98 protein-coding genes, 3 tRNA genes and 4 pseudogenes (1 of these 105 running past the window's edge) are annotated in these 115,343 nt (G+C 69.0%); 64 read left to right on the top strand and 41 right to left on the bottom strand.

The window, feature by feature from the left end; genetic code table 11:
* A protein-coding gene (locus ACIOKD_RS36065; protein ID WP_402092216.1) for a single-stranded DNA-binding protein crosses the window boundary here: on the bottom strand, positions 1-285 show its 5' portion. It extends 354 nt beyond the left edge of the window; 285 of the gene's 639 nt are visible here — the first part of the coding sequence; its start codon is at positions 283-285; its stop codon lies off the left edge, out of view.
* A gap of 71 nt (positions 286-356) precedes the next feature.
* The gene (gene rpsF / locus ACIOKD_RS36060; protein WP_028804085.1) at positions 357-647 is read right to left on the bottom strand and encodes a 30S ribosomal protein S6; all 291 of its coding nucleotides are present in this window, start codon (positions 645-647) and stop codon (positions 357-359) included.
* Positions 648-922: 275 nt separating this feature from the next.
* Here rpsF and ACIOKD_RS36055 point away from each other — a divergent pair, with 275 nt between their 5' ends.
* The 3 genes from ACIOKD_RS36055 to ACIOKD_RS36045 all read left to right on the top strand — a co-directional run bounded on the left by ACIOKD_RS36055 (position 923) and on the right by ACIOKD_RS36045 (position 3,710).
* Entirely contained in the window at positions 923-1,237 is a 315-nt protein-coding gene (locus ACIOKD_RS36055; protein WP_189771410.1) for a hypothetical protein, read from the top strand.
* 244 nt (positions 1,238-1,481) lie between these two features.
* Complete coding sequence (locus ACIOKD_RS36050; protein WP_402092215.1) at positions 1,482-2,603, top strand: lipid II:glycine glycyltransferase FemX; 1,122 nt, start codon at positions 1,482-1,484, stop codon at positions 2,601-2,603.
* 75 nt (positions 2,604-2,678) lie between these two features.
* Positions 2,679-3,710 carry an alanine racemase gene (locus ACIOKD_RS36045; protein ID WP_402092214.1) on the top strand — a complete coding sequence of 344 codons (1,032 nt, stop codon included), beginning with the start codon at positions 2,679-2,681 and terminating at the stop codon, positions 3,708-3,710.
* A gap of 119 nt (positions 3,711-3,829) precedes the next feature.
* Here ACIOKD_RS36045 and ACIOKD_RS36040 read toward each other — a convergent pair whose 3' ends face one another.
* Together ACIOKD_RS36040 and ACIOKD_RS36035 are read right to left on the bottom strand one after the other, a co-directional pair.
* Complete coding sequence (locus tag ACIOKD_RS36040; protein WP_402092213.1) at positions 3,830-5,350, bottom strand: glycosyltransferase family 87 protein; 1,521 nt, start codon at positions 5,348-5,350, stop codon at positions 3,830-3,832.
* Positions 5,351-5,492: 142 nt separating this feature from the next.
* A complete protein-coding gene (locus tag ACIOKD_RS36035) occupies positions 5,493-8,219 on the bottom strand; it encodes a transglycosylase domain-containing protein (protein WP_402092212.1) in 2,727 nt (908 codons plus the stop codon).
* A gap of 374 nt (positions 8,220-8,593) precedes the next feature.
* On the opposite strand from ACIOKD_RS36035, the gene ACIOKD_RS36030 reads away from it, so the two are divergent.
* The 4 genes from ACIOKD_RS36030 to ACIOKD_RS36015 all read left to right on the top strand — a co-directional run bounded on the left by ACIOKD_RS36030 (position 8,594) and on the right by ACIOKD_RS36015 (position 12,406).
* Complete coding sequence (locus ACIOKD_RS36030; RefSeq protein ID WP_402092211.1) at positions 8,594-9,277, top strand: helix-turn-helix transcriptional regulator; 684 nt, start codon at positions 8,594-8,596, stop codon at positions 9,275-9,277.
* A 44-nt stretch (positions 9,278-9,321) separates the two neighbouring features.
* Positions 9,322-10,404, top strand: a complete 1,083-nt coding sequence (locus ACIOKD_RS36025) for an inositol-3-phosphate synthase (RefSeq protein ID WP_402092210.1) — start codon at positions 9,322-9,324, stop codon at positions 10,402-10,404.
* A 79-nt stretch (positions 10,405-10,483) separates the two neighbouring features.
* Positions 10,484-11,749, top strand: coding sequence for an MFS transporter (locus tag ACIOKD_RS36020; protein WP_402092209.1), 1,266 nt, complete (start codon positions 10,484-10,486; stop codon positions 11,747-11,749).
* 114 nt (positions 11,750-11,863) lie between these two features.
* Positions 11,864-12,406, top strand: coding sequence for a hypothetical protein (locus tag ACIOKD_RS36015; protein WP_402092208.1), 543 nt, complete (start codon positions 11,864-11,866; stop codon positions 12,404-12,406).
* Between the two features lie 59 nt (positions 12,407-12,465).
* Here ACIOKD_RS36015 and ACIOKD_RS36010 read toward each other — a convergent pair whose 3' ends face one another.
* Positions 12,466-13,932, bottom strand: a complete 1,467-nt coding sequence (locus tag ACIOKD_RS36010) for a CCA tRNA nucleotidyltransferase (protein ID WP_402092207.1) — start codon at positions 13,930-13,932, stop codon at positions 12,466-12,468.
* Between the two features lie 233 nt (positions 13,933-14,165).
* On the opposite strand from ACIOKD_RS36010, the gene ACIOKD_RS36005 reads away from it, so the two are divergent.
* The 7 genes from ACIOKD_RS36005 (at position 14,166) to trxA (ending at position 23,940) form a co-directional block, all read left to right on the top strand.
* Positions 14,166-16,589: a DUF6049 family protein gene (locus ACIOKD_RS36005; RefSeq protein ID WP_402092206.1), complete on the top strand. Its 2,424-nt coding sequence runs from the start codon at positions 14,166-14,168 to the stop codon at positions 16,587-16,589.
* Positions 16,590-16,634: 45 nt separating this feature from the next.
* The gene (gene murJ, locus ACIOKD_RS36000; protein WP_402092204.1) at positions 16,635-18,860 is read left to right on the top strand and encodes a murein biosynthesis integral membrane protein MurJ; all 2,226 of its coding nucleotides are present in this window, start codon (positions 16,635-16,637) and stop codon (positions 18,858-18,860) included.
* A 118-nt stretch (positions 18,861-18,978) separates the two neighbouring features.
* Entirely contained in the window at positions 18,979-20,703 is a 1,725-nt protein-coding gene (locus ACIOKD_RS35995) for a protein kinase family protein (RefSeq protein ID WP_402092202.1), read from the top strand.
* 26 nt (positions 20,704-20,729) lie between these two features.
* A complete protein-coding gene (gene sigM / locus ACIOKD_RS35990) occupies positions 20,730-21,440 on the top strand; it encodes an RNA polymerase sigma factor SigM (RefSeq protein ID WP_402092201.1) in 711 nt (236 codons plus the stop codon).
* Positions 21,437-22,402, top strand: coding sequence for an anti-sigma factor family protein (locus ACIOKD_RS35985; protein ID WP_402092200.1), 966 nt, complete (start codon positions 21,437-21,439; stop codon positions 22,400-22,402). The genes sigM and ACIOKD_RS35985 overlap by 4 nt, the downstream gene beginning before the upstream one ends.
* A 194-nt stretch (positions 22,403-22,596) precedes the next feature.
* Entirely contained in the window at positions 22,597-23,565 is a 969-nt protein-coding gene (gene trxB, locus ACIOKD_RS35980) for a thioredoxin-disulfide reductase (RefSeq protein WP_402092198.1), read from the top strand.
* Between the two features lie 42 nt (positions 23,566-23,607).
* A complete protein-coding gene (gene trxA, locus ACIOKD_RS35975; RefSeq protein ID WP_402092197.1) occupies positions 23,608-23,940 on the top strand; it encodes a thioredoxin in 333 nt (110 codons plus the stop codon).
* 99 nt (positions 23,941-24,039) lie between these two features.
* On the opposite strand, the gene ACIOKD_RS35970 is transcribed toward trxA, so the two are convergent.
* The 9 genes from ACIOKD_RS35970 to rpmH all read right to left on the bottom strand — a co-directional run bounded on the left by ACIOKD_RS35970 (position 24,040) and on the right by rpmH (position 31,099).
* Complete coding sequence (locus ACIOKD_RS35970) at positions 24,040-24,657, bottom strand: GNAT family N-acetyltransferase (RefSeq protein ID WP_402092195.1); 618 nt, start codon at positions 24,655-24,657, stop codon at positions 24,040-24,042.
* Between the two features lie 325 nt (positions 24,658-24,982).
* Positions 24,983-26,086 carry a ParB/RepB/Spo0J family partition protein gene (locus tag ACIOKD_RS35965; RefSeq protein WP_402092194.1) on the bottom strand — a complete coding sequence of 368 codons (1,104 nt, stop codon included), beginning with the start codon at positions 26,084-26,086 and terminating at the stop codon, positions 24,983-24,985.
* Positions 26,083-27,156 (bottom strand): AAA family ATPase, encoded by a 1,074-nt coding sequence (locus ACIOKD_RS35960; RefSeq protein ID WP_402092233.1) that lies wholly within the window; start codon positions 27,154-27,156, stop codon positions 26,083-26,085. Before ACIOKD_RS35960 ends, ACIOKD_RS35965 begins: the two co-directional genes overlap by 4 nt.
* Positions 27,157-27,530: 374 nt before the next feature.
* The gene (gene rsmG, locus ACIOKD_RS35955; protein WP_402092192.1) at positions 27,531-28,247 is read right to left on the bottom strand and encodes a 16S rRNA (guanine(527)-N(7))-methyltransferase RsmG; all 717 of its coding nucleotides are present in this window, start codon (positions 28,245-28,247) and stop codon (positions 27,531-27,533) included.
* A 139-nt stretch (positions 28,248-28,386) separates the two neighbouring features.
* Positions 28,387-28,899 (bottom strand): protein jag, encoded by a 513-nt coding sequence (locus ACIOKD_RS35950; protein ID WP_402092191.1) that lies wholly within the window; start codon positions 28,897-28,899, stop codon positions 28,387-28,389.
* Between the two features lie 19 nt (positions 28,900-28,918).
* Entirely contained in the window at positions 28,919-30,205 is a 1,287-nt protein-coding gene (gene yidC / locus ACIOKD_RS35945; RefSeq protein WP_402092190.1) for a membrane protein insertase YidC, read from the bottom strand.
* Positions 30,206-30,208: 3 nt separating this feature from the next.
* Positions 30,209-30,574 (bottom strand): membrane protein insertion efficiency factor YidD, encoded by a 366-nt coding sequence (gene yidD, locus ACIOKD_RS35940; protein WP_107020403.1) that lies wholly within the window; start codon positions 30,572-30,574, stop codon positions 30,209-30,211.
* Entirely contained in the window at positions 30,571-30,942 is a 372-nt protein-coding gene (gene rnpA, locus ACIOKD_RS35935; protein ID WP_402092188.1) for a ribonuclease P protein component, read from the bottom strand. Before rnpA ends, yidD begins: the two co-directional genes overlap by 4 nt.
* Positions 30,943-30,961: 19 nt before the next feature.
* On the bottom strand, positions 30,962-31,099 hold the full coding sequence (gene rpmH, locus ACIOKD_RS35930; protein WP_055512249.1) for a 50S ribosomal protein L34: 138 nt from the start codon (positions 31,097-31,099) through the stop codon (positions 30,962-30,964).
* A gap of 418 nt (positions 31,100-31,517) precedes the next feature.
* On the opposite strand from rpmH, the gene dnaA reads away from it, so the two are divergent.
* The 9 genes from dnaA to ACIOKD_RS35885 all read left to right on the top strand — a co-directional run bounded on the left by dnaA (position 31,518) and on the right by ACIOKD_RS35885 (position 44,525).
* Positions 31,518-33,407 carry a chromosomal replication initiator protein DnaA gene (gene dnaA, locus ACIOKD_RS35925; RefSeq protein WP_402092186.1) on the top strand — a complete coding sequence of 630 codons (1,890 nt, stop codon included), beginning with the start codon at positions 31,518-31,520 and terminating at the stop codon, positions 33,405-33,407.
* A gap of 1,012 nt (positions 33,408-34,419) precedes the next feature.
* On the top strand, positions 34,420-35,550 hold the full coding sequence (gene dnaN / locus ACIOKD_RS35920) for a DNA polymerase III subunit beta (RefSeq protein ID WP_402092184.1): 1,131 nt from the start codon (positions 34,420-34,422) through the stop codon (positions 35,548-35,550).
* Between the two features lie 129 nt (positions 35,551-35,679).
* A complete protein-coding gene (gene gnd, locus ACIOKD_RS35915; RefSeq protein ID WP_402092182.1) occupies positions 35,680-36,555 on the top strand; it encodes a phosphogluconate dehydrogenase (NAD(+)-dependent, decarboxylating) in 876 nt (291 codons plus the stop codon).
* Between the two features lie 102 nt (positions 36,556-36,657).
* Positions 36,658-37,782, top strand: coding sequence for a DNA replication/repair protein RecF (gene recF, locus ACIOKD_RS35910; RefSeq protein WP_402092180.1), 1,125 nt, complete (start codon positions 36,658-36,660; stop codon positions 37,780-37,782).
* Positions 37,779-38,336, top strand: a complete 558-nt coding sequence (locus ACIOKD_RS35905) for a DUF721 domain-containing protein (protein ID WP_402092178.1) — start codon at positions 37,779-37,781, stop codon at positions 38,334-38,336. The genes recF and ACIOKD_RS35905 overlap by 4 nt, the downstream gene beginning before the upstream one ends.
* A 322-nt stretch (positions 38,337-38,658) precedes the next feature.
* Complete coding sequence (gyrB, locus tag ACIOKD_RS35900; protein WP_402092176.1) at positions 38,659-40,719, top strand: DNA topoisomerase (ATP-hydrolyzing) subunit B; 2,061 nt, start codon at positions 38,659-38,661, stop codon at positions 40,717-40,719.
* Between the two features lie 42 nt (positions 40,720-40,761).
* Positions 40,762-43,377, top strand: a complete 2,616-nt coding sequence (gyrA, locus tag ACIOKD_RS35895) for a DNA gyrase subunit A (RefSeq protein WP_402092174.1) — start codon at positions 40,762-40,764, stop codon at positions 43,375-43,377.
* 16 nt (positions 43,378-43,393) lie between these two features.
* The gene (locus tag ACIOKD_RS35890; RefSeq protein ID WP_402092172.1) at positions 43,394-44,125 is read left to right on the top strand and encodes a DUF3566 domain-containing protein; all 732 of its coding nucleotides are present in this window, start codon (positions 43,394-43,396) and stop codon (positions 44,123-44,125) included.
* Positions 44,126-44,451: 326 nt separating this feature from the next.
* Positions 44,452-44,525, top strand: a tRNA-Ile gene (locus ACIOKD_RS35885).
* 71 nt (positions 44,526-44,596) lie between these two features.
* Here ACIOKD_RS35885 and ACIOKD_RS35880 read toward each other — a convergent pair.
* Entirely contained in the window at positions 44,597-45,127 is a 531-nt protein-coding gene (locus ACIOKD_RS35880; RefSeq protein ID WP_402092170.1) for a site-specific integrase, read from the bottom strand.
* 160 nt (positions 45,128-45,287) lie between these two features.
* Positions 45,288-45,560: pseudogene (locus tag ACIOKD_RS35875) on the bottom strand (DNA methylase); the annotation flags it as partial.
* Between the two features lies 1 nt (position 45,561).
* On the opposite strand from ACIOKD_RS35875, the pseudogene ACIOKD_RS35870 reads away from it, so the two are divergent.
* The 3 genes and pseudogenes from ACIOKD_RS35870 to ACIOKD_RS35860 all read left to right on the top strand — a co-directional run.
* Positions 45,562-46,006, top strand: a pseudogene (locus ACIOKD_RS35870) (UTRA domain-containing protein); the annotation flags it as partial.
* Entirely contained in the window at positions 46,006-46,671 is a 666-nt protein-coding gene (locus ACIOKD_RS35865) for a YdcF family protein (RefSeq protein ID WP_402092169.1), read from the top strand. The pseudogene ACIOKD_RS35870 and the gene ACIOKD_RS35865, both read left to right, overlap by 1 nt.
* Positions 46,672-48,009: 1,338 nt before the next feature.
* Positions 48,010-48,363, top strand: a complete 354-nt coding sequence (locus tag ACIOKD_RS35860) for a VOC family protein (RefSeq protein ID WP_402092167.1) — start codon at positions 48,010-48,012, stop codon at positions 48,361-48,363.
* A 221-nt stretch (positions 48,364-48,584) separates the two neighbouring features.
* Here ACIOKD_RS35860 and ACIOKD_RS35855 read toward each other — a convergent pair whose 3' ends face one another.
* From ACIOKD_RS35855 to ACIOKD_RS35840, 4 genes are all read right to left on the bottom strand, one after another.
* Positions 48,585-48,917, bottom strand: a complete 333-nt coding sequence (locus ACIOKD_RS35855) for a hypothetical protein (protein ID WP_402092166.1) — start codon at positions 48,915-48,917, stop codon at positions 48,585-48,587.
* Positions 48,918-49,342: 425 nt separating this feature from the next.
* On the bottom strand, positions 49,343-49,885 hold the full coding sequence (locus ACIOKD_RS35850) for a WhiB family transcriptional regulator (RefSeq protein WP_402092165.1): 543 nt from the start codon (positions 49,883-49,885) through the stop codon (positions 49,343-49,345).
* A gap of 4 nt (positions 49,886-49,889) precedes the next feature.
* Positions 49,890-51,095 carry a BN159_2729 family protein gene (locus ACIOKD_RS35845; RefSeq protein ID WP_402092163.1) on the bottom strand — a complete coding sequence of 402 codons (1,206 nt, stop codon included), beginning with the start codon at positions 51,093-51,095 and terminating at the stop codon, positions 49,890-49,892.
* On the bottom strand, positions 51,092-51,742 hold the full coding sequence (locus tag ACIOKD_RS35840; protein WP_402092161.1) for an RNA polymerase sigma factor: 651 nt from the start codon (positions 51,740-51,742) through the stop codon (positions 51,092-51,094). Before ACIOKD_RS35840 ends, ACIOKD_RS35845 begins: the two co-directional genes overlap by 4 nt.
* A 687-nt stretch (positions 51,743-52,429) precedes the next feature.
* Between ACIOKD_RS35840 and ACIOKD_RS35835 the strand changes: the two genes are divergently transcribed.
* A complete protein-coding gene (locus ACIOKD_RS35835) occupies positions 52,430-52,873 on the top strand; it encodes a helix-turn-helix domain-containing protein (protein WP_402092160.1) in 444 nt (147 codons plus the stop codon).
* A gap of 219 nt (positions 52,874-53,092) precedes the next feature.
* The gene (locus ACIOKD_RS35830; RefSeq protein WP_402092159.1) at positions 53,093-53,329 is read left to right on the top strand and encodes a hypothetical protein; all 237 of its coding nucleotides are present in this window, start codon (positions 53,093-53,095) and stop codon (positions 53,327-53,329) included.
* 550 nt (positions 53,330-53,879) lie between these two features.
* On the opposite strand, the pseudogene ACIOKD_RS35825 reads toward ACIOKD_RS35830, so the two are convergent.
* Positions 53,880-54,155: pseudogene (locus ACIOKD_RS35825) on the bottom strand (DUF6344 domain-containing protein); the annotation flags it as partial.
* A gap of 339 nt (positions 54,156-54,494) precedes the next feature.
* On the opposite strand from ACIOKD_RS35825, the gene ACIOKD_RS35820 reads away from it, so the two are divergent.
* Both ACIOKD_RS35820 and ACIOKD_RS35815 read left to right on the top strand, forming a co-directional pair.
* On the top strand, positions 54,495-54,623 hold the full coding sequence (locus ACIOKD_RS35820) for a DLW-39 family protein (protein ID WP_003999697.1): 129 nt from the start codon (positions 54,495-54,497) through the stop codon (positions 54,621-54,623).
* Between the two features lie 239 nt (positions 54,624-54,862).
* The gene (locus tag ACIOKD_RS35815) at positions 54,863-56,293 is read left to right on the top strand and encodes a hypothetical protein (RefSeq protein WP_402092158.1); all 1,431 of its coding nucleotides are present in this window, start codon (positions 54,863-54,865) and stop codon (positions 56,291-56,293) included.
* A gap of 45 nt (positions 56,294-56,338) precedes the next feature.
* Here the strand turns inward: ACIOKD_RS35815 and ACIOKD_RS35810 are convergent, their stop codons facing one another.
* Both ACIOKD_RS35810 and ACIOKD_RS35805 read right to left on the bottom strand, forming a co-directional pair.
* Complete coding sequence (locus ACIOKD_RS35810) at positions 56,339-58,039, bottom strand: serine/threonine-protein kinase (protein WP_402092156.1); 1,701 nt, start codon at positions 58,037-58,039, stop codon at positions 56,339-56,341.
* A gap of 93 nt (positions 58,040-58,132) precedes the next feature.
* Positions 58,133-58,684, bottom strand: coding sequence for a helix-turn-helix domain-containing protein (locus tag ACIOKD_RS35805; protein ID WP_402092154.1), 552 nt, complete (start codon positions 58,682-58,684; stop codon positions 58,133-58,135).
* Positions 58,685-58,867: 183 nt separating this feature from the next.
* Here ACIOKD_RS35805 and ACIOKD_RS35800 point away from each other — a divergent pair.
* A tRNA-Ala gene (locus ACIOKD_RS35800) sits at positions 58,868-58,940 on the top strand.
* Positions 58,941-59,731: 791 nt separating this feature from the next.
* On the opposite strand, the gene ACIOKD_RS35795 is transcribed toward ACIOKD_RS35800, so the two are convergent.
* Complete coding sequence (locus ACIOKD_RS35795; protein ID WP_402092152.1) at positions 59,732-60,445, bottom strand: DUF5324 family protein; 714 nt, start codon at positions 60,443-60,445, stop codon at positions 59,732-59,734.
* 338 nt (positions 60,446-60,783) lie between these two features.
* Between ACIOKD_RS35795 and ACIOKD_RS35790 the strand changes: the two genes are divergently transcribed.
* Together ACIOKD_RS35790 and ACIOKD_RS35785 are read left to right on the top strand one after the other, a co-directional pair.
* A complete protein-coding gene (locus ACIOKD_RS35790; RefSeq protein ID WP_402092151.1) occupies positions 60,784-61,311 on the top strand; it encodes a peptidylprolyl isomerase in 528 nt (175 codons plus the stop codon).
* Between the two features lie 150 nt (positions 61,312-61,461).
* Entirely contained in the window at positions 61,462-62,358 is an 897-nt protein-coding gene (locus ACIOKD_RS35785; RefSeq protein ID WP_402092150.1) for a rhomboid family intramembrane serine protease, read from the top strand.
* A 302-nt stretch (positions 62,359-62,660) separates the two neighbouring features.
* On the opposite strand, the gene crgA is transcribed toward ACIOKD_RS35785, so the two are convergent.
* The gene (crgA, locus tag ACIOKD_RS35780; protein ID WP_055517312.1) at positions 62,661-62,915 is read right to left on the bottom strand and encodes a cell division protein CrgA; all 255 of its coding nucleotides are present in this window, start codon (positions 62,913-62,915) and stop codon (positions 62,661-62,663) included.
* A gap of 325 nt (positions 62,916-63,240) precedes the next feature.
* Here crgA and ACIOKD_RS35775 point away from each other — a divergent pair, with 325 nt between their 5' ends.
* From ACIOKD_RS35775 to ACIOKD_RS35750, 6 genes are all read left to right on the top strand, one after another.
* Positions 63,241-64,020: a DUF881 domain-containing protein gene (locus ACIOKD_RS35775; protein ID WP_402092149.1), complete on the top strand. Its 780-nt coding sequence runs from the start codon at positions 63,241-63,243 to the stop codon at positions 64,018-64,020.
* Between the two features lie 104 nt (positions 64,021-64,124).
* On the top strand, positions 64,125-64,826 hold the full coding sequence (locus ACIOKD_RS35770) for a class E sortase (protein WP_402092148.1): 702 nt from the start codon (positions 64,125-64,127) through the stop codon (positions 64,824-64,826).
* A 52-nt stretch (positions 64,827-64,878) separates the two neighbouring features.
* Complete coding sequence (locus tag ACIOKD_RS35765) at positions 64,879-65,040, top strand: hypothetical protein (protein WP_107017874.1); 162 nt, start codon at positions 64,879-64,881, stop codon at positions 65,038-65,040.
* The gene (locus ACIOKD_RS35760) at positions 65,037-65,675 is read left to right on the top strand and encodes an aminodeoxychorismate/anthranilate synthase component II (protein ID WP_381832665.1); all 639 of its coding nucleotides are present in this window, start codon (positions 65,037-65,039) and stop codon (positions 65,673-65,675) included. Before ACIOKD_RS35765 ends, ACIOKD_RS35760 begins: the two co-directional genes overlap by 4 nt.
* Positions 65,676-66,100: 425 nt before the next feature.
* Positions 66,101-67,225: a class E sortase gene (locus ACIOKD_RS35755; protein WP_402092232.1), complete on the top strand. Its 1,125-nt coding sequence runs from the start codon at positions 66,101-66,103 to the stop codon at positions 67,223-67,225.
* Positions 67,226-67,287: 62 nt separating this feature from the next.
* Positions 67,288-68,028, top strand: a complete 741-nt coding sequence (locus ACIOKD_RS35750; protein ID WP_402092146.1) for a class E sortase — start codon at positions 67,288-67,290, stop codon at positions 68,026-68,028.
* Between the two features lie 91 nt (positions 68,029-68,119).
* Here ACIOKD_RS35750 and pknB read toward each other — a convergent pair whose 3' ends face one another.
* The 6 genes from pknB to ACIOKD_RS35720 all read right to left on the bottom strand — a co-directional run bounded on the left by pknB (position 68,120) and on the right by ACIOKD_RS35720 (position 76,291).
* Positions 68,120-70,117, bottom strand: a complete 1,998-nt coding sequence (gene pknB / locus ACIOKD_RS35745; protein WP_402092145.1) for a Stk1 family PASTA domain-containing Ser/Thr kinase — start codon at positions 70,115-70,117, stop codon at positions 68,120-68,122.
* 169 nt (positions 70,118-70,286) lie between these two features.
* Positions 70,287-71,777: a peptidoglycan D,D-transpeptidase FtsI family protein gene (locus ACIOKD_RS35740; protein ID WP_402092144.1), complete on the bottom strand. Its 1,491-nt coding sequence runs from the start codon at positions 71,775-71,777 to the stop codon at positions 70,287-70,289.
* Positions 71,774-73,213, bottom strand: coding sequence for an FtsW/RodA/SpoVE family cell cycle protein (locus ACIOKD_RS35735; protein ID WP_402092143.1), 1,440 nt, complete (start codon positions 73,211-73,213; stop codon positions 71,774-71,776). Before ACIOKD_RS35735 ends, ACIOKD_RS35740 begins: the two co-directional genes overlap by 4 nt.
* A gap of 26 nt (positions 73,214-73,239) precedes the next feature.
* A complete protein-coding gene (locus tag ACIOKD_RS35730; RefSeq protein WP_402092231.1) occupies positions 73,240-74,808 on the bottom strand; it encodes a Stp1/IreP family PP2C-type Ser/Thr phosphatase in 1,569 nt (522 codons plus the stop codon).
* Positions 74,809-74,898: 90 nt separating this feature from the next.
* On the bottom strand, positions 74,899-75,423 hold the full coding sequence (locus tag ACIOKD_RS35725) for an FHA domain-containing protein (protein WP_398287316.1): 525 nt from the start codon (positions 75,421-75,423) through the stop codon (positions 74,899-74,901).
* A gap of 10 nt (positions 75,424-75,433) precedes the next feature.
* Positions 75,434-76,291, bottom strand: coding sequence for an FhaA domain-containing protein (locus tag ACIOKD_RS35720; RefSeq protein WP_402092141.1), 858 nt, complete (start codon positions 76,289-76,291; stop codon positions 75,434-75,436).
* A gap of 513 nt (positions 76,292-76,804) precedes the next feature.
* Between ACIOKD_RS35720 and ACIOKD_RS35715 the strand changes: the two genes are divergently transcribed.
* A tRNA-Leu gene (locus tag ACIOKD_RS35715) sits at positions 76,805-76,890 on the top strand.
* Between the two features lie 757 nt (positions 76,891-77,647).
* On the opposite strand, the gene ACIOKD_RS35710 is transcribed toward ACIOKD_RS35715, so the two are convergent.
* Complete coding sequence (locus ACIOKD_RS35710; protein WP_402092140.1) at positions 77,648-78,307, bottom strand: FMN-dependent NADH-azoreductase; 660 nt, start codon at positions 78,305-78,307, stop codon at positions 77,648-77,650.
* 150 nt (positions 78,308-78,457) lie between these two features.
* Between ACIOKD_RS35710 and ACIOKD_RS35705 the strand changes: the two genes are divergently transcribed.
* The 4 genes from ACIOKD_RS35705 (at position 78,458) to ACIOKD_RS35690 (ending at position 82,259) form a co-directional block, all read left to right on the top strand.
* Positions 78,458-78,829: a winged helix-turn-helix transcriptional regulator gene (locus tag ACIOKD_RS35705; RefSeq protein WP_402092139.1), complete on the top strand. Its 372-nt coding sequence runs from the start codon at positions 78,458-78,460 to the stop codon at positions 78,827-78,829.
* A 208-nt stretch (positions 78,830-79,037) separates the two neighbouring features.
* Positions 79,038-80,441 carry a DUF2252 domain-containing protein gene (locus ACIOKD_RS35700; protein WP_402092230.1) on the top strand — a complete coding sequence of 468 codons (1,404 nt, stop codon included), beginning with the start codon at positions 79,038-79,040 and terminating at the stop codon, positions 80,439-80,441.
* Positions 80,442-80,932: 491 nt separating this feature from the next.
* Positions 80,933-81,799, top strand: a complete 867-nt coding sequence (locus ACIOKD_RS35695; protein ID WP_402092228.1) for a J domain-containing protein — start codon at positions 80,933-80,935, stop codon at positions 81,797-81,799.
* Between the two features lie 130 nt (positions 81,800-81,929).
* Positions 81,930-82,259, top strand: coding sequence for a rhodanese-like domain-containing protein (locus ACIOKD_RS35690; protein ID WP_402092227.1), 330 nt, complete (start codon positions 81,930-81,932; stop codon positions 82,257-82,259).
* Between the two features lie 228 nt (positions 82,260-82,487).
* Here the strand turns inward: ACIOKD_RS35690 and ACIOKD_RS35685 are convergent, their stop codons facing one another.
* Positions 82,488-83,624 (bottom strand): acyl-CoA dehydrogenase family protein, encoded by a 1,137-nt coding sequence (locus ACIOKD_RS35685; RefSeq protein ID WP_402092138.1) that lies wholly within the window; start codon positions 83,622-83,624, stop codon positions 82,488-82,490.
* 380 nt (positions 83,625-84,004) lie between these two features.
* Here ACIOKD_RS35685 and ACIOKD_RS35680 point away from each other — a divergent pair, with 380 nt between their 5' ends.
* From ACIOKD_RS35680 to ACIOKD_RS35670, 3 genes are read left to right on the top strand one after another with little or no spacing between them, the layout of a single operon-like run.
* Positions 84,005-84,895, top strand: coding sequence for a DUF5819 family protein (locus tag ACIOKD_RS35680; protein ID WP_402092137.1), 891 nt, complete (start codon positions 84,005-84,007; stop codon positions 84,893-84,895).
* Positions 84,892-86,436, top strand: a complete 1,545-nt coding sequence (locus ACIOKD_RS35675) for an HTTM domain-containing protein (protein WP_402092136.1) — start codon at positions 84,892-84,894, stop codon at positions 86,434-86,436. The genes ACIOKD_RS35680 and ACIOKD_RS35675 overlap by 4 nt, the downstream gene beginning before the upstream one ends.
* A complete protein-coding gene (locus ACIOKD_RS35670) occupies positions 86,433-87,182 on the top strand; it encodes a TrmH family RNA methyltransferase (protein WP_402092135.1) in 750 nt (249 codons plus the stop codon). The genes ACIOKD_RS35675 and ACIOKD_RS35670 overlap by 4 nt, the downstream gene beginning before the upstream one ends.
* An 81-nt stretch (positions 87,183-87,263) precedes the next feature.
* On the opposite strand, the gene paaN is transcribed toward ACIOKD_RS35670, so the two are convergent.
* Positions 87,264-88,970 (bottom strand): phenylacetic acid degradation protein PaaN, encoded by a 1,707-nt coding sequence (gene paaN, locus ACIOKD_RS35665; RefSeq protein WP_402092134.1) that lies wholly within the window; start codon positions 88,968-88,970, stop codon positions 87,264-87,266.
* Between the two features lie 168 nt (positions 88,971-89,138).
* Here paaN and ACIOKD_RS35660 point away from each other — a divergent pair, with 168 nt between their 5' ends.
* Together ACIOKD_RS35660 and ACIOKD_RS35655 are read left to right on the top strand one after the other, a co-directional pair.
* Positions 89,139-90,653: a 3-hydroxyacyl-CoA dehydrogenase gene (locus ACIOKD_RS35660; protein WP_402092133.1), complete on the top strand. Its 1,515-nt coding sequence runs from the start codon at positions 89,139-89,141 to the stop codon at positions 90,651-90,653.
* Entirely contained in the window at positions 90,650-91,240 is a 591-nt protein-coding gene (locus ACIOKD_RS35655; RefSeq protein ID WP_402092132.1) for a TetR/AcrR family transcriptional regulator, read from the top strand. The genes ACIOKD_RS35660 and ACIOKD_RS35655 overlap by 4 nt, the downstream gene beginning before the upstream one ends.
* Before the next feature lie 52 nt (positions 91,241-91,292).
* On the opposite strand, the gene ACIOKD_RS35650 is transcribed toward ACIOKD_RS35655, so the two are convergent.
* A complete protein-coding gene (locus ACIOKD_RS35650; protein WP_402092225.1) occupies positions 91,293-91,778 on the bottom strand; it encodes an Lrp/AsnC family transcriptional regulator in 486 nt (161 codons plus the stop codon).
* Between the two features lie 190 nt (positions 91,779-91,968).
* On the opposite strand from ACIOKD_RS35650, the gene pdhA (ACIOKD_RS35645) reads away from it, so the two are divergent.
* The 7 genes from pdhA (ACIOKD_RS35645) (at position 91,969) to ACIOKD_RS35615 (ending at position 100,278) form a co-directional block, all read left to right on the top strand.
* Positions 91,969-93,177, top strand: coding sequence for a pyruvate dehydrogenase (acetyl-transferring) E1 component subunit alpha (pdhA, locus tag ACIOKD_RS35645; protein ID WP_402092130.1), 1,209 nt, complete (start codon positions 91,969-91,971; stop codon positions 93,175-93,177).
* The gene (locus tag ACIOKD_RS35640; protein ID WP_398287328.1) at positions 93,174-94,178 is read left to right on the top strand and encodes an alpha-ketoacid dehydrogenase subunit beta; all 1,005 of its coding nucleotides are present in this window, start codon (positions 93,174-93,176) and stop codon (positions 94,176-94,178) included. Before pdhA (ACIOKD_RS35645) ends, ACIOKD_RS35640 begins: the two co-directional genes overlap by 4 nt.
* On the top strand, positions 94,178-95,632 hold the full coding sequence (locus tag ACIOKD_RS35635) for a dihydrolipoamide acetyltransferase family protein (RefSeq protein WP_402092128.1): 1,455 nt from the start codon (positions 94,178-94,180) through the stop codon (positions 95,630-95,632). Before ACIOKD_RS35640 ends, ACIOKD_RS35635 begins: the two co-directional genes overlap by 1 nt.
* A gap of 99 nt (positions 95,633-95,731) precedes the next feature.
* Positions 95,732-96,739 (top strand): NTP transferase domain-containing protein, encoded by a 1,008-nt coding sequence (locus ACIOKD_RS35630; RefSeq protein WP_402092127.1) that lies wholly within the window; start codon positions 95,732-95,734, stop codon positions 96,737-96,739.
* Positions 96,736-98,121, top strand: coding sequence for a molybdopterin molybdotransferase MoeA (locus ACIOKD_RS35625; RefSeq protein WP_402092126.1), 1,386 nt, complete (start codon positions 96,736-96,738; stop codon positions 98,119-98,121). Before ACIOKD_RS35630 ends, ACIOKD_RS35625 begins: the two co-directional genes overlap by 4 nt.
* Positions 98,109-99,215, top strand: coding sequence for a potassium channel family protein (locus ACIOKD_RS35620; protein WP_402092124.1), 1,107 nt, complete (start codon positions 98,109-98,111; stop codon positions 99,213-99,215). Before ACIOKD_RS35625 ends, ACIOKD_RS35620 begins: the two co-directional genes overlap by 13 nt.
* An 82-nt stretch (positions 99,216-99,297) precedes the next feature.
* Positions 99,298-100,278: an NAD(P)H-quinone oxidoreductase gene (locus tag ACIOKD_RS35615; RefSeq protein ID WP_402092123.1), complete on the top strand. Its 981-nt coding sequence runs from the start codon at positions 99,298-99,300 to the stop codon at positions 100,276-100,278.
* 151 nt (positions 100,279-100,429) lie between these two features.
* Here the strand turns inward: ACIOKD_RS35615 and ACIOKD_RS35610 are convergent, their stop codons facing one another.
* Positions 100,430-100,849 carry a hypothetical protein gene (locus ACIOKD_RS35610; RefSeq protein ID WP_402092121.1) on the bottom strand — a complete coding sequence of 140 codons (420 nt, stop codon included), beginning with the start codon at positions 100,847-100,849 and terminating at the stop codon, positions 100,430-100,432.
* Positions 100,850-101,039: 190 nt separating this feature from the next.
* On the opposite strand from ACIOKD_RS35610, the gene ACIOKD_RS35605 reads away from it, so the two are divergent.
* Both ACIOKD_RS35605 and ACIOKD_RS35600 read left to right on the top strand, forming a co-directional pair.
* Positions 101,040-101,615 (top strand): PadR family transcriptional regulator, encoded by a 576-nt coding sequence (locus ACIOKD_RS35605; RefSeq protein WP_402092120.1) that lies wholly within the window; start codon positions 101,040-101,042, stop codon positions 101,613-101,615.
* 86 nt (positions 101,616-101,701) lie between these two features.
* A complete protein-coding gene (locus ACIOKD_RS35600) occupies positions 101,702-102,244 on the top strand; it encodes a bacterial proteasome activator family protein (RefSeq protein WP_402092118.1) in 543 nt (180 codons plus the stop codon).
* Positions 102,245-102,396: 152 nt separating this feature from the next.
* Here the strand turns inward: ACIOKD_RS35600 and ACIOKD_RS35595 are convergent, their stop codons facing one another.
* Positions 102,397-104,070, bottom strand: coding sequence for a protein kinase (locus ACIOKD_RS35595; protein ID WP_402092116.1), 1,674 nt, complete (start codon positions 104,068-104,070; stop codon positions 102,397-102,399).
* A 353-nt stretch (positions 104,071-104,423) separates the two neighbouring features.
* On the opposite strand from ACIOKD_RS35595, the gene ACIOKD_RS35590 reads away from it, so the two are divergent.
* Positions 104,424-105,980: a protein kinase gene (locus ACIOKD_RS35590; RefSeq protein WP_402092115.1), complete on the top strand. Its 1,557-nt coding sequence runs from the start codon at positions 104,424-104,426 to the stop codon at positions 105,978-105,980.
* Between the two features lie 96 nt (positions 105,981-106,076).
* Here the strand turns inward: ACIOKD_RS35590 and ACIOKD_RS35585 are convergent.
* The 3 genes and pseudogenes from ACIOKD_RS35585 to ACIOKD_RS35575 all read right to left on the bottom strand — a co-directional run.
* A pseudogene (locus ACIOKD_RS35585) lies at positions 106,077-106,438 on the bottom strand (aminoglycoside phosphotransferase); the annotation flags it as partial.
* 1 nt (position 106,439) lies between these two features.
* A complete protein-coding gene (locus tag ACIOKD_RS35580) occupies positions 106,440-106,874 on the bottom strand; it encodes a pyridoxamine 5'-phosphate oxidase family protein (RefSeq protein WP_402092114.1) in 435 nt (144 codons plus the stop codon).
* A gap of 97 nt (positions 106,875-106,971) precedes the next feature.
* On the bottom strand, positions 106,972-107,634 hold the full coding sequence (locus ACIOKD_RS35575; RefSeq protein ID WP_402092112.1) for a response regulator: 663 nt from the start codon (positions 107,632-107,634) through the stop codon (positions 106,972-106,974).
* Between the two features lie 408 nt (positions 107,635-108,042).
* Between ACIOKD_RS35575 and pdhA (ACIOKD_RS35570) the strand changes: the two genes are divergently transcribed.
* Genes pdhA (ACIOKD_RS35570) through ACIOKD_RS35560 form a run of 3 tightly spaced genes read left to right on the top strand, consistent with a single transcriptional unit; the run spans position 108,043 to position 111,780 of the window.
* Complete coding sequence (gene pdhA / locus ACIOKD_RS35570; RefSeq protein WP_402092111.1) at positions 108,043-109,209, top strand: pyruvate dehydrogenase (acetyl-transferring) E1 component subunit alpha; 1,167 nt, start codon at positions 108,043-108,045, stop codon at positions 109,207-109,209.
* A gap of 2 nt (positions 109,210-109,211) precedes the next feature.
* A complete protein-coding gene (locus ACIOKD_RS35565) occupies positions 109,212-110,192 on the top strand; it encodes an alpha-ketoacid dehydrogenase subunit beta (RefSeq protein WP_402092109.1) in 981 nt (326 codons plus the stop codon).
* A 10-nt stretch (positions 110,193-110,202) separates the two neighbouring features.
* The gene (locus ACIOKD_RS35560) at positions 110,203-111,780 is read left to right on the top strand and encodes a dihydrolipoamide acetyltransferase family protein (protein WP_402092108.1); all 1,578 of its coding nucleotides are present in this window, start codon (positions 110,203-110,205) and stop codon (positions 111,778-111,780) included.
* Positions 111,781-112,086: 306 nt separating this feature from the next.
* On the opposite strand, the gene ACIOKD_RS35555 is transcribed toward ACIOKD_RS35560, so the two are convergent.
* Positions 112,087-112,962, bottom strand: a complete 876-nt coding sequence (locus ACIOKD_RS35555; protein WP_402092106.1) for a D-alanyl-D-alanine carboxypeptidase family protein — start codon at positions 112,960-112,962, stop codon at positions 112,087-112,089.
* A 224-nt stretch (positions 112,963-113,186) separates the two neighbouring features.
* On the opposite strand from ACIOKD_RS35555, the gene ACIOKD_RS35550 reads away from it, so the two are divergent.
* The gene (locus tag ACIOKD_RS35550) at positions 113,187-113,849 is read left to right on the top strand and encodes a GntR family transcriptional regulator (RefSeq protein WP_402092104.1); all 663 of its coding nucleotides are present in this window, start codon (positions 113,187-113,189) and stop codon (positions 113,847-113,849) included.
* Positions 113,846-115,177 (top strand): nitrate/nitrite transporter, encoded by a 1,332-nt coding sequence (locus tag ACIOKD_RS35545; protein WP_402092103.1) that lies wholly within the window; start codon positions 113,846-113,848, stop codon positions 115,175-115,177. Before ACIOKD_RS35550 ends, ACIOKD_RS35545 begins: the two co-directional genes overlap by 4 nt.
* The last annotated feature ends 166 nt before the right edge of the window (positions 115,178-115,343 follow it).

Here is a 115,343-nt window from a genome sequence, read left to right as displayed (position 1 = left end):
CTTCTCGCCCTGCTGGGTCTCGTACGAACGCTGCCGCAGTCGCCCCTGAGCGACGACGCGCATACCGCGCGTCAGCGATTCAGCGACATGCTCTGCGGCCTGGCGCCAGATCGACGCGCGGAGGAACAGCGCGTCGCCGTCCTTCCACTCATTGGTCTGGCGGTCGAACGTTCGAGGCGTCGACGCGATCGTGAAGTTCGCGACGGCTGCGCCGGACGGAGTGAAGCGCAGCTCCGGATCGTCGGTCAGGTTTCCGACGACGGTGATGACGGTCTCGCCTGCCATGGAGGAACCTCTCGACGGTTTTGCTGCGGGTGTGCTGCTACTCGGATCTCAAGCACCGCTGAACTGGAAGCTCAGTGGGTCTCGGGACGGAGGACCTTGGTCCGAAGGACCGACTCGTTCAGGTTCATCTGGCGGTCGAGTTCCTTGACGACCGCAGGCTCGGCCTGCAGGTCGATGACCGAGTAGATGCCCTCGGGCTTCTTCTTGATCTCGTACGCGAGACGACGACGACCCCAGGTGTCGACCTTCTCGACCTTTCCGTTCGCCTCACGGACGACGGAGAGGAAGTTCTCGATCAGCGGCGAGACAGCACGCTCTTCGAGATCGGGGTCGAGGATGACCATGACTTCGTAGTGACGCATATGTAACCCACCTCCTTTGGACTCAGCGGCCACGGTCGTTCCGTGGCAGGAGGGTTGTAATGCGTTCGCAACGGTATCGGCAGCCACTGACAATCGGGCCGCCGATCAGTGAACTGAGCGGGGGACCATGCCGTGACGTGGGCAGACACCGGTGCAGACGCTACAGACTACCCGCACAACGGCTTCCGGTTGAAATCCGGGCCCGGTGACCGTCAGTCTGTACCCATCGGGTGTGTATGGCGCTACGATGCGCCACCTTCCGCAGGAGGTGCCAGATGGCACAGACATTGCGACCCAACACCGCCGGTTCTCTCTTCGCCACCGACCACAAGCCCCATCCGCTCCAGGACACGCTGCTCGCCGTGACGCTGGTCCTCGGAGTGACGGCCTTCGTCTCCGCGATGTTCCACAGCCTCCATCTGCTCAGTTCGTGGGCGGGGCTGATCGGCATCATCACCGGCGCGTACGGGCAGTTCGTCTCCGAGACCACCCGGGAACGATTCGGGCTGATCCTCGGTCTGGGTGCCTCTGCTGTCGGTTTCCTCCTCGGCATGGCACACGGCGGCCTCTTCGGCGGTGTCATCGGCTGACTGCGGCCGGGAGTCGGCTGTCCCCGGGGCCGCCGGTCCCGACTCCCGGCTCTCCCGACTCCCGACTTCCCGGCCCGCCCGGCTCCGGCCCGGCGGCCGACCACATCCGGGCAGCGCGGCCGCACACCGGCCGGGGCCCGGGACGCATACGGCCAGACGAGGCGCTCGCAGGGCGCAGTAGGCTTCGGCGCGAGAGCCGGAGCCCCTGTACCCATGGGGACACACCAGCCGAGGAGCACCCCGAATGAGCCTGACCCTGAGGACCATCAGCCGCGAGCAGCATCTGGCGTACCTCCAGAACCTGCCCGCGGCCAGCCACATGCAGGTCCCCGCCTGGGCAGATGTCAAGGCGGAGTGGCGCTCCGAGAGCCTCGGATGGTTCGACGACAGGTCCGGCGAGATCGTCGGTGCGGGCCTGGTGCTGTACCGCCAGCTGCCCAAGATCAAGCGTTATCTCGCCTATCTGCCCGAGGGCCCGGTCATCAACTGGTTCGCGCCGAATCTGACCGAGTGGCTGGATCCGATGCTCGCGCATCTCAAGCAGCAGGGCGCCTTCTCCGTGAAGATGGGCCCGCCGGTGATCATCCGGCGCTGGGAGGCCACTTCGATCAAGAGGGGCATCCAGGACCCGGACGTGAAGCGCCTGCGCGACATCGAGGCCGACTTCATCGAACCGCGCGCCTTCGAGGTCGCCGACAGACTCCGGCGCATGGGCTGGCAGCAGGGCGAGGACGGCGGGGCCGGCTTCGGCGACGTACAGCCGCGCTACGTCTACCAGGTGCCGCTGGCCAACCGGTCGCTTGAGGACGTCCACAAGGGCTTCAACCAGCTCTGGCGGCGCAACATCAAGAAGGCCGAGAAGGCCGGCGTCGAGGTCGTCCAGGGCGGTTACCAGGACCTGGAGGAGTGGCAGCGCCTCTACGAGATCACGGCTCTGCGCGATCACTTCCGGCCCCGGCCGCTTGCGTACTTCCAGCGCATGTGGACGGCCCTCAACACCGAGGACCCCAACCGCATGCGGCTGTACTTCGCCCGGCACGAGGGTGTGAACCTCTCCGCAGCGACGATGCTGGTCGTCGGTGGGCACGTCTGGTACTCCTACGGCGCCTCCGACAACATCGGCCGGGAGGTCCGGCCCTCGAACGCGATGCAGTGGCGGATGCTGCGCGACGCCTACGCGCTCGGCGCCACCGTCTACGACCTGCGTGGCATCTCGGACTCGCTGGACGAGACCGATCACCTTTTCGGTCTCATCCAGTTCAAAGTGGGTACGGGCGGGCAGGCCGCCGAATACCTCGGGGAGTGGGACTTCCCGCTCAACAAACTGCTCCACAAGGCGCTCGACATCTACATGTCGCGCCGCTGACGCACCAGAATTCGTCTTCGTACCTCCGACACACGCTGCTACACCGCTGCCACGAGAAAGGTTCCAGGTCCGGCCATGGCGCTCACGCTCTACGTCGACACCGCACGCTGGCGGGCGCACCACAAGCACGTGTCCGAGCAGTTCCCGGGACTCGTCCCCGTCTGCAAGGGCAACGGCTACGGCTTCGGCCACGAGCGGCTCGCCGACGAGGCCACCCGCCTGGGCTCGGACGTCCTGGCCGTCGGCACGACCTACGAGGCGGCGCGGATCAAGGACTGGTTCGGCGGCGACCTTCTGGTGCTGACGCCGTTCAGGCGGGGCGAGGAGCCCGTACCGCTGCCCGACCGCGTCATCCGGTCCGTCTCGTCGGTCGACGGTGTCTACGGCCTCGTGGGCGCCCGTGTCGTCATCGAGGTCATGTCCTCCATGAAGCGGCACGGGGTGAGCGAGCGGGATCTGCCCCAGCTGCACGCCGCCATAGAGAACGTGCGGCTGGAGGGCTTCGCCATCCACCTGCCCCTGGACCGTACCGACGGCTCGGACGCCGTCGAGGAGGTCATCGGCTGGATGGACCGGCTGCGTGCGGCACGACTGCCGCTGCACACGATGTTCGTCAGCCATCTCAAGGCCGACGAGCTCGCCCGGCTGCAGCAGCAGTTCCCGCAGACCCGCTTCCGGGCCCGTATCGGCACGCGGCTGTGGCTGGGGGACCACGACGCGACCGAGTACCGCGGAGCGGTCCTGGACGTCTCTCCCGTCGCCAAGGGCGACCGTTTCGGCTACCGGCAGCAGAAGGTCGCCTCGGACGGCTGGCTGGTCGTCGTGGCGGGCGGTACGTCGCACGGGGTGGGCCTGGAGGCCCCCAAGGCCCTGCACGGCGTCATGCCGCGCGCCAAGGGCGTCGCCCGGGCCGGCCTCGCCACGGTCAACCGGAACCTCTCGCCGTTCGTCTGGGGCGGCAAGCAGCGCTGGTTCGCGGAGCCCCCGCACATGCAGGTCTCGATCCTCTTCGTGCCCTCGGACGCTCCAGAGCCGAAGGTCGGCGAGGAACTGGTGGCCCATCTGCGGCACACCACCACGCAGTACGACCGCGTCGTCGAGCGCTGACCGCACAGCGCCCACGCCGGACCCGCACACAGGTGAAAGGCCGTACACGGACTCCGTGTACGGCCTTTCGTATGCCTGCGCCTGCTCCTGCTCCTGCTCCTGCTCTACTCCGAGTTCGCTCAGAGCGAACTCGGATCTCTCCCGCGCCTGCCCTCGCCGCCGCCCCACTCCACGTACGGGCCGTCGAAGTGCGCCGCGTGCCGGGGCGGACGGGCCGCGGGGCCCAGGACGAAGACGTCCTGGGCGCCGTCCAGCACACCGCCCGACGGATCGTCGTCCCCGGAGCGGCGCACCACGTCCCGTTCCGGCATGAGGATGTCGCGCACGATCACGGCGCAGAGGTACAGCGTCCCCAGGAGGTGGACGGCGATGGCCAGCTGGTAGCCCTCCTGAGGCAGTCCCTTGTGGGCGTCGCCGCTGGTCGTGTAGGCGAGGTACATCCAGATCCCGAGGAAGTACGCGACCTCGCACGCCTGCCAGACCAGGAAGTCCCGCCACTTCGGGCGGGCCAGCACCGCGAGGGGGATCAGCCACAGTACGTACTGCGGCGAATAGACCTTGTTGGTGAGGATGAAGGCCGCGACGATCAGGAACGCCAGCTGTGCGAAGCGGGGCCGGCGCGGAGCGACCAGCGTAAGTGCCGCGACGCCCGCGCAGGACATCAGCATCAGTACCGAAGCCCACGTGTTGACGGTGTCCGTGTCGAGCGGCGTGTCACCGCGCTGGGAGAGGATCAGCCAGAAGGAGCCGAAGTCGACTCCGCGTTCCTGGCTGAACGTGTAGAACTTCGACCAGCCCTCGGGTGCCAGGAGCATGACCGGCAGGTTCACGACCAGCCAGGCGCCCGCGGCGCCGAGCAGGCCGGTGCCGAAGGCACGCCATCTGCCCGCCCGCCAGCACAGCACGAGCAGCGGCCCCAGCAGCAGCACGGGATAGAGCTTGGCGGCCGTGGCGAGCCCCAGGAGGAGCCCGAAGGCGAGCGGGCGGCTCCGGGACCACATCAGCATCGCCGCGGCCGTCAGAGCGACCGCCAGGAGGTCCCAGTTGATGGTGGCGGTCAGCGCGAAGGCGGGCGCCAGAGCGACCAGCAGGCCGTCCCAGGGCCGCCGCCGGTGGGTGCGGGTCACGCAGACGGCGATGACGGCCGTGCAGGCCATCAGCATCCCGGCGTTGACCACCCAGTAGACCTGCTCCTGGTCCTGGATGCTTCCGCTGCCCGGCGTGAGCCAGGAGGCGACCTCCATGAACACGCCGGTGAGGACCGGGTATTCGAGGTACTCCATGTCGCCTTCGAGCTTGTCGAAGTACGGCACGAGCCCGTCGGCGAAGCCACGCCCCTGGTAGAGGTGCGGGATGTCCGAATAGCAGGCGTGCGTGTACTGGGAGCTGGCTCCGAAGAACCAGGCACCGTCGTAGCAGGGCAGTTTCTGCACCATGCCGAGGGCGAACATGCCGATCGCGACGAGTGCGACGACCCGTACGGGAGTCCACCAGGACGTCCCCGTCAGCGCGCGCCGCCCGAGGGGACCGCCGAACAGTTCACTGCCGGTCGCCGCGACCGGGTCCTCCTTGGTCGGCGGCACCAGATCTGGCTCGTGCACGCTCGCGCGCGTCGTTTCTGCACTGGGCATGCCGCACATCCTGCCGTACGTGTCTGGGAATACGCCGAGGGCGGGCGGGTTCGGGCCCGGCAGGTGCCCGCCACGGCGCCGGACCTCCCCAAACGCGAGTGGCCGCCGACCGGAGCCGGCGACCACGTCGCGTCGATGGGACTTCTACCGGCTAGCCCGAGGAACCCTGGAACAGGCCGCCGTTGCCGTTTCCTCTGCTGTTCCCGTCGTCCTCTTCCTCGGATTCCGAGGTCGAGGGGCTCGCGCCGCCGTCCGTACCGCCGGTGTCGGTCTCGCCGGTGCTGGCTCCACCGTCGTCCTCGCACCCGAGGCCGAAGGCGCCACAGGACTCACTCGTGGAGGGGCTGGGAGACGTCTCGGTCTCCGACGGAGTGGGAGTCGGCGATTGGCTCTCCTGCTCTTCCTCCGTCTCGGTGGGCGTCGGAGTCGGGGTCGGGACCACGACGTCGTTGACGACCGTGCCGATGGGTTCGGGCGTCGGGAACTGCTCGACCTTGGTGCCCTTGAGCGCCTGCTCCATGTAGTCGTGCCAGATCTCGGCCGGGAACGAGGCACCGTGGATCTTGTCCTGGCCACCCGTTCCGTACATCTCCAGGAACTCGCGCTTCTTGTTCGACTCGTCGTCGTCCAGGCGGTACATGGAGATCGCGGTCGAGAGCTGCGGGGTGTACCCGACGAACCAGGCGGACTTGTTGCCGTCGGTCGTACCGGTCTTGCCCGCCACCGGCCGGTTGGTCAGCTTCGCCGCGGTACCGGTGCCCTTGTCGACGACTGTCTTGAGGACGTCGGTGACGTTGTCGGCGACCTTCTTCGTGAAGGCCTGCTTCGTCTTGGCCGCGTTCTCGTGCGTGAAGACCGTTCCATCCTTGTCGGTGATCTCGTCCACCGAGTACGGCTCGCTCTGCTTGCCGCTCGCCGCGAAAGTGGCGTACGCGCCGGCCATCCGGATCGCGCTCGGGTCGGAGGTGCCGATGGAGAAGGACGGGAAGCTGGCGCTGGCCAGGCTGTCCTCCTTGATGCCGGCGTCCACCGCGGACTCCTGCACCTTGTCCAGGCCGACGTTCATGCCCAGCTGGACGTAGGCGGAGTTGGAAGAGACCCGCATCGCCTCACGCAGGTCGATCTGGAAGGTGGGCGGGTTGTACGACTCGTCGCCGTCGTTGCGCTGCAGCCATTCCTTCTCGTCCTTGTCCTTCCAGACCGTCCCGTCGTAGTCCTCGATCTTCAGCTTGTTCTTGCCGCTGTAGAGACTCTTGGGGGAGACCTGGATGCGCTCGTCCTGTGCCTGGGTCGGCTCCAGGTCGGGATCGCGGACGCCCCACTTCATGGCCGCCGCGAGGACGAACGGCTTGAAGGTCGAACCGACCTGGGCACCCGTCTGGTCGGCGTTGTTGGTGAAGTGCTTGGTCGCGTCCACACCGCCGTAGATGGCCTTGATGGCGCCGGTCTCCGGGTCCACCGAGGCCCCGCCGAACTGGACGTGCTTGTCCGTCTTCGGCCGTTCCTTCTCCTTGATGTTCTCCTTGATGACCTTTTTCACCGCGGCTTCGAGCTGGCCGACCTTCTTCTTGTCGAAGGTCGTGTGAATCTCGTAGCCGCCGTCACGCAGCTGCTTCTCGGTGATCCCGGTCTTCTCGCTGTTGTTGACGATGTACGCCTTGGCGAGGTCGACCAGGTAACCGACCTGACCGCCCAGCTGGGCGTTCGACCGCGGGCTCTGCAGCGTGGGGAAGTCGGGGTACTTGTTGCGTACCGACTCCTCCAGGTGCCCGTCCTTGACCATTTCGCCGAGGATCCAGCGCCAGCGGGTCGTTGCGCGCTCGTGGTTGGCCGCGGGGGTGGCGGACGGGTCGATCGACTCCGCGCCCGCCGGGTCGTAGTACGTGGCGCCCTTGAGCACCGCCGCCAGGAAGGCGCACTGGCTCGGGTTGAGGTCCTCGGCGTCCTTGTCGAAGTACGTACGCGCGGCAGCCTGGATTCCGTAGGCCCCGCGGCCGTAGTAGGCCGAGTTCAGATAGCCGGCCATGATGTCTTCTTTTTCGACATTGGCGCCGACCTTGATGGAGACGAAGAGCTCCTTGAACTTCCGGGAGATCGTCTGCGACTGGTCCTCCAGCATGGCGTTCTTCACGTACTGCTGGGTGATCGTGGACCCACCCTGGGTCTGACCGCCCTTGGCCATGTTGAACAGGGCCCGGCCGATACCCATGGGGTCGACGCCCCGGTCGTTCTCGAACGTCTTGTTCTCGGCCGAGATGACGGCGTAGCGCATCTCCTTGGGAATCCGGGAGTAGTCGATGATCTGCCGGTTCGTCTCACCACCGGTGGCGACCATCTGCGTGCCGTCGGCCCAGTAGTAGACGTTGTTCTGCGCCTCCGCCGTCTTGGCGACGTCCGGCAGACCCACCAGCGCGTACGCGAATCCCGCGACCGCCATCATGCTGCCGAAGAAGCCGATGACCAGTCCCGTCACCAGCTTCCAGGACGGCATCCAACGTGCCGCCCCGTACTTGCCCGCGCGCGGGTAGTCGATGATCCGCTTCTTCGGCGGTACGGACCCACGTCCGCGCCCCCGGCCGGGCCCGGTGGGCCCGCCGGGGCCGCCTCGTCGGCCGCCATCGCCCTGGCCTCCCTGCCCCGCGCCGTCGGCCGCTCTGCGTCGACCGGCGCCGCTGCTGTTCTTCTGTGACGCCCGCCGGGCCTCGGCGCGACTGCCGAACGGGCGTTCCTCACCCCCCGAGTCGTATGAGTCGGAAGGAGACTCGGTTGCGTCTCGCGGTGCCGCACGGCGGCCGGAGGACGAGCCGGTCTGGCCGCGTCGGGCCGCGGCACGTCCGCCACCCTGCGGCTGCGGCGATTTGCGACGGTGCTCGCTCATCGAACGATTACTCCTCGGGCAGGCGCACCTGAGCGCACCTGGAAACGGCGGCTGGTTTCCGGTCCCCCCGAAGTACGGATGCGGTCGTTTTTACATTCATCCGTACTGCACCGAGGACAAGGACGTCCCCAGGCGTCACTCGGTTCCCGGTGGGTTGCATGGCGGACAGACTACGCACCGTCAAAACCTGCCTAGCACCGAAGTTCACCCCAAACCAGGCAACTTGCTCCCTACGAATCAGTGATGTGACGCCGTTCACCGTGCCCCCTCTTGCCGCAGGGAGAGGACCGACCTATCGTGCTGATGTATCGAGTCGATACATCAGCTCGGCATAAAGACCGTCACGGCACGGCCGCGGCAGAGAGGAGGCGACGATGAGCCGGCGTTCCGGAATCCTTGAGTTCGCCGTCCTCGGCCTTCTCCGCGAGTCCCCGATGCACGGCTATGAGCTGCGCAAACGTCTCAACACGTCACTGGGTGTGTTCCGTGCGTTCAGCTACGGGACGCTCTACCCCTGCCTCAAGACGCTGGTCGCCAACGGCTGGTTGATCGAGGAGCCGGGGAACACCTCCGAGGACGCCCTCGCGGCGCCGCTCACAGGACGCCGCGCCAAGATCGTCTATCGGTTGACGGCGGAAGGTAAGGAACACTTCGAGGACCTCCTCTCGCAGACGGGTCCCGACGCGTACGAGGACGAACATTTCGCCGCTCGTTTCGCCTTCTTCGGACAGACGTCACGGGATGTACGGATGCGGGTCCTCGAAGGCCGCCGCAGCCGTCTCGAAGAGCGCCTGGAGAAGATGCGCGCCTCGCTGGCACGCACCCGGGAGCGACTCGACGACTACACGCTTGAGCTCCAGCGCCACGGAATGGAGTCCGTGGAGCGCGAAGTGCGCTGGCTGAACGAGCTCATCGAGAGCGAGCGGGCGGGACGGGACCATCGGCGTCCCGGGCCTGACGGCTCCGCTCAGCAGGACAACACATCTGGGGAGTCGGGCGGCCTGCCCCGGCCCGGGGTCACCCCCGGGCCGGATCCGTCCGATGACACTGCCACGTGAAGGCCTCTCAGGGCTTCACCGAGTACACACAGGGAGCAACCGGAATGGGTTCGGTTCGCGTAGCCATCGTCGGCGTGGGCAACTGCGCCGCCTCGCTGGTTCAGGGCGTCGAGTACTACAAGGACGCCGATCCGGCGTCCAAGGTGCCGGGTCTGATGCATGTCAAGTTCGGCGAGTACCACGTGGGTGACGTCGAGTTCGTCGCCGCCTTCGACGTCGACGCGAAGAAGGTAGGCCTCGACCTCTCGGACGCCATCGGCGCCAGCGAGAACAACACCATCAAGATCTGCGACGTCCCGAACAGGGGCGTCACGGTCCAGCGCGGCCACACCCATGACGGGCTCGGCAAGTACTACCGCGAGACCATCGAGGAGTCGACCGAGGCCCCGGTCGACGTCATCAAGGTTCTCAAGGACAAGCAGGTGGACGTCCTCATCTGCTACCTGCCCGTCGGTTCCGAGGACGCGGCGAAGTTCTACGCCCAGTGCGCCATCGACGCCAAGGTCGCGTTCGTCAACGCTCTGCCGGTCTTCATCGCCGGCACCAAGGAGTGGGCGGACAAGTTCACCGAGGCGGGCGTCCCGATCGTCGGCGACGACATCAAGTCGCAGGTCGGCGCCACCATCACGCACCGCGTGATGGCGAAGCTGTTCGAGGACCGCGGTGTCCGTCTTGAGCGCACCATGCAGCTCAACGTCGGCGGCAACATGGACTTCAAGAACATGCTGGAGCGCGACCGCCTGGAGTCCAAGAAGATCTCGAAGACGCAGGCCGTCACCTCGCAGATCCCCGACCGTGACATGGGTGCGAAGAACGTCCACATCGGTCCCTCGGACTACGTGGCCTGGCTCGACGACCGCAAGTGGGCGTACGTCCGCCTTGAGGGCCGCGCCTTCGGTGACGTCCCGCTGAACCTGGAGTACAAGCTGGAGGTCTGGGACTCCCCGAACTCCGCGGGTGTCATCATCGACGCCCTGCGCGCCGCGAAGATCGCCAAGGACCGCGGCATCGGCGGCCCGATCCTCTCCGCGTCGAGCTACTTCATGAAGTCCCCGCCGGTCCAGTACTTCGACGACGAGGCCTACGACAACGTCGAGAAGTTCATCAAGGGCGAGGTCGAGCGCTAAAGGCTCGTCCCACGCACGGCTGTCGAGGGTCCCCGGGGCATCGCTCCGGGGACCCTTGGCCTGTGCGAGGCTGTAACCCATGGCTGTCGTAAGTGACCTGCGCGTACTCCTGCGCTTCAGGAACTTCCGGCGTCTGCTCGCCGTCCGGCTGCTCTCGCAGGGCGCCGACGGGGTCTACCAGGTCGCGCTCGCCACGTACGTCGTCTTCTCACCGGAGAAGCAGACCTCCGCCGCCGCGATCGCCTCCGCGATGGCGGTCCTGCTCCTCCCGTACTCCCTCGTCGGCCCCTTCGCCGGCGTCCTCCTGGACCGCTGGAGACGCCGCCAGGTCTTTCTGTACGGGAACCTGCTGCGGGCGCTTCTGGCGTCCCTGACGGCCGTTCTGATGCTCAGCGGTGTACCGGACTGGCTCTTCTACGCCTCCGCACTGTGCGTGACCGCCGTGAACCGGTTCGTGCTCGCGGGTCTGTCCGCCGCTCTGCCCCACGTGGTCGACTCCGAGCGCCTGGTGATGGCCAACTCCCTGTCACCGACAGCCGGAACACTCGCCGCGACCCTCGGCGGCGGCCTCGCCTTCGTCGTACGTCTCGTCGGCTCCGACTCCGACGCGGCGGTCGTCCTCGTGGGAGCGGCCCTGTACGTGTGCTCCGCTCTCGCCTCGCTGCGACTGGCCCCGGATCTGCTGGGACCCGAACGGCAGTCGGTGCGGCCACGGCTGAGAACGGCCTTGCTCGGCACGGCGCGCGGCCTGGCGGCGGGCATACGTCACCTGGCCGAACCCGCGCGCCGCGAGGCCGCCTGGGCGCTGGCCGCGATGACCCTGATGCGGTTCTGCTACGGCGCGCTGACGGTCATGGTGCTGATGCTCTGCCGGTACGCCTGGTCGTCCGGCCCCGGCGACGACGGGCTCGCCCTGCTCGGCCTGGCCGTGGGTATCTCCGGAGCGGGCTTCTTCGCCGCGGCCGTGCTGACTCCGGCGGGTGCGAGCCGGCTCGGACCCGGTGGCTGGATCGTCGCCTGCGCGGCTTCCGCCGCGGTCCTGGAACCGGCCCTTGGCCTGTCGTTCGCCGAAGTCCCCCTCCTGATCGCGGCCTTCGTACTGGGTCTGACCACTCAGGGCGCGAAGATCGCCACGGACACCGTCGTCCAGTCGTCCGTCGAGGACGGCTTCCGTGGCCGGATCTTCGCCGTCTACGACGTCCTGTTCAACGTCGCCTTCGTCGGCGCCGCGGGAGTGGCCGCCCTGATGCTGCCCCCTGACGGCCGATCCGTGGCGCTTGTGGTCACGGTGGCCGTTATCTACGGAGCAGTTGCTGCGGCTATGGTCCGTTTTGAGCGCCAGTAAGTGTCACATCAAGGACACAGAGACTCTCCGGGCTACGGAGTTGTCAGTGGGGCCCGGTAACTTACGTGCGTCTTATTTCGCGCCACGCGCTCCACGTTCGAGGGGGACCCCCAAGTGACCACGCCGCCGCCGCAGGGCCAGAATCCGTTCGCTCAGGGCCAGCCGGCCGAAGGGAATCCCGGGCAGCAGCCGCCCCAGGGCAACCCCTACGGGCAGCAGCCCCCGCAGGGCTACCCGCAGCAGCCGAACGCTCCCTACGCCCCGGTCCCGCCCGAGCCGCCGAAGCGCAACCTCAAGAAGTACCTGCGTTTCGCCATCCCCGTCGTCGTCCTCATAGTCGTCGTCGGCGGCTGGCTGGCGAGCCGTGACGATGCATCGAGCGCCAAGGTCGGCGACTGCATGAGCATCGGCAACCCGAAGAGCACCACCGACCCGGAGCTTGAGGTCGTGGACTGCGGCAACTCCAAGGCCGCGTACAAGGTCGAGCAGAAGAAGAGCGATGACTCTGGCTGCGACCGCACCAAGTACGCCGAGTACACCGAGACCGGCAGCAGCAGTGACTTCACCCTCTGCCTGTCGGAGTACTCCTCCAACATGAACGCCCGGTTGATCGGGCGCGGGCCTTTGTTCACCGTCAAACACGGCCCCTCGGAATAACCCGCCCTGCCGGCCGGGGTGATGTTTCACGTGAAACATCACCCCGGCCGCTCGCGTTCTCAGTTCTGCTTCGCCCACCACTCCTTGAGGGCCGCCACCGCGGCGTCGTACTCCACCGGCCCGTTCTCCAGACGCAGTTCCAGCAGGAACTTGTAGGCCTGACCGATGGCAGGGCCCGGCCCGATGTCCAGGACCTTCATGATCTGGTTGCCGTCGAGGTCGGGACGGATCGCGTCCAGCTCCTCCTGCTCCTGAAGCTGGGCGACGCGCTCCTCCAGACCGTCGTAGGCACGGAAGAGGGCGGTGGCCTTGCGCTTGTTCCGTGTAGTGCAGTCGGAGCGAGTCAGCTTATGGAGCCGGTCGAGGAGCGGTCCCGCGTCACGGACATAACGGCGGACAGCCGAGTCGGTCCACTCCCCGGCGCCATAACCGTGGAAGCGCAGGTGCAGCTCGACCAGGCGCGAGACATCCTTCACCAGCTCGTTGGAGTACTTGAGCGCGGTCATCCGCTTCTTGGTCATCTTGGCCCCCACCACCTCGTGGTGGTGGAAGGAGACCCGCCCGTCCTCCTCGAAGCGACGCGTCTGCGGCTTACCGATGTCGTGCAGCAACGCGGCCAGCCGCAGGGTGAGGTCCGGGCCGTTCTCCTCCAGCGCCATCGCCTGTTCCAGGACGATCAGCGAGTGGTCGTAGACGTCCTTGTGCCGGTGGTGCTCGTCCCGCTCCAGACGCAACGCGGGCAGCTCGGGAAGCACGCGGTCGGCGAGCCCTGTGTCGACGAGCAGCGTCAGTCCCTTGCGCGGGTACGCGGAGAGGATCAGCTTGTTCAGTTCCTCGCGCACGCGCTCGGCCGACACGATCTCGATGCGGTCGGCCATGGCCTTCATCGCCGCGACGACCTCCGGCGCCACCTCGAAGTCGAGCTGCGCCCCGAAGCGCGCCGCCCGCATCATCCGCAGCGGATCGTCGGAGAAGGACGACTCGGGGGTTCCCGGAGTCCGCAGGACACGGGCGGCGAGATCACCGAGCCCGCCGTGCGGATCGATGAACCTCTTCTCGGGTAGCGACACGGCCATCGCGTTCACCGTGAAGTCACGGCGGACCAGGTCTTCCTCGATGGAGTCTCCGTAGGACACCTCGGGCTTGCGCGAGGACCGGTCGTACGCCTCGGAGCGGTACGTCGTCACCTCGATCTCGAAGCTCTGTACGACTTCACCGACGCGCGCGTCCTTCTGCGCCCCCACCGTGCCGAAGGCGATGCCGACCTCCCACAGGGAGTCGGCCCAGGGCCGCATGATCTTCAGTACGTCCTCGGGGCGGGCGTCGGTCGTGAAGTCCAGGTCGTTGCCGAGCCGGCCGAGCAGGGCGTCCCGGACCGAGCCGCCGACGAGGGCGAGGGAGAACCCGGCCTCCTGAAAACGGCGGGCCAGCTCATCGGCGACGGGGGACACCCGCAGCAGCTCGCTCACCGCGCGGCTCTGCACCTGACTCAGTGCACTGGGACTGTCTTCGTTGGCGTTCGACACAACAGAAAAGGTTACGTGGCCCCGATGCTTGCGGGCGCCTTCATTAAAAGCGCACAGGTCCTTCTCCTTGTCCAGGGTGGGGACACTGACCTAGATACAGCCACATAGAGGGACAGTCGGGTCTCTGCTTCCGATCTTGTGGAGCGGACCGCGGCACTTACCCTCGGCGCGCATCGTTACCATGCGTGGACGCACATTCCGACGACCACTGACGACGAGGGACGGGCGAGCGCGTGGCCGAGGCGGCAGACTTCCAGGGGACCAGTCCCTCACCTGCCCGCCGGTGGCTTCGGCGCACGGGAGCACTGCTCGCCGGGGCGCCTCTGCTGGCCGGCGTCCTACAGCTGCCCATTTCTTCGTCCTCGTATGCCGCCGAGCCCAGCGCCGCGGCCGAGGCCACCGGCTCCCGTACGGTCGCCGTCTCGCTGGACTCACTCAGCCCCAACATCCCCTCCGACGGTGACACGCTCACCGTCTCCGGCAGGATCGTCAACAAGGGCAAGCAGGCGGTCACCGCCGCGCACGTCGGACTGCGGGTGGGCCCGACGCTGGACGGCCGCTCGGCCATCGACGACGCCGCGAAGACCAACCCCTACGCGGGCACGGAGGTCGGCGGCAAGTACGTGGCCAAGTTCGCGAGGCTCGCCCCAGGCGTCCCGCAGACGTTCAGCATCTCCGTCCCCGTCGACAAGCTGGACCTCGGCTCCGACGGCGTCTACCAGCTCGGTGTCACGCTCACCGGCCGGACCACCGCCGCGGCGTACGACCAGATCCTCGGTATCGAGCGGACCTTCCTCCCGTGGCAGCCGGAAGCCGCGGACACGAAGACCAGGACCACCTACCTCTGGCCGTTGATCTCGACCTCCCACATGACGGCCGAGACGGGTTCGAACGAGCAGCAGACCCCCGTCTTCGCGGACGACGACGCCCTGGCCGCCGAACTCTCCCCCGGTGGCCGTCTGGAACAACTCCTCAGCCTCGGCAAGGACCTCGACATCACCTGGGTCATCGACCCGGACCTGCTCGCCTCTGTCGACGCCATGACCCGCAGCTACCGGGTCCAGGTGAACGGCTCCAGCACGACGACCACGGCCGGCACGCACCAGTCGGTGGCCAAGCAGTGGCTCAGCAAGCTGGAGAAGGAGGTCGAGGGCGAGGAAGTCGTCGCTCTCCCCTTCGCCGACCCGGACCTGGCGTCCCTGGCTCACCACGGCACGAAGGTGACCGGGTCCCTGAGCCATCTCAAGGACGCCACCACCGCGGCCGCGATCACCGTGGAATCGGTCCTCCACGTGACCCCCAGCACGGAGTACGCCTGGCCCGTGAGCGGAGCGATCGACCCGTCGATCGTCAAGGTGGCGACCTCGGCCGGCGCCGACACGGTGCTCTCCCGCAGCGACAGCCTTCAAGAGACCGGCGCCCTCCCGTACACGCCCTCGGCGGCCCGGCCGATCGGCGGCGGCACCACGGCGGTCGTCGCGGACGCCCGTCTGTCGACGGCTTTCCAGGGCGACATGACGGTGGCCGGCAACTCCACGCTCGCCGTGCAGCGGTTTCTCGCCCAGAGCCTGATGCTCACCCGCCAGGCTCCGGACAAGCAGCGCAGCGTCGTGATCACCCCGCAGCGCATGCCGACCGCCAGCCAGGCCCAGACGATGGCGCAGGCACTGACAGCGCTCCAGGACGGGAACTGGTCGGAGTCCGCCGAGTTGTCCGCGGCCACCAAGGCCAAGCCGGACGCGGGCGCCACCACCCGGGTGCCGTCGGCGTCCGTGTACCCCTCCTCGCTGACCAAGCAGGAGCTGCCGCAGGAGGCCTTCACGCGGATCGAGGAGACGCAGAAGAAGCTCAACAGCTTCCAGGTGATCCTCGCCGACAAGTCCCGGGTGGTCACCCCCTTCGGGCGGGCCATGGACCGGTCGATGTCCACCTCCTGGCGCGGCCGTGCCGTCGAGGCGACGGTGTACCGCGACGGTGTGCTGAACTACCTCATCGGCCTCACCGAGGGCGTCGGGCTGATCGACAAGTCCGAGGCCAAGCTCTCGGGCCGCAGCGCCACGATCCCGGTCACCGTGCAGAACAACCTCGTCCAGGGCGTCGACCACCTGGTGCTGCGTCTCACCTCCACACAGCCGAGCCGCCTCAGCATCGGCGACGGTGCCTTCCAGGAGCAGCGGGTCGCGGTCGCGGGCGGGCACAGCCAGTCGGTGAAGTTCACCACCAACGCCCACGCGAACGGCCGGGCCGGGGTGATCGCCCAGCTGTACACCGAGGACGGCCAGGCGTACGGACCCGCGGTCGCGTTCGACGTGAAGGTCACCGAGATCACGGCCACGGTGATGCTGGTCATCGCCGGCGGAGTCCTGCTGCTCGTGCTCGCCGGGTTCCGGATGTACACGCAGCGCAAGCGGGAGGCCGCCCGCCAGGCCGCGCTGGAAGCGGACGCCGTCCCCACGGACGATTCCGCGGAGCACACCCCCGCCACCGCCGCGGATGACGCCGACGCGGAGAGCGCGGACGAGACGACGGACGACCGCGACCGGGCGTCCACGACCGGGTCGAGCGCACCCGACCCGGAGCACCCGAGTGACCCTTCACCGGACACCGCACCGGGAGTCACCGACCCGTCCGGCACGGGTGAGAGAGTGGACCGTTGAGCGATGTCGTGGCCGGTGGGCCCGGGACGATGAGGTGGGGTAACCATGAACGCGCCGTACGACGGTGACCGCGGTCAGGGCGCGGGAGGCTCCGGCCACCCCGACGGCCCGCCGCAGGGCCCGCCGGATCCTGGCGAGGTGCCTCCGCAGCCCGCGGCCGAGGTGTACTTCCAGGACGCCTACGACCAGGACCCCTACCGGGCCCAGGACCTGTCCGCCCAGGACCCTGTCACGGAGGCCCTCTACGACCGTGCCGCGCATCCTCCGCCGCCGCCCGGCACGTACCAGGCCCAGCCACCCCTCTACGCCCAGCCGCCCCAGTCCCCGTACGCCCCCGACCCCCGGGTGTGGGCACAGACCCCGGCGCCCGAGCCGGAAGGGCCCACGCAGTACCTGCCCTACGGGGACGATCCCCGTACGACGCAGTTCGTGGGCGTGGACGACCTGGTGACCCAGGCCGGCGAGGAGCGGCACGAGCCGGACGCGTTCGCTCACCTCTTCCGGGACCAGCAGCAGGGCGGCGCTCAGCCTCCCGCCGGGCCGCCCAGCGTGCCCCCGCCGGCCCAGGAACCGGCTCCGGCCGCCGCTGCGCCTCCCGCTCCCGCTCCCGCTCCCGCTCCCGCTCCCGCCAAGAAGTCCGGGGGCCGCGCGTCGAGTCTGCTGAAGTCGAGCGCCGTGATGGCGGCCGGGACCATGGTCTCCCGCCTCACCGGCTTCATCCGCTCCGCACTGATCGTCGCGGCTCTGGGCGTCAGCCTCCTCGGTGACACCTTCCAGGTCGCGTACCAGCTGCCGACGATGATCTACATCCTCACCGTCGGCGGCGGCCTCAACTCCGTCTTCGTACCGCAGTTGGTGCGCGCCATGAAGGACGACGAGGACGGCGGTGAGGCATACGCCAACCGGCTGCTGACCCTCGTCATCGTGGTTCTCGGCGCACTCACCGCGCTCGCGGTACTCGCCGCGCCGCTCCTGGTACGCGCGCTGTCGGCACCTGTGGCAGGCAACGCGGCGGCCAACGACGTCGCCATCACCTTCGCCCGCTACTTCCTGCCCACGATCTTCTTCATGGGCATCCACGTGGTGATGGGTCAGATCCTCAACGCGCGAGGGAAGTTCGGCGCGATGATGTGGACCCCGGTCCTCAACAACATCGTCATCATCGTGACGCTCGGCCTGTTCATCTGGGTGTACGGGACCGCGGGCAGCTCCGGCATGAAGGTAACGACCATCCCGCCGGAAGGCGAGCGGCTGCTCGGCATCGGTGTCCTGCTCGGTCTCGTCATCCAGGCTCTGGCGATGATCCCGTACCTCCGCGAGACCGGATTCCGGCTGCGGCTGCGCTTCGACTGGAAGGGCCACGGACTCGGCAAGGCGGCGATGCTCGCCAAGTGGACCGTGCTCTTCGTCCTCGCCAACCAGGCGGGCGCGATCGTGGTGACCCAGCTGTCCACCGCGTCGGGCAAGGACTCAGGGGTCGGCGGTACCGGCTTCGCCGCCTACGCCAACGCCCAGCTCATCTGGGGTCTCCCACAGGCCATCATCACGGTCTCCCTGATGGCGGCCCTGCTGCCGCGGCTCGCGCGCTCGGCCCACGAGGGCGACACCGGGGCCGTGCGCGACGACATCTCCCAGGGACTGCGCACGACAGCCGTGGCGATCGTGCCGATCTCCTTCGGCTTCGTCGCACTCGGCATCCCGATGTGCACGCTGATGTTCGGCGCTTCCGGGACCAGCGATGCAACGAACATGGGTTACATGCTGATGGCCTTCGGCCTCGGCCTGATCCCCTACTCGGTCCAGTACGTCGTGCTGCGTGCCTTCTACGCGTACGAGGACACCCGCACGCCCTTCTACAACACGGTCATCGTGGCCGTCGTCAACGCCAGTGCCTCCGCGCTCTGTTTCCTTCTGCTTCCTCCGCGCTGGGCAGTGGCGGGCATGGCGGCCTCGTACGGTCTCGCCTACGCCATCGGTGTCGGGGTCGCGTGGCGGCGGCTGAGCAAGCGGCTGGGCGGCGACCTGGACGGTGGCCGTGTCCTGCGCACCTACGCACGGCTCGCGATCGCCGCGGTACCGGCCGCGCTGCTCAGCGGCGCGGCCTGCTACGGAATCAGTAAGTCGCTGGGACAGGGCGTCGGCGGCTCGCTCGTCGCCCTGCTCTGCGGTGGTGTCGTACTGCTCGGTGTCTTCTTCGTCGCGGCACGACGAATGCGCATCGAGGAACTGAACGGAATGGTAGGCATGGTCCGCGGGCGCCTTGGGCGCTGAGAGCGGGGTAGGCGCACAACCATCGTCCGCGACCGCGTGTCGTGCAGAGGGACGGACTGTGGGCACAATTGGCTTTGGCGTCGGACAGCGCGCAACGAATGGGGAGGCAGGAGCGACGGTGGCGGAACGGAGCACGGCTGCCGTCGACGTGGCGGACAACAGCGGCGATGAGCCGCTGACCGCGAAGGCGGACCAGTCCACGGCCGACGGGGTGGCCCAGAACCGGGAGCGGGACACGGACAGCTCGGAGAGCAAAGAGACACAGGGGAGCGGGGGGACCGACAGCCCCGGCAGGACTTCACCGCCCGAGTTGCACAGCGGTCACAAACTCGCCAGACGCTATCGCCTGGAGGAGTGCGTCACCCGTGTGGACGGTTTCAGCAGTTGGCGTGCGGTGGATGAGAAACTCCGCCGTGCCGTCGGTGTGCACCTGCTGCCCGCCGACCATCCACGAGCGCGTTCCGTCCTCGCGGCGGCCCGTTCGTCCGCCCTGCTGGGCGATCCCCGGTTCGTCCAGGTCCTGGACGCGGTCGAGGAGAACGACCTCGTCTATGTGGTGCACGAATGGCTGCCCGACGCCACGGAGCTGACGACGCTCCTGGCCGCCGGAACGCTGGAGGTGCACGAGGCGTACCAGATGGTCAGTCAGGTGTCCCAGGCGATGGCCGCCGCGCACCGCGAAGGGCTGGCTCATCTGAAGCTGACCCCGGGAGCCGTGCTGCGCACCTCGTCCGGTCAGTGGCGCATCCGGGGCCTCGCTGTGAACGCCGCGCTGCGCGGCATCACTTCCGACACCCCGCAGCGCACCGACACGGAGGCGATCGGCGCTCTCCTGTACGCCACGCTCACCCAGCGCTGGCCGTACGAGGACGACGCGTACGGACTCTCCGGACTGCCCAAGGGCGTCGGCCTCATCGCGCCCGACCAGGTACGCGCAGGCGTGCACCGCGGTATGTCGGAGCTCGCGATGCGAGCACTCGCCAACGACGGCGCCACTGCGTCCCGTCAGGAACCTCCGTGCACCACGCCGGAGGAACTGGTGAAGGCGATCGGCGAGATGCCCCGCATCCGTCCGCCCGAGCCGGCGTTCACCGCGCCGCCCGAGTATCAGCGCACGACGTACCAGCAGGGCAACTACGGCCGTCCCGCGCCTCACCCGGGAGCCACCCAGGTGATGCCGGCGCCGCTTCCCCCGCTGCAGACCCGCACCGGCAAAGCCCTCAAGTGGGCCGTGTCCGCGCTTCTGATTGCCGCGCTGGGACTCGGCAGCTGGCAGCTCGCCGACGCGCTCATGGATCACGGGAAGTCCGACGAGACCGGCGACACCCAGATCACGGACGACAACGACAAGAGCGGCGACGAGACGAAGCCGGCCAGGCCGCTCACCATCCAGAGCGCCGCGGAGTACTACCCGGACGGCAAGCCCCAGCACGCGAACGACGTGGGCCTGACGTACGACAAGGACAGTTCCACGTACTGGAGGACGTACTCCTACCGGGGCGGTCCCAAGCTGGCACCCTTCAAGCAAGGCGTCGGAATCGTCTACGACCTCGGATCCGAGAAGGAAGTGTCGGCGGCCTCGATAGGGCTGTACTACGCGGGCGACCACACGACGGCCACGCTGTACGCGGCCAACTCGTCGTCGTCATCACAGAGTCTGAGTTCGATGACAAAGATCGCGGCCGGCACGACCAGCACGACGGACTTGAAGATCTCGGCCAAGAAGGCTGTGAAGACCCGGTACGTTCTGGTCTGGATCACCGCGGTGCCGAAAGCGGCCGGCGACCAGTTCAGTGGCGCCGGTTACAAGCAGGCGATCACCGACGTGAAGTTCACCGGCTGAGGAGTGACCGAGGGGGAGGGGGTTCGATGGCGGACGGCGCCTTCGGCGAAGTAAGCGATCAGGACCTCCTCGCCCGTCATGTCGAGGGTGATCCCGATGCCTTCGGTGAGCTCGTGCGGCGCCACCGCGACCGGCTCTGGGCCGTGGCCCTGCGGACGCTGGGCGACCGCGAGGAAGCCGCTGACGCCGTCCAGGACGCTCTCGTCTCCGCCTACCGGGCCGCCCACACCTTTCGTCGCCAGTCGGCCGTCACCACCTGGCTGCACCGGATCACGGTGAACGCCTGCCTGGACCGGGCCCGCAAGACGGCCTCCAGGAAGACCTCGCCCGTGGCCGACACGGAACGCCTGGAGCAGCTCCTGGAGCCGCATGAGTCGGCTTCCGCGCCGGCCGAACGCAATGATCTGCACCGCGAGCTGCTGGCGGCCCTGAGCACTCTGCCCGCCGATCAGCGGGCCGCTCTCGTCCTGGTGGACATGCAGGGCTACCCCGTGGCGGAGGCCGCCAGTCTGCTCGATGTGCCGACCGGCACGGTCAAGAGCCGCTGTGCTCGTGGCAGAGCCAGACTCCTCCCCCTGCTCACACACCTGCGCACGGACAGCGGGAGCGACAGACCGAGCAAGAAGTCGAGCGAGGGAAGGAACCGTACGCAGGGGACATCCGTCCCACCCGCAGCGGGGCCACATGACGGACCAAGCGATTCAGCTGCTGTGAAGGGCGGAGGTGGGCGAGCGTGACATCCACGACCGACACGGCCGGACACCCGGACGTCACGGAGATCTCCGACCTCACCGAAGGTCTGCTCCCCCCGTCCCGTTCAACGGATGTACGACGCCACCTGGACGACTGCACGCTCTGCGCCGACGTGTACGACTCGCTGGAAGAGATCCGCGGCATGCTCGGCACGCTGCCGGGCCCTCTGCGGATGCCCGACGACGTCGTCGGACGCATCGACGCCGCCCTCGCTGCCGAATCCCTGCTGAATGCCACAGCGCCCGGTGTTTCCCGTGCGGGCGCCCTGCCATCCGGGAGCGAGTCCCATCCGTCGCCCGACGACGAGCGCGAGGGCGTGAGCAACGGCAGCGGCAGCGGCAGCGGGCATGTTTCACGTGAAACATCGACCGGGCCGAACCGCCCCGCAGGGCATCCCCGTGCCGCCACCGGACCGGGTCGCACGAACCGCCCCCGTCGCGGTCGCCGCAGCACCGTCGTCCTGGGCGCCATGTTCACGGCTGCCGCGCTGGGCCTTGGAGGCCTGCTGATCCAGGCGATGGGTGGCGACGGCACGGACCACGAACCGCCGTCGGTACTTCCACAGCGGAGCGACTCCGCGAACACGTTCGCCGGAGAGAAGCTGGAGAGCCAGGTCACGGATCTCCTGGCCAAGGCGGAGGAGAAGAAGGACGGCGGTCCTCGCAGCTCCCGCCCCCGCGGCACCGAGTCGACTGATGGCCCGAAGATCTTGAACACACCCACGGACTCGGTGCCCAGCTGCGTCATGCAGGGGATCGGCCGTGATGCGACTCCGATCGCCTCCAGGGAAGGCTCCTACGAGGGCACCGAGGCGTTTCTCGTGGTGCTCCCCGCCGCCACCGACGTCACACAGGTAACGGCATACGTCGTCGACTCCGCTTGTGTGGACAAGCCGTCGATCTCCACCGGCAAGGTCCTACTGGAGCGCTCCTACCCGCGCAGCTGATCCCGCTCGGTTCTGCCACGGACTGCTCTCGGCACGCTCCGTCCCGGCTCTGACCTCCCCTCGCGGTGCCTCGTCCTCGTATGCCCGGACACAGCGGGAATGCGCGCCCCTTAGGATCCGTTGGGTGGGGTGAGAGTTCCGAGAGAAGCTCCCCCGGTCGTACGTAGCAGTCCCCAGAGACGAGGAATCAAGCCGTGACCGACGTCCGTAACGTGATCATCATCGGCTCCGGGCCCGCCGGCTACACGGCGGCGCTCTATACCGCGCGCGCGTCACTGAAGCCGCTGGTCTTCGAGGGCGCCGTCACCGCGGGTGGTGCCCTTATGAACACGACCGAGGTGGAGAACTTCCCCGGCTTCCAGGACGGAATCATGGGCCCCGAGCTCATGGACAACATGCGGGCACAGGCTGAGCGCTTCGGTGCCGAGCTGATTCCGGACGACATCGTCTCGGTCGACCTCAGCGGTGAGATCAAGACCGTCACGGATACCGCGGGCACCGTCCACCGGGCGAGGGCCGTCATCGTCACCACCGGCTCGCAGCACCGCAAGCTGGGTCTGCCGAAGGAGGACGCCCTCTCCGGACGCGGCGTCTCCTGGTGCGCGACCTGTGACGGCTTCTTCTTCAAGGACCAGGACATCGCCGTGATCGGCGGCGGCGACACCGCCATGGAGGAGGCCACCTTCCTCTCACGGTTCGCCAAGTCCGTGACCATCGTCCACCGGCGCGAGACGCTGCGCGCCTCCAAGGCGATGCAGGAGCGCGCCTTCGCCGACCCGAAGATCAAGTTCGTCTGGGACAGCGAGGTGGCCGAGATCCAGGGCGACCAGAAGCTCGCCGGCCTGAAGCTGCGCAACCTGAAGACCGGCGAGACGTCCGAGCTGCCTGTCACCGGCCTGTTCATCGCAATCGGCCATGACCCGCGCACGGAGCTCTTCAAGGGCCAGCTCAACCTGGACGAGGAGGGCTACCTGGAGGTCGAGGCGCCCTCGACCCGTACGAACCTGGCGGGTGTCTTCGCCGCCGGCGACGTTGTCGACCACACCTACCGCCAGGCAATCACCGCGGCCGGCACCGGCTGCTCCGCGGCTCTCGACGCCGAGCGATTCCTCGCCGCCCTCGCGGACGGTGAACCTGCGGAGCCCGAGAAGACCACTGTCTGACCCCCATCCGCCCCACCGCACCAACCAGTTAAGGAGCCCGCCGTGGCCGGCACCCTGAAGCACGTGACAGACGACTCTTTCGAGCAGGACGTACTGAAGAGCGAGAAGCCCGTACTGGTCGACTTCTGGGCCGCTTGGTGCGGTCCGTGCCGCCAGATTGCCCCGTCTCTTGAGGCGATCGCCGCCGAGTACGGCGACAAGATCGAGGTCGTCAAGCTCAACATCGACGAGAACCCGGATACGGCAGCCAAGTACGGCGTCATGTCCATCCCGACCCTGAACGTCTACCAGGGTGGCGAGGTCGCCAAGACCATCGTGGGCGCGAAGCCGAAGGCCGCGATCGTGCGGGACCTTGAGGACTTCATCGCCGAGTAATTCGGCAAGCCGTCGCTTGCGGGCGACGATGTTTCACGTGAAACATGAATGGGCCGACCCCGACGGGTCGGCCCATTCGTATGTCCAGCACGATCCGCTCTACAACGGGCGCAGGGCTGGTTCCTTCTGTACGGCTCCCAGCAGCCGGTCGAGCGCCAACTCCACATCTTCCTTCCAGGAGAGCGTCGTCCGTAGCTCCAGACGCAGACGCGGGTATGTGGGGTGCGGCCGGACGGTCTTGAAGCCCACGGCCAGCAGATGGTCGGCGGGAAGGACGCAGGCGGGCTCCTTCCACCGGGCGTCCCCAAAAGCCTCGATGGCTTTGAAGCCTCGCCGCAGCAGATCCTTGGCAACCGTCTGGACCATCACCCGCCCGAGCCCCTGCCCCTGGAACTCCGGCAGGATGAAGGCCGTCATCAACTGGATCGCGTCGGGCGAGACCGGGCTCGTGGGAAACGCCGTTGCACGCGGCACGTAGGCGGGCGGTGCGTACATCACGAAGCCCACCGGAGCGTCATCCACGTAGACGACCCGGCCGCAGGATCCCCACTCCAGGAGAACAGCGGAGATCCAGGCCTCCTTTTCCAGGTCGGGAGTGCCTGCCTTCACCGCGGCCTGGCCACTGACTGGGTCCAACTCCCAGAAGACACACGCGCGACAGCGCTTGGGAAGGTCCTGAAGGTTGTCCAGCGTGAGCGGTACGAGCCGGCGCCCCATGAAGGCAGTTCCTCGCTTCCCTCGCCCGCGGCGTCGCGGGCGGCTGTCAGAGCGCTCCGTTCTCTGAGCAGGCTGCCGACGAACCCTCCGACGATGCCTAGACCCAGACCCGCACTCACCAGTCCTGTGCGGCTCACCGTTCGCATGGCCTCCGCCTCCCCACAAAAGGTACTGCCAGGTGAATGCGCCATACCCGAACGCATCGTATCCACGATGCGATTCCATCGATACCGACAGAAAGCAAAGAGCGGGCCGTGTTCCGGTACACACCGGACACGGCCCGCTCCGCCGGCCGGCCATTCGCAGCCGACCGGCCGATCAAGGCTCAGGACTCCGGGTCCTCGGAGTCGTCGTCCAAGAGACTCTTCTGCAGAACCGGGCCCTCACCGGGAGCGAGTGAGCCGAGGATTCGCTCAAGGTCCTCCATCGAGGCGAACTCGACGGTGATCTTGCCCTTCTTCTGGCCGAGGTCGACCTTCACCCGGGTCTCGAAGCGATCCGAGAGACGACCCGCGAGATCACTCAGCGCGGGAGAGACCAGAGCACCGGCTCGTGGCCCCTTGGAGCGCGGAGCCGACTGCGGCCGTGAACCCATGAGGGTGACGATCTCTTCGACGGCCCGCACCGAAAGCCCCTCGGCCACGATCCGATGAGCCAGTCGGTCCTGTTCCTCCGAGTCCGCGACGGAGAGCAGAGCCCGGGCGTGTCCGGCGGAAAGAACACCAGCGGCCACGCGACGCTGAACGGACGGCGAGAGCTTCAGCAGACGCAGGGTGTTGGAGACCTGAGGGCGTGACCGCCCGATGCGGTCGGCCAGCTGATCGTGCGTGCAGTTGAAGTCCTGGAGCAGTTGGTCGTAGGCGGCAGCCTCTTCCAACGGGTTCAGCTGAGCCCGGTGCAGGTTCTCCAGAAGAGCGTCCAGGAGGAGCTTCTCGTCGTCCGTGGCTCGCACGATCGCCGGGATGGCCTCAAGCCCTGCCTCACGACAGGCCCTCCAGCGCCGCTCGCCCATGATGAGCTCATAGCGCGTCGGCCCCGCCTCCCGTACGACGACCGGCTGAAGAAGCCCGACCTCCTTGATGGAGGTGACGAGTTCGGCGAGAGCATCGTCGTCGAACACCTCTCGGGGCTGCCGCGGGTTCGGCGTGATGAAGTCGATGGGCAGCTCAGCGAAGTACGCACCCACAGGTGCCGCTGGAGCCTCCCCGAATACGCTCACCGACGGCTCTTCCGGCTCATGTGCAACCTGGGCCGGCGGAAGTGCGGCGACCTTGGCCGCCGCCACCCCGCGCTCGGCGGTGAGCACCGGTACGGCTCCCGGCGATGTGGAGGCTCCGCCCATCGCCGGTGGTACTGCCTTCTCCCCTGTCGGGGCAGCGGGGATCAGTGCGCCGAGACCACGGCCCAACCCCCTCCGTCGCTCACTCACTGGATCCCCTCCACCATGCTCTGTTCATTGGGTCCGCCCATGTGGGCGTGTTGCGCGTCGTAGGCCACGCCGGCTCCGCGCAATGCGATCTCGCGCGCCGCCTCAAGATAGGAGAGGGCGCCGCTCGATCCCGGGTCGTAGGTCAGCACCGTCTGCCCATAGCTGGGGGCTTCGGAGATACGGACCGAGCGCGGAATGCTTGTTCGCAGTACCTCTTCACCGAAGTGGCTGCGCACCTCGTCGGCGACCTGGGAGGCGAGACGCGTCCTGCCGTCGTACATGGTGAGCAGGATCGTCGACACATGCAGGTCGGGGTTGAGGTGTCCCCGTACCAGGTCGACGTTGCGCAGCAGCTGGCCCAGGCCCTCCAGTGCGTAGTACTCGCACTGGATCGGGATGAGGACCTCGGCGCCCGCGACGAGCGCGTTGACCGTCAGCAGTCCCAGGGAGGGCGGGCAGTCGATGAGGATGTAGTCGAGCGGCTGCTCGTACGCCAGGATCGCCCGTTCCAGTCGGCTCTCTCGTGCCACCAGGGACACCAGCTCGATCTCGGCACCGGCGAGATCAATCGTGGCGGGGGCGCAGAAGAGGCCCTCAACGTCTGGGACCGGCTGAACAACCTCGGAGAGTGGCCTGCTGTCGATCAGCACGTCGTAGATGGACGGAACGTCGGCGTGATGGTCGATGCCCAGCGCGGTGGACGCATTGCCCTGGGGATCCAGATCGATCACCAGGACCCGGCCGCCGTGCAGCGCGAGAGAGGCAGCAAGGTTGACCGTGGTCGTGGTCTTTCCGACCCCGCCCTTCTGGTTGGCGACCACCATGACGCGGGTCTGCTCGGGCCGTGGCAGGCCCTCACCGGCTCGACCTAGAGCCTCCACAGCAAGTTGGGCAGCACGACCAATGGGAGTGTCGTCCATCGGGGGCGGTGTTTCACGTGAAACATCGTCCCCGATCGACTCGGTTCGGGGACCGGGGACCGGATCGGTCATCGGTCCCGCGATGTTGGCGTCGGACCGCAAGGATTCACTCTCCTCGACTTCAGGCTCGCAATGAACAGAGCCTCCCATGCCACCGGGGTCATGAACCAGCGAGGCCCGTGCTTCTGTGGAGAAATCCACCTCTGTGGACAACTCCGTGCCCTCTTCGGAGGACGCGCTTCGGTCAGGAGAGGCTCTTTTCCCGCGGGATCCCAAGGATCCCAGCGGGTTACGGTCGCGGGGTTCGGCCGCGGCGCGGCCGCGACCGATGATGCCGTGCAGCAATGAGCGACGTTTCACGTGAAACACGATGCACAGCGTGCGGAGCCGCCATCGCGCGACACTCCGGCATGCACAGGTTTGGCAGCTTGTGTGGAGTACGTCTCGTCGTCAGGACGGATCAGTCAACGTGTCTCCGCCCCGACGACGTGCACCCGCAGTCCGACCTCCCCACCGGGCTGCGGTCAGCGACGCCTCCGGGTCCTCCCTGTCCGCGCCGCCTTCGCCCGTTTGGCCGCGAACCGCACACCTCCTGGGCTCTCCCCGACCTCCACACGCACCACCGTGGCCAGGGGTTCCACAACGCCCTCACCAACGTGCAGCACCGAGGTGTCAACGGCTCCGAGCTTGCTCAGGGCGGCTCCGGCGCTCTTGACCTCTTCCTCCGCGGTGTCGCCCTTGAGGAGCAGCATCTCTCCGTAGGGACGCAGGAGCGGCACTCCCCAGGCCGCCAGGCGGTCCAGAGGAGCCACCGCCCGGGCCGTCACCACATGGACCGGAGGCAGCGTGCCGAGGACCTCCTCGGCACGCCCACGGACGACGGTGACATGGTCGAGCCCGAGCAACTCGACGACCTCGTTGAGAAAGTTCGTGCGCCGCAGCAGCGGCTCAAGCAGCGTGATCTTGAGGTCCGTCCGGACAAGGGCCAGGGGGATGCCGGGCAGACCGGCCCCGGAGCCGACGTCGCACACGGTCACGCCCTCCGGAACCACTTCCGAGAGCACGGCACAGTTCAACAGATGCCGTTCCCACAGACGAGGCACTTCACGAGGACCGATCAGACCGCGCTGAACTCCCACGTCGGCCAGCAACTCCGCGAACCGAACCGCGTCCGCGAAGCGATCACCGAATACCGCCCGAGCCTGCTCGGGCGCAGGGGGGAGCTCCGCTGCCTCCGTCACGGGGAACCGTCCTTCCGTACCGCTTGAGCGCATGACGCGCTGACTACAAGGACTATCAGGAACTATCGACACACACCGGGCTGACAAAATTCGGCCCCGCCTGCGAACACAGACGGGGCCGGGAGTACGACGTGCTTGATCAGGCGGGGAGCACGACAACGAAGCGCTGCGGCTCCTCGCCCTCGGACTCGCTGCGCAGGCCGGCAGCCTTGACGGCGTCGTGCACCACCTTGCGCTCGAAGGGCGTCATCGGGTCCATCTTGACCGGCTCCCCGGAGCTCCTGACCTCGGCCGCGGTCTTCGCGCCCAGCTCGGAGAGCTCCTCACGCTTCTTGGCGCGATAGCCCGCGATGTCCAGCATCAGTCGGCTGCGGTCTCCGGTCTCCCGGTGCACGGCCAGGCGGGTGAGCTCTTGGAGTGCCTCCAGCACCTCGCCGTCACGGCCGACCAGCTTCTGCAGGTCGCGGCTGTGGGAGTCACTGATGATCGAGACAGCCGCACGATCGGCCTCGACATCCATGTCGATGTCGCCGTCGAGGTCGGCGATGTCCAGCAGACCCTCCAGGTAGTCGGCCGCGATCTCGCCCTCCTGCTCCAGGCGGGTCAGGGTGTCGCCACCCTCAGGGGCAGCGGAGGTGGTGCCTTCCGTCACGGGATGGACTCCTTCTTGCTTACTTCTTGGACGGGGACTTGGGCCGCTGCGGACCCTTGCGCTGTCCGGACTGGGCCTTGCTGCGGGTGCCGCCGGACGCGGGCTTGCCGCCCGCCGGCTTGGGGCCGGGCTTGGCGTCCTGCGGTTCGTCGGACTTGCTGAGGGAGGTCTTCGGCTCGGACTCGTCCGCGGCCTTGGCACCGCCCTGGACCGTGCCCGACTGCCGCTGCGACTTGCTCTGGCGCTTGGGCTGCTGGCGCTTGGGAGCCGCACCCGCCGCCGGGGTGCCGTCCTCGGTCTCGACCAGGGTCGAGGCCTCGCTCTTCACCACGTTGCCGTCGGCCTGGGCCGCCAGGCCCGACTTGGTCAATCCGTTGATGAACTTGCGCTCGAACTCGTTGCGGTCACGGCCCTTGGCGACGATGGCCTTGACGACGGCCTTCTGTCCACGTCCACGCGTCTTGCCGTGCTGGGTGATGTGCTTGGTCAGACGCTCCAGGTAGGAGGCCTGAGCCTTGGAACCCGGCGTCGGGTTGTTGCGGATGACGTACATCTGCTGGCCCATGGTCCACACGTTGGTGGTCAGCCAGTAGACGAGGACACCGACGGGGAAGTTGATACCGAAGACGGCGAACATGATCGGGAAGACGTACATCAGCATCTTCTGCTGCTGCATGAACGGTGTCTTGACCGTGGTGTCGACGTTCTTCGTCATCAGCTGGCGCTGCGTGTAGAACTGCGAGAACGACATCAGGACGATCATGATCGCCGTGACGACGCGCACGTCGGTGATCGTGGAACCCAGTTCCTGGACCTTGGCGCTGCCGTCCGTGAACTTCGAGGCCAGCGGGGCACCGAAGATGTGCGCCTTCTGCGCGCTCTCCAGCAGCCGGTTGTTGATCACGCCGATGGTGTCGTTCGACGCGATGCTGTTGAGCACGTGGTACAGGGCGAAGAAGAACGGCGACTGCGCCAGGATGGGAAGGCACGAGGAGAGCGGGTTGGTGCCCGTCTCCTTGTACAGCTTCATCATCTCTTCGGACTGGCGCTGCTTGTCGTTCTTGTAGCGCTCCTGGATCTTCTTCATCTCGGGCTGGAGCGTCTGCATCGCCCGGGTGGCCTTGATCTGCTTCACGAAGAGCGGGATCAGGCAGATACGGATCAGGATCACCAGGGACACGATGGACAAGCCCCAGGCCCAGCCCGTGTCGGGGCCGAAGATGGCGCCGTACACCGAGTGGAACTGGACGATGACCCAGGAAACGGGTGTCGTGATGAAGCTGAAAATACCGGCAATCGTGTCCACTAATCAGGCTCCTTGAGCATGGGACGGGGTCTCGGCGGCCGGGCTTGAGGGATGGTTGGACATACCGTGCCCCTCGGTGGCCGGTTCGGCGGCGGAGTTCCCGCCCTTGCGTGCACGCCAGGCGTTGCGCGGCATCTCGTGCCACCGCGGACGTTTGCGCGGCGGGACATGGTCCACACCGCCCAGCGACCACGGATTGCACCGCAGAATGCGCCAGGCGGTGAGTGCCGTTCCCTTGATCGCACCGTGCCGGTCGATGGCTTGGTACCCGTAGTGGGAACACGACGGGTAGTACTTGCACACCGGCCCGAGCAACGGGCTGATGGTCCACTGGTACATCTTGATGAGAGCCAGCAGCGGGTACTTCATCGCGCGCCCCCTCCCATCAGCCGCTCCAGGGCGGCGTCCAGGTCTCGGGCCAGCTGTGCATGGTCGGCGTCGCCCGCACCGGGCAGCGCTCGTACGACTACCAGGCTACCGGGGGTCAGGCGAGCCACTCGCGTACGCATCAGATGGCGAAGCCGACGCTTCACCTTGTTGCGTACGACGGCTCCGCCCACGGCTTTGCTGACAACGAAACCCGCACGAGTCGGGGGAGTGTTCTCCCCAGGCACGTGCGGGTCTGTTGCACCGCTACGAAGGTGGACGACGAGGAGCGGGCGTCCAGCCCGGCGTCCTCGGCGTACCGCGGTCGCGAAGTCCTCGCGCCGCCTCAGCCGATGTTCGGAAGGCAGCACGTCATGACCTGTTCAGTAATCAGGCGGACAGGCTGCTGCGACCCTTGACACGGCGGTTCGCGAGAATCGCACGACCGGCACGGGTACGCATCCGCAGGCGGAAGCCGTGGGTCTTGGCACGACGGCGGTTGTTCGGCTGGAAGGTGCGCTTGCTCACTCGGGGGCTCCAGAAAGAATCGGTGGCGGCGGAGTGCCGTCCTGGCTGTCACCGTGCGCCCACGAGTAGCTCGTATTACGCCCGAGTGCACCGCTTCCCGATCACTGTTCGCGATCTGTGCCCATCGGAGGCAGGCGGCAGCAGCCATCGACAACTCGACCTGGTCACGGTACGCGCGGCTGCGCCATTCGGTCAAACCGGCTCCGCCGAGGAGACACTGTCCACAGGCTGGGGACAACAACTTGAACCGCATGGGTCGCCCTGACTACCGTGGCCGGACTCCGGTTCGTTCCCTTCTCTCCGCTCCATCTCATTCGTTCCGGCCGCCCCAGCGGCTTCGTCCACCCCGTTCAGCGAGTTCCAACCCGACCCGTCCCAGGAATCACACGTTCGTGGGACCCGTGAGAGAGCGTGCCCTGTGGCTGACGTACCTGCCGATCTTGCCGCAGTGTGGCCACGAGTATTGGAGCAACTTCTCGGGGAGGGCCGCGGGCAGGGTGTCGAGACGAAGGACGAACACTGGATCAAGCGCTGTCAGCCGCTTGCACTGGTGGCGGACACCGCACTGCTGGCCGTCCCGAACGAGTTCGCGAAGGGCGTCCTCGAAGGGCGCCTGGCGCCGGTCGTCAGCGAAACGCTGAGCCGCGAGTGCGGCCGGCCGATCCGTATCGCGATCACCGTCGACGACTCCATGGGGGAATCCCCCGCGCCGTCGTCGTCGTCGCCGACCCAGCAGTCGCAGCAGCGTTACGAGGAACCCGAGCGCCCGCCCTCGCAGGGCCGCGACGGCTACCGCGGGTACGGCCGGCACCGCGCGGACGACCGCATGGACGACCATCCGCAGGGCCGCTCCGACCAGCAGCAGCCCTCCCACGAGGACCAGCTCCCGACGGCCCGCCCCGCGTACCCCGACTACCAGCGCCCCGATCCGGGTGCCTGGCCGCGGCCCTCGCAGGACGACTACGGCTGGCAGCAGCAGCGGCTCGGCTTCCCCGACCGCGACCCCTACGCGTCCCCTCCGCGGGACTACCGGCAGCAGCCGGGCCGCTCGCCGTACGACCAGCGGTCCGACTACGAGCAGCAGCGCGACTACGACCAGTCCCGCTCCGACTACGACCAGCGTCCGGACCGCCGCGACCGGTCCGAGCCGCCGTCCCCGTCCGGCATGGGCCATGTCCACCGCGGCGGCCCCGTCGGCTCGTCACTGCCCGCCTCCAGCGGCGCTCCGGGCCCGCTGGCCGCGCAGCCGGCGCCCGCGACGGGTCCCGGTGAGCCCACCGCGCGACTCAATCCCAAGTACCTCTTCGACACCTTCGTCATCGGTGCCTCGAACCGTTTCGCGCACGCGGCCGCGGTCGCCGTCGCCGAGGCGCCGGCCAAGGCGTACAACCCGCTGTTCATCTACGGGGAGTCCGGCCTCGGCAAGACGCACCTGCTGCACGCGATCGGGCACTACGCGCGCAGCCTCTACCCGGGCACGCGGGTGCGGTACGTGAGCTCCGAGGAGTTCACCAACGAGTTCATCAACTCCATCCGCGACGGCAAGGGCGACAGCTTCCGCAAGCGGTACCGCGAGATGGACATCCTGCTCGTCGACGACATCCAGTTCCTGGCGGACAAGGAGTCGACGCAGGAGGAGTTCTTCCACACCTTCAACACGCTCCACAACGCGAACAAGCAGATCGTGCTCTCCTCCGACCGGCCGCCCAGGCAGCTGGTCACGCTGGAGGACCGGCTGCGCAACCGGTTCGAGTGGGGTCTGACCACGGACGTCCAGCCGCCCGAGCTGGAGACCCGTATCGCCATCCTCCGTAAGAAGGCGGTGCAGGAACAGCTCAACGCCCCGCCGGAGGTGCTGGAGTTCATCGCGTCCCGCATCTCGCGCAACATCCGCGAGCTGGAGGGGGCGCTGATCCGGGTGACGGCGTTCGCGTCGCTCAACCGGCAGCCGGTCGACCTCGGTCTGACGGAGATCGTCCTCAAGGATCTGATCCCCGGCGGTGAGGACTCGTCCCCGGAGATCACCGCGCCGGCGATCATGGCCGCCACCGCCGACTACTTCGGCCTCACGGTGGACGACCTGTGCGGCTCCTCGCGCAGCCGGGTCCTGGTGACGGCCCGGCAGATCGCCATGTACCTCTGCCGCGAGCTCACGGACCTCTCCCTGCCGAAGATCGGCGCGCAGTTCGGCGGCCGCGACCACACGACCGTGATGCACGCCGACCGCAAGATCCGCGCGCTGATGGCGGAGCGCCGCTCGATCTACAACCAGGTCACCGAACTCACGAACCGCATCAAGAACGGCTGACAGCCACCGCGTCACGTCGCCGAAGGCGCCCCGGGAGTCGTTCCCGAGGGCGCCTTCGCCGTTCCGGCAGCAGAGGCGGCAGCAGGCTGGCATCGGCAGCAAGAAGGCCCTCAGCTCCGTCCCCAACGGCCTCGGATGTGCTCGGACGCCCCCCTACACGTCCCGAAAACCGCGTCCGGGCCCTTCCGGAGCCCCGCCCGGAGCCGTTCCACCGTTACCCGACAGCCATCCGCTGTTCGATTAAGCGCCTGGTTACGGGCGTCCTCCACAGATTCGGCGACTTTCTTGTGTCCACACCCTGGGGACTGCGAAGTTGTCCAGATCTTGTCCACAGGGTCAGCTGCTGAAAGAGAATCAGACCAGCTCAGTTGCCTGTGGATCCGTGGACAAAAGATATCCACAGCCTGTGGACAAAGAATTCATCCACAGGCTGCGCGGGAGGTTGTCCACCGGCGACCCACAGGCTAGGGGCAGTTGTCCCCAGTGATCGTCAGCTTCTCCACATCGCTGTCCACTGTTCGGCAACTCGACGCGCGTTCTCACCGGGTCGAGTGAAAGGCGTCACACGAAGGTGCCGGGTTGGGCTGTGGGGAACGTGGGCAAAGCTGGGGACGACGCTGGGGACAACTACCCCCTTCCTGTGCACGGAGTGTGCAGAACTTTTCGCCGTCCACAGATGAGGCGTGTTATCCACCGCCTCCACCCACAGGGTCGGTGGACAAAAAAGCAGCTTTGACCTGCGAAAACGGGGTTATCCACGGTATCCACAGCCCCTACTACTACTAGCAACTAGAGAGAGCCAGAGAACCGTTTCGAAGTCGGGGCTGTGCACAACTCTCGCTCGGAGCCTCCGGTGCCGCTCGGAACGACTTGACCCCGAGGGGCACCGACTGTCAGTGCGGTGCGTCAGACTGGTCCCCGGCGTCCGGCCCATCGGTGGGCCGAGCGATGCCGAGTCAGAAGACGAAGGCCAGCAGGGCGAGAGCGCCGGCAACAGACGGAGGCGGCAACGGTGAAGATCCGGGTGGAACGCGATGTACTCGCGGAGGCAGTGGCCTGGGCGGCACGCAGCCTCCCGGCCCGTCCACCGGCGCCTGTGCTCGCCGGCCTCCTCCTCAAGGCCGAGGAGGGTGCACTGAGCCTCTCCAGCTTCGACTACGAGGTCTCGGCACGCGTCTCCGTGGACGCGGAGATCGACGAGGAAGGCACGGTGCTCGTCTCCGGCCGCCTGCTCGCCGACATCTGCCGCGCCCTGCCCAGCCGGCCGGTGGAGATTTCCACAGACGGTGTACGGGCGACCGTGGTCTGCGGCTCCTCCCGCTTCACCCTCCACACACTGCCTGTGGAGGAGTACCCGGCGCTGCCGCAGATGCCGTCCGCGACCGGCACCGTCCCCGGTGAGGTCTTCGCCTCGGCCGCCGCCCAGGTGGCCATCGCGGCGGGGCGCGACGACACGCTGCCCGTGCTCACCGGTGTGCGCATCGAGATCGAGGGCGACACGGTCACCCTGGCGTCCACCGACCGCTACCGCTTCGCGGTCCGTGAGTTCCTGTGGAAGCCGGAGGACCCGGAGGCGTCCGCGGTCGCCCTGGTGCCCGCCAAGACGCTCCTGGACACCGCCAAGGCGCTCACGAGCGGCGACAGCGTGATCCTGGCGCTGTCCGGTTCCGGAGCCGGTGAGGGCCTGATCGGCTTCGAGGGCGCGGGGCGGCGTACGACCACGCGCCTGCTGGAGGGTGACCTCCCGAAGTACCGCTCGCTGTTCCCGACGGAGTTCAACTCGATCGCCGTCATCGAGACCGCTCCCTTCGTCGAAGCAGTCAAGCGTGTGGCCCTGGTCGCCGAGCGGAACACCCCGGTGCGGCTGAGCTTCGAGCAGGGCGTGCTGATCCTGGAGGCCGGCTCCAGCGACGACGCACAGGCTGTGGAGAGGGTCGACGCCCAGTTGGAGGGCGACGACGTCTCGATCGCCTTCAACCCGACGTTCCTGCTCGACGGACTGAGCGCCATCGACTCCCCGGTCGCGCAGCTCTCCTTCACGACGTCCACCAAGCCGGCGCTCCTCAGCGGCAGGCCCGCGCTGGACGCCGAGGCGGACGAGGCCTACAAGTACCTGATCATGCCGGTGCGGCTCAGCGGCTGACGAAGAGCCGCAGGTGAGGGCATACGTCTGAGCGGCTATGCCCACAGGTGTGCAGGAGAGTCCGGGTTTAGGCTCGGACGCAGGCACGAAAGTGCCCTCCTGCCACATCGCTAGTGAAGGAACAACCTGATGGAGCTCGGTCTCGTCGGCCTCGGCAAGATGGGCGGCAACATGCGCGAGCGCATTCGCCGCGCAGGCCACACCGTCATCGGATACGACCGCAACGCGGATCTCGCCGATGTCCACAGCCTTGAGGAGCTTGTGGGCAAGCTCAAGGGTCCGCGGGTGGTGTGGGTGATGGTCCCCGCCGGTGCCGCGACCCAGTCCACCGTCGATGAGCTCGCCGAGCTGCTTGAGCCCGGTGACGTGGTCGTGGACGGCGGCAACTCGCGCTGGACGGACGACGAGAAGCACTCCGAGGAGCTGGCGGCCAAGGGCATCGGCTTCGTCGACGCCGGCGTCTCAGGGGGCGTGTGGGGCCTGCAGAACGGCTACGCGCTGATGGTCGGCGGCGACGCCGAGCACATCGCGAAGGTCCAGCCGGTCTTCGACGCCCTCAAGCCGGAGGGCGACGCCGGATTCGTGCACGCGGGCAAGGTCGGCGCCGGGCACTTCTCCAAGATGGTCCACAACGGCATCGAGTACGCCATGATGCAGGCCTACGCCGAGGGCTGGGAGCTCCTCGAAGCGGTCGATTCCGTCACCGATGTGCGTGAGGTCTTCCGCTCCTGGCAGGAGGGCACGGTCATCCGTTCCTGGCTGCTCGACCTGGCGGTCAACGCGCTGGACGAGGACGAGCACCTGGAGCGGCTGCGCGGCTTCGCGCAGGACTCCGGCGAGGGCCGCTGGACGGTCGAGGCGGCCATCGACAACGCGGTACCGCTGCCCGCGATCACCGCGTCGCTGTTCGCCCGGTTCGCGTCCCGGCAGGACGACTCGCCGCAGATGAAGATGATCGCGGCACTGCGCAACCAGTTCGGCGGCCACGCCGTCGAGAAGAAGTAGCCCGGAGGCGGCCCGGAGGATTCCGGCGGCGGTTCGGGAGAAGAAGCAGTCCACAGGTCCGCTCCGCGGATCCACAACTCCGGGGGAGGTCGGCGAACGACCATGCACGTCACGCATCTGTCGCTGGCCGACTTCCGCTCGTACGCCCGGGTCGAGGTTCCGCTCGACCCGGGCGTCACCGCGTTCGTGGGGCCCAACGGACAGGGCAAGACCAACCTCGTCGAGGCGGTCGGCTATCTCTCCACCCTCGGCAGCCACCGGGTCTCGTCCGACGCGCCTCTCGTGCGGATGGGCGCCGAACGGGCGATCATCCGGGCCAACATCCGCCAGGGCGACCGCCAGCAACTCGTGGAACTGGAGCTGAACCCCGGCAAGGCGAACCGCGCCCGCATCAACAGGTCCTCGCAGGTCAAACCCCGTGACGTGCTCGGCATCGTACGGACCGTGCTGTTCGCGCCCGAGGACCTGGCGCTGGTCAAGGGGGACCCCGGTGAGCGTCGGCGGTTCCTCGACGAGCTGATCACCGCGCGCTCTCCGCGGATGGCGGGCGTGCGCTCGGACTACGACCGGGTCCTGAAGCAGCGCAACACCCTCCTGAAGTCGGCCGCGCTCGCCCGCCGCCACGGCGGTCGCACGATGGACCTCTCCACACTCGACGTGTGGGACCAGCACCTCGCGCGCGTGGGTGCCGAGCTGCTCGCCCAGCGGCTCGATCTGATCGCCACGCTCCAGCCGCTCACCGACAAGGCGTACGAGCAGCTCGCCCCCGGAGGTGGGCCGGTGGCCCTGGAGTACAAGCCCTCCTCGCCCGGGATCACCGGGCACACGCGCGAGGAGCTGTACGAAGAGCTGACGGCCGCCCTGGTGGAGAGCCGCAAGCAGGAAGTCGAACGGGGGGTCACCCTCGTGGGCCCCCACAGGGACGAACTCCTGCTCAAACTTGGCCAGCTGCCCGCGAAGGGATACGCGTCACACGGCGAGTCCTGGTCGTACGCGCTGTCGCTGCGCCTTGCCTCGTACGACCTGCTGCGGGCCGAGGGCAACGAGCCGGTGCTGGTCCTCGACGACGTGTTCGCCGAGCTGGACACCCGTCGCCGCGAACGCCTCGCCGAACTGGTCGCCCCCGGTGAGCAGGTACTGGTGACGGCCGCGGTCGACGACGACGTGCCGGGTGTGCTCACGGGGACGCGGTACGCCGTGGCCGAGGGCGCGGTGGAGCGCGTATGAGCGAGAACACACCCGACCCGAAGAAGACCCGGAAGAAGACCCCGGAAAACACTCCCGAGCCCTCCGGAGTCGATCTCGCGCGCGTGGCCCTGCGCGCGGCGAAGGAGCAGGCACGCGCGCGTGGGGACGCGGCGCGGGACAAGAAGCAGGCGCGGCGTAGCGGTCTGCGCTCCGGCGCGCACGCCGACGGGCGCGACCCCATGGCCCTCGGGTCCGCCATCAACCGGCTCATCACCGAGCGCGGCTGGGAGACCCCGGCCGCCATCGGTGGGGTCATGGGCCGCTGGCCGCAGATCGTCGGGGACGACCTGGCCAAGCACTGCGTACCGGAGAAGTACGACGAGGACGAGCGTGTACTGATCGTGCGGTGCGACTCGACGGCCTGGGCCACCAACCTGCGGCTGCTCGCTCCGCAGCTGGTCGCCCGCCTGAACGAGGACCTCGGGCACGGCACGGTGAGGCTGATCAAGGTGTTGGGCCCCGGGGGCCCCGCCCACCGCTACGGCCCCCTGCGCGCCCCCGGCAGCACGGGTCCCGGTGACACCTACGGGTGAGCCAGACCGGGCGGTATGCCGTCCGTAGCGCCGGGTTGACAGCCGGAAGCGCTGAGTGCCGCTCTGCGCCTCTTTGGGCCCCGGTCCACATATGGGGAGTCGGTGGAGACGGGTTCAGGGCGGCACATGCGGACTCAGGTACCGGCAAACCCCCATCACTGTCGGCGCTACCGGTAGACTGGAAGCCAATCCCGCCCCACTTGTGGGACACACCGAGCAACGCTGACAAAGGCTTACCGACGTAACACGCCGCAGCCGCTCCGGACACCCTCCCCCGAGGGGACCCGGAGCTTGGCTTGTGCTGTGCCAGAAAGGGCGCTTCGTGGCCGATTCCGGCAACCCCAACGAGAACATCCCGTCTACCGACGCGGCCGCGAAAAGCGGGTCTCACTCCTCGAACGGCGAGGTCACGGCCTCGTACGATGCCAGCGCCATCACCGTCCTTGAGGGTCTGGACGCGGTCCGCAAGCGACCCGGTATGTACATCGGCTCCACCGGCGAGCGCGGACTGCACCACCTCGTGTACGAGGTGGTCGACAACTCCGTCGACGAGGCGCTGGCCGGCCACGCGGACACGATCGACGTCACGATCCTTCCCGACGGCGGTGTCCGCGTCGTCGACAACGGCCGTGGCATCCCGGTGGGCATCGTCGCCTCCGAGGGAAAGCCCGCCGTCGAGGTCGTGCTGACCGTGCTGCACGCGGGCGGCAAGTTCGGCGGCGGCGGCTACGCGGTCTCCGGCGGTCTGCACGGCGTGGGCGTCTCCGTCGTGAACGCGCTGTCCAGCAAGGTGGCCGTCGAGATCAGGACCGACGGACGCCGCTGGACGCAGGACTACAAGCTGGGCGTGCCGACGGCTCCGCTGGCTCAGCACGAGGCCACCGAGGAGACCGGCACGTCGGTCACCTTCTGGGCCGACGGGGACATCTTCGAGACCACGGACTACTCCTTCGAGACGCTTTCGCGGCGCTTCCAGGAGATGGCGTTCCTCAACAAGGGTTTGACCATCAAACTCACTGATGAGCGCGACTCGGCGAAGGCCGTGGCGGGTGCCGACGAGGCCGGTGCGGACGAGGCCGAAGAGGTCAAGACCGTCACGTACCACTACGAGGGCGGCATCGTCGACTTCGTGACGTACCTCAACTCCCGCAAGGGAGAGGTCATCCACCCCACGGTGATCGACATCGAGGCCGAGGACAAGGAGCGCATGCTCTCCCTCGAAGTCGCGATGCAGTGGAACGGCGGCTACAGCGAGGGCGTGTACTCCTTCGCCAACACCATCCAGACCCCCGACGGCGGCACGCACGAGGAAGGCTTCCGTGCGGCGCTCACCGGTCTCATCAACCGGTACGCGCGCGACAAGAAGCTGCTGCGCGAGAAGGACGACAACCTCACGGGCGACGACATCCGCGAGGGTCTGACGGCGATCATCTCGATCAAGCTCGGCGAGCCCCAGTTCGAGGGCCAGACCAAGACGAAGCTGGGCAACACCGAGGCGAAGACCTTCGTACAGAAGGTCGTGCACGAGCACATCACCGACTGGCTGGACCGCAACCCGAACGAAGCAGCGGACATCATTCGCAAGGGCATCCAGGCGGCCACCGCGCGGGTGGCGGCCCGCAAGGCCCGCGACCTGACGCGCCGCAAGGGGCTCCTGGAGACGGCGTCGCTGCCGGGCAAGCTGAGCGACTGCCAGTCGAACGACCCGGTCAAGTGCGAGATCTTCATCGTCGAGGGTGACTCCGCCGGCGGTTCGGCCAAGTCCGGCCGCAACCCGCAGTACCAGGCGATCCTCCCGATCCGAGGCAAGATCCTCAACGTCGAGAAGTCCCGGATCGACAAGATCCTGCAGAACCAGGAGATCCAGGCGCTGATCTCGGCCTTCGGCACCGGGGTCCACGAGGACTTCGACATCGCCAAGCTCCGCTATCACAAGATCATCCTGATGGCGGACGCCGACGTCGACGGCCAGCACATCAACACCCTGCTGCTGACCTTCCTGTTCCGCTTCATGCGGCCACTGGTCGAGGCCGGGCACGTCTTCCTGTCCCGTCCGCCGCTGTACAAGATCAAGTGGGGTCGCGACGACTTCGAGTACGCGTACTCGGACCGCGAGCGCGACGCCCTGATCGAGCTCGGCCGGCAGGCCGGCAAGCGCGTCAGGGAGGACTCGATCCAGCGCTTCAAGGGTCTCGGTGAGATGAACGCCGAGGAGCTGCGCATCACGACCATGGACCAGGAGCACCGCGTCCTCGGTCAGGTCACCCTCGACGACGCCGCCCAGGCCGACGACCTCTTCTCGGTCCTGATGGGCGAGGACGTCGAAGCACGCCGCGCGTTCATCCAGCGCAACGCCAAGGACGTCCGCTTCCTCGACATCTGAGTCGGTCTCAGCTGACCGCGTCAGAAAGGATCTTCACCAGCAATGACCGACGAGACACCGATTTCCCCCTCCGGTCCGGGCATCCCCGCGGGCATTCCCGTGGAAGAGGGCGCAATCACCCTGCGTGTCGAGCCCGTCGGGCTCGAAACCGAGATGCAGCGCTCATACCTGGACTACGCGATGTCCGTCATCGTGTCGCGCGCGCTGCCCGACGTACGGGACGGTCTCAAGCCCGTCCACCGCCGCGTCCTGTACGCCATGTACGACGGCGGCTACCGGCCCGAGAAGGGCTTCTACAAGTGCGCCCGCGTCGTCGGTGACGTCATGGGCAACTACCACCCGCACGGCGACTCCTCGATCTACGACGCGCTGGTCCGCCTCGCGCAGCCGTGGTCGATGCGGATGCCGCTGGTGGACTCGAACGGCAACTTCGGTTCCCCGGGCAACGACCCGGCCGCGGCCATGCGGTACACCGAGTGCAAGATGATGCCGCAGTCCATGGAGATGGTCCGCGACATCGACGAGGACACCGTCGACTTCACGGACAACTACGACGGCCGCTCCCAGGAGCCGACGGTCCTGCCGGCCCGCTTCCCGAACCTGCTGATCAACGGCTCGGCGGGCATCGCGGTCGGCATGGCCACCAACATCCCGCCGCACAACCTGCGCGAGGTCGCGTCCGGTGCCCAGTGGTACCTGGAGAACCCCGAGGCCTCCCACGAGGAGCTGCTGGACGCGCTGATCGAGCGCATCAAGGGCCCCGACTTCCCGAGCGGCGCCCTGGTGGTGGGCCGCAAGGGCATCGAGGAGGCGTACCGCACGGGCCGTGGCTCCATCACGATGCGCGCGGTCATCGAGGTCGAGGAGATCCAGAACCGCCAGTGCCTGGTGGTCACCGAACTCCCCTACCAGGTGAACCCCGACAACCTGGCGCAGAAGATCGCCGACCTGGTGAAGGACGGCAAGGTCGGCGGCATCGCGGACGTCCGGGACGAGACCTCGTCGCGTACGGGCCAGCGCCTGGTCATCGTCCTGAAGCGGGACGCGGTCGCCAAGGTCGTCCTGAACAACCTGTACAAGCACACCGACCTGCAGACGAACTTCGGCGCCAACATGCTGGCGCTGGTGGACGGCGTGCCGCGCACCCTGTCGCTCGACGCGTTCATCCGTCACTGGGTGACGCACCAGATCGAGGTCATCGTCCGCCGTACGAGGTTCCGGCTGCGCAAGGCCGAGGAGCGCGCGCACATCCTGCGCGGCCTCCTGAAGGCCCTGGACGCCATCGACGACGTCATCGCGCTGATCCGGCGCAGCGACACCGTCGACATCGCGCGCGAGGGCCTGATGGGCCTCCTGGCGATCGACGAGATCCAGGCCAACGCCATCCTTGAGATGCAGCTGCGCCGACTGGCCGCCCTGGAGCGCCAGAAGATCGTCGCCGAGCACGACGAGCTCCAGGCGAAGATCCGCGGGTACAACGAGATCCTGGCCTCGCCCGAGCGGCAGCGCACCATCATCAGCGAGGAACTCACCGCGATCGTCGACAAGTTCGGTGACGACCGCCGCTCCAAGCTGGTGCCCTTCGACGGCGACATGTCCATGGAGGACCTGATCGCCGAGGAGGACATCGTCGTCACCATCACGCGTGGTGGCTACATCAAGCGCACCAAGGCCGAGGACTACCGCTCGCAGAAGCGCGGCGGCAAGGGCGTACGCGGGACGAAGCTCAAGGAAGACGACATCGTCGACCACTTCTTCGTGTCGACGACGCACCACTGGCTGCTGTTCTTCACCAACAAGGGCCGGGTCTACCGCGCGAAGGCGTACGAGCTTCCCGACGCCGGGCGTGAGGCGCGCGGTCAGCACGTCGCGAACCTGCTGGCCTTCCAGCCGGACGAGGCGATCGCCGAGATCCTCGCGATCCGCGACTACGAAGCGGTGCCTTATCTGGTCCTCGCCACCAAGGGCGGGCTGGTGAAGAAGACATCCCTGAAGGATTACGATTCACCGCGTTCCGGCGGCGTCATCGCGATCAATCTCCGTGAGACGGAGGACGGTTCCGACGACGAACTGATCGGAGCCGAGCTGGTTTCGGCAGAGGACGATCTGCTCCTGATCAGCAAGAAGGCCCAATCGATCAGGTTCACCGCGACGGACGACGCGCTGCGCCCCATGGGCCGTGCCACCTCGGGCGTCAAGGGGATGAGCTTCCGCGAGGGCGACCAGTTGCTCTCGATGAATGTTGTTCGACCCGGTACGTTCGTGTTCACTGCCACAGACGGTGGGTACGCGAAGCGGACCGCTGTCGACGATTACCGCGTCCAGGGTCGCGGTGGCCTGGGTATCAAGGCCGCCAAGATCGTCGAGGACCGCGGCTCGCTCGTCGGCGCGCTGGTGGTCGAGGAGACGGACGAGATCCTCGCCATCACACTGTCCGGCGGTGTGATTCGCACGCGAGTCAACGAGGTCAGGGAGACGGGCCGTGACACCATGGGCGTTCAACTGATCAACCTGGGCAAGCGCGATGCCGTCGTCGGTATCGCACGTAACGCCGAGGCCGGTCGCGAGGCCGAGGAAGTCGACGGGGTGGTCGACGACTCGGACGAGGTCGAGACGGCCGCCGGCACGGACGAGGGCGAGCAGTCCTCGGACGAGTAGCGAGGAGTGAGTCATCGTGAGCGGAGCCACGGGCGCCGGTTCGACCGATACGGAAACGGACGGCGGCCGTGGCCCCGCCACGGAGGCGACGGACTCCCATGACTCTCATGGATCCCAGGGGGGAACTGTGACCGACACCCGAGGCCCACAGACGCCGCAGTACGCGGCCGGTGCGGCCCCAGGCTCACCGGTGCCTCCGGGCCCGGAGGCACCTTCTGGCGCGGCGGTGCCGCCGGTACCGGGCTCGCCCCTCCCGGGCGAGCGGCAGCCGCAGCAGGCGGCCCAGCCGTACCACCCGCCGCAGGCGTACGCGGCGCACACGGCGCCCGCCGCGGGCGCCGTCCGCCGGCCGCGCACCGGGGCGCGCACCATGCCTCGTACGCGCAAGGCCCGGCTGCGGGTGGCCAAGGCCGACCCCTGGTCGGTGATGAAGGTCAGCTTCCTGCTCTCCATCGCGCTCGGGATCTGCACGATCGTCGCGGCCGCGGTGCTGTGGATGGTGATGGACGCCATGGGCGTCTTCTCCACCGTGGGTGGCACGATCTCCGAGGCCACCGGCTCGAACGAGTCGAACGGCTTCGACCTGCAGTCGTTCCTGTCGCTGCCGCGCGTCCTCGTCTTCACGTCGATCATCGCTGTCATCGACGTCGTCCTCGCCACCGCGCTCGCCACGCTCGGCGCGTTCATCTACAACCTCTCCGCGGGCTTCGTCGGCGGTGTCGAGCTCACGCTCGCGGAGGACGAGTAAACGTTGTCACCACGGCTTCACCACGGCTTTACCGCGAGAGCGCACCCCGGACCGGGGTGCGCTCTCGCGCTTTCGCGTTATGCCGGTGCTTTCGCGTGATGCCCGTGCTGCGGCGCGCTGTCGCGTGCTGTCGGCGGGTGCCCTGCTTCGTTGTCCGCGGGTGCGTTTTCGCGCAGGCGGAGGGCGCCCTTCAGCGTGTCCGGCGCGTGCGTCTTCAGCCTGTCCGGGCGGGCCGGGGCGGGCCCCGGATACCGATTTTGGGACTGGCCCCGTCGTGCGCTAATCTTCAGAGGTCAGCGCGCGGGACATACACCGCAGAGCGCGGCGGGGCTATAGCTCAGTTGGTTAGAGCGCATCCCTGATAAGGATGAGGCCACAGGTTCAAATCCTGTTAGCCCCACATGCGAAAAGGCCCCCAGTCGATCAGGCTGGGGGCCTTTTGACACCACCGGTTGACACCAACGGCAGCGATCAGCCGATGAGCGGATCTTCCAGCAGCTCGGCGAGCATCGCGGTTGCTTCCCGTTGGTCGGAGCCGACCACGTGTGTGTAGACGTCCATGGTCATGCTGATCTGGCTGTGCCGAAGGATCGTCTGGGCGACCTTGGGATGCACCTTCAGGAAGGCGAGCAGGGTCCCGCAGGTGTGCCGAGCGAGCCGGACCGTGATCCGACGACGCACGCCGGCCCGCTTCACGAGGGCGTTGAACGCTCGGGAGAAGCCCACCGGGTCAGTCAGTCCGCCGCGCTCCGCCGAGAAGATCACGTCATGGTCCGGCTCCTGCCGCCAGGCGTCACCGACGATCTGCCGTTCTAGATCTTGGAGTGCCCTGCGCTCTTCCAGGGCACGGGCGCAGAACTCCGGAAGCGGCAGCACGGCCGTGGAGGACTCCGTCTTGAGATCCTTGAGGATCAAGCCCTTCCCCTTCTCGCGCTGCACCTGTTTGGTCGGCGTGAACTGCCGACCCTCAAAGTCGATGTCCTGCCAGCGCAGGCCCAGCACCTCGCTTCTACGGAGCCGTACCGCCGGTGAGGCGGATCGGGTCGGAGCAGCCGCCGATGCGGCGGATCTGGTCGTGCCAGCGGTCGAAGTCATCGGCGTCGGCCACTCTCAACACATCGGTGAGGGTGGCCGGGTCGAGACCCGCCGAGGTGGCGGTCGCTCACACCAACACCTCCTGACGGGCGTGCAGGAAGGCGCGGCCGATCCACTGCGTGTAGGCCGGGGGGATGGCTTCGGTGAGTTCCTCGCGCACGTCGGTCCACGTGATGCCCATCGCGCGCTGCATCTCCGGCACAGAAGCCTTGCCGCCGCCGGCGCCGTACGCGGCGATGTACGGGCCGTCGCGGTAGACGCCGTGGCGCCAGCCACGGACGTAGCCGTCGTGCATGACGTGCCGAGGCTTGAGGATGGACCAGCGGCCGAGTTCGAAGTCGCCCGCAGTGGCGGACGCGCACGGTCTGCCCGAAGGGGCGCAGGTAGATGCCACAGGTATATGCCCGAGCGCGTCTTGTGAAGGAAGGCGACCAGCCGACGCACACTTTGACCAGCTACTACCGTCCCGAGCACGTCGAGGGCACGCGGATCGTGGACCCGACTCCGGGACCGGCCGGCCGAGGTGGCGGATTCCGGGTTCTGTACGACGCGGGATACGAGATCGACCACATGAAGGAAGCCATCTTCGCTCGGGCTGCGACCTCGGACGAAGCGAAGCTGTTGCAGCTCCCTGCGGGCGAACCTGTCGTCGAGCTGCATCGGACGACCTACACGGCTTCTGGCACAGTGGTCGAATTCGCCATCGGGTTGCACGCGGCTTCACGCTCTGCCTGGGAGTACGACTTCAAGGTTCCGGACTCGGCGAAGGGTGAGAAGGGGCAGTGATGATCTCGACGCAGGCATGGGCCGATGCGCGACGCCTGTGGGACCACCACCAGATGGGCCACGCTCTCCGGCCGTGCTCGGTCGCGGTCGGCTTGGGCAGTCACGACTTGGGCGTGGCCGACACGGCGGTGGACCTTTACGAGCGCGGCATGGCTCCACTGCTTGTGTTCACAGGAGCCACCAGTCCCACGACACGGGAGCGCATGCCGCGGGGCGAAGCAGTCCACTACCGCGAACGGGCTCTCGAACGCGGCGTGCCCGCCTCAGTGGTGCTCGTGGAGCCTCACGCTGGCAACACCGGCGAGAACATCCGCTTCTCCAAGGCCGTGCTTGAGGAGGCGGGAGTCGACGTGTCCTCCGTGCTTCTGATCAGCAAGCCGTACGAGGAGCGGAGGGCGTACGCCACGGCGCGCAAACTGTGGCCCGGAGTGGAGATCGTCAGCGCTTCTACTCCGATGACGTTCGATGAGTACGTGGATTCCATCGGGGATGTGCGACTGGTCATCGACATGCTTGTTGGTGCACTTCAGCGCCTGCTGATCTACCCGGAGCAGGGGTTCATGATCAGTCAGCCAGTACCGGATCACGTGTATCAGGCGTATGAACGGCTCTGCCGCGAAGGCTTCACCGGTCGGCTCCTCCGCACCGACACGGCTTCCACCTGAAACCAACTCAGCCCAGGGTCAGCTCACGCCGCGAGGGATCTGCCTGTCTGGCCGGCCGGAGCGAGTTGTTACAGGTTTCTCCACCTCATCAAGTCCGGCTGCGCTCCGCTCCGCCGGGCGCGCCCATGGGTAGGTAGGCCGGTCTGATGAGTGCGATTACCGTACGAGTGCGGCCACGGTCAAAGCAGTGCCTCCGGCGGGGGCGCTCCGACTCTGGGATGGCGGGGGCACCGCTTGCGGGTGCCGGCCGAGTGGGGCGTGCGTGGGGAGCTCCCATCCCGTCCACCGCCGACCCAGGCGGAGCCGAGCAAACGCGGCCCAGGGGCGTCAAGGTCGTTCGTACAGTGGCGCGCTCCACCTTGACGCCCCTGAACCACGCCCGCTCCACGGTGTGTGGGTCGACGGCGGACGGGATGGGAGCTGGGGAGAGTGGTTGGTGCGGTTGCGTCAAACGCTGGCCCGGACCTGTTGGCCGAGACTCAACGCCCTGCTTTACTTCGCGCATGTTTGCAATGCTTTGCGGCGCCCTCAGCGTCCTACTCTCGACTGCGCTCGTCCGTAGGCGAGCGAAGCAGGCGCTGGCTCGGACCAATGCGGGGCAGGCAGCCCTCTTCGTGATGGGGGCCAAGCGGCCGGACTTGAGTCACCGGTGGAACGTAGGCCGAGTGCAAGCTAGTGCTGAAGAGTTCCGATGGGAACCTCGCTGGCCGTGGACGCGGCTGCGCGAACTCCCGGCGGACCTACAGTGCGTCCGCACACGTGAAATGACCTCCCGCGAGATGCTGTGGATCCCAGCCGACGCCTTGGTGATCGAGTGCGTGTCTTCTGATGGACCCGTGTGGCTATGGGTCATGCCCGTGCAGGTGAAACACGTGATAGCGATGATCCGGCGTGGCTGGTGACTGTGCCACTCTCTTGTGGGTCCCGACCAGAGCGCTGGTGATCGAGCGTGAATCGTCTACCAGGCCTGTACGGCTATGGGTCCACCCGAAGCAGGCGGTGCACGTTGTGGAGATGATCCGGCGTGCAAGTAGCCCGAAGTCGTTGAGCGCCCCGGCTCCTGACACCAACAGCTGACACCAACAGGCGCGAACAGCGGCGGTCGACGCTGGACCTCGGTAGACGGCCAGTCGAGGCACAAAGCGTGTTGGCCGAGGTCGATGCCCCCTGATCGACCTGATCGACCTGATCGACCTGATAAGGATGAGGCCACAGGTTCAAATCCTGTTAGCCCCACCAGTTCGAAGACCGCCAGGGCATCACACCTGGGGGTTTTTGGCATTCACAGCTCGTATCGAGCGTCTGTTCTCGAAGCGCCGGTGGGCCTAGGCTCAGCGGATGACCTTGGAATGGGAACAGGTACTTGTTCACTCCGAAGATCCGGCGGCTTTGGGACAGTGGTGGGCCGAGGCTCTTGGCTGGGTTGTCGTCCACTCCTCCGACGAGGAGTTCGAGATCCGCCAGGCGCCGGATCGCCTGCCGGGGATGGACTTCGTACGGATCGACGAGAGCAAGAAGGTCAAGAGCCGGCTGCATCTCGACTTCCGGCCCGACGACCAGGCCGCCGAGGTGGCCCGCCTTGAGGCGCACGGCGCGAAGCGCGTCGACATCGGTCAGGGTGAGCAGTCGTGGGTTGTCATGACAGACCCCGAAGGCAATGAGTTCTGTGTCCTTGGGCAACGGCAACAGTGAATCCCGCCGTAGGGCCTCAGGAGCCCTGGAAATCCCTGAGAGCGCGTCCGCCCGGGGTGGCCAAGGACTTCCGCGTACCCACTGCTGACCGGCAGTCAGGGAACGCGCGGCGCCCCCCTGCTGCGATGTGCAGGGGGGCGCTCACAGTCCGGTCGACGTGCCTCCCGAGCTTGTCGGCCGGAGTCCGGGGGGTAGGGGCGGAGCGAGGGGCCTGATCCAGGTCAGTCGCTGCCTCGGAGTTCCTCGACGACCCGGGTCAGGTCGTCCTCCAGCGCCAGCATGCGTGTGTGGCGGTGGATATGGGCGTACTGCGCTTCTACCTCCTGGGCGTCCCTCCACGCGCGCGTGTCGGCGTCCCCGGCCCGGCGCACGTGCTGGAAGAGCGGGGCCTCCCGGGGTGCCAGGGTCCAGGAAAGTGGCCGGCCCCCGGCGACGAGGCGCAGGACGTGACGGCCGCCTGACGTGCCGTCGGGTGTCGGTGCCTGCGACACGACGGCGGACGCCGGGTGCAGTGCGGCAAGCCAGGAGAGGAGATACGCCCGCTCGCGCGCCACGACGTCGCGCTGGCGTGCGTACGCGTCGGCGTGCCGCTTCCAACGGGCCGTCTGAGCCCTGGACGTGCTCAGGTCGTTCCCGAGGCGCTGGAGGCGGTCTGCCCACCGGTCTGCCGTGTCGGGGGCCGTGTCGGGGGCCGCGGCGGGGGCTGCGACGGGAGTCCGCAGGAGGCTGTCGAAGAACCTGCGTGGGCTGCGTGGCCGACGTAACCGGCCTGCGGACGCGTGGGATCCGCGTCGGCCGAGCCGCTTCGGGCGGGGCTCGGGCCCAGCCGGGAGGGGCGGCAGCGGCGGGGACGGGGGGAACGGTGGGGGCAGCGGGGGCGGCGAGAGGGACATGAGTACTCCGGGGCAAGGGGGCTGAGGGAGGGGTGTGAGGTCGCCCGGGGGATTCGTGCGGGCAGTGGGAAGGCCGGGGCGGGGGCCTATCCGGTCGGGCGGAGGCGGGTGGTGCCCGTTCGCCGGTACTGGCTGGCGCCCTGGGCGTTGGCGGCCCGGCAGGCGTCGTCCACGGGCTCACCCCTGCGTACGTGCCGCTGGTACGCGGAGCGCGTGCCGCAGGGCGCCGGTTCGCTGCGGAGCAGGGGAGTTCCGGGCGTGGGCGGTGACTCGGGCGGGAGTACGGGACCCCGCTTGAGCCGCTTCTCCAGCGCGTGGCGCTGAGGACCGGTCAGGCCCGCGACGATTCCCCCTCGATCACACTTCGGCAGACCGGCCTCGCGTCGCATGACGGCCGCCCGGCACTCCTCAAGGACCTCGCAGGAATGACACAGGGCTCTTGCTATCGCACGGGTTCTGCCGGAGAACCACAGCTCGGGGTCCTCGTTCCGGCACAGGGCACTCAACTCCCACGCCCTGCTGCGGCTGTCGCGCCCGTTCTGGTTCCGGTCATGCTCCAGGTGGCGGTCCTGGCCGTGGGCAGGGGCCGGGGCGGGGGCGGTGGCGCCTCCGGTGATCGGCGTTCTCACTCGATCACTTCTCGTCCCGTGCCGCGGCCCGGTCAGTGGCCCGGTCAGTGGCCCGGTCCGCAGCGCGGTCCGTGGCCTCCCAGGTGTCCGGTCCTGTGCGTACGAGTCCAACGCGCCGGGTGTTCGGTACGGGTGGCCCGCTCGCCGCGTACGACAGGACCGCCGAGGAGGGGAGGGCGGGCACGGACGCCAGGGCGGGGGCGGGCCTCGGCCTCGGCCTCGACGGCGTCGGCGTCGGCATTGGTGCCGGTACCGGGGCCGAGGTGGGTGCCGGGGCCGGTGTCGGTGTCCGAACGACCGTGAGGCGGGCCGCGGGGAGCTGGACGGCCTGGGACCGGCGCGCCTTGGGCAGCGACGGAGTACCCGCCGAGGCGTCCGGCCGGGCTGTCACAGCCGTGTCGGGCGCTGCCGAGGGAGTTTCTGGCTCCAGTGCCACCAAGGGCCCCATCAGGGACGTCACATTGGCGAGCGTGCACCGCTCGGAACGGCCGTCCAGAGACAGCAGAGGCATGCCGCCCGGCGTCCGTCCGCCGTGGAAGTACCAGACGTCCCCGTGTACGTCCCGCTGCGGCAGCGCCAGGTTGTGAACGATCCCCCCGTACTCGTACTCGTACATCTGTGGGGCGGATTCGATCTGCCTGGCGTGTTCGTGTTCGTGACCAGGGCCAGGGCCAGGGCCAGAGCCAGGAACAGTGCTCGCGGGAGCAGGGACGGGCAGGGGCCGAGGCGTCTGCTGCAGCTTGTGCGCGAGCACCGACACGCGAATGCCGGCATGACGGCTCTCGCCGACGACCGCGTGCCCCAGGGGCGCCTCCGCGTCGCGTCTGATGCCGAAGTGCGCGCGCCACCGCCGCCACTGCTCCTGGTCGGGGACGCGGAGTTCGACGTGTACGCAGTCCCCGTCGGCCCGGATGCTGTCGACATCCGGGTGCCCGCCGATGTGCTGTTCGATGGTGGCCGCGACCAGCCTGGCCCGCTCGCACGAGTGGTCCCAGGCGAAAGCCTGCTGCTCCAGTTCCGTCAGCTGCCCGGGTACCCGGGCCCAGGTGCCGCTCGGCGTGCGGTGCAGGACGAGTCCGAACGTCCGCTCAGGATCCACCAGCAGGCGGGCCACATCGAGGGCGTGGGCGACGGCCCTGGCCTGGTTCGAGGTGCTCACGGAGAGCGCCGTACGGATCACGCGCTCTGCGTGGGGCAGGTTCCTGTTCATGCCGCGGCCTCCCTCTCCGACGCCGCACGCAGTTTCTGCCTGGCCCGGAAGGTGAGTGCCTTGACCGCGCCGACGGTACGTCCCATGGCGCAGGCGGTCTCCTCGGGCGACATCTCGCCGATGAACCGCAGTTCCATGCACTGTCGCTGATGGCTGTTCAGCGTGTGCAGGGCGTTCCAGACGGCTTCGTGGGTCTCGATCGTCTCCAGCGTGTGCAGCGCGCCGGACTCGGCGCTGCGGTCGTGCGTATCGCTGTCCCCTACTTCGGAGACCAGGGTTTCCAGCCGGGAGCGCTTGGTCCTCACCTCATCCAGGTGCAGGTTTCTGGCGATGGTGAGCAGCCACGCCGTGAAGGCCGCGCCCTGCCAGGTGAAGCTCTCGATGTGGCGCAGCGCCTTGATGAAGACCTCCTGGGTGAGGTCCTCGGCCAGATGTCGGTTCCGGGTGCGGAAGAGGAGGTACCGGTACACGAAACGCTGGTGATCGACGTAGAGAGCCGCGAATGCCTCGCGGTCGCCGGCCCGGGCCCTGTCGACCATGTCGGCTCCGGCCTCGGCGACCTTCTCGACCACGTCGACCTCGGCGACCTTCTCGACCACGTCGACTTCGGTGACCTTGGTGATCACGTTGTTTCCGCCGGTCGTCAAGGCCGTCTGCCGACACGGTCTGGTCTCTCGTCTGATCTGTGCGGACACGGGCTGGGTGCTCCTTCTGCGCGAGTGTTTGTGGGTTTCGTCTTGGGGTCCTGGGAGGGTCCTGGGACGTGCTCGGAACGGGGACTCTGCCGGGGCCCGGGGTGTTCGTCGGCTGCGATACTCAATATTCATGTAGATGTAGATTCCCTGCGGGGTGCGGGGTGCGGGGTGCGGGGTGCGGGGTGCGGGGTGCGGGGTGCGGGGGTGCGGGGGTGCGGGGGTGCAGGGGCGTGGGGTGTGAGTCGAGAGGCGGGCTGATGGTGGTCAGCGGTGGCCGCGGGTTGCAGGGGGGGGCGAGGGGGGCGGGTGTGCCGTGGTCGATCCGCTGGTGGTTGATTCGCCTGTCTCGCACGTGGATGTTCCGCCGTGCGGGCGATGCGGGGCTACCAGGAGATCGCTCAAGCGATGTGATCTACACTATTCATGTAGATGTAGATACGTCAAGCGCGACAGCTGGCGGTAGTGCTCGGCAGACTCTGGCAGACGGCGGTAGTCATGCGACTGAAGGTGTGAAGGTGTGGGGACGCGGGCGTGTCGTAGCACTTGGGTGCGACATGATGCTCTCTGTTTACGTAAACTCAACCGATCGATCTGCGATCTACTTGCACTTGTAGATGCTAATGGTCGATGCTTGAGCTTGTGACCAGGAACTTTCAGCTGAATGGGGCGTCCGCCGTGGACGAGCCGGACCTGGATCAAGACCAGGACTTCGTCGTCGAGGGCGAGGATCTGCCCGTGCTGCTTGAGCGTCTTCTCGGAGAGTCGCAGGGCAGGACCCAGAAGGACCTGGCCGCGGAGGCCGGTATCTCCTATCCGACGCTCAACGCCTGGATGAACCGGACGCGTGGGACGTCCCGTATCGATCCGGAGCGGTTGCGTGCGATGGTCGAGGTGTTCCGTCGCTGGGGCGTGAGAACCACGCCGCGGGAGTTCTTCGCCTCCGTCGGTCGGCCGGTGCCCGGACCCAGCGGGGACGAACGTGAGGCGCAACTGCTCAAGCTGTACCGGCAGTTGCCCGAATCAAGGCAGCGTGCACTGGTCAAGAACGCCGAAGCGATGCTCCAGCTCAGTCGCACGATCTGACGGCCCGTACGTGGGCAGGTACTCCTGCCGAAGCGCGTGTCCTGCCGCCGAAGCGGCGGAGGGGCGTTTTCGGACTGGCAACTCTCCACGGAATATCCCAACAGCTTTTACCCAGAGAACACGTGCGGGTACGATCGGTAGGCCGCTGGCCTCCCGGAGCGGGATATCTGCATGCCCTCATGCATCCCTGGGGAGATACCTGTGTGCATCGTGATTTCTGTGGTGGACGACCTACCGAAGATCGCCATCTGGGACCCTGACGAAGTAAGCATCCTGGTGGCGCGCGGTACGGCTACCGGTGAGTTAATGCGCGAGGTCGCGGCGATTCTGACGATCGACCTCGGTGCGCCGGCCTCGGTGGGCGACCGTTTCGTCTGCTTCTGCGGTGCTCTGGTGGAGTTGCCGGATGAACTGACAGCCCTGGTCGCCGTCAACTCGTCCTGGGAGCCCGTCTGACCGGAATTCGTCCATCTCTCCTGGGCCCGGCGCGGGGTGCCTGCGACTCGGCCGGCGAAACGGTCGGCTGAAGTCGGTGGCATATGCCTTTGGCGATGCTGGGGGTACGAGGTCATCCCCGATTCGCCGAGCCGACGGCCGCCAGGACGGGAGCGGGAGCCGGCGCCGGGAGCTGGACCGGTGCCGAGGACTGCGAGGGGAGCATGACGGCACCGATGGGCGCGGCATCCGTGGCGGGTGCTGCCGGGCCTGTCTGACCTGTCGCTGTTGCCGCTGTTGCCGCTGTTGCCGCTGTTGCCGGTGGCGTCGGCGTTGCTGCCCGCACGGCCTGTACAGCGGGTACGTCGACGGCGCCGGTCGTCATGTGGGTGGTGCCGCAAGGACGGGTGGGTGCCGCGACGGCACCCCTCGTGACAGGTTCCCTCACGCCGAAGTCCGTCGTATCGACGGCAGTAGGTACTGCGGCGCTCATGGCGGCGACGGCCGCCGACGCCTCGGCGCTGTCCCGTGTGCCGGTGGCGGCCGTGTCCATGGAATCCGTGTCCATGGCATCCGTCGGCGGACGGTGCCGGCAGGACGGTGAGGAGCCGTGCGCCTCCGCGTGGATGCGCTGTTTCATCGTGGGTGGCAGGGAACTCGCCCGTGGGCTGCCCCAGATGGGCTCCGCCTGCGCAGTCGCGTCCTTCGGGGCGTCGGTGTTGCGCGCTGCCTCCGTCGCGGGTACGGCGGCGACGGCGGTCGTCGTGATCAGTCCGAGTGACGTGCACAGCGCGAGGAAGGCGGTGACGACCGCGGTCCACAGGTTCATGACCGTGTTGCGAGTCATGGTCCCTCTCCTTTCGGGTGGGTGGATTTGCATACTTTCCTCATGATGTGTATGTCGGTTGCGAAGTGACGGACCGACGCCCGTGGCGCGGCGATCTTCTGATGAACACCACTCGGATGGGCCCAATGCTCATTAAATGAGCGGAAGCGTGAGGAAAGCGGGGCGAAATCACCCTCGGTGAGAAAGTGATCACCCTCTGATCGGGTCGGACCGACCCGGTCCTACTGCGCTGCCCCGACGGGCAGTTGAGGCCCCGACGCAGGTCACCGATCGGTATCGGCCGGTGTGTATAGTCGGGCGCCAGAAGTCCCCAACGCCTAAGAAAGACGAGGTCTCGCGGTGAAGAAGCTTCTCCTGGTCGCACTGGCCGCCATCGGCGGGCTCCTCGTGTACCGCCAGATCCAGGCGGATCGCGCCGAGCAGGACCTGTGGACGGAGGCGACCGACTCCGTGCCCACGGGTTCGTGAGTGTCGACGACAGTCTCAGTACAAACCCCGGCCGCCTCGCTGCGGCCGGGGTTTTGTGTTGCCCGGGCGGGCAGGTGGCGCAGGAAGCGCTTGTGTCACCGAAGAGGGGGCGGCGAAGCACTCCGAGGGGCAGGATGGTCGAGGCTTCGCGGGCGTTCGGGACAGTGTCGGAACAGCGACGGCGCCGACCCGCGGGAGCCCTTTGAGTGAGGGTCCGGGTTACGGCGAGGGGGCGCGTGATGGGGCGGCGCACGGGATGGTGGCGCGGCCGTATGGTCCTGGCCGGGGCGGCGGCGCTGCTCTCGGTCGCGGCACCGTTGGGCCAGGTGACAACGGCGACCGCGGCAGAGGCTCCCCCTCCGTACCGCTTCGCCGTCGGCGCCGAGCGGATCGAGGGCGCGACGAAGACCACCGACGCTGTGCGTCTGACACCGGGCACGTACTACCGGAGCACCATCCGCGACAACGGAAAGCTCTACTACGGGCTGCGGCTCGACGAGGGCTCCAGCGCGTCCGGTGCGTACGTGTCGGCCACGGCCGTACCCAAGCCGGGCACGAAGGTCGTGTACTCGGACGGCATCAAGGTGTCCCTCCAGGACCCCGACGGACACAGGTGCTTCTCCGGCGATGCCGGCGTCGCCCGTTTCGGGCCCACCGAGAGCCCGCGCCCGATCACTGCCTGGGCATCGCGAAGGGCCGGCCCCGGCGCGTACACCTGTAAAGGGGCAGGTACGTACTCGGTGCTCGTCGAGCGTACGAGCGGGCCCGGCACCTCGCTGGACGACTGGGAGCTGGAACTCAGGTACGTCTCGGAGCCCGCTCTGGAGAAAACCGCTGCGACGGCCGCCCCGCAGGTGTGGGACTCCGCCTCCCCCCAGGTGCTCGAAGGCTCCGCCCGGACCCGTGAGGGCGGTGCGAGCTTCAGTGGGGCCCGCTCGCTGGAGCAGGGCGTCTGGAAGGACGGGATCCAGGCCGGGCAGACGCTCTTCTACCGCGTTCCCGTCGACTGGGGACAGCAGATGGACGCCACCGTCGAACTGGGCCCGGCGAGCGGCGACGGCTATCTGGGGAACGCGCTCGTCATGTCCCTCCACAACCCCGTGCGCGCCCTGGTGGACGACGCCGACACCGGATACGACGGCTCGCGGAAGCAGACCGCGCTGGAACCGCTGCCTCCGGTCGCGTACGAGAACCGGTTCGCCGTCGACGACCAGGTCGGCGGTATGCGGTTCGCCGGCTGGTACTACCTCGTCGTGCATCTCGCGGCGGAGATGTCGGACAAGTTCGGCGACGGACCGTTCGAGCTCACGCTGCGCGTGCGGGTGAGGGGCACGGCCGGGGAGGCACCGGCCTACAGCGGTGCCGCCGTGCCGCGTGACGCCTTCGAGGTCACCACGGAGGACAGGGACGCCGCGGCGAGCGGCAGCGCGGCGACCGGTGGAGACGGCGGTGACGGCGGTGACGGCGGTGACGGTGGTTCTTCGGGCGAGAACAACGCGATGAGGGCGGTGGCCGTGGGCGGCATCGGTACGGGCTGCGCGCTGGTGCTGGGGCTCGCGATGTGGACGGTGGTCGCCCGGCGGCGGGCGGGGGCGGAGACGGCCGAGGGTGCCGTGCCCGTTCCCGGCGGCGGAGCTTCGCGGACGTACGGGCGGTCCCGGGCCCGGTAGTTCGACGGTTCTGCCAACCGGTGGTCCAGGGAGTCCGGGCCCGGTTCAGATCCGCGCCAGTGCCCAGAATCCGACGGCGAAGCAGATCAGCGCGAGCAGGAGCACCGGAACCGTCACCGCCATGGGCGGTCCGGACCGCCGCCGTGACCGTCCGGCGCGGTGCCGTGCGACCGGCTGCGGCTGAGGCGGAACCCGAACACCTTGAGCGGTGTATGAAGCAGTGGAGGCGGTCTCACGCGGCTGTGACTGCGGCAGGGGCAGGGGCAGGGGCAGAGGTAGCGACAGGGGCATGGATTGGGGCAGTGGCAGCGGCAGCGGCAGTGCCGGTGGGGGCGATTGCGGCTGTGGTTGCGGTTGTGGCGCAGGCGCAGGGGCGGGAGCCGCTGGGTACGGGGCCTGGGGGGAGGGCACGTGTGTGGGTTCGTACGACGACTGCGACGGGGAGTAGGCGGGATCTGGCAGCTCGTACGGGGCGGGGGGAGCAGGGGACTGCTTTTCTTGCAGCGGGGGCGGCAGGTGGAAGCTGCCGGTGTCCGACGGGGAGGGGGGCTGCGGGGGGACGGGATCGATGGTCGGCTGGGGCGGGATGCCACCGGTCCACCGCCCAGAAGGGGAAGCGGAAGGGGAAGCGGAAGGGGAAGCGGAAGGGGCGGGGGAGGGGCCGGCCGCTGGGGGACTACCCGCTGGGGAAGGGGCTCCCGTATCGGCCCCCGGCGAAGCCGGGTCCGACGCCGGGCCCGTCCGCCGGCCCTGTCCTGGTCCTGATCCTGGTCCCGGCCCTGGCCCTTGTGTCTGTTCGGAGGCCGTCGCCCGGGGTGCCGTGGTAGCCGTAGTGGCCGTAGTTGCCGTGACAGCCGTCCTGGTCGTGAAAGGGCCTGCGGGGCCGAATCCCGCCGGAAGCGGGCCGAGCTGGTCGAATATCTCGATCAGCTCGTCGTCGGGGCCCGGCTCCGGGAGGAGCTCCCTGGCCGCGACGAGCGCCTTGCGTGCTCCGTTGGCCGTGCGGAACCTGGCGTGCGGGTCCGGTTCGAGCAGAGACGCCACGACCTGCCACAGAGGCTCGGGAACCCCCGTCGGGGCGCCCGGCGTGCCGTGAGCCTCGAAGTGCTCCACCAGCGCCTTGGCGTCGGGTTTGGCCCCCTCCAGGAGAAAGAGAGCCACCAGACCCACGGCGAAGAGGTCGGCCGGGAAGTCCGGGTCGGCGCCGAGCAGTTGCTCGGGCGCGAAGTAACCAGGCGTCCCCACCACATAGTTGGTCTCGGTGAGTCGCGGCTCACCGAGACGCATCGAGATGCCGAAGTCGGACAGCCGCAGCCGCGGACGGGCCGTTCCGGTCGACTCCAGCAGGATGTTGGCGGGCTTGATGTCACGGTGCACGATCCCCTCCGCGTGCACCGCGGCGAGCCCCGCCAGCAGCTGGTCGAGCAGGGTGCAGACGAAGGGCGGTGGCAGCGGGCCGTAGTCCCCGATCAGATGGACCAGGGATCCACCACCGACGAGGTCCATGGTGAACAGGACCTTGTCGTCGTCGGCCGCCCAGCTGGCGGGAGCGAGCACATGAGGGTGGTCGATCCGCACCGCCTGCTCGCGCACGAACCGCAGCAGCGAGTGGGCGTCGCTCTGCTGGAGCACCTTGGCGGCCACATACCGGCGCCGTCGGTGGTCCCAGGCGCGCCAGACGGCACCGACTCCCCCGCGTCCGATCGGGTCGACCAGTTCGTACCGGCCGGCGAAGACCTCACCCATGGTCGTGCGTCGCTCCCCCTCCGGCGGTCGGTACTGCGGCGGCCTCTTTCCGAGGTGCCCGGCTGCCTGGCTTCCGGCTGCCGGGCGCTGTACTCAGTTCTGGTGGGACTGGTAGTGGGCGACCGCGTCGGAAGTGCGGCCGGCTCCGTACACCCGGAGGAACTCTGCCAGTTCCGGGTGGGTCGGGGCGAGGGTGTCCGCCGCGTCGATGATGTCCCCGGCCGCGGACACCGAGCGGAGCAGTGACTGGATCTCGCGCACCACGCGCTTCACCGTGGGCGCACCGCCCGAAGTGGTCGTCGACTGCGTGGTGTTGCTGAGCACCGAGCCCCCCTGGGACTTCTTGATCTCTTCCATTCGTTCGGTGGCTTCGGCGGCACTGACACTGCCGTCCGCTACCTGACCTGCGAGATCCTGCAGCAGCTGTACGCGCTGGACCACCGCGGGATTGCCGATCTTGGCGCGCTGGCCGCTCATCAACTGAGACAGCATGGGCGCGGAAAGACCGAGCACCCCCGCCAGACGGGCCTGGTTGAGACCCAGGTCGTCTATGAGCCTACGGAAGAGCGCCCCCAGCGGCTCCCCGTACCAGTTCCGCTGCAGCTCCCGGGCTCTCGCGGTTGCTTCCTGCTGTGCGGCGTCCATGCGCGTCTCCCCATCGCTTCCCCAAGTACCGTGGTTCGCTGTCGCGAACCACGTCGAGCATCTTACGGAGAGTGGTCGCGCACGGGGACCCCCAATCTTTTTGCGGGATACCCGGGGTGACCCGGTACTCTGGTCTGCGGTGGCGGTCCGGAGGGAGATCTTTCCGGTGCTCGCCTCCCTTTCGGGGCCTTAGCTCAGTTGGTAGAGCGCTGTCTTTGCATGGCAGATGTCAGGGGTTCGACTCCCCTAGGCTCCACGAGAAGAACCCCCTCAGACCTGTTTTACGCAGGTCGGAGGGGGTTTTCTCATGCGGCGGGGAGGGGAACCGGTGGAGTGCCGACCCTCTTGGGGGCCGTGGGAAACGGGCCGTCCTTCCGTCCGTGCTGCTGCCCGCGGTGCTGGGCGCATCGCCTGTGAAAGAAAGTTGATCTCACGCGGTTTCGCGGTGATCCCGATCCGCGGCGGCCTCTTCAACGGGTCCGGGGTGGGGGGGAATTGACCGTCCGTCGTGACGTGACGTGGCCTCATCAATCTTCAAGATGCACCTTTCCTGGGGCGCCCAGACTCCATTGGGTCATGTGCGGTGATGTGCGTCACAGGGTTTTCGTTGCGATCTTTGCAATTGTTTGCGCAAAGGAGCTCCCGGGGGGAGGGTGGTGTGATCGCCGCTCAGGGGGTTCGGGTGACGTGAGGGTGGCATGCAGGAGTCGTGAAGGCATGCGTGAGCTGCTGTGAACGAAGGTGCGTAACCAGAACGCTGCGCTCCGTTAGCCGGATCGGCGCGAATGTTGCACAGTCGGTCGGTTGCAAACGTCATCGCGGGTCAAGGACGTAAACGGCGCCCTCGCGTGACTGTCGGGCAGCTGTGGAGGCATCAGATGGGCATCGCGCACCTCGCCGGGTGGCACCTGTTTCACGTGAAACATGGCTGTAGGGCAGCAGACTTGAAGCCTCCTGCCCTACAGCTCTTCCTCATGTCCGATCTCGACATGTCCGATCTCGACATGCCCGGTGCCGGCGCCGCGCACGGCAGGCGTACCGGACGCGTCAGCCGCGCTCGGTGCGGTCCGCTGCCTCCGACTCGGCCTGCTTGGCCTGGACCTCGGGGTCGAGGTCTTCCTGGCCGCTGCCGTCGACCGAGGTCAGACGCCCGGTCTCCGGGACCTCGGTGGCGGCGGGCGGTTCGACCAGCCAGTCCGGGTTGGCCTGCTTGTCCCACCACTTCCAGGCGGCGAAGGCGCCACCGGCCAGGAGGCCCAGAACGGCCAGCCTCTTGGCGAGCCGGCCGTTCCTGGCCCGCCGCTCGTGCTTGCGGACCAGCTTCTCGACCTCCTTGGCCGAGATCTGGCCGCGCAGAGCTGCCAGCGCCGCCGCGCTCCGGGACGCCGCCTCTTCACGGGCGGGGCCTGCCGCGGCCCTGGCCTGCTCGATCCGCGGGCGGGAGTAGTCCGCCGCCTGCCGAGCGGCCTTGCGTGTACGAAGGGCGGCCTCGTGCGCGGCGTGGTCGACCTTCGGCGGCACGTGTGTGCGTGCCTGCTCGATACGTGGTGCGAGATGGGCGGCGTACTGAGTGCGTGCCTGTTCGGCGGCTGTGACGGCGGTGGACGACACCTTGGGCGCGAGCTTCACACGGGCTTCATGCGCGTAGTGGGTGGCTCGGTCCTTTGTCGTGTCGGCGTAGGGCGCCACCACTTCCGCGGCGTGCCGCACGCTGTCCTTCGCCGACTCGGCTGCCGCGCGCACGCTGTCCTTGCGGGTCACGGGATCCTCCTCCTCGGTGGCGTACATGGGGGCTCGGGGGCCGTCCCCCGGAAAGTCACAGTTCGCCTTTCCACCCTTATCCGGATCATGCCTGCCGGAGCGCTTCGGGGCATGTGAGGACAGGCATCCGGGTCATGAATGGTGACTCCGGGTGTACTTGATGCAATAACAGATCAATATGGTGCAACAGGAGTCTGCGACGACAATGCCACGGATCCCCCATCCGCGCGCCTGTTTGGTGCGAAGCGGCTGAACCGGTGTGCACGGCGGTGACGGAAGACTGGTGGCGCGGTCCGTGCGAGGATCGGAGAGTCACAAAGGACAACGGAAGGCAGATCGTGGCCGAGCAGCTTTACGCCACCCTGAAGACCAATCACGGCGACATCGAAGTGCGGCTCCTGCCGAACCACGCGCCCAAGACGGTCCGGAACTTCGTGGAACTCGCCAAGGGCGAGCGTGAGTGGACCAACCCGGCCACGGGTGCGAAGACGACGGACAAGCTCTACGACGGCACGGCCTTCCACCGCGTGATCAGCGGCTTCATGATCCAGGGCGGCGACCCGCTGGGCAACGGCACCGGCGGCCCCGGCTACGAGTTCGAGGACGAGTTCCACCCGGATCTCGCCTTCGACAAGCCGTACCTGCTGGCCATGGCGAACGCCGGCCCGGGCACCAACGGCTCGCAGTTCTTCATCACCGTCTCCCCTACGGCGTGGCTGACCCGCAAGCACACCATCTTCGGTGAGGTCACCGAGGGAGCCAGCCAGAAGATCGTGGACGCCATCGTCTCGCTGCCGACCAACCCGCGCACCGACCGCCCTGTCAAGGACGTCGTCATCGAGTCGGTCGTCGTCGAGACCCGCTGACCCGACAGCCGCGGACTCCCCTGCCGGCGAGCCCTCTCGGGCCCGGTGCCGGAGGGCTCCCGCAGGGAACCAAACGCCCCGCCCGTCCGTAAGGATGAGCGGGGCGGTGCGTTGCGTCCCCAGTGCGTACAGAAGGATGAGGGGAACCCCATGGATCAGGCGCCAGGCAGCCCGCAGGGACCGCAGGGTGCCCCGAGCCTGCCCACCTGCTACCGGCATCCGGACCGGGAGACCGGCATCCGCTGCACCCGGTGCGAGCGCCCGATCTGTCCCGAGTGCATGATCAGTGCTTCGGTCGGCTTCCAGTGCCCCGAGTGCGTGCGGGAGGGTTCCGGCACCGGGCACGCGCCCGGGGCCTCGCAGCCCCGCACCCTCGCGGGCGGCACGGTCACCTCGGACCCCCGGCTCGTCACCAAGATCCTTGTCGGGCTCAATCTCGCCGTCTACCTGGTGCAGCTCTCCGTGGGCGACCGCTTCACCGACAGCTTCTACCTGATCGGCCGCGTGTTCGTGCCGGTCCTCGGAGACGTCGAGGGCGTCGCCGAGGGCCAGTGGTACCGGATGGTCACGGCGATGTTCCTGCACGGGAGCTATATCCACATCGCTTTCAACATGCTCAGCCTGTGGTGGATCGGCGGCCCCCTGGAGGCGGCCCTCGGCCGCGCCCGCTATCTCGCCCTGTACGCGGTCTCCGGCCTCGCGGGCAGCGCGCTCACGTATCTGATCGCCGAGCCGAATGCACCCTCGCTCGGTGCCTCGGGAGCGATCTTCGGTCTCTTCGGCGCGACCGCCATCCTGATGCGGCGGCTCAACTACGACATGCGCCCCGTCATCGCCCTGCTGGTGATCAACCTGATCTTCACCTTCGGGTGGAGCAACATCGCCTGGCAAGCCCACATCGGCGGCCTCGTCGGCGGTGTCCTCATCGGCTACGCGATGGTGCACGCGCCACGGGAGCGACGTGCGCTCATCCAGTACGGCGCCTGCGCGCTGGTGCTGCTCGCGGTTGTGGTCATGACACTCATCAGGACTGGTCAGCTCACCTGAGCGTCCACGTTGTCCACAGACCGTGGCGGATCTTGTGCATGCTGTTGGGGAACAAGTGTGCCCCCTGTCGCTGACCTGGGTTTCCCCAGGCAGGACAGGGGGCGAACACGTTTCCGGATCCCGGTAGGTCAGTCACATCGGCGTCAACATGACGGCAGTGCCAGGAGGGTTATCCACAGATCTTCTGACCTTTTCCCCACTGTGGACATCGCTGTGGATAACTCAGTGGACACCTTGGGCCAGGGATTGCGGACAAGGGCTTGCACGGAGTCCGTACAAGCCCTCGGCGCTCCGGGTGGGAGCTACTTCCACTGCGTGGAGACGCCGAATCCCGCCGCGATGAAACCGAAGCCGACCACGATGTTCCAGTTGCCCAGAGAGTCGATCGGCAGGGAGCCGTCCGTCACGTAGAAAACGACGATCCAGGCGAGGCCGATGAGGAACATGGCCAGCATGACCGGGGCGACCCAGGCACGGCTGTTCAGCTTGATGTTGGTCGCCTGCTTCGCCGGAGGCGGCGTGTAGTCGGCCTTCTTGCGGATACGTGACTTCGGCACGAGGGTCTCTCCTGTCGATGCGCTGCGTGGCCGCGCAGAGAACGTGGCTGCCGGGGCAGCGTACAAGGGGACTCCTAGGACCTGTCCGGTCGATCACGGCGAAGACGCGGTGTGTGATGCGCACATCTGCGGCGTTGTCGTCAGTTGCCGACGCTCCGCGTCGACGCCTTCCTCCGCCTTGCAGCTGCACGCATCACACGCCGCTCACCGGCGCTCACAAGGCACCGCAGCTTTCCTTCGCCGTGCTCGACCGGACGGGTCCTAGTGCTCCCCCGGGCGTCCGTTAGCGTAGTGCTTCCGCGGCGCCGAAGGAGATAAGGGTACGTTGAGCAATTCTGCCGACTCTCCCCAGTCGGGTTCCAGCCCTGACCGTATCCGGCGTTTTCGGCCGGTGCGGGTGCTGACGATGGCCGTCTTCGCGCTGGCCGGGCTGATCTTCTTCACCAGCTTCGACACGGCCAACGGCACCAACATCCGTACGGACGCCTCGCTGCTGAAGCTCTCCGACCTCATCCAGGAGCGCAGCCACAAGAACGGGCAGCTCGACGAGAGCAACGGTTCGCTGCGCGACGACGTCGAGACCCTCGCCGAGCGGGACAACGGCAGTACCGCGGCGGAGGCGGCCGAGCTCGCCGCCCTGGAGAAGCACGCGGGTACCCAGAAACTCAAGGGCAAGGCACTGACCGTCACTCTCAACGACGCGCCCCCGAACGCGACGGCCAAACTCCCCGGCTACCCCGAGCCGCAGCCCGACTACCTGGTCATCCACCAGCAGGACCTGCAGGCCGTGGTCAACGCCCTCTGGCAGGGCGGAGCCGAGGGCATCAAGGTCATGGACCAGCGGCTGATCTCCACCAGCGCCGTCCGCTGCGTCGGCAACACCCTGATCCTTCAGGGCCGCGTCTACTCGCCCCCGTACAAGATCCAGGCGGTCGGTGATCCGGAGAAGCTCCAGAAAGCCCTCTCGGCGTCCCCGGCGATCCAGAACTACATGGTGTACGTCAATGTCTACGGGCTCGGCTGGAAGGTCGAGGAGGACGGGACGCGCACCATGCCCGGCTACTCGGGCACGGTGGATCTCCACTACGCGAAGCCCGTGGAGTAGCGGAGCCGACTTCCCCGGAGTTCCCAAGAGCCTGTGCGGCGGAGGCCGTTGGGGTAGAAGGCTGTGGAGTACGGGAACAGCTGCCGCGGGGGGACCTTGTGTCGGTGCGAGTGGTCGTCAGGACGTTCAGCGAGCTGTGCATCACGGCCGGCACCGTGATCGTGCTCTTCGTGGTCTACGTGCTGTTCTGGACGGGCGTGAAGGCCGACACCGCGATGGACGACCAGATCGAGCAGCTGCAGGAACAGTGGGCCAGGAACTCCGCGACGGCCGAGCCCGGCACGTCGTCTGCCACGGGGAACCCGGGTACGGCTCCGGTGAAGCCCGCCGCGTACAGGGACGGCAGGCCCTTCGCTGTCATGTACATCCCGAAGCTTGGTTTCACGTGGAACAAGCCCGTACTCGAAGGCACGAGGACGAAGACCCTCAAGAAGGGCCTGGGCCACTACGCGAGCACCGCGCAGCTCGGCCAGCGGGGCAACTTCGCCGTCGCCGGCCACCGCCGGACGTACGGGGACCCGTTCAAGGACTTCCCCCGGCTGCGCCCGGGGGACCCGGTGGTGCTGACCGACGGCACGTCCTGGTTCACGTACCGCGTCGACACCAAGCCCTACCGGACGCTGCCGAGTGACACAGCGGTCATCGACCCCGTCCCGAAGAAGTCCGGGTACACGCGAGAGGGCCGTTATCTGACGCTGACCACGTGCGACCCCGAATGGGGCCACAGTCACCGCTTGATCGTCTGGGCGCACCTCGACGAAACCCAGCCCGTGGAGGCTGGGAAACCGGAGGCTCTACGCCGTTAGTCTGGGTGGGTACGGCGTGAGTCTGGTGCCGTGGTGCGACGGAAGGGACGGCATGTACGGCTTTATCTGGCGGCTTCTGCCGGGGAACACGTGGATCAAGGCACTGCTCTCGATCGTGCTGGCCCTCGCGGTGGTCTACGTGCTCTTCCAGTACGTCTTCCCGTGGGCGGAACCGCTGCTCCCCTTCAACGATGTGACGGTGGACAACCAGTGACCGCGCGGATCCTCGTCGTCGACAACTACGACAGCTTCGTCTACAACCTGGTCCAGTACCTCTACCAGCTCGGCGCCGAGTGCGAGGTGCTGCGCAACGACGAGGTGGCGATGGCACACGCGCAGGACGGTTTCGACGGCGTGCTGCTGTCGCCCGGACCGGGCACACCCGAGGAGGCCGGTGTCTGCGTCGACATGGTGCGGCACTGCGCCGCGACCGGGGTCCCCGTCTTCGGGGTCTGCCTCGGGATGCAGTCGATGCAGGTGGCGTACGGCGGGGTGGTGGACCGCGCGCCCGAGCTGCTGCACGGCAAGACCTCGCTCGTCGAGCACGAGGGCCGGGGCGTGTTCGCCGGACTGCCGTCGCCCTTCACCGCCACGCGCTACCACTCGCTGGCCGCGGAGCCCGGAACGGTGCCGGCCGACCTGGAGGTCACGGCCCGTACCCACGACGGGATCATCATGGGTCTCAGACATCGCGAACTGCCGGTCGAGGGAGTGCAGTTCCACCCCGAGTCCGTGCTGACCGAACACGGTCACCGCATGCTGGCCAACTGGCTGGCCGAGTGCGGCGACCAGGGAGCCGTGGCCAGGTCGGTGGGGCTCGCCCCGGTGGTGGGCAGGGTCACGGCGTGACCGCGCTGCGCCCCGAGCGCGACAGTGCCGCCCCGTACGGCGAGGACGCCGGGTACGGGAGCGCTGCGGCGTTCGAGGCGCCGGGCGCCGGCGGCGCGATGCGGGCCGCCGTGGACGGGCTGGCGGACCCGCTCAGTGATCCCCTGCCGGGCCGACGGCAGCCGACGGCACCGGAGCAGGGGTGGTACGACCCGCAGACGTACGCACCGGACTGGAGCGTCGGGCAGAACGCCCAGTCCGGCCAGTCTGCCCAGTACACCCAGAACGCCTCGACGTACGCGGAGCCGGCCGCACCGGTCGCGTCGCAACAGCCGTACGCGGCACCCCAGGCCCACACGCAGCAGCCCTACGCGCAGCCGCAGCCCCAACACTCGCAGCACTCGCAGCACTCGCGGTCCCAGCAGCCTTACGCCCAGGCGGGGCCCGTGCAAGCGGGCGCGCAGTCGGCGTACACCGGGTCCCCGCAGTCGTACGGGCAGGCGCAGACGGCGTACGCCGGGTACCAGGAGACGCGGCCGCCGTACGGCGAGGGGTACGCGCCCACCGCCCCGGTCGCGCCCGCCGCGCAACCGCTCCCGGACGCTCAGCCGTACGCACCGCCGTACGAGGCTTCTCCGGCCGCCGACGAGACGGTCGCGTTGCGCGTCGCCGACATCGCGTCCACGGCGAGCCGTCAGACGCTCTCAAGGCCCCCTGTGAGCCCCGTGACGGCTCCGGGGTCCTCGGATGCCCCGGGAGGCCGTGCGGCCCGGCGTAAGGCCTCCAGGCGCCATGGACGGCGCGGCGGGACCGACACCGGCGGGGTGCACGAGGAGCGGACGGGGGCCGACGGGGCCGTCTCGCGCGCGGCGGCCAGGCGCGCGGCGAAGGCGCGCAAGCCCGGGGCGGCCGTGATGGCGAGCCGCGCGATCGGCGAGGTGTTCATCACCACCGGTGTACTGATGCTGCTGTTCGTGACCTACCAGCTGTACTGGACGAACATACGGGCCCACGCGCAGGCCGACAGCGAGGCGAGCAGCCTCCAGGACGACTGGGCGAGCGGCAAGGGCGCTCCGGGCACCTTCGAGCCGGGGCAGGGCTTCGCTCTGCTGCACATCCCGAAGCTCGACGTCGTCGTGCCGATCGCCGAGGGCACCGACAAGAAGCGGGTCCTGGACCGCGGCATGGTGGGCCACTACGCCGAGGAAGGCGTGAAGACCGCGATGCCGGACGCCAAGAAGGGCAACTTCGGGCTCGCGGGCCACCGCAACACCCACGGCGAACCGTTCCGCTACATCAACCGTCTCAAGCCGGGCGACGCGATCGTCGTGGAGACGCAGAACAAGTACTTCGTCTACAAGATGGCCTCGATCCTGCCGGTGACGTCGCCGAGCAACACGTCCGTCCTGGACGCGATTCCCAAGGGGTCCACCTTCAAGTCGGCGGGCCGCTACATCACTCTCACCACCTGCACGCCGGAATTCACCAGTAAGTACCGGATGATCGTCTGGGGCACGATGGTCGAGGAACGATCGCGCGACAAGGGCAAACCGGACGAGCTCGTCGGCTGAGCGCGCCCTCTGAGCACGACTTCTGAACATGATCTTCTGAGACACCAGACGGGGAAAACGCAGTGGCAGCGACGACCGACCACGAAGAGCACACGGACGCGCCGACGTCCCCGCCCGCGCCGAGGCGCCGCGGTGGCGGCCCGATCGCGACGGCCGTCAGCGTCCTGGGTGAACTCCTCATCACGGCAGGGCTGGTCCTCGGCCTGTTCGTCGCCTACTCGCTGTGGTGGACGAACGTGATCGCGGACCGCGAGGCGGACAAGCAGGGCGACAAGGTGCGCGACCACTGGGCCGAGGACCGCGGTCCGGCCGGCCTGGACACCAAGGACGGCATCGGCTTCCTGCACGTCCCGGCGATGAAGAACGGCGAGGTGCTGGTCAAGAAGGGCACCTCCACGAAGCTGCTCAACAACGGCATCGCCGGTTACTACACGAACCCCGTCAAGTCCGCGCTCCCGCAGGACAAGAAGGGCAACTTCTCGCTGGCCGCGCACCGCGACGGCCACGGCGCGAAGTTCCACAACATCGACAAGCTCAAGAAGGGCGACGCGATCGTCTTCGAGACCAAGGACGAGTGGTACGTCTACAAGGTCTACGCGACCCTTCCGGAGACGTCGAAGTACAACGTCAACGTCCTCGGGTCCGTCCCCGAGGAGTCGGGCAGGGCGAAGGCGGGCCGCTACATCACGCTGACGACCTGCACCCCGGTCTACACGTCCCGCTACCGGTACGTGGTCTGGGGCGAGCTGGACCGCGTGGAGAAGGTGGACGACGAACGGACGCCCCCGGCGGAGCTGCGCTGACGGGCCCCGCACCGACCCCGTACGACGACGAGGCCCCGGCCCCCTGAGAGGGGGCCGGGGCCTCGTCGTCATCCGGTGGAACCGAGGGGCGTCAGCCCGAGCCGCCGCCGAGGAAGCCGCCGCCGTTGCCGCCGTTGTTCCCGCCGGCGTCGACCGTGACGAGGTTGATCTTGTCGCCGGCCTTCACCTCGTTGCCCTGTCCCGGGTCGCTGGCGAGGACGATGGCGTTGTCGTCCTGCGAGCCCTGGATGTTGCCGACCTGGAGCTGACTTCCCGCGAGGACCTGCTTGGCCTGCGCGAGGGTCATCTGGGTCACCTTCGGCATGGCGAACTTCTGCGGCTCTTCCTCTTCCTCCTTCTTCGCCTTGCCGATCTGGATGGTGACCGTGGATCCCGGGTCGGCGGGCGAGCCCGCCTGCGGCGAGGTCGAGATGACCTTGCCGACCAGGTTGTCGTCGTCGGTCTCCACCTCGGTGCAGGTACCCGTCAGGTCGTTCTGATCCATCTGGGCCTTGGCCTGGTCACAGCTCTGACCGCTGACGTCGGGAACGGTGGACTGTTCCTTCTCCTTGGCGACGGTGAGAGTGATCGTGGAACCCTTCTCCACCTCTTCGCCCGAGGACGGGTCCTGGTCGAGGACGGTGCCCGGGTCCTCGCTGGACTCCTTGCTCTCCGTCTTGACCTCGAACTCGTACTTCTCGCCCTCAAGCTTCTTGGTCGCGGTGTCCACCGGGTCGTCGATGACGTTGGGAACCGCCACCTTCGGCGCCCCCGTCGACACCGTCAGCGTGATCGTGTCACCCTTTTCGACCTCGGTCTTCGCGGCCGGGCTCTGGTCGCAGACCGTGTTCTTGGGCGTGTTCTCACACGGCTTCTCGTTGATCGTGAGTTTGAGCTCGACGTTTTCCGCCGTCTGTCTGGCGTCGGCCACGGTCCGGTTCACGAAGTTGGGCGTGTCGACCAGACTGTCCCCGCCACCGTTCCCGCTGAACGCCCACTTGCCGATGAGGATCGCGCCGATCAGCACGAGCACACCGGCGACGACCAGCAGGATCGTCGAGGTGTTGCTCTTCTTCTGCTGGCGGCGCCGGCCGGCCCGGTCGTCGTAGCCGAAGGCCCCGTCGTCCGGGTTCTGCGGAGGCAGCATCGCGGTGTGCTGGCCGTCCGAGGAGCGCAGGGCGGTGGTCGGCTGGTCGTCCGGGTAGCCGCCGTAGCCGACCGAGCCCATGGCGGCGGTGGCCGCGACGGGCTGGCCGTCGAGGCAGGCCTCGATGTCGATGCGCATCTCGTCGGCGGACTGGTAGCGGTAGTCCGGGTCCTTGGTCAGCGCCTTCAGGACGATGGCGTCCATCTCGGGCGTGATCTCGGGGTCGAAGACGCTCGGCGCCTGCGGTTCCTCGCGTACGTGCTGGTAGGCGACCGCCACCGGGGAGTCCCCGATGAACGGCGGGCGCACCGTCAGGAGTTCGTACAGCAGACAGCCCGCCGAGTACAGGTCGGAGCGGGCGTCGACCGGCTCGCCCTTGGCCTGCTCCGGCGAGAGGTACTGCGCCGTCCCTATGACGGCCGAGGTCTGCGTCATCGTCATGCCGGAGTCGCCCATCGCCCGGGCGATGCCGAAGTCCATGACCTTGACCTGGCCGTTGCGCGTCAGCATGACGTTCGCCGGCTTGATGTCGCGGTGGACGATGCCCGCGCGGTGCGAGTACTCAAGGGCCTGGAGGATGCCGATGGTCATCTCCAGCGTGCGCTCGGGCAGCAGCTTGCGCCCGGAGTGCAGCAACTCGCGCAGCGTGGACCCGTCGACGTACTCCATCACGATGTACGGGATGGAGATGCCCTCGATGTAGTCCTCACCGGTGTCGTACACGGCGACGATCGCGGGATGGTTGAGCGAGGCGGCCGACTGGGCCTCCCGGCGGAAGCGGGCCTGGAACGACGGGTCGCGCGCGAGGTCCGCTCGCAGCGTCTTCACCGCTACCGTGCGGCCGAGCCGGGTGTCATGGGCGAGGTGTACCTCCGCCATGCCACCACGGCCGAGCACGTGGCCCAGCTCGTACCGGCCGCCGAGGCGACGCGGCTCTTCCATAGCTACCTACCAGCCTTTTCCGACGGTCCCGACCACACCACGTGTGGTCCGGCGGTGTGCTGTCCGGGCATACCGTACCCGGACCGCCTTGACTGACCTGGCCACAACCGTCACCCGATACAGGACCGGTATCGCAACGTGCACCGATGTGAAGGGGACGTGAGCGGGGTCACTTCTTGCTGTCGATGACTGCCTTCATCACGTCCCTCGCGATCGGAGCGGCGAGACCACCGCCGGAGATGTCGTCACGGTTGGCGCTCTCGTCCTCGACCACCACGGCGACGGCGACGGGGGAGCTGCCGTCGTCGAGCTTCGCGTACGAGATGAACCAGGCGTACGGGTTCTCGCTGTTGTCGACACCGCGCTGGGCGGTACCGGTCTTGCCGCCGACGGTGACGCCGCTCTCGTTGATCTGGCCCTTGGTGCCGGTGCCCTCCTTGACGACCGTCTCCATCATCGACTGAAGGATCTGGGCGTTCTTCTCGGACAGCGGCTCGCTCATCTTCTCGGGGTCGGTCTGCTCGATGACGTCGAGGCTCGGCGCCTGGAGCTTGTCGACCATGTACGGCTTCATGAGCGTGCCGTCGTTGGCGACGGCCGAGGCGACCATGGCCATCTGCAGCGGAGTCGTGGCGGTCTCGAACTGGCCGATCGAGCTGAGCGCGGTCTGCGGCCTGTCCATCTTCTCGGGGAAGATGGAGGCGCTGGAGCGGATCGGCACGAACTGCTCCTCGTTGAAGCCGAACTTCTTCGCCGTCTCCAGCATGTCCTCCTTGCCGACGTCGACGCCCAGCTTGCCGAAGACGGTGTTGCAGGACACGCGCAGCGCCTCGCGCAGTGTCGCGTCCTTGCAGGGGATGTTCCCCTCGTTCTTCAGCTCGGTGGTGGTGTCCGGCAGGGTGTAGGGCAGCGGCGAGTCGGTCTTCTCGTCGGCGCTGTCGACGACGCCGTGCTCCAGCGCCGCCGCGGCCGTGACCACCTTGAAGGTCGATCCGGGCGGGTAGATCTCGCGCAGCGCCCGGTTCTGCATGGGGTCGTCGGGGTTGTTCTTCTTCTGCAGCTTGGTCCAGGCCGTGCCGTCGACCTTGGTGGAGTTCCCGGCGAACGTCGAGGGGTCGTACGAGGGAGTGGAGGCCAGTGCCAGGATCGCGCCGGTCTCCGGGTCGATCGCGGCGACGGCACCCTTGCCCTGCTTCAGCAGACCCTTGTACGCGGCCTTCTGCGCGGCGGCGTTGAGCGTGGTGACGACATTGCCGCCCTCCTGCTTCTTGCCGGTGATCATGTCGAGCGTGCGGCGGAAGAAGAGCCGGTCGTCGTTGCCGGTGAGGATGCCGTCCTCGATGCTCTCCAGCTGCGTGGCACCGAAGGCCTGCGAGGCGTAGCCCGTGACGGGGGCCCACATCGCGCCGTCCTTGTAGGTGCGCTTGTACTCGAAGTCGTTGAAGTCGTCGCCGTTCGTCTTGGTGGACCCGGTGATCGGGTTGCCGTCGACGATGATGTCGCCGCGCGGTGTGGCGTAGCGCGCGATGGCGACGCGGCGGTTCTTCGTGTCGTCCTTCAGCGAGTCCGCCTGGACGTACTGGATCCAGTTGTCGCGGATGAGCAGGGCGAGGACGAGGAGCCCGCAGAAGATCGCGATCCGGCGCAGGGGCTTGTTCACGGTCGGACCACCTGGGTCATCTCGGCGTCGGGGTTGGGTGCGGGGGCCGGCGCGGGCCGGCGGGCGGTGTCGCTGATGCGGATCAGGATGCCGATGAGTGCCCAGTTGGCGATGACGGACGAACCTCCGTACGCCAGGAACGGCATCGTCATACCGGTCAGCGGGATCAGGCCCATGACGCCGCCGGCGACCACGAAGACCTGGAGGGCGAAGGCGCCCGAAAGACCGATGGCGAGCAGCTTGCCGAAGGGGTCGCGGGCGGCGAGGGCGGTGCGTACGCCGCGTTCCACGATCAGGCCGTACATCAGCAGGATCGCCATCACGCCGGCCAGGCCCAGCTCCTCGCCGAAGGTGGCGAGGATGAAGTCGGAGTTGGCGGCGAAGCCGATGAGGTCGGAGTTGCCCTGGCCGAGTCCGGTGCCGAGGGTGCCGCCGGACCCGAAGGCCCACAGGGCCTGCATGGACTGCTCGGTGTGGCCGATGACGCCCTGCTGGCTGAGCTCGTACTCGCGCATCGGGTCGAGCCAGGCCTGGACGCGCTGCTGGACGTGCGTCTCGAAGGACGCGACGCCGACGGCGCCGGCCGCGGACATCAGCAGACCGAACACGATCCAGCTGGTCCGCTCGGTGGCGACGTACAGCATGATCACGAACATGCCGAAGAAGAGCAGCGAGGTACCGAGGTCGGTCTCGAAGACCAGGATCAGGATGGAGAGGGCCCAGATGACGACGATCGGGCCGAGGTCACGTCCGCGCGGCAGGTAGAGCCCCATGAAGCGGCGGCTGGCCAGGGCCAGGGCGTCGCGTTTCACCATGAGATAGCCCGCGAAGAACACCGCCAGGGCGATTTTCGCGAACTCACCGGGCTGGATGGTGCCGAGGCCGGGGATCTTGATCCAGATCCGTGCGCCGAAGACGTTCACGCCGAGGCCCGGGACCAGCGGGAGGAGCAGCAGGATCACCGCGGCGACCATGGAGATGTAGGTGTAGCGCTGCAGGACGCGGTGGTCCTTGAGGAAGACCAGTACGACCACGAACAGGGCGACACCCAGCGCGGAGTTCAGCAGCTGGCGGGGAGCGGCCTCGAAGAAGGTGGACTTGGCCTGCAGTCGCTGTGACTGGTCCAGGCGCCACACGACCGCCAGGCCGATGCCGTTGAGCAGCGTGGCCAGCGGCAGCATCAGCGGGTCGGCGTACGGTGCGAACTTCCGTACGACGAGGTGGCCGACGCCCGCGAGCAGGCCGAGACCGAGGCCGTAACTCAGCAGGCCGGGCGGCACCGAACCGTTCATGGCCAGACCGACGTTGGCGTAGGCGAACACCGCGATGAGCACGGCGAACACGAGCAGCGCGAGCTCGGTGTTGCGCCGGCTCGGTGTGCCGATCGTGCCGATCGTGGACGTGTGGTGCGTCGACGTGTTGGAAGTACTGCTCATCGTGTGACAGGGCCCCTCACGGCTGCTTACTGCTTACCGCACAGCGAGACCAGCTTCTGCTCTTCGTCGGAGAGGCTGGGGCCGGGTGTCGGAGTGGGTGCGGTCGTGGACTTGGACGGGTCCGACGACGGGCCCGACTGGGTCGCCGTCGGCGTCGGTGTGGCCTTGGACGCGGCGGAGGTCCGTGTGGTTCCCGTGACCCCGCCGGCCTCGCCCTCGCCGGTCTTCGCGTTCTGCTCGCTCTCGGCCTTGCGGCGCTCGGCGTCCTTCTGGCACGCGGACGCCTGCGTCTGCAGCTCGTCGATCTTCGACCGGGCGTCGTTCAGACCGCCTTCGGTGATCGTCGCCTTGACCTGCTTCTGCTGGTACGGCGGCAGGTACTTGAGTTCGATCTCCGGGTGGTCCTTCTCCACCTTCGAGAGCGAGACCCAGGCGAGGTCCTGACTGATGCCGCGGTACAGCGCGACGTGCTCGTCGTTGGCGCCCACGTAGTACTGCGTCTGCGTCCAGCGGTAGCCGCCGTACAGCCCGCCGCCGATGACGCCGAGCGCGAGCACGATGTAGAAGGATCTCTTCAGCCACTTCCGGCCCGAGCGCGGCTTGACGAAGTCCTCGTCGGTGTAGTCGCCGAAGCCTCCGGTGGGTACGTAACCGGTGGTGTCGCCGCTGCCGGGCGGGCCGAACTCGCCGCCGCCCTGTCCGGGCACCTGGCGGCCGAGGCCGGAGGCGCGGCCCGCGGGCGTCTGCATGGCGCCGTTGTCGTGCAGCTGGTTCTGGTTCTCGGCGACCGCGCCCACGACGACCGGGGTGTCGGAGAGCTGCCCGGCGAGGGTGTCCCCGCCGTCGATGTCGAGGACGTCGGCCACGATGACGGTGATGTTGTCGGGGCCGCCGCCGCGCAGCGCGAGCTCGATCAGCTGCTGAACGGTCTCCTGGGGGCCCTGGTAGCTGGCGAGGGTGTCCTCCATCGTCTGATGGGAGACGACGCCCGAGAGGCCGTCGGAGCAGATCAGGTACCGGTCGCCGGCACGGACCTCACGGATGGAGAGATCGGGCTCGACGTGGTCGCCGCTGCCCAGCGCGCGCATGAGGAGGGACCTCTGCGGGTGGGTGGTCGCCTCTTCCTCCGTGATGCGTCCCTCGTCGACGAGGCGCTGCACCCACGTGTGGTCCTGCGTGATCTGCGTCAGCACGCCGTCCCGCAGCAAGTAGGCGCGCGAGTCGCCGACGTGCACGAGGCCGAGCCGCTGACCGGTCCACAGGAGGGCGGTGAGGGTGGTCCCCATGCCTTCGAGCTGGGGGTCCTCCTCGACCATCATCCTGAGCTGGTCGTTGGCGCGCTGCACGGCCGTGCCGAGCGAGGTGAGGATGTCGGAGCCGGGCACGTCGTCGTCGAGCGCGACGATCGTGGAGATCACCTCTGACGAGGCGACCTCACCGGCGGCCTGGCCGCCCATCCCGTCCGCGATGGCGAGCAGCCGCGGTCCGGCGTAACCGGAGTCCTCGTTGCCCTCGCGGATCATGCCTTTGTGCGATCCGGCGGCGAAGCGCAGTGACAGACTCATGCGCACCTCGCCCGTCGGCTCCGGGTACATCCGCACGGTGCCCACCCTCCGGTCGGGAGCGCGCCGGGGTCCGTCGTGGGGACCGCCGCTGCTCGCTCGCTCCGCTCGCTCATTGTCGTACTACTTCCGCAGCTCGATGACGGTCTTGCCGATGCGGATCGGCGCGCCCAGCGGAACCGGCGTGGGGGTCGTCAATCGGGTCCGGTCGAGATACGTGCCGTTGGTGGACCCGAGATCCTCGACGATCCACTGGCCGTCACGGTCCGGGTAGATCCTGGCATGCCGGCTGGATGCGTAGTCGTCGTCCAGCACGATGGTGCTGTCGTGTGCGCGGCCCAGCGTGATGGTCTGTCCCTGAAGGGCAACGGTCGTGCCCGTGAGGATGCCCTCCGAGACGACCAGTTTGGTGGGAGCGCCGCGGCGCTGACGGCCGCCGGCGCTGGGCGCCGCCTGCTGTCGCTGCGGTGGCGGTGCGCTCTGGCGCGCAGCGGCCTGCTGCGGCCTCTGGGCTTCCCGTCGCGACCCGCGCTGTGTGACACGCGTTCCGAACAGATCGCTGCGGATGACCTGCACGGCCACGATCACGAACAGCCACAGTACGGCCAGGAAACCCAGCCGCATGACCGTGAGGGTCAGCTCTGACATTGCCCCCGCTTCACCCTTCGGCTTGCCGGTAAATGATGGTGGTGCTGCCCACGACGATCCGCGAGCCGTCGCGGAGCGTAGCGCGGGTGGTGTGCTGTCCGTCCACCACGATGCCGTTGGTGGACCCAAGATCCTGGACGGTCGAGGGCGTTCCGGTCCGGATCTCACAGTGCCGGCGCGAGACGCCGGGGTCGTCGATCCGCACGTCGGCTTCGGTGCTGCGGCCCAGCACGAGCGTCGGGCGGGAGATCTGATGGCGGGTGCCGTTGACCTCGATCCAGTGCCGCGTACGTCCACCCGGCTGCGGGGCCGCGGCGGGCCGCTGGCCCGCGGGTGCGGCGCCCGGGCGTCCGCCGGGCGGCGGTGCGGCGGGCATGGGAGGAGCGGCCGCGGGCGGATAGCCGTAGCCACCGGCCTGACCGCCTGCCTGGCCGCGGGCGGCCGCCGGGGGCGGGCCCGCGGGGGCGCGCTCGGGAGCGCCCTGCTGGTTGGCGGAGGAGGCGAGCGTACGGCTTCGGACCCGGTACAGGCCCGTGTCGAGGTCGTCCGCCTTCTCCAGATGGACCTTGATGGTGCCCATGAACGTGTAACGCTGCTGCTTGGCGTAGTCGCGCACCATGCCGGCCAGCTCGTCGCCGAGCTGGCCCGAGTAGGGGCTGAGACGCTCGAAGTCCGGCGTGCTCAGCTCCACGATGAAGTCGTTGGGGACCACGGTCCGGTCCCGGTTCCAGATGGTGGCGTTGTTGTCGCACTCGCGCTGGAGCGCTCCCGCGATCTCCACCGGCTGGACCTCGGACTTGAACACCTTGGCGAAGGTGCCGTTGACCAGACCTTCGAGGCGTTGCTCGAACTTCTTCAGGACTCCCATGGGGCACCTCCTCCTGTGTCGTCGCCCTGGTACTGCTTACTGATCGTATCCACGCGCCGGGAAATCGGCTGGTTCCCCCTGTCGGCCCGGTCGACAGATGTCGACGCCCACTGAAGTCACCTCCCGCTGTTCCCGCCGAAGTCCCTCTTCGAACTCCCCCGAGGCACTCCGTATGGGAAGGATCGTAGAGGCGGCCTCAGCACAGTGTCCCGCACGCGGCAGCGGACCCCGGCCCCCTGACGGGGAGATGGCCGGGACCGGTACGAGGTTGATACGTGAACCGGTTCCGCTTGGTACGTGGCAGTCGGGGCCGGTGGGATCCGGGGCGCCACGGGAGTCGGTCGTGCTGGTGACGACGGGGTGACGCGGAGGCCGATCGCCACGCCGCGGACCTCTTGCGAGCCCCCCGCCGCCCCCGCAAACGGATGTGAATCCACCTGCTCCAGCGTGCTAATCTTCTCGATGTCGGAAGGCGCTCACCCCCCTGGTGAGAGACGGATGACACACCCAAATGCGCGAGTGGCGGAATGGCAGACGCGCTGGATTCAGGTTCCAGTGCCCGCAAGGGCGTGGGGGTTCAACTCCCCCCTCGCGCACCAGTACCAGTGGAGACGGGTCTCCGGCAGAACGAAAGTTCTGGCGGGGGCCCGTTTCTCGTTCTCCCGCCGCCGCACGACCGGGCTCCGACCCGACCGGTGACGCGGCACGGCCCTGGCGGTGAGGTATCTCACGGCTGGGGCTTTCTTGCTGTCCGAGTGCGGAATCACCCGGGTGACCATGGGTGACCCGGATGCGAACCGATTCGATGCGGAACAACTGTCCCAGGGCGCTGCCTCGTTATGGAAAGGCGTGTGCGTACCTGTGGGAGTGCTCGTCCGATGAGCCTGCCGGCCGGGGCTGGGTGGAGAGGGCGACAGGGGCCGCCGAGAGAACAGGTGAGTTCTGCGCATGCCTGTGTGCGGTGAGTTCCCGCGTTCCCGACGCACGCCCCGACCGCTGCACGGTCCGCGGGCGGAGGTGCGACGGTGACGTATCTCACGGTCCGCGGGCCTGGGGTGCCTGTCCGCGCTACGTGGCGGGAGTAGGGCTCCGGGAAGGTGATCCTCTTCGGGGCGGCCGGGAGGGTCGGGCGCGGGGTTCTTCGCCTCGGTGTCTCGTCGGCGACGGAGCAGGTGGGTCTGGCGGTGGTCGCCGTGGCTCGCGGGGAGTCCGGGGTCTGGGGTCCGGGTGCTGGAAACCGCGGAGAACAACAGGCTCGCGAGGGTGTGACGCGCGCCCCGCCCGTGGTGGTGGGGCGAGGCGCGGTCCGTGCGGCAGCAGCGTGCGGTGGGGCGGGGGGCTTGAGGCGTCAGGGCGTCAGGCGGCCTTCGGGGCGAGCTGCTCGGCGAGGGTCCGTCCCTTGGCGGCCGCGTCCTCGAAGGCCTTGTCGCGGGACGCCTCGAAGAGCGGGACCAGGTCGGCCAGCGCCGGCATGTGCGGGGCCATCGTGAGCTCCGGGACGATGAATTCGACGTCCAGACCGAGCATGTCCTTGAGAACGGCTCCCAGGTAGTTCTGTACGTAGTCGTAGCCCTCGCGGGGCGTGCCCGGCCCGTAGGCGCCGCCGCGGCTGGCCACGATGGTGACCGGGGTGCCCTTGGCGGACTGGGTCTCGCCCGCGGTGCGGCCGACGACGACCACGTTGTCCAGCCACGCCTTCAGGGTCGAGGGGATCGAGAAGTTGTACATGGGCGCGCCGATCAGGACGGCGTCCGCCCGCTCCAGTTCCTCGATGAACTCCAGGCGCCCGGCGAAGGCCGCGGCCTGCTCCGGGGTGTGCTCCGACGGGTCGGCGAAGACGGCGCTGTGGGCGTCGGCGGTGATGTGCGGGACCGGGTGCGCGGAGAGGTCGCGGTAGATCACGGTGCCGTCCGGGTGCTGCTCCTCCCAGGCCTTGCGGAAGGCGTCCGTGACGGAGCGGGACGCCGAGGCGGAACCGGGAAGGACGGACGAGTCCACGTGCAGCAGGGTGGCCATGGGTTCTCCATTCGAGGTGTTCGAGGGATCGGGCTGCGGGTGGGCCGGAACAGGGCCCGCTCGGCGCTCTGCTTTTTCGTGCGCAACTATGAATAACACAGGAGCTTACTTTTTTTCACCCCCGTACGGGACGGCAAGTACCCTGAAGGCATGGCGGTCCAGGAAAACCACGACGCTGCGTCGTGCAGGCGGGTCGACGACGGCATCACCCGTGTCTTCCAGGTGATCGGAAAGCGCTGGACGGGCCCGATCGTGGCCGTGCTGATGCCTGCCCCCGTGCACTTCGCGGACCTGCGCCGGGCGATCCCCGGCATCAGCGAGCGCATGCTCTCCGACCGGCTCACCGAACTGGCGGGTGTCGGAGTCGTGGTGCGCGAGGTCGAGGAGGGACCGCCACTGCGCGTCTCCTACCGGCTGACGGAGGCCGGTTCCGCGCTGGAACCCGCGCTCAGGGAACTGGGCATGTGGGCGGAGAAGTACCTGCTGGAGAACGGCCGTTGCGCGGAGCAGTTCCGGAAGTAGTGGAGCGGCCCGGGGCCCGCTGCCCCCGCTGAGCTGGGGTGTTTTCCACAGTCGCGGAGTTGTCCACAGGGGCTCACACGAATCGGCGCCCGGCGGTACGGTCGTCCCGAGTTGATGTTCGGGTGCGGGGGAGGCGGTTCGAGTGACTGAGACCGGTGGAGCGTTGACCGGCACGGCTGGCACGGCTGGTGCAGCTGGCACGGCCGGAGTGGCCGGAGTGGCCGGGACGGCGAGGATTCCGGCGGTGCGCGGATTCGCGCCGTGGCCGGCGGAGGGCTCGGCCAAGAAGGAGGGCAAGGCCCTCAGGGCACGCGTCCCGCGCGGCGCGCACGCGTCGCTCGACACGAACGGCGACCGCCCGGACGCGGTGACGGCCGTCGAGGAGTCCGGCCGGGGCCGGATAGCCGAGCTCACACCGCTTCGGGTGGGCAGGATGGCGGCCACACCGTTCGCCTTCCTGCGTGGTTCGGCCGGCCTCATGGCGTACGACCTGGCGCGTACGCCCGTGACGGGCGTCGTCGCCCAGATCTGCGGCGACGCGCACGCGGGCAACTTCGGCCTGTACGGGGACGCGCGCGGCGGCCTCGTCATCGACCTGAACGACTTCGACGAAACGGTGCGGGGGCCGTGGGAGTGGGACCTCAAGCGACTGGCGACCTCGCTGGTGCTCGCAGCGCGCGAGGTGGGAGCGGACGAGGACACCTGCCGCGAGGCCGCGCACTTCACGGCCGGTTCCTACCGGCGCACGATGCGGCTCCTCGCCAAGCTCCCGGCCCTGGACGCGTGGAACGCCATCGCGGACGAGGAACTGGTCTCCCACGCAGACGCACACGATCTGCTCGGCACCCTGGAGCGGGTCTCGGAGAAGGCGCGGTCCAACACCAGCGGACGGTTCGCGGCGAGGTCGACGGAGGCCGTCGAGGGAGGAGGGCGCCGCTTCGTCGACGCCCCGCCGGTGCTGCGCCGCGTCCCGGACGGCGAGGCCACCGCGGTGGCGCTGGCGCTTGAGGAGTACCTGGGCACGCTCTCCCCGGACCGGCTCCCGCTCCTCGCCCAGTACGCGGTGCACGATGTCGCCTTCCGAGTGGTCGGCACCGGCAGCGTGGGCACCCGTTCGTACGTGGTGCTGCTGCTGGACCACTGTGACGAGCCGCTCGTCCTCCAGGTGAAGGAGGCCCGCGCGTCCGTCCTGCTGCCGCATCTGGAGACGGCGGGTCTCCCGCTGCCGGAGGCCGAGCACGAGGGCCGCCGGGTCGTCCTCGGCCAGAAGCGCATGCAGGTGGTCAGCGACAACCTCCTCGGCTGGACCACGGTCGACGGACGCCCCTTCCAGGTCCGGCAGTTCCGCAACCGCAAGGGCAGCGTGGACCCCGCGGCGCTGGCCGCGGACCAGATAGACGACTACGCCCGGATGACGGGGGCCCTGCTGGCGCGGGCCCACGCGCACAGCGCCGATCCGCGGCTTGTCTCGGGCTACTGCGGCAAGAACGAGGAGCTGGACGAGGCGATAGCCGCCTTCTCGGTGGCGTACGCGGACCGGACCGAGGCCGACCACGCGCAGTTGGTGACGGCCGTGCGCTCGGGACGGATCGCGGGGGAGCTGGGAGTCTGAGGGGCCGCGGGCCGCTCCTGCTCGGGCAGGCGACCCGGCAGGCGACCCGGCCGGCGACCCGGGCAGGCGGGGGTGGCGGGACGTCCTTGCCCGGGCACCGATTCCGGGCAGGCGGGGGTCGTGGGCCGTCCCTGCCCCGCTCGGGGCGGGTTCGGCCGCCCGGTGGAGCTGTGGCCTAGGCTGGGCGGGTGACGACCCCGGAAGCTGAGCAGTCCCCGTCCGAGCCGCCGTCCGAGCCCTCCACGGAGCCGGTCGCCGGTGCATCGCGTGCCGGTGAGGCCGGTGCCGAGGAGGCCCCCACCGGAGCGGGTGCGGAATCGTCTGTCGGCGGGAGTGTCGACGCAGGAGCCGAGTCGGCTGTCGCGGCCGGTGGCGAGTCAGCTGCGGATGCCGGTACGGAGGCCGGCGCCGAGGTCCGGTCCGAGCCGAGTGCCGGGTCGGTCCATGAGGCCGGTGCCGAGTCGGCCGATGAGGCCGGTGCCGCCCCGGACGTGGAGGCGGACTCGGGTGCTGGTGCTTCGGCGGGTGCCGCCGGGGGCGACGAGCCCGCGGGTGGTGCCGTGAGTGACGGGGGCGAGCGGCCCGAGGAGCGGCTTGAGCGGGCCGTGCGTGCGGCCGAGCAGGCGTTGATCGAGTTCGAGATCGCGGTGGAGACGTTCCGGGTCGAGGTGGAGAACTTCTCCCGGCTGCACCATCAGCGGCTCGGCCCGATGTACTCGCGGCTCGACGAGCTGGAGGCGCAGATCGCCGAGGCGCGGGCCGCGAGCACCGGTGCTCCGGAGGATGTGCGCAAAGCGAAGGAGGCCCGGGCCAGGGTCATGCCGATGCCGGGCATAGAAGAGCTGTTCCACGACTGGCTCGACTCGGACGGACTGTCCCCGGAGGCCTCGGCCATGCTGACCGAGCAGCCGGTACGACCGCCGCAGCGGGTGCGGCCGAGCGACGAGGCCCGCAAGCTCTACCGGGAACTCGTCCGCAAGGCACACCCCGACCTGGCGCAGGACGACACGGAGCGCGCGCGGCGCGACGAGTTCATCTCCCGCGTCAACGCCGCCTACGGCCGTGGGGACGAGGTCCTGCTCCGGGAGCTGTCCGAGGAGTGGGCCTTGGGACCGGTTACGGAGGAGTGGCGGCCGAGCCGTAGCGAGGAGCTCTACGCCCGTCTCGAATGGCTCGCCCAGCGCAAGGAACTGCTCGCGCTCGTGGCCCGCGACCTGGAGGAGAGCGCGATCGGCGGGATGCTCAAGATCGCGCCGGACGACCCCGACCGGCTGCTGGAGGAGATCGCCGAGCAGTTGCTGACGCAGGTGAGCGAGCGGGAAGCGGAGCTGGCGGGCCTGCTCGGCAGCGGTGCCTGACCGCTGACCTGACCGCTGACCTGACCGCTGACCGCCTCGGCCGTGGTGGTCGGGCGGGCCCCGGCCGGTGGGGCGGACTTGTGCGATGTGGCGGTCGGGTAGCGTCGGGGCCATGAGTTTCGGAGCTGGTGTGCCCACGGTCGAGGTCGGAGATCTCGCGGACGGAGACTTCCTGCTGGACGTCCGGGAGGACGACGAGTGGCAGGCGGGTCACGCCGAAGGGGCACTGCACATCCCCATCGGTGAATTCGTGGCCCGCTACGGCGAGTTGACCGAGGCGGCCCCACAGGACGGCAGGGTCAACGTGATCTGCCGCTCCGGCGGCCGGTCGGCGCAGGTCGCCATGTACCTGAACCAGCAGGGCGTCGACGCGGTGAACGTCGCCGGCGGCATGCAGGTCTGGGCGGCCAAGGGCCGCCCCGTCGTGAACACGGAGGGGCAGCCGGGGTTCGTGCTGTAGCGGGCTCCGCCTCGACCCCCGGGACGGCCCGGTTTCAGATCGAGGAACCGGACCCGGACCCGGACCCGGCTGCGGAACCGGCTGCGGATCCCGGACCCCGATTCCCGGTGCCGGACCCCGTTTTCCGGTGCCGGACCCCGTTTTCCGGTGCCGGACCCCGTTTTCCGGCGCCGGACCCCGTTTTCCGGCGCCGGACTCTGATTCCCGGCGCCGGACCCGGATCCGGGGTCATCCCAGGGGGTGGGCCGCCAGCAGGTCGCCCAGTGCCTCCTCGTGTGCCGCCGCCGGGCCGAGAGACAACTCCAGGTGCTTGGCCCAGGCGTGGTACCGGTGCAGCGAGTAGTCGGTGTCCGCGCCGAAGCCCCCGTGCAGATGCTGCGCGCTCTGCACGACCCGGCGTACGCCCTCGGAGGCCCAGACCTTGGCGACGGCCACGTCACCGGACGCGGGCAGCGCCCCGCCCGCCCCCGTGCTGATCCGCCACGCGGCCTGCCAGAGGGTCGCCTCCATCGCGCGCAGATCGATGTAGCGGTCGGCGGCCTGCATGGCCACGGCCTGGAACGTGGCGACCGGGAATCCGAACTGCTCCCGCTTGCCGGTGTATTCGCTCGTCATGCCGAGGACCCGCTCGCCAAGCCCGAGAGCCAACGCACACGTTCCGGTGGCGAGCAGGTTCCGCAGCCCCTCCCACGCGCCGTCGGCGTCGATGACGTCACGGGCGGGGATCCGTACGGATTCCAGGCGGAGTTCGCCGAGCAGCTCACCCGTCGTCGAGACCTGCTCGGCGAGCGTCGCGCCCTGGTGGTCGCGGGGCACGAGGGCGAGCACGGAGCGGCCCGTGCCGGGACTCAGCGCGGGTACGAGGACGAAGTCGGCGTTCTGCGCCCAGGGAACGGCCGTCTGCAGCCCGTCCAGCACCCACGCGCCGTCCTCCTGCCGTGCGGTGACGGCGAGTTCGGCGCCGTCATGTCCGGTACGTCCGTTCGCGGCGACCGTCAGCACCAGCTCGCCCCGACCGGCCCGTACGAGCAGGTCGGACTTCAATTCCTCGCCGCCGTAAGCCTGTACGGCGACGGCGGCCGCCGTGCTCTCCAGCAGCGGGACCCTGGCGAGTACCTTCGCCGACTCCCGCAGCACCAGGCACAGGGCGACGGCGTCCAGACCGGCGCCGCCGTGGCGCGCGTCGAGCAGCAGGCTCAGCAGGTCCGCGTCGGCGAGCCGGGCCCACAGCGCACGGTCGAAGTCGTCCGCGACGGCGCCCGCGGTGAGCGCGGGACTCGGTACGCCGTCCGGCGCGACCCCCGCGAAGACCGCCTTCGCCGCCTCCACGGCCGCCTGCTGTTCCTCGGTGAAGGTGAAGTCCACGGTCCCGTCCTCCCGGTCGGTCTGTCGCGTCGGTCTGTCGTGTCGGTCTGTCGTGTCGGTTTGGCGGAGCGTCAAGATAGAACAGGTTCTACAAGAAGGGAACGGTGGCGGCTTCGGAGGGCCCCGGTCGGTCCCGGAGGATGCCGGTCGGCCCCGGACGGTCCGGTCGTCGTCGCTCGTGCACGACGGGGCGTACGGGATTGCCCGACCGATCGTTCGGTGCCTTCCGTTCGGGGGCGGGGCGGGCCGTAAGGTGTCCACCGCTCCGCTGTGCCCCCTGGGCTGTGCCGGGTGGGTGGGGCTGAGTACCGTTCCGGTGCGGCCGTCGCCGTCGCCGGACGGGCGGCGACAATCGGGCAGACATGGGGAAACGGGGCGCAATGGATGCGTACGACGAGGGCGCGAACGCCCGTCCCGTGGCGGGCGAGCCCTCGAAGGCCCCCCCGGCCGCCCCCGTTCCCGCCGCGGGCCCGCCCCCCGGCGGCTCCCCTCCCACCGCCGGCTCCCCGCTCCCCGGCTCCCCGCTCCCCGGCTCCCCGCTCCCCGTCGGTCCGCCCTCCGCCGGTCCGCTCTCCTCCGGTCCTCCCGCTGAGGGCGTCGCCGCCCTCTCCCTCCCCTTTCAGATCGCCGCGGCCCTCGCGTTCGCGCTCGTCGCGGTGGTCGCCTGTGTGCACCTCGGCATGGTCTTCCTGCATGTCGCGCCGTCGAACACGGTCACCAGGCAGCACGGGCAGGCGATCGACGAGTGGATCTACCCGGAGTTCGAACAGAACTGGAAGCTCTTCGCGCCCAACCCGCTGCAGCAGAACATCGCTGTCCAGGTCCGGGCCGAGGTGAAGGGCGTGGACGGTGCCATCAGGACGACCCGCTGGTACGACCTCTCCGCGCTGGACGGCCGGGTCATCGACGGCAATCTGCTGCCCAGCCACACCCAGCAGAACGAACTGCGCCGGGCCTGGGACTTCTTCACGGCCACGCACGACAACGCGAACCGTCCGAACGGTCTGCGCGGCGACCTCTCCGAGCGCTATCTGCGCCGCATCGCGGTTCTGCGCCTCGACCGCGAGGAGGCGGGCGGCCGGGGCGCCGTCATCCAGCAGGTCCAGGTCCGTTCCCGTACGACCAATGTGCCGCCGCCGGAGTGGAGCCAGGAGCAGGTGTCCGACAAGCCCGTCCTTCGCCGGCTGCCCTGGTGGCAGGTGTCGGACACCGACCGGGCGGCCGGGACCAGGCCCGTGGACTCCACGGAAACGGCGGCGAGCGCCCGATGAGCAACCACGAGAGCACCTCGGTGAGCGACCAGGACAGCACCCCACTGAGCGACGACGGTGACACCCCCGTGAGCGGCCGGGCCGACAGCCCGGTGAGCGATGGGGCCGGCACCCCCGAGAGTGCCCCGCAGTCCCGGTCGGCGCGCAGTGCCGGTCGTGAGCGGCCGGCCGGGCGGATCAGCCGTTTCGACCGTGAGCACCGGCTCGACCGGAAGCTGGGGTACGCCATCTCGCGCCTCACCGGGCAGGCTCTGGGGCCGTATCAGACCGCGGTGATCCGCATAGGTTTCGCCGGGACCTGGCTGCTCTTCCTGGTGCGGGAGTTCCCGCACCGCCAGGAGATGTACGGGCCCTACGGACCCTGGAGCTGGGACCTGGCCCAGCAGCTCATCGCGAGCAACCACGCCTTCACCGCCCTGATGTGGGCCGACAGCCAGGTCTGGTTCGAGATCGTCTTCGGGTTCGCCGTGCTCTCCGCGGCCCTGTTCATGCTCGGCTGGCGCACCCGCACGATGTCCGTGCTCTTCCTGCTCGGGGTGCTCTCCCTCCAGAACCGCAGCATCTTCATGGGGGACGGCGGCGACAACGTCATCCACCTGATGGCGATCTACCTGGTGTTCACCCGCTGCGGCCAGGTGTGGTCGCTGGACGCGCGGCGCGAGCGCCGGACGGCGGCGGCACGCGCGCGTGAAGGGCATGAAGGGCATCCGCAGCCGGACCCGGGAGGCAGCCGGCCGGACCGGGCCGGTGTCGCTCTGTGGGCCGTACTCGGCCTCGCCCTGGCGGCCGTCACGCTCGCGGGGAAGATCGACGGCGGAGTGTTGGGCGGCTGGCGGACGATCTACTGGGGACTGTGGGCGTTCCAGGCCCTGTGGTGGCTGGCCGGCCGGTATGCCGCCCGGAGCGATCAGCCACGGATCTTCCTCGACGTCGTCGCCAACCTCGTCCACAACGCGGCCCTCCTCGTGATCATGGCCGAGGCGTGTCTGATCTACGCGACCGCGGGCTGGTACAAGATCCAGGGCTCGCGCTGGCAGGACGGCACGGCCGCGTACTACCCGCTGCACCTGGACTACTTCTCCCCCTGGCCCGCCCTGTCCGACCTCCTGTCCGCGAGCGGCACCATGGTGATGCTGGTGACGTACGGGACGGTGGTCGCGCAGGTGGCCTTCCCCTTCACGCTGTTCAACCGGCGGGTGAAGAACGTCCTGCTGGCGGCCATGATGACCGAGCACGCCGTGATCGCCGTGGTGCTGGGCCTGCCGTTCTTCTCCCTTGCGATGATCGCCGCCGACGCGGTCTTCCTGCCGACGTCCTTCCTGCGCCGCCTCGGCGGCTGGGCCACCCGCGCGCGTGAGTGGCCGCTCTTCCGGCTCCCCCGGCTCGGGCGCCTCGGGCACGCCGGGCGCTTCGGGCGCTTCGGGCGCACGCTCCCGGGGTTGCGCGAGAAGTCCGGCGGGGGGTCGGGTGGTGAGCCCGGTGAGGGAGCCCCGCGTCCCCCGGAAGCGGCCGATCACCCGCACGTAGGCTTCACGGCATGACGGACCCCCGCGACCGCGAGCCGCTGAGCGCCTGGCATCGGCTCGCCGACACCGCCGTGCTCCTCGACGGCTTCCACGCCCTCAAGCACGCACTGCGCTTCGGCGCCGAGGTCCCGGTGGCCGTCACCACCGACCGGACGGCCGCGCTCGCCCTCGCGGACGAGCTGGCCCCGGACGTACGGGAGACGCTGGACGTCCTTCTGGCGGAGGTCCCGGAGGCCGCGTACCGGGCGCTCGTCCAGCGTCCGCACCCCACCGGGGTGGCCGCCCTGGCGGTACGTCCCTCACGTGACGCCAACCTGCGGGCGCTGGCGCGCACGCCCCGCACCGCGCCCGTGGTCCTTCTCGACCAGCCGCGCAATCTCGGGAACGCCGGGGCGGTGATCCGGCTCGCGGCGGGATTCGGCGCGACCGGGGTCGTCACGACCGGCACGCTCGATCCTTGGCATCCCACGGTGGTGCGCGGCGGGGCGGGGCTGCACTTCGCCACGGCCGTCGAGCGGCTGGCCGTGGACGAGTTGCCCTCCGGGCCGGTGTTCGCCCTTGACCCGGAGGGTGCGGACATCCGGGCGCTGAAGCTTCCCGATGACGCGGTTCTCGCCTTCGGGTCCGAGCGGAGCGGGTTGTCCCAGGAACTGCGGGCCCGCACCGATCAGTTGGTGTCCCTGCCGATGCGGCCGCAGGTGTCCAGTTACAACCTCGCCACCAGTGTGGCCATGGCGTTGTTCCACTGGAGTGCGTCGTAGGCGCGTGGGCCGGCCTCGGGTCCGCCGTGGTCGGCCGCGCAGTTCCCCGCGCCTCTTGAAGGGCGCCCCCCGGTGCGGGGCCTACGCCTTGGTGCGGGCCTCGCTGCGGACTTCCACCACTCGGAAGCGGTTGGCCACGAACGCTCCGTCGCACAGGGCGGAGTTGGCCGCCGGGTTGCCGCCCGAGCCGTGGAAGTCGGAGAAGGCGGCCGTCTGGTTGACGTACACCCCGCCGGTGAGGTTCAGGGAGAGTTGGGCCGCCTCGTCCAGGCACGCCTCCCGGACGGCCTCCTCGACCTCCTCCGAGGTCGTGTACGCGCCGACGGTCATCGCGCCCTTCTCACGGACGGTGCGGCGCAGCAGCTCCACCGCTTCGGCCGCCGAGTCGACCGCGACGGCGAACGAGACCGGGCCGAAGCACTCGCTCATGTACGCGGCCTGGTCGTCCGGCTTTCCGCCGTCGAGCTTCACGATCACCGGCGTGCGGACCACCGCGTCGGGGAACTCCGGGTTCGCGATCTCCCGTGAGGCGAGGGCGACTTCGCCGAGACCGGCCGCGGCCTCGACGCGGGCCTGCACGTCCGGGTTCACGATCGCGCCCAGCAGGGCGTTCGCCCGGGCGTCGTCCCCGAGGAGCCCGTCGACGGCCCCAGCGAGGTCGGCGACCACCTCGTCGTACGACTTGGGTCCCTCCTCCGTACGGATGCCGGCGCGAGGGACGAGGAAGTTCTGCGGGGTCGTGCACATCTGGCCGCTGTAGAGGGACAGGGAGAAGGCGAGGTTGGAGAGCATCCCCTTGTAGTCGTTCGTCGACTCCACGATCACCGTGTTGACGCCGGCCTTCTCCGTGTAGACCTGCGCCTGGCGGGCGTTGGTCTCCAGCCAGTCGCCGAACGCCGTCGAACCGGTGTAGTCGATGATCCGGATCTCGGGGCGGGTGGCCAGGGTCCTGGCGATGCCCTCGCCCGGCCGCTCGGCGGCCAGCGCCACCAGGTTCGGGTCGAAGCCCGCCTCGGCGAGCACCTCGCGGGCCACCTGGACGGTGAGCGCCAGCGGCAGCACCGCGCGCGGGTGGGGCTTCACCAGTACCGCGTTGCCCGTGGCCAGGGAGGCGAACAGGCCCGGATAGCCGTTCCACGTGGGGAAGGTGTTGCAGCCGATCAGCAGCGCGATCCCGCGTGGCACGGGGGTGAACCGCTTGGTCAGCGCGAGCGGGTCGCGCTTGCCCTGGGGCTTCGTCCACTGTGCCGTGTCGGGGGTGCGGACCTGCTCCACGTACGCGTACGCCACCGCCTCCATGCCGCGGTCCTGGGCGTGCGGGCCGCCCGCCTGGAACGCCATCATGAAGGCCTGGCCGCTGGTGTGCATGACCGCGAGCGCGAACTTGTGCGTGCGGTCGCTGATCCGCCGGAGAATCTCCAGACACACCACCGCGCGTGTCTCCGCGCCCGCGTCGCGCCACGCACGCTGTCCCGCGCGCATGGCGGGCAGCAGCGTGTCGACGTCCGCGTGCGGATACGTGACGCCCAGCTCGATTCCGTACGGAGAGACCTCGCCGCCCACCCAGTCGTCGGTGCCGGGCTGGTCCAGGTCGAGCCGGCCGCCGAGCAGGGCGTCGAAAGCGGCCTTGCCCTCGGCCATCCCCAGGCTGCCGTTCTCCCCGTACGCCTTGGGGTGTTCGGGGTGCGGCGACCAGTACGCGCGCGTGCGGATCGCTTCCAGCGCCTGGTCGAGGGTCGGCCGGTGCTTGGCGACGAGTTCGTGCGCGGTCAGTGCGGCGGCGGCCATGCGGAACCATCTCCTCGTTTCATGAACTCTTCGTCGAGCTCAGGACCTGGCGGTCCAGCTCATGACCTGGGCAGAAACAGCCGGACAGAGTTAGAGTAACCGAACGATCGGTCGGGACAAGGGGGTCCGCTGAACCTGTGGAAAACAGCGTGCGGGAGGATCGCGAGCATGACAGCACTCGACCTCGCCGGCCCCGTGGCCGTCGTCGGCACCGGCACCATGGGCCAGGGCATCGCCCAGGTCGCGCTCGTCGCGGGCCACCCCGTGCGGCTGTACGACACCGCGCCCGGCCGTGCCCGGGCGGCGGCCGAAGAGATCGGCGCCCGGCTCGACCGGCTCGTCGAGAAGGACCGGCTGACCGGCGCCGAGCGTGACGCCGCACGTGCCCGGCTGCGCCCCGCCGAGACCCTCGCCGAACTCGCCGACTCGGGCCTCGTCCTCGAAGCCGTCCTGGAGCGACTGGACGTCAAACAGCAGCTGTTGCGCGAGTTGGAGGACATCGTCCCGGACGACTGCCTGCTCGCCACCAACACCTCCTCCCTGTCGGTGACCGCGATCGGCGGCGCCCTGCGCAACCCCGGCCGTTTCGTCGGACTGCACTTCTTCAACCCCGCGCCGCTGCTGCCCCTCGTGGAGGTCGTCTCCGGGTTCGCGACCGATGTCACGTCCGCCACGCGCGCGTACGAGCTGGCCCGCGCCTGGGGGAAGACCCCGGTCGCCTGCGCCGACACCCCGGGTTTCATCGTCAACCGCATCGCGCGGCCCTTCTATGCCGAGGCCTTCGCTGTCTACGAGGCCCAGGCCGCCGATCCCGCGACGATCGACGCGGTCCTGCGCGAGTCGGGCGGCTTCCGGATGGGAGCCTTCGAACTGACCGACCTCATCGGACAGGACGTCAACGAGTCCGTCACGCGTTCGGTGTGGGAGGCCTTCTTCCAGGACGTGCGCTTCACCCCCTCACTGGCCCAGCGGCGGCTCGTCGAGTCGGGCCGCCACGGCCGCAAGACGGGGCACGGCTGGTACGACTACGGGGACGAGGGAGAGCGGCCCGAACCGCACACCGCGGAGAAGGTCCAGCCGCCCGCGTACGTGGTCGTCGAGGGCGACCTGGGCCCCGCCTCCGAACTGCTCGCGCTGATCCGCGAGGCGGGCATCCAGGTCCGCGAGGACGAGGAGGACCACGGCACGCGCCTGGTCCTGCCGAGCGGTGGACAGTTGGCCCTCGCGGACGGACAGACCGCCGTCGAGTTCCGTGACGTCGTCTACTTCGACCTGGCGCTGGACTACCGCAGGGCGAGCCGGATCGCCCTCTCCCACTCGCAGGACACCCAGACACAGACCCTCGCCGAGGCCACCGGGCTCTTCCAGGCGCTCGGCAAGGACGTCAGCGTCATCGGGGACGTGCCCGGCCTGATCGTCGCCCGCACGGTGGCCCGCATCGTCGACCTGGCACACGACGCCGTCGCCAAGGGAGTGGCCACCGAGGAGGACATCGACACGGCGATGCGCCAGGGCGTCAGCTACCCGCTCGGCCCCTTCGAATGGAGCCGCAGGCTCGGCCGGAGCTGGGCCTACGACGTCCTGGACGACCTGCACATGCGCGACCCGTCAGGACGTTACGCGCCGTCCCTCGCGCTCTACCGCCACGCGTACGCCTCGGAAAAGCGGGAGGGCACCCCATGACCACCGCCAAGCGCGACACGTACACGCCGGAGACGCTGCTCTCCGTGGCCGTGCGGGTCTTCAACGAGCGCGGTTACGACGGCACCTCCATGGAGCACCTCTCCAAGGCGGCCGGCATCTCCAAGTCGTCGATCTACCACCACGTCACGGGCAAGGAGGAGCTGCTGCGCCGGGCCGTCAGCCGCGCGCTCGACGGCCTCTTCGGGATCCTCGACGAGGAGCACGCGCGCGAGGGGCGTGCCGTGGAGCGCCTGGAGTACGTCACCCGCCGCATGGTCGAGGTCCTCACCGCCGAACTGCCGTACGTGACGCTGCTGCTGCGAGTGCGCGGCAACACCGACACCGAGCGCTGGGCCCTGGAACGGCGCCGGGACTTCGACCACGAGGTGGCCGCGCTCCTGAAGGCGGCGGCCGCCGACGGGGACGTACGCGGTGACGTGGAGGTCCGGCTCGTGACCCGGCTGGTCTTCGGGATGATCAACTCGATAGTCGAGTGGTACCGCCCGGACGGGCGGGGCATGGGCGAGCGCGAGGTCGCCGACGCGGTGGTGCTGATGGTCTTCGGGGGGCTGCGGCGGCAGGGCTGAGCGCGCCGCCCCGGGCGCGGGCGGCCCGTCGGGTCCCCGGCGGGGGCGGCGTTCACCCCTGCGGTTCCAGGTCCTCCTCCTCGAACACCAGCAGTGTCCGGGTGCTGAGTACCTCGGGGATGGCCTGGAGACGGGTGAGGACCAGTTCGCGCAGGGCCCTGTTGTCCGGCGTGTGCACCAGGAGCAGGACGTCGAAGTCGCCGCCGACCAGCGCGATGTGGGACGCCCCGGGGAGCCTCCTGAGCTGCTCGCGCACCGTGCGCCAGGTGTTCTGCACGATCTTGAGCGTGATGTAGGCCGAGGTGCCGTGTCCCGCGCGCTCGTGGTCGACGCGGGCACCGAAACCGCGGATCACACCGTCCTCGACGAGGCGGTTGATGCGCGCGTACGCGTTGGCGCGGGACACGTGGACCCGCTCGGCGACCGACCGTATCGAGGCGCGGCCGTCCGCCTGGAGCATCTGGAGAATGTCCTGGTCGATGGAGTCGAGCGGACGCGGCGGCGGCAGGGCCGACCCGGAGTCGGGCCCCTCGGCCATTTGTTCAGGTGCCATGTCCCACCGCCTCCCTACCATGGACGTACTGCGTCCATCTCAGGCTGTGCAGAACCGTTTGTCCACAGCCTGAGGGTGCCTGTAGCCAAAATGTGCCGACGACCGAACAATCGGTAGGTGGGGCGCGTCACTTTCGGCGGGCCTCTCGAAGCGACTCCCACGAGGAGGTGCCGACATGACGGTCATGGAGCAGCGAGGCGCATACCGGCCGACGCCCCCGCCCGCCTGGCAGCCACGTACCGACCCCGCGCCGCTGCTGCCCGACGCGCTGCCCCACCGCGTCCTCGGCACCCGGGCGGCCCATCGGGTCGACCCGGATCTGCTGCGCCGGCTGTACGCGGAACTGGTACGGGGCCGCCGGTACAACGCGCAGGCCACCGCCCTCACCAAGCAGGGCCGTCTCGCGGTCTACCCCTCCTCCACCGGCCAGGAGGCCTGTGAGGTCGCCGCCGCGCTCGTCCTCGAAGAGCGCGACTGGCTCTTCCCGAGCTACCGGGACACCCTCGCGGCGGTCGCCAGGGGTCTCGATCCCGTCCAGGCGCTGACGCTCCTGCGCGGCGACCGGCACACCGGCTACGACCCCCACGAGCACCGCATCGCCCCCCTGTGCACACCCCTGGCGACCCAGCTCCCGCACGCCGTCGGCCTCGCGCACGCGGCCCGCCTCAAGGGCGACGACGTGGTCGCGCTCGCGCTGGTCGGCGACGGCGGCACCAGCGAGGGCGACTTCCACGAGGCGCTGAACTTCGCCGCCGTCTGGCAGGCCCCGGTGGTCTTCCTGGTCCAGAACAACGGCTTCGCCATCTCCGTCCCGCTCGCCAAGCAGACCGCCGCCCCCTCACTGGCCCACAAGGCCGTCGGGTACGGGATGCCGGGCCGGCTGGTCGACGGGAACGACGCCGTCGCCGTGCACGAGGTGCTGGGCGAGGCGATCGCTCACGCGCGCGCGGGTCTCGGCCCGACGCTCGTGGAGGCGGTGACGTACCGCATGGAGGCGCACACGAACGCGGACGACGACAAGCGCTACCGCGAGGACGCGGAGGTCGAGGCCTGGCGGGCGCACGACCCGATCGCCCTCATGGAGCACGAGCTGACCGAGCGCGGACTGCTCGACGAGGACGGTGTGCGCGCCGTGCGCGAGGACGCCGAGGCGATGGCCGCTGACCTGCGCGAGCGCATGAACCAGGACCCGGTCCTCGACCCCATGGACCTGTTCGCCCATGTCTACGCCCGGCCCACCACGCATCTCCTGGAGCAGGAGGCGCAGCTGCGCGCCGAGCTGGACGCCGAGGCGCGCCACCACCACGACGACGAGGACGCGCACGCGGACGCGCACGCGTCTGCGTCTGCGTCTGCGTCTGCGCCGGAAGGAAACACGCGATGACCACCGTCGCGGTGAAGCCGGCCACCATGGCGCAGGCCCTCGGACGGGCCCTGCGCGACGCCATGACCGACGACCCCACCGTCCATGTGATGGGTGAGGACGTCGGCACCCTCGGCGGTGTCTTCCGTGTCACCGACGGCCTCGCGAAGGAGTTCGGTGAGGACCGGGTCACGGACACACCGCTCGCCGAGGCGGGCATCCTCGGCACGGCGGTCGGCATGGCCATGTACGGGCTCAGGCCGGTCGTGGAAATGCAGTTCGACGCCTTCGCGTACCCGGCCTTCGAGCAGCTGATCTCGCACGTGGCGAAGATGCGCAACCGCACGCGCGGGGCGATGCCGCTGCCCCTGACCGTGCGCGTGCCCTACGGCGGCGGCATCGGCGGGGTGGAGCACCACAGCGATTCCTCCGAGGCGTACTACATGGCGACTCCGGGGCTGCATGTCGTGACACCCGCGACGGTCGCCGACGCGTACGGCCTGTTGCGCGAGGCCATCGCCTCCGACGACCCGGTCGTCTTCCTGGAGCCCAAGCGGCTGTACTGGTCGAAGGACTCCTGGAACCCCGACGAGCCGCAGTCCGTGGAGCCGATCGGCCGCGCGGTGGTCCGCCGCCCGGGCCGCAGCGCCACGCTCATCACGTACGGGCCGTCCGTGCCCGTCTGTCTGGAGGCCGCGGACGCGGCGCGGGCCGAGGGCTGGGACCTGGAAGTCGTCGACCTGCGCTCTCTGGTGCCCTTCGACGACGAGACGGTCGCCGCGTCCGTGCGCCGTACCGGCCGGGCCGTCGTGGTGCACGAGTCGGGCGGCTACGGCGGGCCCGGCGGGGAGATCGCCGCGCGGGTCACCGAGCGGTGCTTCCACCACCTGGAGGCGCCGGTGCTGCGCGTGGCCGGGTTCGACATCCCCTATCCGCCGCCGATGCTGGAGCGGCACCATCTGCCCGGCGTCGACCGGATCCTGGACGCGGTGGCCCGGCTGCAGTGGGAGGCACAGAGCTGATGGCCCAGGTCTTGGAGTTCAAGCTGCCCGACCTCGGTGAGGGGCTCACCGAGGCCGAGATCGTCCGCTGGCTCGTCCAGGTCGGTGATGTCGTCGCCGTCGACCAGCCCGTCGTGGAGGTCGAGACGGCCAAGGCGATGGTCGAGGTCCCCTGCCCCTACGGCGGTGTGGTCACGGCCCGCTACGGCGAGGAGGGCACCGAACTTCCCGTGGGTTCCCCGCTGCTGACGGTCGCGGTGGGAGCGCCGGCCTCCGGCGCACCGGACTTCGGCGCGGCGGACCTCGGCCCGTCCGCCTTCGACGCGCCGACCGCCGGCGCACGGGCTGCCGGCGGCGAGGACGAGGGGTCCGGGAACGTGCTCGTGGGCTACGGCACACAGGCGCCTTCGGCGCGGCGCCGCAGGGTACGACCGCCCGCACCCGGTGCGGCGCCGGGTCACCGGTCACCGGGCCCGTCCTCCGGCGCGGCCCGGGCCGTCGCGACGGCGCCGGCGCCTGCGGCGGGCGGGAGTGTCGATGCCGGGCGCCGGGCCGACGGCCCCGTGCCGGTCATCTCCCCGCTCGTGCGGCGGCTGGCCCGGGAGAACGGGCTCGATCTGCGGGAGCTGGCCGGTTCGGGACCCGACGGCCTGATCACGCGTGCGGACGTGGAGCACGCCGTGCGGGCCGGTGCGTCCGCTCCGGCCCTCGCACGGCCGGAGCGGAGCCCGGCGGCGGCACCCGTACCGGCCACCACGCGCGCGTCCGGCACCGCTGCTCCCCGCCCGGGCACCCGCGTCCCCCTCAGGGGTATCCGCGGTGCCGTCGCCGACAAGCTCTCGCGGAGCCGGCGCGAGATCCCCGACGCGACCTGCTGGGTGGACGCCGACGCGACGGCACTGATGCACGCGCGCGCGGCGATGAACGAGGCCGGCGGGTCGAAGATCTCCCTCCTCGCGCTCCTCGCCCGTATCTGCACCGCCGCGCTGGCCCGGTTCCCCGAGCTCAACTCGACGGTCGACATGGAGGCCCGCGAGGTCGTACGGCTCGACGAGGTGCACCTCGGGTTCGCCGCACAGACCGAGCGCGGACTCGTCGTACCGGTGGTGAAGGGGGCGCACACCAGGGACGCGGAGTCGCTGAGCGCGGAGTTCGCCCGGCTCACCGAGGCGGCCAGGACCGGGACGCTCACCCCGGCGGACCTCACCGGCGGGACCTTCACGCTGAACAACTACGGGGTGTTCGGCGTCGACGGCTCGACACCGATCATCAACCACCCCGAGGCGGCCATGCTCGGCGTCGGCCGGATCGTCCCCAAGCCGTGGGTGCACGAGGGTGAACTGGCGGTGCGGCGGGTCGTGCAGCTCTCGCTCACCTTCGACCACCGGGTGTGCGACGGCGGCACGGCGGGCGGTTTCCTACGGTATGTGGCGGACTGCGTGGAACAACCGGCGGTGCTGCTGCGGACCTTGTGACCCCTGGGCCCCGTAGAGCCGGTGGCCGTCCGTCGCCACCCCCGTCCACATGCTGTGCGCGGGGGTGGAAATGATCCACCGGGCACCCATACTCGTGGGGTGACCGCGTTCGAGCCACCCAGCGCACCCGGTTCCTCCGACGCGTTCGGTTCCTCCGGCGCACCCGGTACGGACGGCCATGACGCCGTCGTACTCGCCGGAGGCGCCGCCCGCCGCCTCGGCGGCGCGGACAAACCGGGTGTTCGCGTGGGCGGTCGCGCACTGCTCGACCGAGTCCTTGCCGCCTGCTCCGGCGCGGCCGTCACCGTGGTCGTCGCGGAGCCCCGGCCCACCGCGCGCCCCGTGGAGTGGGCGCGTGAGGACCCTCCCGGCGGGGGCCCGCTCGCCGCGCTGGACGCCGGCCTGCGGCACACCACCGCCGAGTACGTCGTCGTGCTCTCCGCCGATCTGCCGTTCCTGGACCGGGAGACGGTACGAAGGCTGCTGACCACTCTTCACGAGAGCGACGGTGAGGGCGTGTTGCTCACCGACCCCGGCGGCCGCGACCAGCCCCTCGTGGCCGCGTACCGCCGCTCGGCGCTGCGCCGCGAGCTGACGGCTCTGCGCGCCGAGCACGGCGAACTGGCCGGTCTGCCGCTGCGGCGGCTCACCGGCGCGCTCGAACTGACCCGTATCACCGACCCCGTCGCGTCCTTCGACTGCGACACCTGGGACGACATCGCCGCCGCCCGGGCACGTATCAGGGAGCATGGGCACGTGTTGGATGAATGGATCACCGCAGTCAAGGACGAACTGGGCATCGACCTGGACGTCGACACCGACCTCCTGCTCGACCTCGCCCGCGACGCCGCCCATGGTGTGGCCCGTCCGGCGGCGCCGCTGACGACGTTTCTCGTCGGGTACGCGGCGGGCCGGGCCGAGGGAGGCCCCGAAGCGGTCGCGGAGGCCGCCCGCAAGGCCGCGGCACTGGCGCTGCGCTGGGAGGCGGAGGCCGGCTTCGAGGCCACCGCCACCGCCACCGACGCCACCGCGACCCCGACCGCCGCCATCGACGCGACGGCGACTCCGCCGGGCACGGCCGGTGGCGCCCGCCCGGACGAGGGATGACCGCCTCGGGGCAGTACGAGGAGGTCGACTTCGGCGTCGAGGAGGCCCTGGCCCTGGTCAAGGAAGGCGGTGCCCCGGTGCACGACGACTCCGGAACCACCGGAGCCTCCCGACCGGTGCCCTCCCCGGCCCCGGGAGCCGGAGCCGGGAGCCGGAAGGACACCGCCGAACACCAGGCCGATCGCCACACCGCCACGCCCTGGCAGCGGGCCCGCGCCATCGCCGGTCGAGCCCCCCGCCGCCCGGACACCTCCGTCTCCGTCACGCTGGACGCCGCGCTGGGCCTCGTCCTCGCCGCTCCGCTCGCCGCGCTCTCGGACCTCCCGTCCTTCGACACGTCCGCGATGGACGGCTGGGCGGTCGCCGGTCCCGGCCCGTGGGACGTGCGGGCCGAGGGAGTGCTCGCGGGACGGAACGAGCCGCAGCCGCTCACCGACGGCGAGGCCGTCCGGATCGCCACCGGCGCACGGATCCCGCAGGACGCCTCCGCCGTGATCCGCAGTGAGCACGGCCGCACGGACGAGAAGGAGCGGCTGTACGCGACACGGGACGTCGTACACGGGCAGGACATCAGGCCCCGCGGCCAGGAGTGCCGCTCCGGCGAGCCCCTGCTGCCGCCCGGCACGCTGGTCACCCCGGGGGTGCTCGGACTCGCGGCCGCCGCCGGATACGACACCGTCGCCGCCCTCCCCCGTCCGCGTGCGGAAGTCCTGGTCCTCGGCGACGAGTTGCTCACCGAGGGGCTGCCGCACGACGGGCTGATCCGGGACGCGCTCGGCCCGATGCTGCCGCCCTGGCTGCGCGCGCTCGGCGCGGAGGTCATCGCGGTGCGCAGGCTCGGCGACGACGCCGAAGCCCTGCGCAAGGCCCTCAAGAGCTCCGACGCCGACCTGATCGTCACGACCGGGGGCACCGCCGCCGGCCCCGTGGACCACGTCCACCCGATCCTGCGCCGCCTCGGCGCCGAACTCCTGGTGGACGGCGTCGAGGTGCGCCCCGGCCACCCGATGCTGCTGGCGCGCCTCAAGGAGAACCAGCACCTCGTCGGGCTGCCGGGCAATCCGCTCGCCGCCGTCTCCGGCCTCCTCACACTCGCCGAACCATTGCTGCGCACCCTCGCGGGACGCGCGGCCCCGGAGTCGTACACGCTGCCCCTTCAGGACAGCGTGCACGGTCACCCGTACGACACCCGGCTGATTCCTGTCGTTCTGCGCGGGGACCGGGCCGTGCCGCTGCACTACAACGGGCCGGCGATGCTGCGGGGTATCGCCGTGGCCGACGCGCTCGCGGTCGTGCCGCCGGGCGGCGCACGGCCGGGTCAGGAACTTGAGATCCTCGACCTGCCCTGGGCCATGGCCGGGATCGAGGTGTGTTTCACGTGAAACTTCCGGGCCACGACGCGATCGCGCGCCAGGCGGACGAACGCCTGATCACCCATCGGGTGGAGCTGCCCCGCCAACGGGTGGAGCGCCCCCTGTTCCAGGTCACCAAACGCGTCCTCATGGCGCTGCTGGTGCTGGTCGGCACGGCTTTCATCGTCTATCTCGACCGGGACGGCTACACCGACAACTCCGATAAGTCGGTCGACCTGCTCGATGCCTTCTACTACGCGACCGTCACGCTCTCCACCACCGGATACGGCGACATCACCCCGGTCAGTGACGGTGCCCGCCTCACCAACATCTTCCTGATCACGCCTCTGCGCGTGCTCTTCCTGATCATCCTGGTCGGCACCACTCTCGAAGTTCTCACCGAACGGACTCGGGAGGAGTGGCGACTGAACCGCTGGAGGACCACTTTGAGGGAGCACACCGTTGTCATCGGGTTCGGCACGAAGGGCCGCTCGGCGATCCAGACCGTGTGCGCGACGGGGCTGAAGAAGGAGCAGGTCGTGGTCGTCGACCCCAGCTCCAAGGTGATCGAGGCGGCGACGGCGGACGGGTACGCGGGGGTGATCGGCGACGCCACGCGCAGTGACGTACTCCTCCGTGCCGAGGTGCAGCGGGCCCGGCAGATCATCATCGCGACCCAGCGCGATGACACCGCCGTGCTCGTCACGCTGACGGCCCGGCAGCTCAACCGCAAGGCGAAGATCGTGGCCGCCGTACGTGAGGAGGAGAACGCGCCCCTGCTGAAGCAGTCCGGCGCCGACGCCGTCATCACCAGTGCGAGCGCCGCCGGCCGCCTTCTCGGCCTCTCCGTGCTCAGCCCCAGCGCGGGCATGGTCATGGAGGACCTCATCCAGCAGGGCAGCGGGCTCGACATGACCGAGCGACCCGTCATAAAGGCCGAGGTCGGCAAGGGGGTCCGCGAGATCGAGGACCTGGTGGTGAGCGTCGTACGAGGGCATCGGGTGCTCGGCTACGACGACTCGGCCATCGGGAAACTGCAGTTGACGGACCGTCTGATCACCATCGTGCGGGTCAGCCGGCACAGCCAGATCGCACCGGACATGAACCCGCTGCGGCAGGACTGATCGCAGGACTGATCGCAGGACTGAACCCCACGTGGCGGGCGGAATCCCCACGTGACGGGCTGTCGGGAGTAGCCTCGCCCGCATGCGAGCGATCACGATTCCTGAACCTGGTGGGCCCGAGGCGCTGGTGTGGGACGAGGTCCCGGACCCGGTGCCCGGCGAGGGCGAAGTGCTGGTCGAGGTGGTGGCGAGCGCGGTGAACCGCGCCGATCTGCTGCAGCGACAGGGCTTCTACGACCCACCGCCCGGCGCGTCCCCGTATCCGGGGCTCGAATGTTCCGGACGCGTGGCCGCGCTCGGGCCCGGTACGTCGGGGTGGAACGTCGGAGACGAGGTGTGCGCGCTGCTCTCGGGCGGCGGGTATGCCGAGAAGGTGGTCGTCCCGGCCGGTCAGCTGCTGCCCGTGCCCGAGGGCGTCGACCTCGACAAGGCGGCAGCGCTGCCCGAGGTGTCCTGCACGGTCTGGTCCAACGTCTTCATGATCTCCCATCTGCGCCCCGGCGAGACCCTGCTGGTGCACGGCGGATCGAGCGGTATCGGCACGATGGCGATCCAACTGGCCAAGGCAGTCGGTGCGAAGGTCGCCGTCACCGCCGGCAGCAAGGCGAAGCTGGATTTCTGTGCGGAGCTGGGCGCGGACGTGCTCATCAACTACCGCGAGCAGGACTTCGTCGAGGAGATCAAGGCGGCCACGGACGGGGTGGGCGCCGATGTCGTTCTCGACAACATGGGCGCGAAGTATCTCGACCGCAATGTCACCGCTCTCGCCGCCAATGGGCGTCTCGCGATCATCGGTATGCAGGGCGGGGCCAAGGGGGAGCTGAACATCGGGGCGCTGCTGGCCAAGCGCGGCGCTGTCACCGCGACGTCGTTGCGGGCTCGGCCGGGCGGGGAGAAGGCGGCGATCGTCGCGGCCGTGCGGGAGCATGTGTGGCCATTGATCGCGGGTGGGCGTGTGCGGCCGATTGTCGATCAGGAGCTTCCCATGCGTGAGGCCGCGGCGGCGCATCGGGTGTTGGAGGAGAGCAGCCACATCGGGAAGGTGTTGCTCACGCTTCCCTGAGGCCGAGGAGCCGAGCCGAAGGCCGAGGGGCGGCATTTCGGGTGCGGCCCGGTGAGGGCTGGTCGCGCAGTTCCCCGCGCCCCTGAAAGCAAAAGCAAAAGCCAAAGCCAAAGCAAAAGCAAGCGCAAGCGCAAGCGCAAAGGCAAAAGCCTCAGCCCCGGCGTGCTCGTAGGGCCAGGAATGCCAGGCCCAGGCCCAGGCCGATCAGGACCAGGCCCGTGCCCAGGGGAAGTACCTGGAGGACGGGTTCCGAGGCGCGCACCGGGCGGTCGGCCGCCTCGTGCGCGTCGACGGGGCGGGCGGGTGGTTCCGGCGGCGCGGAGGAGGCCTCCTGGGCCTGGTTCTCGTCGCCCTCCGGGCTCTCTGAGCCGTCCGGGTGAGTCGACGGACCGTCCTCGTCCGTCGGGGGCGTATCCCGGCCCGGGCGCTCACGGCCCTCTCCCGCCCGGCTGCCGGCCCGTGACTCGGCGGGGACCGGCTCGTACGCGGCGGCGTACGGCGTGAACGCGGGGCCCGCCAGCAGCGGCAGCAGCAGGCCGGTCACGCGAAGGGTGCGAAGCCATGGAGTCACGTCGGTGACCCCCTCCCGGTACGGAGGACAAGATCAGCGGCTTCAGCCTCACACGGGGTGCCCGCACCGGCATCCGGAGACCGGACGCCCTGTCACGCCCTGACCTGTCACGCCCTGCCTTGTCACGCCCAGCCCTGTCACGCTCGGTGACAGCCGTGGCGTGCACAGGTGTACGGGGTACAGATCGGGTATGTCGATACGCCATGGCCTGCTGGCGCTTCTGGAGCGCGGTCCCCGCTACGGCTCGCGGCTGCGCACCGAGTTCGAGGCGCGCACCGGCTCGACCTGGCCGCTGAACATCGGCCAGGTCTACACGACCCTCGCCCGGCTGGAACGGGACGGCCTGGTCGTACAGCAGGGCGCGGACGAGGCGGGACACGTGCTGTACGCGCTGACGGACACCGGGCGGGTGGAGCTGCGGTCCTGGTTCATCCGTCCCGTTAAGCGTTCGAACCTGCCGCGCGACGAGCTGGCGATCAAGCTGGCCATGGCGGTCGGGGCACCGGGGGCCGATGTCCGGGCGATCGTGGAGGCGCAGCGGCGGTATCTCTCGGAATCCATGCACACGTACACCCGGCTCAGGGCCCGGGCGCTCGCGGAGGCGCCCGCACATCGCGACGAGGTGGCCAGGCTGTTCGTCCTGGAGCATCTGATCTTCCGCGCGGAGGCCGATATCCGCTGGCTGGACCACTGCGAGGCCCGTCTGCTGCGGCTCGCGGAGGCGGCCGCCACGGAGCCGCCGCCCCCGTCGGCACCGTCCGCCTGACGCTGGGCACCGGTTCGTACAGGGTGGATCACGTTCTGGAGGGGGCACCACGCTGGTGACGTGTGTGAGTGCGAGAGAATGGCGGCATGGAGATGCCGAGGAACGAGAGGTCGCCGGAGAACCCCCAGATCCTGGTCGTAGGACAGGACGGGATGGCTCTCGGCGGCGGTGGAGACGAGGACTCCCGTGAGGTCCCGGTGACGGAGATGGTGGAACAGCCGGCCAAGGTCATGCGCATCGGGAGCATGATCAAGCAGCTGCTGGAGGAGGTGCGTGCGGCACCCTTGGACGAGGCGAGCCGGGTACGGCTCAAGGAGATCCACGCCAGCTCGGTGAAGGAGCTGGAGGACGGGCTCGCCCCCGACCTCGTCGACGAACTGGAGCGGCTCTCCCTGCCGTTCACGGACGACGGCATCCCTTCCGACGCCGAACTGCGGATCGCGCAGGCTCAGTTGGTCGGTTGGCTGGAGGGTCTCTTCCACGGGATCCAGACCACCCTGTTCGCCCAGCAGATGGCGGCCAGGGCCCAGTTGGAGCAGATGCGCCGGGCGTTGCCGCCGGGTGCGGGCGGCGAGGAAGAGCTGATCGACCCGCGGGCGGGCGGCCGTTCTGGCGGTCCGTACCTGTAGACGGAGCCGTCATGCGAAAAGGGCCCGGCAGAAATGCCGGGCCCCTTTCGTGCTGTCTAGTGCTGCCTAGTCCTGTCTAGCGCCGTCTCGTGCCGTCTCGTGCCGCTTCGTGCTGTTTTTAGCGAGGTTTCTGGCGAGGTTTCTGGCGAGGGTCAGGCGGGGTTGCCTGTCGACACATAGAGCTGGATCTTGGGCATGCTCTTGGGGTCGACGTCCGACTGCGCATCGGGGAGCTGGCTCATGACCGTGCCCTCGCCGTAGGCGTTCTCGTCCACCGACTTGGTCTCGTACGGCCAGCCCGCCGCCTGGAAGCACGCCTTCACGGACTCGATGTTCTTGAACTTGAAGTCCGGGACCTCGATCTTCTCCTCGTCGTTGTACGACTCGTCGGGCTCGGTGCACTCGGTCGTGTCGATCTTCTTCGTGGTGTCCGGCCCCTTGTGTCCGGACACCTCCTCGGAAGCCGAGGCGCGGGCGCTGGCGGCGGCGTCCGTCTTCTTCTTGTCGTCATCGCCACCACCCAGCGTCAGAGCGGCGATCAGCCCGCCGACGGCGAGGAGCGCGACGACGATCGAACCCACGATCACCGGCATGTTGCTCTTGCGGCCACCACCGGCGGCGCCGGCGGACTGGGGGGACATCGTGTACGGCGGCGGGGTCGTCAGACCCTGCTGCGGGGCGTACGCGGCGGTCTGGTGCGGGGTCGCGTAGCCGCCCTGCTGCGGATAGCCGTACGACTGGGCGGGGGTGTGCGCGGGATTCGGCGCCGGTGTGGGCGCGGGCGTCGACGGGCCGTAGGGGCCGGGCTGGTACGGCGTCTGTACGTTGCCCTGCGGCGCCTGGGCCGCATGGTCGACCGGCGGGAACACCGCGGAGCCCACACCGGCTCCGCTGGACGTCTGCGCGCCCGGCACGATGCTCGGGGGCACGGCCTGGACGGACTGGGCCACGCGCAGGCACTCGTCACGCATCGACTCGGCGTTGACGAAACGCTCGTTCGGGTTCTTCTTCAGCGCGCGGGCGATCAGCGCGTCCACGGCCGGAGGCAGCGAGCGGTTGACCGAGGAGGCCGCGACGGGCGCCTCCTGGACGTGCGCGTACGCGATGGCCAGCGGTGAGTCCGCCTCGAACGGCAGCCGCCCGGTGACCAGTTGGAAGAGCATGATGCCGACCGAGTACAGGTCGGAGCGGGCGTCGACACCGCGGCCGAGGGCCTGCTCGGGGGAGAGGTACTGCGGGGTGCCGACGACCATGCCGGTCTGGGTCATCGAGGTCACACCGGACTGCATCGCGCGGGCGATGCCGAAGTCCATCACCTTGACCACGCCGCGCTTCGTCATCATGACGTTGCCCGGCTTGATGTCGCGGTGGACCAGACCCATCTCGTGGCTGATCTCCAGAGCGGCCAGCACGTCCGCGGTGATCTTCAGGGCCTTGTCGACGGGCATGGCGCCGTACTGCGCGACGTCCTGGTCGAGGACCGAGCCGAGCGGACGGCCCTCCACGTACTCCATGACGATGTACGGGGTCGGCGCACCGGAGCCGCCGTCGAGCTGTGTGTCCTCGCCGGTGTCGAAGACCGAGACGATGTTCGTGTGCGTGAGCTTGGCCACCGACTGGGCCTCGCGGCGGAAACGCTCGCGGAAGGCCTGCTCGCGGCCGAGGTCGGTGTGCAGTGTCTTGATCGCGACCTGCCGGTCGAGCACCGAGTCGTAGGCGAGGTGCACCGACGCCATGCCGCCCTCGCCGAGCAGGTCGCGCAGCTGATAGCGCCCGCCGGCGACCGATCGCCCCACGTACCGGCCGTGTGCCCCGTCCTGGCTCATTGTTCTGCGTCCCCCATCGGCAGTGCGCTGTCACGCGGGCGAAAGTTGGCTGGTGTGGCTCCCGCGGCCGGTGATCTCTGGTGTTATTCCGGCCAAGTCTGCCGGAGGGCACTGACACGTCAAGCTCGGTGCCCGTTCCGTGACCGTACGCGAAAGAAGAGTCGCGGAAGCGTTACAGGTGCTGTACCGCCGGTACACAGAATGTGCACCCGCGGACCGGCCGCGGGTTCCGCGAGCGGGTCCATCACGGACCGGCGGTTCGCGTGGAGGCTGTAGCGTGGCCCGACGGAGACCGTAACAACCACCGCGCGTACTACGTCGACCGGTGCGGACAGAAACGACGGCGAGGACTGATGGCACAGCAGCAGCGCGCTCAGGGCCCGTCCGACCCCGAGGCGACTGGCGGCGGTATGTCAGATGCGCCGGAGTTGTGGGGTAACGGCGGACTGGTCGGGGACGGCCGGTATCGGCTGACCCACAGACTCGGCCGGGGTGGTATGGCCGAGGTGTTCGCGGCCGAGGATGTCCGGCTGGGGCGGACCGTGGCGGTCAAACTGCTCCGCTCCGACCTGGCCGAGGACCCGACCTCGAAGGCCCGCTTCACACGCGAGGCCCAGTCGGTCGCCGGCCTCAACCACCATGCCGTGGTGGCGGTTTACGACTCGGGCGAGGACGTCCTTCCCCACCAGGTCGTCCCGTACATCGTGATGGAGCTCGTCGAGGGCCGCACGATCCGCGACCTCCTCCTCAACGCCGAGGCCCCGGGGCCCGAGCAGGCGCTCATCATCGTCTCCGGTGTGCTCGAAGCGCTCGCCTATTCGCACCAGCACGGCATCGTCCACCGGGACATCAAGCCCGCGAACGTGATCATCACCGAAACCGGTGCGGTGAAGGTCATGGACTTCGGCATCGCGCGCGCCCTGCACGGCGTCCAGTCGACGATGACCCAGACCGGCATGGTCATGGGCACGCCCCAGTACCTCTCTCCGGAACAGGCCCTCGGCAAGGCGGTCGACCACCGCAGCGACCTGTACGCGACGGGCTGTCTGCTCTACGAGCTCCTGGCGCTGCGGCCCCCGTTCACCGGCGAGACCCCGCTGTCGGTGGTCTACCAGCACGTCCAGGACATCCCGGTGCCCCCGTCCGAGGTCTCGGACGGGGTGCCGCCGGAGCTCGACGGCCTGGTCATGCGTTCCCTCGCGAAGGAGCCGGACGACCGGTTCCAGACCGCCGAGGAGATGCGCGGACTCGTCCAGTACGGGCTGCAGATGCTGTACGACCAGGGCGGCCACACCGGTACCTGGAACACCGGCCCGGTGACCGCGCACGACGGCGTCAGCACTCCGGCGCTGGGTCTCGCGGGCGCGGCCGGGCTGCCGTACCCCGGTGACTCGGGCACCGCCCAGATCCCGTCACCGCTCCTGCCTCCGGGCCGGGGCGGAGGCGACGACGGCGGGTTCGAGGGGCACGGCAACCGGGGCAGCGGCCGCGGCAGGATGTGGATCCTCGCCGTCTTCGCGGTGATAGCCATCGCGGCGGGAGTGGCGCTGGCGCTGAACGGCGGTGGCGGCGGTGGTGGCGGAGGCGGCGCGAAGACGACGCCGACCGTTTCGGAGACCGAGAAGGACACCACCCCGAGCGAGGACACCTCGGACGAGCCGACCAACGAGCAGACGGACGAGGACACGAGCACGGGCGGCAACTCGGACTACACGCCGTCGTACGAGCCGTCGCCGAGCTACACGCCCTCGCCCACGGAGTCCGAGCCCTCGGCCGACCCCACGACCAAGGACCCCACTCCGACGGAGACCGAGGAGGACGAAACGCCGCCTGCGGACGAGGAGAGTCCGGCGGAATCGCCTGCCGACGACGGTGGCACGACCGGGGAGCCCGGCGGCGCCGAGGGCTGACCCGTCGGCCGCCTCCTTTACGACTGTCCACGCGCGCGTGGAGCCCAGGAACAGGCTCCACGCGCGCGTGCCGTTTGTCCGGGGCCGGGCGGGGCCTCACCCCACGAACGCCTCGCACACCGCGTCGTACTCCCGGGTCCACCACACCGCCGGCGCGGAGGCCGCGGGGAACTGCGGGTCGGCCCGGGTGTCCCCGCGTTCGTAGTGCCGGCGCAGTATCCAGAACCGGCGCAGTATCCAGAAGTCGTTGAGGCGCTCCCACCACACCCGGTGCACCGCGGCCGTGAGTGCGGACGGGTGGTCCATGCGGAGCGGCGGTACGCGCGCGCGTAGGCCCGTACCTTCGGCAGGTCGAGCGTGCCGACGGGGCGTACGAAGAAGATGACGGCGGCGCGCACCGCCTCCTCGGCCTGCGGCTGGACGCCGAGCCGGTCCCGGTCGACGATCGCGGCGGGGGCACTACTTACTGTGCTCGTTCGGGTGCTCCAGGATGATGTCCGGGGTGATGCCCAGGGAGTGCACGGTGGCGATGCTGGGTGTGATCTCCAGGTACACGGCCTCGAAAGGGCTGCCGTCCACGCGCAGCGGGCCGGGGCCGAAGCGTTCGAGCTGTGCGTCGGTCGGCTCGGCGCTGTCGCACCAACCGACGACCTGCACGGACCACCGTTCCATGCCCACGGGGGCGGAACCCAGGTTGTCCGCGCCGTACGCGACGACACTGCCCGCGCACACCCGGTGGTGCCCGTGTCCCCTGTGCATCCTCAGCAGGACGCGGTCGGCCACGACGATATGGCGGGCCGGTGCCAGGAAGGGCAGGGCGCGCACGCTGGCCGCCACCCGGCCGTACCCGACGCGGCCGAGCAGGCCGGCGGCGATGTGCTGGTCGGTCGGCATGCCCCCCAATCTGCGGCATCCGTAAGAGCCGGGAGAAGGGGCGCCGGGCCCCCGCACGCGGGCCGTAGGTCCCGTTCTCCGCGTGCGGGGGCTTCGTTCACTGCTGTCGGCCCGCCTGCATCCGGGCCACGTAGGCGGCTGCCTGTGCGCGCCGCTCCATGCCGAGCTTGGCCAGCAGGCTGGAGACGTAGTTCTTGATGGTCTTCTCGGCGAGATGCAGCCGCTCGCCGATCACGCGGTTGGTGAGCCCCTCGCCGATCAGGTCGAGGATCTTGCGCTCCTGGTCGGTGAGCTTGGCGAGCCGGGTGTCGCCCTTGGGGCTGCCTCCGTCGCGCAGCCGCTCCAGGACGCGGGCGGTCGCCTCCGGGTCGAGCAGCGACTTGCCGGCCGCGACGTCACGGATCGCCGAGAGCAGTTCGTCACCGCGGATCGCCTTGAGCGCGTAGCCCGAGGCGCCCGCCATGATCGCGTCGAAGAGTGCCTCGTCGTCGGCGTAGGAGGTCAGCATCAGGCACTTGATCGACTCGTCCTTGGAGCGGATCTCGCGGCAGACCTCCACTCCGCTGCCGTCCGGCAGCCGCACGTCCAGGACGGCGACGTCGGGACGCGTGGCCGGAATGCGCGCCAGCGCGTCGGCGGCCGTACCGGCCTCGCCGACCACCTCGATGTCGTCCTCCATCGAGAGCAGCTCATGAACTCCCCGCCGGACCACTTCATGGTCGTCGAGAAGAAAAACAGTGATTTTTCCCGCTTCGCGCACGGAGTCAGTCTCACACACGATCTTTCCGCTTGCGCCAGTCGAGCCCTTCCCGTCCCCGGGGTGACCGGGATAACGTGCCGGTGTTCCGGCCCCCTGCCAGGCTGTTACCAGTGCTGTGACCAGCGACTGTTCCCGACGCGTGCGACATAGTTGGAAGTCCGAGTGAAAAGTACTTGGAACTCCGAGCAAAAACGCAGGTCAGGAGGGGTTTCACAGAAATGTGAAGCACTGGGTAACGTGCTTGTTGCAGGGCGCTCGCCGGGGCACCTGTCACGCCTGTTCCCGGCCGAGGGCACCCACCCCGTGCACGGGTACGAGGACCAGGCGAGCCGCTCCCCCGGCTCTCGACGAGCTGGGGGAACCCCAGTTCCCGGCAACCCCGGGGGCCGGACCGACGGAGGAGCACACGTGACCGTGGAGAGCACTGCCGCGCGCAAGCCGCGACGCAGCGCCGGTACAAAGCGCACCGCTGCGAAGAAGCCGCCGGGCGCACAGCCGGACCTCGTACAGCTGCTGACCCCCGAGGGGAAGCGCGTCAAGAATGGCGAATACGACGCGTACGTAGCCGACATCACCCCCGAAGAGCTGCGCGGCCTGTACCGCGACATGGTGCTCACCCGGCGGTTCGACGCCGAGGCCACTTCCTTGCAGCGCCAGGGCGAGCTGGGCCTGTGGGCCTCGCTGCTCGGCCAGGAGGCCGCCCAGATCGGCTCAGGGCGGGCCACCCGCGAGGACGACTACGTCTTCCCGACCTACCGCGAGCACGGCGTCGCCTGGTGCCGCGGCGTCGACCCGGCCAACCTGCTCGGCATGTTCCGCGGCGTGAACAACGGCGGCTGGGACCCGAACAGCAACAACTTCCACCTGTACACGATCGTCATCGGCTCGCAGACGCTGCACGCCACCGGCTACGCCATGGGCATCGCCAAGGACGGCGCCGACTCGGCCGTGATCGCCTACTTCGGAGACGGCGCCTCCAGCCAGGGCGACGTTGCTGAATCGTTCACCTTCTCCGCGGTCTACAACGCGCCCGTCGTGTTCTTCTGCCAGAACAACCAGTGGGCCATCTCCGAGCCCACCGAGCGCCAGACCCGCGTCCCGCTCTACCAGCGCGCGCAGGGCTACGGCTTCCCGGGCGTCCGCGTCGACGGCAACGACGTCCTCGCCTGCCTCGCCGTCACGAAGTGGGCGCTTGAGCGGGCCCGCCGGGGCGAGGGGCCGACCCTCGTCGAGGCGTACACCTACCGTATGGGCGCCCACACCACCTCCGACGACCCGACCAAGTACCGGGCCGACGAGGAGCGCGAGGCCTGGGAGGCGAAGGACCCGATCCTGCGCCTGCGCACGTACCTGGAGACCTCAAACCACGCGGACGAGGGATTCTTCGCGGAACTCGAAGCCGAGAGCGAGGCGTTGGGCAAACGAGTACGCGAAGTCGTCCGCGCCATGCCGGACCCGGACCGCTTCGCCATCTTCGAGAACGCGTACGCGGACGGTCACGCGCTCGTCGACGAGGAGCGGGCCCAGTTCGCCGCCTACCAGGCGTCGTTCGCCGATGAAGGGGAGGGCGAGTAGCGATGACAGCGGAAAAGATGGCGCTGGCCAAGGCGATCAACGAATCGCTGCGCACGGCCCTCGAATCGGACCCCAAGGTCCTGATCATGGGTGAGGACGTCGGCAAGCTCGGCGGCGTGTTCCGGGTGACGGACGGACTGCAGAAGGACTTCGGCGAGGAGCGGGTCATCGACACCCCGCTCGCCGAGTCGGGCATCGTCGGCACCGCGATCGGCCTCGCGCTGCGCGGCTACCGCCCCGTCGTGGAGATCCAGTTCGACGGATTCGTCTTCCCGGCGTACGACCAGATCGTCACGCAGCTCGCGAAGATGCACGCGCGGGCGCTCGGCAAGATCAAGCTCCCCGTCGTCATCCGCATTCCGTACGGCGGCGGCATCGGCGCGGTCGAGCACCACTCGGAGTCCCCCGAGGCGCTGTTCGCGCACGTGGCGGGCCTGAAGGTGGTCTCCCCCTCGAACGCGGGCGACGCCTACTGGATGATGCAGCAGGCCATCCACAGCGACGACCCGGTGATCTTCTTCGAGCCGAAGCGGCGCTACTGGGACAAGTCCGAGGTGAACCGCGAGGCGATCCCCGGGCCGCTGCACAAGGCGCGCGTGGTCCGCGAGGGCACCGACCTCACCCTGGCCGCGTACGGGCCGATGGTGAAGGTCTGCCAGGAGGCCGCGGCGGCGGCCCAGGAAGAGGGCAAGTCCCTCGAAGTGGTGGACCTGCGGTCGATGTCCCCGATGGACTTCGACGCCATCCAGGCCTCGGTGGAGAAGACCCGCCGCCTGGTCGTGGTGCACGAGGCACCGGTGTTCCTGGGGACGGGCGCGGAGATCGCGGCCCGGATCACGGAGCGGTGCTTCTACCACCTGGAGGCACCAGTTCTGCGGGTCGGCGGCTACCACGTCCCGTATCCGCCCGCACGCTTGGAGGACGAGTACCTGCCGGGCCTGGACCGGGTGCTCGACGCCGTCGACCGCTCGCTGGCGTACTGAGGAGAAGGTCGTGACGACGATGACTGAAACGGCCTCGGGGCTGCGCGAGTTCAAGATGCCCGATGTGGGCGAGGGCCTGACCGAGGCGGAGATCCTCAAGTGGTACGTCAAGGCCGGTGACACGGTGACCGACGGCCAGGTGGTCTGCGAGGTCGAGACCGCCAAGGCCGCCGTCGAGCTGCCGATCCCCTACGACGGGGTGGTGCACGAGCTGCGCTTCCCCGAGGGGACGACGGTGGATGTCGGCCAGGTGATCATCGCGGTGGATGTGGGCGGCGGAGCGGCTTCGGCCGACGTGGCCGCGTCGACTTCTTCGGCCGCTACGACTTCTTCGGGCGCTTCGGCCTCTTCAGCCGCTTCGGCTGTTTCGACCGCTCCGGCCGAGGCCCCGGCCCCGGCTGTGACGGCTCCGGCTGCGACGGTTTCTGCGGCTCCTGCGGCTGCCGCGGAGGCCGAGCCCGCGCCGGAAGGCCGCAAGCCGGTTCTCGTCGGGTACGGGGTCTCGGTGGCCTCCACCAAGCGCCGCCCCCGCAGAGGTGTACCGGCCCAGCAGCCGGAAGCGACCGCCGCGGCCGAGGCGGTCCAGAAGGAGCTGAACGGACACGCGGCCCCCGCAACCCGTCCGCTGGCCAAGCCTCCCGTGCGCAAGCTGGCCAAGGACCTCGGGGTCGATCTGGCGGCGGTCACGCCCTCCGGCCCGGACGGGATCATCACGCGCGAGGACGTGCACGCGGCGGTGGCCCCTGCCTCTGCGCCTGCTCTTGCCCTTGCCCCTGCTCCGGCCTCCGTCCAGGATCCCGCGGTTGCGGCGGCGCCGGCGACGACACCGGCCCCCGTCGGTGCTCCGGCCGCGGCCCCGCTCGCTCCGCCCGCCTCGTACGACGGCGTGCGGGAGACCCGTGTCCCGGTCAAGGGCGTTCGCAAAGCGATCGCTGCCGCGATGGTCGGCTCGGCGTTCACCGCGCCGCATGTCACCGAGTTCGTCACGGTCGATGTGACGCGCACGATGAAGCTGGTCGAGGAGCTCAAGCAGGACAAGGACATGCAGGGGCTGCGGGTGAACCCGCTGTTGCTGATCTCCAAGGCACTGCTGGTCGCCATCAAGCGCCATCCGGACGTCAACGCCTCATGGGACGAGGCCAACCAGGAGATCGTGCGGAAGCACTATGTGAACCTGGGCATCGCGGCGGCCACTCCGCGTGGCCTGATCGTCCCGAACATCAAGGACGCCCACGCCAAGACGCTGCCGCAGCTCGCCGAGGCGCTGGGGGAGCTGGTCGGCACCGCGCGCGAGGGGCGTACCTCGCCGGCGGCCATGCAGGGCGGGACGGTGACCATCACCAACGTCGGGGTGTTCGGGGTCGACACGGGCACGCCGATTCTCAACCCCGGTGAGTCCGCGATTCTCGCCGTCGGGTCCATCAAGCCGCAGCCGTGGGTGCACAAGGGGAAGGTCAAGGCTCGGCAGGTCACGACGCTTGCGCTGTCCTTCGACCATCGGCTGGTCGACGGGGAGCTGGGGTCGAAGGTTCTTGCCGACGTGGCGGCGGTTCTTGAGCAGCCGAAGCGGTTGATCACCTGGGGGTAGGGGGGTACGGGGGTGGGGGTAGCGGGTCGGTGCTCGGGTGCGGGCCGGTGGGGGCTGGTCGCGCAGTTCCCCGCGCCCCTCAAAGACTGCGCCGTTCCCCGCGCCCCTGAAAGCGAAAGACTGCGCCGTTCCCCGCGCCCCTTAAAAGATTGCGCCGTTCCCCGCGCCCCTGAAAGCGCAGGTCGCGCCGTTCTCCGCGCCCCTGAAAGCGAAAGACTGCGCCGTTCCCCGCGGCCCTTAAAAGATTGCGCCGTTCCCCGTGCCCCTGGAAAGGGGCGCGGGGAACGGCGCAGTCAGTTGATCTGGTCAGCTGGCGAAGCCGTAGTTCATGACCTTCTTCGCGTCCGACTCGCGGGCCGTGATGGACGTCGAGGCCAGCACCGTACCGACGACGGTCTTGCCGTTGCGGGTCGCGGCGAAGACCAGGCAGTACTTGGCCTCCGGGCCTGAACCGGTCTTCACACCGATCGAACCGGAGTAGCTGCTGAGCAGACCGTTGGTGTTGGTCCACGCAGCCATCGTGCGGGTGCTGCCGGTCTTCGTGATGGTCTTGGCCGTGTACTTCTTCGTCTTGACGATCGCGCGGAAGTTGGCACTCTTCAGCGCGCTGCTGGTGATCTTCGTGAGGTCACGCGGCGTCGAGTAGTTCGAGCCGTTGCCGATGCCGTCGAACGAGTCGAACTTCGTGTTCGTCAGGCCCAGGTCCTTGGCCTGCTTGTTCATCTTGCCGATGAACGACTTCACTCGGGCGGCACGCGTTGAGCCGGAACCGAACTTGTCGGCGAGGGCGTACGCGGCGTCACAACCGGACGGCAGCATCAGGCCGTACAGCAGCTGGCGGACGGTGACCTTGTCGCCGACGATCAGGCGGGCCGAGGAGGCCGTGTTGGCGACGATGTAGTCGCTGTACGCCTTCTGGATGGTGACCTTGGCGTCCAGGTTGAGGTTCGACTGGGACAACACCACCTTCGCGGTCATGATCTTCGTCGTGGAGCCGGTGGAGCGGCGGGTGTCCGCCGCCTTGGTGTAGAGCGACTTACCTGTGCCGTTGTTCATCACGAACCCGCCCTTGGCGGCGATCGTGGGCTTCGTGAGGGCCTGCGCGGGCGCCGTGCCGAGGGCTCCGGTCGCGAGCACGGCTCCGGTGGTGAAGACCACTGCGGCAGCTCTGCGGACGCGCATACCCTTAATGGCAGTTATCAAGTCGATTACCCCGATTACGTTGGAAACACCGAACTGGTGTCAAATGCCCCAAGAGAGCGCCAACTTGGCAGTGGCGCCTTCTCTTCAGACACACGAGTAGCACAAAAGGATGTGCAGTTCCTGCGTCGGGGTGCCCCTTTTTACCTCGTCCATATCCTGGACCACCCGGGACGATGCGTACGTGTTGTATCTATGCTGTGCGCATGCCTTCCGCCCCGTCCCCCGTCGTGAAGCCGCCGCCCGCCGCCGAACGCGTATACGCGCACGTCAAACGGGCTGTGCTGGAGCGCAGGTACGAGGGCGGGACCCTGCTCACCGAGGGCGAGCTGGCCGACGCCGTGGGTGTCTCGCGGACACCGGTGCGCGAGGCGCTGCTCAAACTGGAGGTCGAGGGTCTGATCCGGCTCTACCCGAAAAAGGGAGCCCTCGTCCTGCCCGTCTCCGCGCAGGAGATCGCGGACGTGGTGGAGACCCGGCAGCTCGTCGAGGAGCACGCGATCCGCAAGGCGGTGCCGGCCTCGCCCGCGCTGATCGAACGCCTCACCGAACTCCTCGCCGAGCAGCAGCAACAGGCCGCCGCCGGTGATCTGGCCGGAGCCGCCGTCACCGACCGCTGCTTCCACGCCGAGATCGTCCGCAGCGGGGGCAACGAGATCCTCTCCCGCCTCTACGACCAACTGCGCGACCGGCAGCTGAGGATGGGCGTCGCCGTGATGCACGCCCACCCGGACCGGATCACCAAGACGCTCACCGAGCACCAGGAGATCCTCGACGCGCTGCGCTCCGGTGACGCCGAGGCGGCGGTCGACCTGGTCCACCGCCACGTCAGCTGGTTCTCCAACCTCGCCCGGGGAGACGTGCGATGAGCGCGTCCTCGTCGTCATCGTCGTCCTCCTCCTCGTCCTCCCTGGCACTCCCCGGCGACCCGCCCGGCGGCCGTCGCGCCGTCACGGTCTGGTCCGTCGGCGTCTCCGTCTACTTCGTCGCGGTCATCTTCCGTACGTCGCTGGGGGTGGCGGGGCTCGACGCCGCCGACCGCTTCCATGTCAACGCCTCCGCGCTGTCGACCTTCTCGATCCTCCAGCTCCTCGTCTACGCGGGCATGCAGATACCCGTCGGCCTGATGGTCGACCGGCTGGGCACGAAGAAGGTGCTGACCTTCGGCGTCGTGCTGTTCACCCTCGGACAGCTGGGCTTCGCGTTCTCACCGACGTACGGAACGGCGCTGGCCTCGCGCGCGCTGCTCGGGTGCGGTGACGCGATGACCTTCATCAGTGTGCTGCGGCTCGGCTCGCGCTGGTTCCCGGCCCGGCGCGGGCCGATGGTCGCGCAGCTCGCGGGGCTGGTGGGCATGGCGGGCAACCTCGTCTCGACGCTCGTACTGGCCCGGCTGCTGCACGGAGTCGGCTGGACGGCCGCGTTCGCGGGCAGTTCGGTCGCCGGTGTCGTCGTACTCGTCCTGCTGCTGGCGTTCCTGAAGGACCACCCCGAGGGGCACGAACCGGAGCCGTTCTCGCACCGGGGAGCCGCCTACGTACGCCGTCAGATCGCGGCGTCCTGGCGGGAGCCCGGCACCCGGCTCGGGCTGTGGGTGCACTTCACGACCCAGTTCCCGGCGATGGTGTTCCTGCTGCTGTGGGGACTGCCGTTCCTCGTCGAGGCCCAGGGTCTGTCCCGGGCGACGGCCGGCGAACTGCTCACCCTCGTCGTGCTCTCCAACATGCTGATAGGCCTGGTGTACGGGCAGATCGTCGCCCGGCACCACGCGGCGCGGCTGCCGCTGGCGCTCGGCACGGTCGTGTCGACGGCGGTCGCGTGGGCCGCCACGCTCGCCTATCCCGCCGAGCACGCGCCGATGTGGCTGCTGGTCGTGCTGTGCGTGGTCCTGGGAGCCTGCGGGCCCGCGTCGATGATCGGGTTCGACTTCGCGCGGCCCGCGAATCCGCCCGAGCGCCAGGGGACCGCCTCCGGCATCACCAACATGGGCGGGTTCGTCGCGTCGATGACGACGTTGTTCGCGGTGGGGGTGCTGCTGGATGCCACCGGGGGGAGCTACACCGTTGCCTTCTCGGCGGTGTTCGTGCTGCAGGCGCTCGGGCTGAGTCAGATTCTGCGGTTGCGGAAGTCGGCGGCTCGGCGGGAGCGGGAGCGGTTGGTCGCCAGTCGGGTGGAGACGGTGCACGTTCCGGCGTAGGTGGGTGGGGGTGGGGGTGCGGGAGTGGGTTTCGCCCCCGCCGCCCCTACCCTCCCCCATCGTCACGTACTGGGGGGGGGGGGGGGGGGGGGGGGGGGGGGGGGGGGGGGGGGGGGGGGGGGGGGGGGGGGGGGGGGGGGGGGGGGGGGGGGGGGGGGGGGGGGGG

The organism is Streptomyces sp. NPDC087844 (genome assembly GCF_044742785.1).
Lineage (GTDB): Bacteria > Actinomycetota > Actinomycetes > Streptomycetales > Streptomycetaceae > Streptomyces.
This window is presented reverse-complemented; position numbering and strand designations above follow the sequence as displayed.

What these genes read in the sequence shown, in the direction of transcription:
- rpsF (WP_028804085.1), bottom strand. Translation starts at nt 647, where the DNA reads ATGCGTCACTACGAAGTCATGGTCATCCTCGACCCCGATCTCGAAGAG.
- ACIOKD_RS36055 (WP_189771410.1), top strand. Translation starts at nt 923, where the DNA reads ATGGCACAGACATTGCGACCCAACACCGCCGGTTCTCTCTTCGCCACC.
- ACIOKD_RS36050 (WP_402092215.1), top strand. Translation starts at nt 1,482, where the DNA reads ATGAGCCTGACCCTGAGGACCATCAGCCGCGAGCAGCATCTGGCGTAC.
- ACIOKD_RS36045 (WP_402092214.1), top strand. Translation starts at nt 2,679, where the DNA reads ATGGCGCTCACGCTCTACGTCGACACCGCACGCTGGCGGGCGCACCAC.
- ACIOKD_RS36040 (WP_402092213.1), bottom strand. Translation starts at nt 5,350, where the DNA reads ATGTGCGGCATGCCCAGTGCAGAAACGACGCGCGCGAGCGTGCACGAG.
- ACIOKD_RS36035 (WP_402092212.1), bottom strand. Translation starts at nt 8,219, where the DNA reads ATGAGCGAGCACCGTCGCAAATCGCCGCAGCCGCAGGGTGGCGGACGT.
- ACIOKD_RS36030 (WP_402092211.1), top strand. Translation starts at nt 8,594, where the DNA reads ATGAGCCGGCGTTCCGGAATCCTTGAGTTCGCCGTCCTCGGCCTTCTC.
- ACIOKD_RS36025 (WP_402092210.1), top strand. Translation starts at nt 9,322, where the DNA reads ATGGGTTCGGTTCGCGTAGCCATCGTCGGCGTGGGCAACTGCGCCGCC.
- ACIOKD_RS36020 (WP_402092209.1), top strand. Translation starts at nt 10,484, where the DNA reads ATGGCTGTCGTAAGTGACCTGCGCGTACTCCTGCGCTTCAGGAACTTC.
- murJ (WP_402092204.1), top strand. Translation starts at nt 16,635, where the DNA reads ATGAACGCGCCGTACGACGGTGACCGCGGTCAGGGCGCGGGAGGCTCC.
- sigM (WP_402092201.1), top strand. Translation starts at nt 20,730, where the DNA reads ATGGCGGACGGCGCCTTCGGCGAAGTAAGCGATCAGGACCTCCTCGCC.
- ACIOKD_RS35970 (WP_402092195.1), bottom strand. Translation starts at nt 24,657, where the DNA reads ATGGGGCGCCGGCTCGTACCGCTCACGCTGGACAACCTTCAGGACCTT.
- ACIOKD_RS35960 (WP_402092233.1), bottom strand. Translation starts at nt 27,156, where the DNA reads ATGGGAGGCTCTGTTCATTGCGAGCCTGAAGTCGAGGAGAGTGAATCC.
- yidD (WP_107020403.1), bottom strand. Translation starts at nt 30,574, where the DNA reads ATGAAGTACCCGCTGCTGGCTCTCATCAAGATGTACCAGTGGACCATC.
- gnd (WP_402092182.1), top strand. Translation starts at nt 35,680, where the DNA reads ATGGAGCTCGGTCTCGTCGGCCTCGGCAAGATGGGCGGCAACATGCGC.
- recF (WP_402092180.1), top strand. Translation starts at nt 36,658, where the DNA reads ATGCACGTCACGCATCTGTCGCTGGCCGACTTCCGCTCGTACGCCCGG.
- ACIOKD_RS35905 (WP_402092178.1), top strand. Translation starts at nt 37,779, where the DNA reads ATGAGCGAGAACACACCCGACCCGAAGAAGACCCGGAAGAAGACCCCG.
- gyrA (WP_402092174.1), top strand. Translation starts at nt 40,762, where the DNA reads ATGACCGACGAGACACCGATTTCCCCCTCCGGTCCGGGCATCCCCGCG.
- ACIOKD_RS35865 (WP_402092169.1), top strand. Translation starts at nt 46,006, where the DNA reads ATGATCTCGACGCAGGCATGGGCCGATGCGCGACGCCTGTGGGACCAC.
- ACIOKD_RS35860 (WP_402092167.1), top strand. Translation starts at nt 48,010, where the DNA reads ATGACCTTGGAATGGGAACAGGTACTTGTTCACTCCGAAGATCCGGCG.
- ACIOKD_RS35845 (WP_402092163.1), bottom strand. Translation starts at nt 51,095, where the DNA reads ATGAACAGGAACCTGCCCCACGCAGAGCGCGTGATCCGTACGGCGCTC.
- ACIOKD_RS35815 (WP_402092158.1), top strand. Translation starts at nt 54,863, where the DNA reads ATGGGGCGGCGCACGGGATGGTGGCGCGGCCGTATGGTCCTGGCCGGG.
- ACIOKD_RS35810 (WP_402092156.1), bottom strand. Translation starts at nt 58,039, where the DNA reads ATGGGTGAGGTCTTCGCCGGCCGGTACGAACTGGTCGACCCGATCGGA.
- ACIOKD_RS35805 (WP_402092154.1), bottom strand. Translation starts at nt 58,684, where the DNA reads ATGGACGCCGCACAGCAGGAAGCAACCGCGAGAGCCCGGGAGCTGCAG.
- ACIOKD_RS35785 (WP_402092150.1), top strand. Translation starts at nt 61,462, where the DNA reads ATGGATCAGGCGCCAGGCAGCCCGCAGGGACCGCAGGGTGCCCCGAGC.
- ACIOKD_RS35765 (WP_107017874.1), top strand. Translation starts at nt 64,879, where the DNA reads ATGTACGGCTTTATCTGGCGGCTTCTGCCGGGGAACACGTGGATCAAG.
- pknB (WP_402092145.1), bottom strand. Translation starts at nt 70,117, where the DNA reads ATGGAAGAGCCGCGTCGCCTCGGCGGCCGGTACGAGCTGGGCCACGTG.
- ACIOKD_RS35735 (WP_402092143.1), bottom strand. Translation starts at nt 73,213, where the DNA reads ATGAGCAGTACTTCCAACACGTCGACGCACCACACGTCCACGATCGGC.
- ACIOKD_RS35730 (WP_402092231.1), bottom strand. Translation starts at nt 74,808, where the DNA reads ATGTACCCGGAGCCGACGGGCGAGGTGCGCATGAGTCTGTCACTGCGC.
- ACIOKD_RS35725 (WP_398287316.1), bottom strand. Translation starts at nt 75,423, where the DNA reads ATGTCAGAGCTGACCCTCACGGTCATGCGGCTGGGTTTCCTGGCCGTA.
- ACIOKD_RS35720 (WP_402092141.1), bottom strand. Translation starts at nt 76,291, where the DNA reads ATGGGAGTCCTGAAGAAGTTCGAGCAACGCCTCGAAGGTCTGGTCAAC.
- ACIOKD_RS35710 (WP_402092140.1), bottom strand. Translation starts at nt 78,307, where the DNA reads ATGGCCACCCTGCTGCACGTGGACTCGTCCGTCCTTCCCGGTTCCGCC.
- ACIOKD_RS35705 (WP_402092139.1), top strand. Translation starts at nt 78,458, where the DNA reads ATGGCGGTCCAGGAAAACCACGACGCTGCGTCGTGCAGGCGGGTCGAC.
- ACIOKD_RS35680 (WP_402092137.1), top strand. Translation starts at nt 84,005, where the DNA reads ATGGATGCGTACGACGAGGGCGCGAACGCCCGTCCCGTGGCGGGCGAG.
- ACIOKD_RS35675 (WP_402092136.1), top strand. Translation starts at nt 84,892, where the DNA reads ATGAGCAACCACGAGAGCACCTCGGTGAGCGACCAGGACAGCACCCCA.
- ACIOKD_RS35670 (WP_402092135.1), top strand. Translation starts at nt 86,433, where the DNA reads ATGACGGACCCCCGCGACCGCGAGCCGCTGAGCGCCTGGCATCGGCTC.
- paaN (WP_402092134.1), bottom strand. Translation starts at nt 88,970, where the DNA reads ATGGCCGCCGCCGCACTGACCGCGCACGAACTCGTCGCCAAGCACCGG.
- ACIOKD_RS35660 (WP_402092133.1), top strand. Translation starts at nt 89,139, where the DNA reads ATGACAGCACTCGACCTCGCCGGCCCCGTGGCCGTCGTCGGCACCGGC.
- ACIOKD_RS35655 (WP_402092132.1), top strand. Translation starts at nt 90,650, where the DNA reads ATGACCACCGCCAAGCGCGACACGTACACGCCGGAGACGCTGCTCTCC.
- ACIOKD_RS35650 (WP_402092225.1), bottom strand. Translation starts at nt 91,778, where the DNA reads ATGGCCGAGGGGCCCGACTCCGGGTCGGCCCTGCCGCCGCCGCGTCCG.
- pdhA (WP_402092130.1), top strand. Translation starts at nt 91,969, where the DNA reads ATGACGGTCATGGAGCAGCGAGGCGCATACCGGCCGACGCCCCCGCCC.
- ACIOKD_RS35640 (WP_398287328.1), top strand. Translation starts at nt 93,174, where the DNA reads ATGACCACCGTCGCGGTGAAGCCGGCCACCATGGCGCAGGCCCTCGGA.
- ACIOKD_RS35635 (WP_402092128.1), top strand. Translation starts at nt 94,178, where the DNA reads ATGGCCCAGGTCTTGGAGTTCAAGCTGCCCGACCTCGGTGAGGGGCTC.
- ACIOKD_RS35625 (WP_402092126.1), top strand. Translation starts at nt 96,736, where the DNA reads ATGACCGCCTCGGGGCAGTACGAGGAGGTCGACTTCGGCGTCGAGGAG.
- ACIOKD_RS35615 (WP_402092123.1), top strand. Translation starts at nt 99,298, where the DNA reads ATGCGAGCGATCACGATTCCTGAACCTGGTGGGCCCGAGGCGCTGGTG.
- ACIOKD_RS35605 (WP_402092120.1), top strand. Translation starts at nt 101,040, where the DNA reads ATGTCGATACGCCATGGCCTGCTGGCGCTTCTGGAGCGCGGTCCCCGC.
- ACIOKD_RS35600 (WP_402092118.1), top strand. Translation starts at nt 101,702, where the DNA reads ATGGAGATGCCGAGGAACGAGAGGTCGCCGGAGAACCCCCAGATCCTG.
- ACIOKD_RS35595 (WP_402092116.1), bottom strand. Translation starts at nt 104,070, where the DNA reads ATGAGCCAGGACGGGGCACACGGCCGGTACGTGGGGCGATCGGTCGCC.
- ACIOKD_RS35590 (WP_402092115.1), top strand. Translation starts at nt 104,424, where the DNA reads ATGGCACAGCAGCAGCGCGCTCAGGGCCCGTCCGACCCCGAGGCGACT.
- ACIOKD_RS35580 (WP_402092114.1), bottom strand. Translation starts at nt 106,874, where the DNA reads ATGCCGACCGACCAGCACATCGCCGCCGGCCTGCTCGGCCGCGTCGGG.
- ACIOKD_RS35565 (WP_402092109.1), top strand. Translation starts at nt 109,212, where the DNA reads ATGACAGCGGAAAAGATGGCGCTGGCCAAGGCGATCAACGAATCGCTG.
- ACIOKD_RS35555 (WP_402092106.1), bottom strand. Translation starts at nt 112,962, where the DNA reads ATGCGCGTCCGCAGAGCTGCCGCAGTGGTCTTCACCACCGGAGCCGTG.
- ACIOKD_RS35550 (WP_402092104.1), top strand. Translation starts at nt 113,187, where the DNA reads ATGCCTTCCGCCCCGTCCCCCGTCGTGAAGCCGCCGCCCGCCGCCGAA.
- ACIOKD_RS35545 (WP_402092103.1), top strand. Translation starts at nt 113,846, where the DNA reads ATGAGCGCGTCCTCGTCGTCATCGTCGTCCTCCTCCTCGTCCTCCCTG.